General features: G+C 63.0%; 77 protein-coding genes and 3 tRNA genes (1 of these 80 cut by a window edge). 39 read left to right on the top strand and 41 right to left on the bottom strand.

Annotated features, from left to right (window positions below):
• The 3 genes from LB554_RS18245 to LB554_RS18255 form a co-directional block, all read left to right on the top strand.
• Positions 1-271, top strand: partial view of an ABC transporter permease gene (locus LB554_RS18245; protein WP_224586054.1) — the 3' portion only. 452 nt of this gene lie to the left of the window's left edge; 271 of the gene's 723 nt are visible here — the last part of the coding sequence; the start codon falls outside the window, past its left edge; its stop codon occupies positions 269-271.
• Entirely contained in the window at positions 268-1050 is a 783-nt protein-coding gene (locus LB554_RS18250; RefSeq protein WP_224586059.1) for an ABC transporter ATP-binding protein, read from the top strand. Before LB554_RS18245 ends, LB554_RS18250 begins: the two co-directional genes overlap by 4 nt.
• 62 nt (positions 1051-1112) lie before the next feature.
• The gene (locus tag LB554_RS18255) at positions 1113-2288 is read left to right on the top strand and encodes an NAD(P)/FAD-dependent oxidoreductase (protein ID WP_224586061.1); all 1176 of its coding nucleotides are present in this window, start codon (positions 1113-1115) and stop codon (positions 2286-2288) included.
• Positions 2289-3037: 749 nt separating this feature from the next.
• Here LB554_RS18255 and LB554_RS18260 read toward each other — a convergent pair.
• The 3 genes from LB554_RS18260 to LB554_RS18270 all read right to left on the bottom strand — a co-directional run bounded on the left by LB554_RS18260 (position 3038) and on the right by LB554_RS18270 (position 5415).
• Positions 3038-4399 carry a DUF6538 domain-containing protein gene (locus LB554_RS18260; RefSeq protein WP_224586063.1) on the bottom strand — a complete coding sequence of 454 codons (1362 nt, stop codon included), beginning with the start codon at positions 4397-4399 and terminating at the stop codon, positions 3038-3040.
• A gap of 129 nt (positions 4400-4528) precedes the next feature.
• Positions 4529-4605: transfer RNA gene (locus tag LB554_RS18265), tRNA-His, on the bottom strand.
• Between the two features lie 351 nt (positions 4606-4956).
• The gene (locus tag LB554_RS18270) at positions 4957-5415 is read right to left on the bottom strand and encodes a phasin (protein ID WP_015316319.1); all 459 of its coding nucleotides are present in this window, start codon (positions 5413-5415) and stop codon (positions 4957-4959) included.
• Between the two features lie 248 nt (positions 5416-5663).
• Here LB554_RS18270 and LB554_RS29465 point away from each other — a divergent pair, with 248 nt between their 5' ends.
• Positions 5664-9524 (top strand): PAS domain S-box protein, encoded by a 3861-nt coding sequence (locus tag LB554_RS29465; protein ID WP_263485863.1) that lies wholly within the window; start codon positions 5664-5666, stop codon positions 9522-9524.
• A 246-nt stretch (positions 9525-9770) separates the two neighbouring features.
• On the opposite strand, the gene LB554_RS18290 is transcribed toward LB554_RS29465, so the two are convergent.
• Positions 9771-11729, bottom strand: a complete 1959-nt coding sequence (locus tag LB554_RS18290; protein WP_224586066.1) for an acetoacetate--CoA ligase — start codon at positions 11727-11729, stop codon at positions 9771-9773.
• A 204-nt stretch (positions 11730-11933) separates the two neighbouring features.
• Here LB554_RS18290 and LB554_RS18295 point away from each other — a divergent pair, with 204 nt between their 5' ends.
• A complete protein-coding gene (locus LB554_RS18295) occupies positions 11934-13787 on the top strand; it encodes an AsmA-like C-terminal region-containing protein (protein ID WP_140614648.1) in 1854 nt (617 codons plus the stop codon).
• A 25-nt stretch (positions 13788-13812) separates the two neighbouring features.
• On the opposite strand, the gene LB554_RS18300 is transcribed toward LB554_RS18295, so the two are convergent.
• The 7 genes from LB554_RS18300 to LB554_RS18330 all read right to left on the bottom strand — a co-directional run bounded on the left by LB554_RS18300 (position 13813) and on the right by LB554_RS18330 (position 21876).
• On the bottom strand, positions 13813-14631 hold the full coding sequence (locus tag LB554_RS18300) for an ABC transporter permease (protein WP_015316315.1): 819 nt from the start codon (positions 14629-14631) through the stop codon (positions 13813-13815).
• The gene (locus LB554_RS18305; protein WP_224586068.1) at positions 14628-15596 is read right to left on the bottom strand and encodes an ABC transporter permease subunit; all 969 of its coding nucleotides are present in this window, start codon (positions 15594-15596) and stop codon (positions 14628-14630) included. The genes LB554_RS18300 and LB554_RS18305 overlap by 4 nt, the downstream gene beginning before the upstream one ends.
• A gap of 9 nt (positions 15597-15605) precedes the next feature.
• Positions 15606-16748 carry an ABC transporter ATP-binding protein gene (locus LB554_RS18310; protein ID WP_015316313.1) on the bottom strand — a complete coding sequence of 381 codons (1143 nt, stop codon included), beginning with the start codon at positions 16746-16748 and terminating at the stop codon, positions 15606-15608.
• 76 nt (positions 16749-16824) lie between these two features.
• Positions 16825-17922 carry a polyamine ABC transporter substrate-binding protein gene (locus LB554_RS18315; RefSeq protein WP_224586069.1) on the bottom strand — a complete coding sequence of 366 codons (1098 nt, stop codon included), beginning with the start codon at positions 17920-17922 and terminating at the stop codon, positions 16825-16827.
• A gap of 328 nt (positions 17923-18250) precedes the next feature.
• A complete protein-coding gene (locus LB554_RS18320) occupies positions 18251-19204 on the bottom strand; it encodes a DMT family transporter (RefSeq protein ID WP_224586071.1) in 954 nt (317 codons plus the stop codon).
• A 176-nt stretch (positions 19205-19380) separates the two neighbouring features.
• Positions 19381-20280: a DUF2167 domain-containing protein gene (locus LB554_RS18325; RefSeq protein ID WP_140614653.1), complete on the bottom strand. Its 900-nt coding sequence runs from the start codon at positions 20278-20280 to the stop codon at positions 19381-19383.
• Positions 20281-20427: 147 nt separating this feature from the next.
• Entirely contained in the window at positions 20428-21876 is a 1449-nt protein-coding gene (locus LB554_RS18330; RefSeq protein WP_224586076.1) for a short-chain fatty acyl-CoA regulator family protein, read from the bottom strand.
• Positions 21877-22099: 223 nt separating this feature from the next.
• On the opposite strand from LB554_RS18330, the gene aceA reads away from it, so the two are divergent.
• From aceA to LB554_RS18345, 3 genes are all read left to right on the top strand, one after another.
• Positions 22100-23389, top strand: a complete 1290-nt coding sequence (gene aceA, locus LB554_RS18335; RefSeq protein WP_015316308.1) for an isocitrate lyase — start codon at positions 22100-22102, stop codon at positions 23387-23389.
• A gap of 56 nt (positions 23390-23445) precedes the next feature.
• Positions 23446-23688, top strand: coding sequence for a hypothetical protein (locus LB554_RS18340; RefSeq protein ID WP_006202762.1), 243 nt, complete (start codon positions 23446-23448; stop codon positions 23686-23688).
• Between the two features lie 239 nt (positions 23689-23927).
• Positions 23928-24371: a response regulator gene (locus tag LB554_RS18345; RefSeq protein ID WP_015316307.1), complete on the top strand. Its 444-nt coding sequence runs from the start codon at positions 23928-23930 to the stop codon at positions 24369-24371.
• A 69-nt stretch (positions 24372-24440) separates the two neighbouring features.
• Here LB554_RS18345 and LB554_RS18350 read toward each other — a convergent pair whose 3' ends face one another.
• The gene (locus tag LB554_RS18350) at positions 24441-25157 is read right to left on the bottom strand and encodes an HAD family hydrolase (RefSeq protein WP_140614657.1); all 717 of its coding nucleotides are present in this window, start codon (positions 25155-25157) and stop codon (positions 24441-24443) included.
• A 148-nt stretch (positions 25158-25305) separates the two neighbouring features.
• On the opposite strand from LB554_RS18350, the gene LB554_RS18355 reads away from it, so the two are divergent.
• The 4 genes from LB554_RS18355 (at position 25306) to LB554_RS18370 (ending at position 29796) form a co-directional block, all read left to right on the top strand.
• Positions 25306-26742, top strand: coding sequence for a glutamine synthetase family protein (locus tag LB554_RS18355; RefSeq protein WP_015316305.1), 1437 nt, complete (start codon positions 25306-25308; stop codon positions 26740-26742).
• Positions 26743-26805: 63 nt separating this feature from the next.
• The gene (locus LB554_RS18360; protein ID WP_015316304.1) at positions 26806-27171 is read left to right on the top strand and encodes a four helix bundle protein; all 366 of its coding nucleotides are present in this window, start codon (positions 26806-26808) and stop codon (positions 27169-27171) included.
• Positions 27172-27251: 80 nt separating this feature from the next.
• Positions 27252-28538, top strand: a complete 1287-nt coding sequence (locus LB554_RS18365; protein ID WP_224586078.1) for an NAD(P)/FAD-dependent oxidoreductase — start codon at positions 27252-27254, stop codon at positions 28536-28538.
• A gap of 376 nt (positions 28539-28914) precedes the next feature.
• Positions 28915-29796: an SH3 domain-containing protein gene (locus LB554_RS18370; protein ID WP_181177762.1), complete on the top strand. Its 882-nt coding sequence runs from the start codon at positions 28915-28917 to the stop codon at positions 29794-29796.
• A 19-nt stretch (positions 29797-29815) separates the two neighbouring features.
• On the opposite strand, the gene LB554_RS18375 is transcribed toward LB554_RS18370, so the two are convergent.
• Complete coding sequence (locus LB554_RS18375) at positions 29816-30562, bottom strand: SDR family oxidoreductase (protein ID WP_041163342.1); 747 nt, start codon at positions 30560-30562, stop codon at positions 29816-29818.
• Positions 30563-30883: 321 nt separating this feature from the next.
• On the opposite strand from LB554_RS18375, the gene zwf reads away from it, so the two are divergent.
• The 3 genes from zwf to edd all read left to right on the top strand — a co-directional run bounded on the left by zwf (position 30884) and on the right by edd (position 34951).
• Positions 30884-32356: a glucose-6-phosphate dehydrogenase gene (gene zwf / locus LB554_RS18380; RefSeq protein WP_015316300.1), complete on the top strand. Its 1473-nt coding sequence runs from the start codon at positions 30884-30886 to the stop codon at positions 32354-32356.
• Entirely contained in the window at positions 32338-33054 is a 717-nt protein-coding gene (pgl, locus tag LB554_RS18385) for a 6-phosphogluconolactonase (RefSeq protein ID WP_224586080.1), read from the top strand. Before zwf ends, pgl begins: the two co-directional genes overlap by 19 nt.
• Positions 33055-33127: 73 nt before the next feature.
• Positions 33128-34951: a phosphogluconate dehydratase gene (gene edd, locus LB554_RS18390; protein ID WP_224586082.1), complete on the top strand. Its 1824-nt coding sequence runs from the start codon at positions 33128-33130 to the stop codon at positions 34949-34951.
• A 66-nt stretch (positions 34952-35017) separates the two neighbouring features.
• Here the strand turns inward: edd and LB554_RS18395 are convergent, their stop codons facing one another.
• From LB554_RS18395 to LB554_RS18410, 4 genes are all read right to left on the bottom strand, one after another.
• Positions 35018-36676, bottom strand: a complete 1659-nt coding sequence (locus LB554_RS18395; RefSeq protein WP_224586084.1) for a vWA domain-containing protein — start codon at positions 36674-36676, stop codon at positions 35018-35020.
• A gap of 113 nt (positions 36677-36789) precedes the next feature.
• Entirely contained in the window at positions 36790-37788 is a 999-nt protein-coding gene (locus LB554_RS18400) for a GlxA family transcriptional regulator (protein WP_032922464.1), read from the bottom strand.
• A 28-nt stretch (positions 37789-37816) separates the two neighbouring features.
• Positions 37817-38716, bottom strand: a complete 900-nt coding sequence (gene folD / locus LB554_RS18405) for a bifunctional methylenetetrahydrofolate dehydrogenase/methenyltetrahydrofolate cyclohydrolase FolD (RefSeq protein ID WP_140715820.1) — start codon at positions 38714-38716, stop codon at positions 37817-37819.
• A 178-nt stretch (positions 38717-38894) separates the two neighbouring features.
• Positions 38895-41483 (bottom strand): GumC family protein, encoded by a 2589-nt coding sequence (locus LB554_RS18410; RefSeq protein WP_224586086.1) that lies wholly within the window; start codon positions 41481-41483, stop codon positions 38895-38897.
• A gap of 200 nt (positions 41484-41683) precedes the next feature.
• Between LB554_RS18410 and LB554_RS18415 the strand changes: the two genes are divergently transcribed.
• Positions 41684-42979: a lipopolysaccharide biosynthesis protein gene (locus LB554_RS18415; RefSeq protein ID WP_224586087.1), complete on the top strand. Its 1296-nt coding sequence runs from the start codon at positions 41684-41686 to the stop codon at positions 42977-42979.
• Between the two features lie 6 nt (positions 42980-42985).
• Here the strand turns inward: LB554_RS18415 and LB554_RS18420 are convergent, their stop codons facing one another.
• From LB554_RS18420 to LB554_RS18430, 3 genes are read right to left on the bottom strand one after another with little or no spacing between them, the layout of a single operon-like run.
• On the bottom strand, positions 42986-43912 hold the full coding sequence (locus LB554_RS18420) for a DUF6492 family protein (RefSeq protein ID WP_224586089.1): 927 nt from the start codon (positions 43910-43912) through the stop codon (positions 42986-42988).
• The gene (locus LB554_RS18425) at positions 43909-44715 is read right to left on the bottom strand and encodes a WecB/TagA/CpsF family glycosyltransferase (RefSeq protein WP_015316291.1); all 807 of its coding nucleotides are present in this window, start codon (positions 44713-44715) and stop codon (positions 43909-43911) included. Before LB554_RS18425 ends, LB554_RS18420 begins: the two co-directional genes overlap by 4 nt.
• Positions 44712-45884: a glycosyltransferase family 4 protein gene (locus LB554_RS18430; RefSeq protein ID WP_224586091.1), complete on the bottom strand. Its 1173-nt coding sequence runs from the start codon at positions 45882-45884 to the stop codon at positions 44712-44714. The genes LB554_RS18425 and LB554_RS18430 overlap by 4 nt, the downstream gene beginning before the upstream one ends.
• A 171-nt stretch (positions 45885-46055) precedes the next feature.
• Here LB554_RS18430 and LB554_RS18435 point away from each other — a divergent pair, with 171 nt between their 5' ends.
• Genes LB554_RS18435 through proC form a run of 3 tightly spaced genes read left to right on the top strand, consistent with a single transcriptional unit; the run spans position 46056 to position 49227 of the window.
• Positions 46056-47054 carry a glycosyltransferase family 2 protein gene (locus LB554_RS18435; RefSeq protein ID WP_224586092.1) on the top strand — a complete coding sequence of 333 codons (999 nt, stop codon included), beginning with the start codon at positions 46056-46058 and terminating at the stop codon, positions 47052-47054.
• Positions 47023-48351, top strand: a complete 1329-nt coding sequence (locus tag LB554_RS18440; RefSeq protein WP_224586095.1) for an O-antigen ligase family protein — start codon at positions 47023-47025, stop codon at positions 48349-48351. The genes LB554_RS18435 and LB554_RS18440 overlap by 32 nt, the downstream gene beginning before the upstream one ends.
• Before the next feature lie 60 nt (positions 48352-48411).
• Positions 48412-49227: a pyrroline-5-carboxylate reductase gene (gene proC, locus LB554_RS18445; RefSeq protein WP_224586097.1), complete on the top strand. Its 816-nt coding sequence runs from the start codon at positions 48412-48414 to the stop codon at positions 49225-49227.
• A gap of 10 nt (positions 49228-49237) precedes the next feature.
• On the opposite strand, the gene LB554_RS18450 is transcribed toward proC, so the two are convergent.
• From LB554_RS18450 to LB554_RS18460, 3 genes are read right to left on the bottom strand one after another with little or no spacing between them, the layout of a single operon-like run.
• Positions 49238-49630, bottom strand: a complete 393-nt coding sequence (locus LB554_RS18450; protein ID WP_224586099.1) for a type II toxin-antitoxin system VapC family toxin — start codon at positions 49628-49630, stop codon at positions 49238-49240.
• Positions 49630-49872, bottom strand: coding sequence for a type II toxin-antitoxin system VapB family antitoxin (locus tag LB554_RS18455; protein WP_015316285.1), 243 nt, complete (start codon positions 49870-49872; stop codon positions 49630-49632). Before LB554_RS18455 ends, LB554_RS18450 begins: the two co-directional genes overlap by 1 nt.
• A 45-nt stretch (positions 49873-49917) precedes the next feature.
• Positions 49918-51252 carry an NAD(P)H-dependent oxidoreductase gene (locus tag LB554_RS18460; RefSeq protein WP_140614672.1) on the bottom strand — a complete coding sequence of 445 codons (1335 nt, stop codon included), beginning with the start codon at positions 51250-51252 and terminating at the stop codon, positions 49918-49920.
• 338 nt (positions 51253-51590) lie between these two features.
• Between LB554_RS18460 and LB554_RS18465 the strand changes: the two genes are divergently transcribed.
• The 3 genes from LB554_RS18465 to LB554_RS18475 all read left to right on the top strand — a co-directional run bounded on the left by LB554_RS18465 (position 51591) and on the right by LB554_RS18475 (position 53837).
• On the top strand, positions 51591-52997 hold the full coding sequence (locus LB554_RS18465; protein WP_015316283.1) for a PTS galactitol transporter subunit IIC: 1407 nt from the start codon (positions 51591-51593) through the stop codon (positions 52995-52997).
• Between the two features lie 71 nt (positions 52998-53068).
• The gene (locus LB554_RS18470; RefSeq protein WP_140725834.1) at positions 53069-53533 is read left to right on the top strand and encodes a PTS sugar transporter subunit IIA; all 465 of its coding nucleotides are present in this window, start codon (positions 53069-53071) and stop codon (positions 53531-53533) included.
• Between the two features lie 16 nt (positions 53534-53549).
• Complete coding sequence (locus LB554_RS18475; protein WP_015316281.1) at positions 53550-53837, top strand: PTS sugar transporter subunit IIB; 288 nt, start codon at positions 53550-53552, stop codon at positions 53835-53837.
• 33 nt (positions 53838-53870) lie between these two features.
• On the opposite strand, the gene LB554_RS18480 is transcribed toward LB554_RS18475, so the two are convergent.
• Positions 53871-55265 carry a multicopper oxidase family protein gene (locus LB554_RS18480; protein ID WP_224586101.1) on the bottom strand — a complete coding sequence of 465 codons (1395 nt, stop codon included), beginning with the start codon at positions 55263-55265 and terminating at the stop codon, positions 53871-53873.
• Between the two features lie 172 nt (positions 55266-55437).
• Positions 55438-56256, bottom strand: a complete 819-nt coding sequence (locus LB554_RS18485) for an alpha/beta fold hydrolase (protein ID WP_224586102.1) — start codon at positions 56254-56256, stop codon at positions 55438-55440.
• Positions 56257-56446: 190 nt separating this feature from the next.
• Here LB554_RS18485 and LB554_RS18490 point away from each other — a divergent pair, with 190 nt between their 5' ends.
• From LB554_RS18490 to LB554_RS18510, 5 genes are read left to right on the top strand one after another with little or no spacing between them, the layout of a single operon-like run.
• Positions 56447-57700, top strand: a complete 1254-nt coding sequence (locus LB554_RS18490) for an ABC transporter substrate-binding protein (protein ID WP_015316278.1) — start codon at positions 56447-56449, stop codon at positions 57698-57700.
• 3 nt (positions 57701-57703) lie between these two features.
• Entirely contained in the window at positions 57704-58444 is a 741-nt protein-coding gene (locus LB554_RS18495) for an ABC transporter ATP-binding protein (RefSeq protein WP_224531347.1), read from the top strand.
• The gene (locus LB554_RS18500) at positions 58441-59154 is read left to right on the top strand and encodes an ABC transporter ATP-binding protein (protein ID WP_140660773.1); all 714 of its coding nucleotides are present in this window, start codon (positions 58441-58443) and stop codon (positions 59152-59154) included. The genes LB554_RS18495 and LB554_RS18500 overlap by 4 nt, the downstream gene beginning before the upstream one ends.
• Positions 59155-59163: 9 nt before the next feature.
• A complete protein-coding gene (locus tag LB554_RS18505) occupies positions 59164-60039 on the top strand; it encodes a branched-chain amino acid ABC transporter permease (RefSeq protein WP_140660772.1) in 876 nt (291 codons plus the stop codon).
• Positions 60036-61070 (top strand): branched-chain amino acid ABC transporter permease, encoded by a 1035-nt coding sequence (locus tag LB554_RS18510; protein WP_224586104.1) that lies wholly within the window; start codon positions 60036-60038, stop codon positions 61068-61070. The genes LB554_RS18505 and LB554_RS18510 overlap by 4 nt, the downstream gene beginning before the upstream one ends.
• 20 nt (positions 61071-61090) lie before the next feature.
• Here the strand turns inward: LB554_RS18510 and LB554_RS18515 are convergent, their stop codons facing one another.
• From LB554_RS18515 to LB554_RS18535, 5 genes are all read right to left on the bottom strand, one after another.
• Positions 61091-62407: a M20 family metallopeptidase gene (locus LB554_RS18515; protein ID WP_140614679.1), complete on the bottom strand. Its 1317-nt coding sequence runs from the start codon at positions 62405-62407 to the stop codon at positions 61091-61093.
• A gap of 41 nt (positions 62408-62448) precedes the next feature.
• A complete protein-coding gene (locus LB554_RS18520) occupies positions 62449-63354 on the bottom strand; it encodes a MurR/RpiR family transcriptional regulator (protein ID WP_015316272.1) in 906 nt (301 codons plus the stop codon).
• Between the two features lie 94 nt (positions 63355-63448).
• Positions 63449-65116: a DUF882 domain-containing protein gene (locus LB554_RS18525; RefSeq protein WP_411962636.1), complete on the bottom strand. Its 1668-nt coding sequence runs from the start codon at positions 65114-65116 to the stop codon at positions 63449-63451.
• Between the two features lie 217 nt (positions 65117-65333).
• Positions 65334-65735: a serine O-acetyltransferase gene (locus tag LB554_RS18530; RefSeq protein WP_140660769.1), complete on the bottom strand. Its 402-nt coding sequence runs from the start codon at positions 65733-65735 to the stop codon at positions 65334-65336.
• A gap of 107 nt (positions 65736-65842) precedes the next feature.
• Positions 65843-65917 (bottom strand) — tRNA-Thr (locus LB554_RS18535).
• Positions 65918-66077: 160 nt separating this feature from the next.
• On the opposite strand from LB554_RS18535, the gene LB554_RS18540 reads away from it, so the two are divergent.
• From LB554_RS18540 to yacG, 9 genes are all read left to right on the top strand, one after another.
• Positions 66078-66254, top strand: a complete 177-nt coding sequence (locus LB554_RS18540) for a hypothetical protein (RefSeq protein WP_015316270.1) — start codon at positions 66078-66080, stop codon at positions 66252-66254.
• Between the two features lie 130 nt (positions 66255-66384).
• Positions 66385-67677: a UDP-N-acetylglucosamine 1-carboxyvinyltransferase gene (gene murA, locus LB554_RS18545; RefSeq protein WP_140715862.1), complete on the top strand. Its 1293-nt coding sequence runs from the start codon at positions 66385-66387 to the stop codon at positions 67675-67677.
• 168 nt (positions 67678-67845) lie between these two features.
• A complete protein-coding gene (locus LB554_RS18550; RefSeq protein WP_015316268.1) occupies positions 67846-68280 on the top strand; it encodes a DUF2948 family protein in 435 nt (144 codons plus the stop codon).
• Between the two features lie 7 nt (positions 68281-68287).
• The gene (gene hisD / locus LB554_RS18555; RefSeq protein ID WP_224586106.1) at positions 68288-69580 is read left to right on the top strand and encodes a histidinol dehydrogenase; all 1293 of its coding nucleotides are present in this window, start codon (positions 68288-68290) and stop codon (positions 69578-69580) included.
• Positions 69581-69586: 6 nt separating this feature from the next.
• The gene (locus tag LB554_RS18560) at positions 69587-70072 is read left to right on the top strand and encodes a UPF0262 family protein (RefSeq protein WP_015316266.1); all 486 of its coding nucleotides are present in this window, start codon (positions 69587-69589) and stop codon (positions 70070-70072) included.
• Positions 70060-70521, top strand: coding sequence for a low molecular weight phosphatase family protein (locus LB554_RS18565; protein WP_140614683.1), 462 nt, complete (start codon positions 70060-70062; stop codon positions 70519-70521). The genes LB554_RS18560 and LB554_RS18565 overlap by 13 nt, the downstream gene beginning before the upstream one ends.
• Before the next feature lie 87 nt (positions 70522-70608).
• Positions 70609-70827: a translation initiation factor IF-1 gene (gene infA / locus LB554_RS18570; RefSeq protein WP_006329283.1), complete on the top strand. Its 219-nt coding sequence runs from the start codon at positions 70609-70611 to the stop codon at positions 70825-70827.
• A 24-nt stretch (positions 70828-70851) separates the two neighbouring features.
• On the top strand, positions 70852-71478 hold the full coding sequence (locus LB554_RS18575) for a Maf-like protein (protein ID WP_015316264.1): 627 nt from the start codon (positions 70852-70854) through the stop codon (positions 71476-71478).
• Entirely contained in the window at positions 71475-71672 is a 198-nt protein-coding gene (gene yacG / locus LB554_RS18580) for a DNA gyrase inhibitor YacG (protein WP_023772777.1), read from the top strand. Before LB554_RS18575 ends, yacG begins: the two co-directional genes overlap by 4 nt.
• Before the next feature lie 11 nt (positions 71673-71683).
• On the opposite strand, the gene LB554_RS18585 is transcribed toward yacG, so the two are convergent.
• From LB554_RS18585 to LB554_RS18610, 6 genes are all read right to left on the bottom strand, one after another.
• Positions 71684-73054: an alpha-glucosidase/alpha-galactosidase gene (locus tag LB554_RS18585; RefSeq protein WP_140614685.1), complete on the bottom strand. Its 1371-nt coding sequence runs from the start codon at positions 73052-73054 to the stop codon at positions 71684-71686.
• 19 nt (positions 73055-73073) lie between these two features.
• Entirely contained in the window at positions 73074-74741 is a 1668-nt protein-coding gene (locus LB554_RS18590) for an ABC transporter ATP-binding protein (protein WP_224586108.1), read from the bottom strand.
• Between the two features lie 10 nt (positions 74742-74751).
• Entirely contained in the window at positions 74752-75888 is a 1137-nt protein-coding gene (locus tag LB554_RS18595; protein ID WP_224586110.1) for an ABC transporter permease, read from the bottom strand.
• A complete protein-coding gene (locus LB554_RS18600) occupies positions 75889-76896 on the bottom strand; it encodes an ABC transporter permease (protein ID WP_224586111.1) in 1008 nt (335 codons plus the stop codon).
• A 134-nt stretch (positions 76897-77030) separates the two neighbouring features.
• Positions 77031-79112 (bottom strand): ABC transporter substrate-binding protein, encoded by a 2082-nt coding sequence (locus LB554_RS18605; protein ID WP_224586113.1) that lies wholly within the window; start codon positions 79110-79112, stop codon positions 77031-77033.
• A gap of 103 nt (positions 79113-79215) precedes the next feature.
• Positions 79216-80682 (bottom strand): alpha-glucosidase/alpha-galactosidase, encoded by a 1467-nt coding sequence (locus LB554_RS18610; protein ID WP_224586115.1) that lies wholly within the window; start codon positions 80680-80682, stop codon positions 79216-79218.
• Positions 80683-80931: 249 nt separating this feature from the next.
• On the opposite strand from LB554_RS18610, the gene LB554_RS18615 reads away from it, so the two are divergent.
• On the top strand, positions 80932-81807 hold the full coding sequence (locus LB554_RS18615) for an AraC family transcriptional regulator (RefSeq protein ID WP_140821283.1): 876 nt from the start codon (positions 80932-80934) through the stop codon (positions 81805-81807).
• 17 nt (positions 81808-81824) lie between these two features.
• Here LB554_RS18615 and LB554_RS18620 read toward each other — a convergent pair whose 3' ends face one another.
• From LB554_RS18620 to LB554_RS18640, 5 genes are all read right to left on the bottom strand, one after another.
• Positions 81825-83852, bottom strand: coding sequence for an aldo/keto reductase (locus LB554_RS18620; RefSeq protein ID WP_224586117.1), 2028 nt, complete (start codon positions 83850-83852; stop codon positions 81825-81827).
• 36 nt (positions 83853-83888) lie between these two features.
• Positions 83889-84968 carry an ABC transporter ATP-binding protein gene (locus LB554_RS18625; RefSeq protein WP_224586120.1) on the bottom strand — a complete coding sequence of 360 codons (1080 nt, stop codon included), beginning with the start codon at positions 84966-84968 and terminating at the stop codon, positions 83889-83891.
• A gap of 8 nt (positions 84969-84976) precedes the next feature.
• On the bottom strand, positions 84977-85813 hold the full coding sequence (locus LB554_RS18630) for a carbohydrate ABC transporter permease (protein ID WP_224586122.1): 837 nt from the start codon (positions 85811-85813) through the stop codon (positions 84977-84979).
• Positions 85810-86670 (bottom strand): carbohydrate ABC transporter permease, encoded by an 861-nt coding sequence (locus LB554_RS18635; protein ID WP_015316252.1) that lies wholly within the window; start codon positions 86668-86670, stop codon positions 85810-85812. The genes LB554_RS18630 and LB554_RS18635 overlap by 4 nt, the downstream gene beginning before the upstream one ends.
• Before the next feature lie 94 nt (positions 86671-86764).
• Positions 86765-88036 carry an ABC transporter substrate-binding protein gene (locus LB554_RS18640; RefSeq protein WP_140660714.1) on the bottom strand — a complete coding sequence of 424 codons (1272 nt, stop codon included), beginning with the start codon at positions 88034-88036 and terminating at the stop codon, positions 86765-86767.
• 104 nt (positions 88037-88140) lie between these two features.
• Here LB554_RS18640 and LB554_RS18645 point away from each other — a divergent pair, with 104 nt between their 5' ends.
• Both LB554_RS18645 and LB554_RS18650 read left to right on the top strand, forming a co-directional pair.
• Positions 88141-89013 (top strand): helix-turn-helix domain-containing protein, encoded by an 873-nt coding sequence (locus LB554_RS18645; protein ID WP_140614694.1) that lies wholly within the window; start codon positions 88141-88143, stop codon positions 89011-89013.
• 172 nt (positions 89014-89185) lie between these two features.
• Positions 89186-89261: transfer RNA gene (locus LB554_RS18650), tRNA-Phe, on the top strand.
• Positions 89262-89345: the final 84 nt, after the last annotated feature.

Here is an 89345-nt window from a genome sequence, read left to right on the forward strand (position 1 = left end):
TGCCTTGCCGGGATACGGCAACGAATTCATCCTGATGATAAAATCGACGGCGCTGGCCTCTATCATCACCCTGATGGAGGTGACGGGCCTCGCGGCACAGCTCATTTCCGAATCCTTCCGCGCCATCGAAATCCTGATCGTGGCGGCGGCGATCTATCTCTTCATCAATTTTGTCGTCACGCGGCTCGTCCAGTGGGCCGAATACGCGCTGAGCGCCGATCTCAGGCCAGCTCCTGTGGTTGCCGCACCCAGGCAAGGAGGAACCTTATGACCGACCCGCTCAAGCCGGCCGTGCGCCTGACGGAACTGCGTAAGAGTTTTGGTTCATTCGAGGTGCTGAAAGGCATCTCGCTCGAGGCGATGGAAGGCGATGTCGTCTCCATCCTCGGCTCCTCCGGGTCCGGCAAGTCAACGATGCTGCGCTGTATCAACATGCTCGAAACACCCGATAGCGGGCAGATCGAAGTCGGCCGCGAGACTATCCGGCTGACCCAGCAGCGTGGTAGGACGCGGCCGGCCGACGGGCGCCAGCTTCAGCGCATGCGCGCCAGCATCGGCATGGTGTTTCAAAGCTTTAATCTCTGGTCTCATATGACGATCCTGGAAAACCTGATCGAGGCCCCGATCCATGCTCAGAAGCGTCCCCGCGCCGATTGTGTAGAGGAAGCTGAATTGCTTCTGGAAAAGGTCGGCATTGCCGAGAAGCGCAATCATTATCCCGCCCATCTGTCCGGCGGCCAGCAGCAGCGTGCGGCGATCGCCCGTGCGCTGGCCCAGCATCCGAAGGTCATGCTTTTCGACGAGCCGACCTCCGCGCTCGACCCGGAGCTTGTCGGCGAGGTGCTGCGTGTCATGCGTGCGCTCGCCGAGGAGGGCAGGACGATGCTCGTCGTTACCCATGAAATGGCTTTCGCCAGGGATGTCTCCAGCAAGGTCGTCTTCCTGAACAAAGGCATGGTCGAGGCGGAGGGCTCACCCCATGACATGTTCACCGCCGGCGGGTCAGACGGCTTCCGGCAATTCCTGTCCGGCGGCAGTGGCTTGAAATGAGCCGACCACCTCCCACACGCATGCGATAGTCACGACAACATATCCTAGAAGGACCCGATACAATGACCACACAGGCCACCGCGGCTGAAATCGTGATCGTCGGAGGCGGCATCTACGGCACGAGCCTCGCCTACGAACTGGCGCGTGCCGGCAAGACGGTTACGCTGCTTGAAGCCGACGACATCGCGGCCGGCGCATCGGGCGGCTCCGGGGAACGGGGCGTGCGTGCAAACAGCCGCGATTTGCGGGAACTGCCGATGGCGACTGTCGGCTTTCCGCTCTGGGCACAGTATCAGCGGCAATTCGAGGGCGGCGTCGGCTACCGCCGGACCGGCGGGCTTCATCTCTTCAACATCCCGCATGGCGCACACGAGCATGAAGTGCGCGGCAGCATGGAAGCGATGGCCATGGTGCAGAACGCGCTCGGCGTTCCTTCACAGCTTCTGGACCGAGCTGAAACTCTGGAGCGCGAGCCCGAGTTGTCCGGCGATCTCATTGGCTCGGTCTATTGCCCGGATGACGGGGTATGCGACCACACCTTCGCCACGCAGGCCTTCGCAAGGCAGGCGCACAAGGCGGGAGCGACCCTGCGAACCCGCGCGCACGTCGCTGAAATCCTTCACATCAATGGAAGAGCAACCGGAGTGAGGTTGGCGAGCGAGGAAGTCGTGCCCGTTGGTGAAAAGCTAGTCCTTCTGGCCAACAAGGGCGTTCTGCAATTGCTGAGACCGGTTCTCCAGTCACACGAAATTATGCCTATCACCACACAGATGCCGCAAATGATGTTCGTCACCAACCCGAACGGCAAGAAGATCAATCATCTTCTGGGTCATGCACATCGCAAACTATCCGTGAAACAGATCCCAGATGGGACCGTGATGCTTTCAGGCGGTCAAAGCGTTGCCCACACGCCTGACGGGCGTTGGAAAGGATCGCTGAGCTCGATAGGGCTCGGCTTGGCCGACGCTATCGCGACCCTGCCCTTCATCGACGAGTCGTCCTTCCTGAAGGTCGATGCCTCCCGCGTCGAAACTTGTGCGGTCGACGGCATCCCGATAGTCGACACGCCCGCAGCCTTGAAAAACACAATCTATGGATTTGCCTGGACCGGCCACGGCTTCGCAATCGCCTTGGGCTTAGCAAAATATCTTGCGGAATGGATCCTCAGCGGGGACAAGCCGGATGCCCTCGAAATTTTCTGCCGAAAGCGGTTTCACGGGTCGTTTTCCAGCCCCTAATCAGCTTCGCATAAGTGGTTGCGCCGGCTGGCAACAGTTATGCGGCCGGCGGCGTGGTTCCGAAAGGAACCGCCATTTTAGTCCCTTCTTCGTATCGGAGGAGCAGTTCGTGCTGCCTGCAAAAAGTTTCCAGCGTGCTGCCACGGTTGGAACAGTTCGGTAACGGCGTCGAGGAAAAACAATCACTTAGCCTTGAAGACGCGATACGCAGCGCCTCGGCGTCCTAATTTGCTCGATTGTGTGCCTTCCAAACGCAAAAACCGCCCCGGTTAGACCGGGACGGTTATTGATTTATGATAGAATTGGTTGCGGGGATAGGATTTGAACCTGCTGGCCGCGTGCGAAGTCGCTTCAACAGACGAACTCAGTTGCAGCGCTGTATTGGCGGTAGCGCTCTGAGGCTACCCTCTCTTAGCCGGTATGGTCAGCGATTTGTCCGAAATGTACGCCGCAGCCGCCGGTCGCCGCCGACCAGAGACACATCCTTCCCGTACTGCAAAAAGTCCGCTTACTCAGACGATATGCTTTGTGCGTGGAGGACCAGAAAGGATGATCCGTGAAGCGGCGCTCGCCAACAGCGCGGCCGATCACGGTTGAGCGGATTGAGCGCGCGCTCGATCGCGTTGCCGAGATCATCGTCGCGCGAGGTGAGCAGGGTGAGGCATGGCTCCCGTTATACGATTATCTCGAACGCGCACAGCAGGACTACCAGGCGAAGCAGGATCGGCTTGCGGTGGTGCGACAGCGCGCTAAACGATCGCGGGATCAAAGGGCAGAACGATCTTCATGAGTTCTTCCTGCCACATCTTCATCTCACCGCCCTCGCCATATTTTGGCCGGTCAATTGTATGGCCCATCAGCATGCGACGCAGTTCCTCGTCCAGCCTAGCATTCTTCATACGGTCTTCGAAGGAGTGCCGCAGCGAATACACCGTGTGCTTGTCGGTCGGGAACAATCCGTGGGTCTCGAAGTGCTTGTTGAGCAGCGCTGATAAGGACGCCTCACGATCCTTGTACCGCGGAAAGCCCTTCGGATGCTTCTTGAACACCTCGAGAGCGACACCGATCAGAGGCACCTTGCGCACCGATGAAGCGGTCTTGATCTCGCGCGGATCATCAGGGTCGTCACGTGGCTCGATCGAAATGTGGGGCACTTCATGATCAAGATGGATGACACCGGCGTGGAGGTTGGCGAGTTCGCTTGGCCTGGCACCCGTTTCCGCGAAGGCAAGCACGATGCCGCGTGCCTCGTCATTGAGCGTCGCCAGCGCGCCAGGTGCAAATATCTTGTCGCGAATCCAGTCGGTTGGAAATGGAGGCCGAGAGCGCTTCGACTTGTCGCTGAATGACAGGTCGGCGAAGGGGTTCTTCTGCTCGGGAAGCCCAATATGCCGATAGTAATCGGCGTAAAGGCTCCGGAGATTACCCATATTTCGGTTGCCGGTCGACGCCGAGCGGTCGGCCCTCCCCTTCTCAGGCGCAATTCTGTCCAGCCAATATTTGTGGACCGTCCGCGCGTTGTCGCGGGTGATCTCGCCCATTCGCTTGTCGCCTACCAAGGCTATGAAGACGTCGACGCTCATTTGGCGTTTTGCCTTCCACCGCTTTTTCTGATCTGGGCTTTTGCTGCGGATTTCGTCGCGAGCAATGTCGGTAAAATAGAGTTGCAGCGCCTTTGATATCTTATCGTCAGGTGGGGCTACCGCACCGCTGACCGCGTCGATCAGTGGTGAGCTGTGAGGTTTTCCAATCGTGGCTTCGACGCGCTGCAAGATTGTGTCGAGCGGCTCGGCAATAAGGATGTCCGCGAGCGGCCGGTAAACGAACCCCAAGGCTTCCGCGCGTTTGATCGCTCGCTGGTATCGAATGCGTGCGGCTTGAGGATTGTCTCCCACCATAAGGGAGGACCAAAGCGCGTTGTCGGCAGCCTCATGAAGATCGCGGGCAGTTCGGGCCTTCGACCGGTCAATCGTGTCCAAGGCGCGACGAACGAATTCACCACGCTCATCGAGATCCCGGAGTTCCTTTGGGACGCGGCGGTAGTAGTGAAAATGGCTGCCTCGCACCCTAAGGAAGCGGTCAGGGTCTTGCTCTTCGCGGCGTCTTCCCATGTCTTAGCGTACCATTTGTAGCACAATAGGTAGCACAATAGGTAGCACAAAAGCTCAAAACGGGGCAATACCCTCGGCAGAATGCGACATTTTATGCAGTAGGATCAATAGCTTGGTGGAGAATGCTAGTGGTACCGTTGGCTGGGATCGAACCAGCGACCTCCGGATCCACAATCCGGCGCTCTAACCATCTGAGCTACAACGGCACGTCTTAACGTTAGTAGCAGGATCGGGGTGGAAGGTTCACTCTCCGCGATCCGCACTTTCGTTCGGCGATGCGTCCTTACGGGCTTATGAATTCTAATTCAAGGCTTTTGCAAAGCAAAGGCCACTTCCCTACAGCGGCGCCCCTTTCGCCGGGCAAAGAAAAAGGCCGGCGGGAGGAGGTGCCGGCCTTTTCCTGTTACGAGCCAGCGGGAGGAGGTGCTGGCTGGTCACCCCGAAGAGCAGAGGGAGGAGGTTCCACTCGCCGGGTATTCGCTCGGTCGCCACTGTCTCACATCTATTTGTCCGACAAAATGCGACCTTTTGTTGCATCCGCGGACGATGCGTACTTGTTAGGCGGCCTTGATTTCCTTGATCGCCTTCTCGAAGGCGGTCTTGATCGGCTTCGAGACGTCCTCGGCCGCCTTGGAGGCAACGGCCTGGAAGTCCTTGGCTTGCTCGACGGTCAGTTCGACGCGCTTACGCAGGAACGCGGTCTGCAACTCGATGACTTCCGACAGCGACTTCGCGCCGATCAGGGCTTCGAGATGCGAGAAGCCGGCCTCGGCGTTGGCGCGCAGCGCGGTGATGGTCTTGAGCGACAGGTCGCTGGAAACAGCCTTGGCGGTTTCGTAGGTCGACTCCAGGGCCTTCTGGGTTTCCTCGGCACCGGTCTTGAGCTTGGCGTAGGCCTCCTTCGACTGCTCAACGCCCTTTTCGGCGAAAGCGCGCATCTGGTCGGTGGCCTTGGAAGCGTCGAAGCTCGGGAATTCAACGTTTTCGATCGTCTCGGCGGTCTTGGTCCTGGACATTTTCCATCCTTTTCAGCGGCAGCGGCTTTGACAGAAAGCCGTCTCGTTCATGTATGATGGCAATATAAAGGCAAATCTTGTGCATTGCAATATCTTTGTTGCAGTGCACAAAAAAATGTTTTCGACCGTTAACCAAACGGCCAAAATTCAGCCTTTGCACGTTCTGGCTTGTGGACCTTCGTGGCTGCGGCTTTTATTAACAAAGCGTTAACTGCAAATTCGCCGCTCCGTGAGGGTTCGCCAAGCGCATGCCGTCCGAATATTCCTTCCTCGACGTCGCCGTGCTTGACGCGGTCCGCCAGCGGTTTGCCGCCGGCGACGCAATCGCGATCCTGTCGGTGGACCTCGAGCAGGTGATCTGGGCCAACGGGCCGGGCGCCGCCATGTTCGGCTATCCCGACATCGAAGCGATCATTGGGGCCTCGGCGCGGCTGCCGCTGGTCGCACGCCGCCAGATCATGGCGACCAGCGGTTTTCCCCAGATCGGCGTCGATCGATCGATTACCGTGCGCCTGGCGACCGGCATGACCAGTCGCGCCGTCGGCTTTCTTGCCAGTGCCGTGACGCTACCCGACGGCGAGAATGCCATCATGCTGGCGGTGCCGGCCGCGCAGACCGGCTCGCGCAGTGCCGCCGAGATCGCCGGCCGGGCAATCAGCGGCTTTACCGAAGACGGCCATTTCATCGCCTTCATCGATGCCAAGGGCAATGTCGAGGCCGCCTCGGAGGGATTTTCGGCGCTTGGCATCCAGCCCGCGACACTGGCGGCCCTGGTGGCAGACGTCGCGGCCGAGGGCGAGCGCATCGTCAAGCGCCTCGTTCCGGGCGGCAGGAACTCCTACCCCGCCGGCCTCGCCCGGCTGACGCCGGAGCGGCATCTGCTGGTGGTGATCGACGAGGACCAACTCGAGGACAGCGCGGCTCCGGCAGACGGTTCGCCCGCGACCACGGAAAGCCCTGCCGAGGAGATCGGCGTTCGGATGGCGGGAACCGCCGCGACAGAGGCGGGCGAGCGGTTGCCCGCCGCTGCCACGGCCGAGCGCGAACACGTCCCTTCCGGGCCCGTGGCTGGCGATATGCCGGAGCCGACAGCGCAGGAAATCAAGGAGCCGGCCGGGCCGACACCCGTTGCCGCCGACAATGATCAGCCGGCGGCCGGCACGCCGGGGCAGCACGATCATTGGTATTTCAATGCCGGAGAAGACGACGCGCCAGCCGCGCCGGAACCGAAACGCGTGGCAGAGGCGGTCGGCACCGAAGCTGCGGTGCACAGCGTAAAGCAGGACGAGGCCACCTCGCCCGTAGCCCCGACCGCGACCATGGCCACCCGGACCATAGACCGCTCGGCCGCACCGCTGCGTTTTGTCTGGCGGACCGACGCCGAGGGCAAGTTCAGCGCCCTGTCGCCGGAATTCGCCGATATCGTCGGCCGTCCGGCGGCCGACGTGATCGGCCGGCGCTTCCGGGATGTGGCGGCGGCTTTCGGCCTTGATGCATCCGGCGAGATCGCCGGCCTGCTGGAGCGGCGCGACACCTGGTCCGGCCGCTCGGTGCTGTGGCCGGTCGTCGGTAGCGACCTGAAGATCCCTGTCGACCTGGCGGCATTGCCTGTCTATGGCCGCGGCCGCGCCTTCGAAGGCTTCCGCGGCTTCGGCGTCGCGCGAAGCGGGGATGCGGTCGTCGATCCGGAAGCGATCGGCATGGCATTGGTGCCCAATGGCGAAATGCCGGCCGCACCCAAGCCGGAAGCCGTAGAGACAGTGCCGGAAGATCCAAAGGCCGAAGAACCAAAGGCATCGGATCCGTTCAAGGGCGAAGTGCCGGCGCTGACCATCGTCCCGAAACCTGAGCGGCGCTTTGCCGACAAGGTCATCCGGTTGGCCGAACACCGGCAGCCGGCCAACGACAAGGGACTGTCCTCGCTGGAACGCAGCGCATTCCGCGAGATCGGCGAGCGGCTGAAAAAAGACAGTTCCACGGCAGAGCCGCTGGCGGCAGCCGAGCCGGCAAGGCAGGCGGAACAAGGTGCCGGAATAGGGTCTTTGCCCGGGCCGCACGACGCGGCCAAGGCGGAGGCCGATGCGGAGCCGCGGGCGGATATCGCCGACCCGAATGCCGGACCAGCAGGCTCGAGCCAGGAACCGGCGAGCGGCCCGGCGCATGAGATGGCAGCGCCCGATACGGAAGACGAGCCGGATGCGGGCGAATTTTCCCCAAGCGATGCCGAGGATCAGAGGGATCTGGCGCGGCTCGACGGTGCGCAACCGGACCAGGCCGAACAACAGGCGCCGGCCTCCAAATCCCCGCCGACCGAGGCCTCGGGCTCCCTGCTCGACTATGCCGCCGACCACAGCGACAAAGAGGCAGCGACGGCCGAGGATGGCGAGGCACCGGCTGATGACGACAGTATGACGTCAGACGATTTTCGCGACGCCGAGGATGACGAGGATTGGGCCGGCGACGAAGCAACTGCATCCGGCGATCAAGCGATTGCGGCAACCGGCGGCACGCATCATGCCGCCGAGACGTCCATCCAGCCGCCGCGCCTGCACGTACCGCCGCTCAAGACCGAAGGGTTCATGCCGTCGGCTTTTTCCGTCGGCACAGAAAACAAGACGCCCGATACATCGCTGCTCGGCAAGCTGCCGGTGCCGCTGATCATCCATTCAGGCGACCAGTTGCACTATGCCAACGAGGAATTCCTCGACCTGACCAGGTACGCGACGCTGGAGGACCTCGAGGATGCGGGCGGCCTCGGCGCTTTGTTTGCCGATCCCTATGCCGATGACGGCGCCTCCGACGGCAGCGACCGGGCGCTGCGGCTGAAGACGCGCGACGGGCAGGAATTCCCGATCGACGCCATCCTGCGCTCCGTGCCCTGGCGCGACGGCAAGGCCCTGATGCTGGTCGTTCGCCGTTCCGGCGAGGATGATGCCCCCGCGGCGGCGCATGCGATCGGCGAGGAGCCGACGCAGCCCGACATTTCCGAGCTGAAGGCACGCATCGCCGAGATGCGCACCATCATCGACACCGCCACCGACGGGGTCGTGCTGATCGGCAGCGACGGCACCATCCGTTCGATCAGCCGCCCGGCCGAGGCGCTGTTCGGTTTCGAAAGCGACGAGGTGACCGGCAAGCCGTTCGCCTCGCTGTTTGCCATCGAGAGCCAGCGCGCGGCGCGCGACTATCTCACCGGCCTGTCGGAGCCTGGTGTGGCGAGCGTCTTGAATGACGGCCGCGAGGTGATCGGCCGCGAAGCACAGGGACGCTTCATCCCGCTGTTCATGACCATCGGCCGGTTGCCCAACGACAGCGGTTTCTGTGCCGTGGTGCGCGACATCACGCAGTGGAAGCGGGCCGAAGAGGATCTCACCCAGGCGCGCGCGGTGGCCGAACGCGCCTCCTCGCAGAAGACAGATTTCCTCGCCCGCATCAGCCATGAGATCCGCACGCCGCTCAACGCCATCATCGGCTTTTCCGAACTGATGGTCGACGAGAAGTTCGGGCCGGTGGCCAATGACCGCTACCGCGATTATCTGCGCGACATCAACCGCTCGGGCAACCACGTGCTCGACCTGGTCAACGACCTCCTGGATATCTCGAAGATCGAGGCCGGCCAGCAGGAAATGGCTTATGAGGCGGTGTCGCTCAACGATACGCTGGCCGAAACCGTGGCGATGATGCAGCCCCAGGCCAACCGCGAACGCGTCATCATCCGTTCCAGCTTCGCCTCGCGGCTGCCGGAAGTGGTGGCCGACCTGCGCAGCGTGCGCCAGATCGCGCTCAACATCCTGTCCAACGCCGTGCGCTATACCCAGGCTGGCGGCCAGGTGATCGTCTCGACCGCCTACGAGACCTCGGGCGACGTCGTCATGCGGGTGCGCGACACCGGCATCGGCATGAGCCAGGCCGAGATCGAGCAGGCGCTGAAGCCGTTCAAGCAGATCAACGCGCTGAAGCGCGGGCGCGGCGACGGCACCGGCCTTGGCCTGCCGCTGACCAAGGCGATGGTGGAAGCCAACCGCGCCCGCTTCACCATCAATTCGACGCCCGGCGAAGGCACGCTGGTCGAGGTTGCGTTCCCCTCGACCCGGGTGCTCGCGGAATAGCAAGCCAAGAAAAAAAGGCGCCCGATAAGGACGCCTTAGGAAATTGGATTGCTGTCACAACGGGGCTTGAGCTGAATTCAGATCCTCGGGGCTGAGGAACGGGATTTCTCCCTCAAGTTACGTGCGACTATCGACGCCGGGCCTTAACAAGTCCTTACCGGGTCGCCAAAAAATTTACGAATGTGTACCACTCGTGAAATCTAGGTAAATTCGTGCGACATATTTCGTTAACCATGCCGGTCGCGTTCACTGCGCGAGCTGCGGCAAGTCGCGGAACAGTTCCAGCGCTTCCGGGTTGGCCAGCGCTTCCTTGTTCTTGATGGCGCGGCCGTGGACCACGTCGCGCACCGCAAGCTCGGTGATCTTGCCCGACTTGGTGCGGGGGATGTCGGAGACGGCGACGATCCTGGCCGGAACATGGCGCGGGCTGGCGCCGCCGCGGATCTTGGCCCGGATGCGCTTTTCGAGATCGTCGTCGAGCTTGACGCCGGCGGCAAGCCGCACGAACAGCACGACGCGCACATCATTGTCGAAATCCTGGCCGATGCACAGCGCCTCCAGGATTTCCGGCATCTGCTCGACCTGGTTGTAGATCTCGGCCGTGCCGATGCGCACACCGCCGGGGTTGAGCGTCGCGTCGGAGCGGCCATGGATGACCATGCCGCCATGATCGGTCCATTCGGCGAAATCGCCATGGCACCAGACATTGTCGAAACGCTCGAAATAGGCCGCCTGGTATTTCCTGCCGTCGGGATCGTTCCAGAAGCCGATCGGCATGGACGGGAAAGCCCTGGTGCACACCAGCTCCCCCTTCTCCTGCCGGACCGGCTTGCCGTCATCGTCCCAGACGTCGACGGCGAGGCCGAGGCCCGGCCCCTGGATCTCGCCGGTCCAGACTGGCTGGGTCGGCACGCCGAGCACGAAGCACGAGACGATATCGGTGCCGCCGGACACCGAGGCAAGGTGCACGTCCTTCTTGATGCCATCATAGACGAAGCGGAAATCTTCGGGCGAAAGCGGTGATCCGGTGGAGGATATGGCGCGTATCGTCGACAGATCATGGCTGCGGATCGGCTTGAGGCCGGCCTTGCGCACGGAATCGATGAACTTGGCCGAGGTGCCGAGAAAGGTCATCTTCTCGGCGTCGGCGAGATCGAACAGCACATTGCCGTCGGGATAGAAGGGAGAACCGTCGTAGAGCAGCAACGTGGCGCCGGAAGCGAGGCCCGAAACCAGCCAGTTCCACATCATCCAGCCGCAGGTGGTGAAATAGAAGAAGCGGTCGCCATCGCCGAGGCCGGCATGCAACCGGTGTTCCTTGACATGCTGAATGAGCGTGCCGCCGGCCGAATGGACGATGCATTTGGGAACGCCGGTGGTACCGGACGAAAACAGGATGTAGAGCGGATGCGAAAACGGCAGCCGCTCGAAGGTGACGGGCCTGACGGCAAAGGGCGACAGGGCCTCTTCCATCGCCACCGCCTTGTCGATGGTATCAGCCACGTCGGCGGAGGTGCCGAGATAGTCGACGAGCAGGACTTTGCGGACGCCGCCGAGCCTGGCCGCGACCGCCTTGACCTTGTCGGCGACCTCGATCGCCTTGCCATTATACCAATAGCCGTCCGGCGCGATGAAGATGACTGGCTCGATCTGGCCGAACCGATCGAGCACGCCCTGCTCGCCGAAATCGGGAGAACAGGATGACCACACCGCCCCGATGGAGGCCGCCGCCAGCATGGCGGCGACGGCTTCGGGCATGTTGGGCATCATCGCCGCTATACGGTCACCCTTCTTCACCTTGAGCGACAGGAAAAGCTGCTGCAGGCGCGAGACCAGGCCATGCAGTTCATTCCACGACAGCCGCCTCTCGACCTTGTCCTCGCCGCGAAAGACGATGGCCTCGCCAGCGCCGGTCTTTTTCAGAAGGTTTTCGGCGAAATTCAAAGACGCGTCCGGAAAGAAAGAGGCGCCGGGCATCTTCTCGCCGTCGAGCAGCAGTCGTTCACCCTTGTCGCCTTCAAGACCGCAGAAATCCCAGACGAGACCCCAGAACGCCTCCCGGTTCTCGACCGACCAGAGGTGGAGGTCGGCATAGGACGAGAATGGACTGCCGGTACTCGCTGCCGCGGCCTTCATGAAAGCGGTCAATGGCGAGGCATCAATCTGGTCTTGCGTCGGGGTCCAGAGCGGTAGTTCGCCAGCCATGATCGATCCTCCCACGGTCGCCATCGCTTATGCATATCGCTGCGCGGCAGAGCAAGATTTTGTTGGGTCGATGCGGTCAGGTGTGCGCAAATGCCATCGCCGGGCCATAAAGACTTGAAATGCGTCGGCCCTAAGTCGTAGTGACGATAGGGGTTATACCCGTCGGACGCTCGTTTTTGTCGGAATGGAAGCATACGGGGCTATATGCCATCATCCTTGATCCGCCGCGGAGTATGGGCGATCGGCGCTGCTGCGATCGTCATCGCTCTGGTGGTCGCGGCCCTGCCGCTGATCGCCTCGACGCGGATCGTGCGTGACCGCATCGCGTGGGAATTGAGCGCCTGGAGTGGCTTCCGGGTTGCCATCGAGGGGTCGCCACGAATCGAGGTCTGGCCGAATTTCCGCGCGATCCTGACCGATGTGACGCTGTCAAAATGGACCGACGGCGATGCGCCGCCGGTCGTCGAAGCCGAACGGGTCGAGGTCGACCTCTCGGCCATGGCGGCATTGCAGGGCGATGTGGTGTTTTCCACGGCACGGCTGGTGCGGCCGACGATCCGGGTCCAGCGCACGGCGGACGGTCTGTTCCTGCCCACGGCGCCGACCGGCGGGCGCATCGCGCGCTCCATCGATGCGGCCCGTGGCCTGGTCAACGCCGACCCCGCCAAGCCCGACCTCGACAAGCTGCCGGCCGACACGTTCGGCACTGTGGAGTTCAGGGACGGCCGCATGGTGGCGTCCGTCAACGGCAAGGATGAAGAGATCCTGAGCAGTCTTAGCGGCCAGGCCAACTGGGCGGCGATGAACAGCAATGCGACACTGTCCGCGACCGGGATCTGGCGTGGCGAAAGCGTGACCGTGGACGCCGCCTCGCCGAGGCCGCTGGTGCTGTTTGCCGGGGGCATGGCGCCGCTGACCCTGTCCTTCAAGGCGGCGCCGGCCACCTTTTCCTTCGACGGCACGGCCAGCATGTCCGAAAACGCCTATTTCGACGGCCAGGTAAAATTCGCGGCTCCTTCGCTGCGCCGCGTACTGGAATGGTCGCAGGCCGGCATCGCGCCGAGCGCCGCGATCGGCTCGGTCAGCATTTCCAGCAAGGTCACGGCATCGGCCGGACGCGTCAAGTTCGAGAACACGGCGCTGGCGCTGGACAACAATCCGGGCATGGGTGCGCTGGACGTGTCGCTTGGCGAGGCACAGCCGGTGATCTCGGGCACACTTGCCTTCGACACGCTCGACCTCAGGTCGTTTCTATCCGCCTTCACGTCGCTGGGACCGGCGAGCAGCGGCGAACCAGGTCAGATCGACACGAGTTTCGCCGACCGGGTCAACCTCGATCTCAGGCTGTCGGCGGCGCATGCGACCGCAGGGAGCATCCAGCTTGCCGATGTCGCGGCCACCGCGCAGGTCAAGGATGGCCTTTCCGTCTTCGACATCTCCGACGCCTCCGCCTTCGGCGGCAACATCCAGACCAGCCTTCGTTTCGACCGCAAGCCCGAGGGCACCCAGGTCGAGATCCGGCTGCTGGCCTCCGATGTCGATGGCGGGGCGTTCGGCACCGCGGCCGGGATGACCCGGCTGGTGCCGGTCGGCACGGGCACCGTCTCGGTCATCCTCAAGGGACCAGGAAGGACCTGGGATTCGGTTTTTGAGAACGCCGACGGCTCTGTCTCGGCGACCTTTGGCCCTGGCGCGCTCAGCAAGTTCAACCTGCCGGCCTTTCTCAAGCATACCGAACAGGGCGGCTTCTTCGCGCTCGACGATGTCTCGGACGGGACGCTGCCCATCGATGGCGCCGAAGTGAAGGCAACCATTTCGCGAGGCGTGGCCAGACTGGACAAGGCCGAGGCCAATTCGGCGAAATACAAGATCTGGCTTTCCGGCATCGCATCCTACGCAGGACGCGGACTGGCGCTGTCGGGCGGTGTCATCCAGCCGGATCAGCCAGCAACGCAGAAGAGCGGCCAGCAGGGGCCCAACCAGTCGTCGTTTTTCGTCGGCGGAACCTGGAGCACGCCGTTCATTTCACCCATCAGCCGCGGCGTTTCGGGCGAATAAGGCCCGGCCCTCAGTTGAAACGCTTCTAACCGCGTTGCGCGGCCCGCTCGTCAAGCTGCCGCTGCACCTCGCGCCGCTTATTGGCGACGGAAGCGATGATGACGCCAACCGTGACGATCGCGATCAGAAGGGTGCAGGCGGCATTGATCTCCGGCGTCACACCGAGGCGGACCTGGCTGTAGATCTTCATCGGCAGCGTGGTGGCGCCAGGGCCCGAAGCAAAGCTGGCGATGACCAGGTCGTCCAGTGACAGCGTGAAGGCCAGCATCCAGCCGGACACGATCGCCGGCAGAATGACTGGCAGGGTGATCTGGAAAAAGGTCTTCACAGGCGGCGCGCCAAGATCCATGGCGGCTTCTTCCAGTGAGCGATCGAAGCTGACAAGCCGCGACTGCACGACAACAGCGACAAAGCACATCGTGAAGGTGATATGCGCGAGGATCACGGTCGTCATGCCGCGATCCATGCCGATGGCGACAAACAGCAGGAGCAGCGACAGGCCGGTAATGACGTCAGGCATGACCAATGGTGCGAAGATCATGCCGGAGAACAGGACCCTGCCCCGGAAGCGTGTGTAGCGGGTCAGCGCCAGGGCCCCCATTGTGCCGAGAACGGTGGCCACGGTCGCTGAAATCAGACCGACGCGGATGGTCACCCACGCGGCGTCCATCAGACCCTGATTGTGGAACAGCGATACGTACCATTTGGTGGAAAAGCCGCCCCAGACGGTGACGAGCTTGGACTCGTTGAAGGAGAAGACGACGAGCAGCACGATCGGCAAATAGAGAAAGGCAAAACCGAGCGTGATCGAGGTGATGTTGAAGCGGCTCCAGGTGGTGTTCATTTGTCCTGCTCCTGCGCGCGGGCCTGGGCATGCTGGAACAACACGATCGGTACGATCAGCAGCAGCAGCAGGATGACGGCAACGGCCGACGACACCGGCCAGTCACGATTGGCGAAAAACTCGTTCCACAGCGTCTTGCCGATCATCAGCGTCTGCGAGCCGCCGAGCAAATCGGGAATGACGAACTCGCCGACGGCCGGGATGAACACCAGCAGGCAGCCGGCTATGACGCCGGGCAGCGACAGCGGAAAAGTGATCTTCCAGAAGGCTGACGTCGGCGGGCAGCCGAGGTCCTTGGCTGCCTCGATCAGCGAATAGTCCATTTTCTCCAGCGACGAATAAAGCGGCAGCACCATGAACGGCAGGTAGGAATAGACGATGCCTATGAAGATGGCCGTGTAGGTGTTGAGGATCACCAGCGGCTGGTTGATGATGTGCAGCGACAAGAGCAGCTGGTTGAGCAGGCCCTCGGGCTTGAGAATGCCGATCCAGGCATAGACGCGGATCAGGAACGACGTCCAGAACGGCAGGATGACCAGCATCAGCAATGTCGGGCGGATTGTCGCCGGAGCGCGCGCCATGCCATAGGCGATGGGATAGCCAACCAGCAGGGTCAGCACCGTCGAGATGGCAGCGATGACCACGCTGGTGAGATAGGCCTTGAAATAGAGTGCGTCCTGCGTCAGCCAGACATAATTGTCGAAGTTGAGGTCGCGAAGGCCGGCGAAGAAACCGGAAACGCCGTCCCTGAAATCGAGCACCGGCGTATAGGGTGGCATGGCGATAGCCGTCTGCGACAACGAGATCTTGAAGACGATGACAAAGGGGACAAGAAAGAAGAACAGCAGCCAGAGATAGGGAACGATGATGACGAGCCGGCTGACGAAGCCGGCACCGAGCCGCGTCAGGAACGGATTGGCGGCGGTCGGTGGCGCGGCGGCATCGGTAACGGCGATGTTGGACATGGCCGTCCCCTACCGTGCCAGCACGACGCCGGCGTCGGGCCGGAAAGACACCCAGGCACGGTCGTTCCAGGTCAGTGGATCCTCGGTCACACGGGCCGCGTTCAAGGCGCTTGCCCGCACGATCTGCCCGTCGTCCAGCCTGACGTGATAGACAGTCATGTCGCCGAGATAGGCGATGTCGTAAACCTCACCTTCCAGCGCGTTGACGGCATCGGCCGGCTTCTTAGACGAGACCCTGATCTTCTCCGGCCTGACGGCGAAGACGATATCCGCATTGGCCTTCGCAGCCGCGCCACCGTTCTCGACGACGATCTGAGCTCCGCTTGGACCTGTAATGCGCGTCGTGTTGGCCGCCTGTTCGGCAACCTTGCCCTCGAACATGTTCACGTTGCCGACGAAATGGGCGACGAAGCGCGAGGTCGGGGCTTCATAGACTTCCGGCGGCGTCGCCACCTGCATCACCTCGCCCTTGTCCATGATGGCGATGCGATCGGCCATCGTCATCGCCTCTTCCTGATCATGGGTGACGACGACGAAGGTGAGACCAAGCTCCTGCTGCAGATCCATCAGTTCGAACTGAGTTTCCTCGCGCAGTTTCTTGTCGAGCGCGCCGAGCGGCTCGTCGAGCAGCAGCACCTTCGGTCGCTTGGCGACCGAGCGGGCAAGCGCGACGCGCTGGCGCTGGCCGCCGGAGAGCTGGTGCGGCTTGCGCTTGGCGAACTGCTCGAGCTTGACCAGCTTCAGCATGTCGGCGACGCGCTTCTCGATATCCGGCTTCGGCATGCCTTCCTGCTTGAGACCGAAGGCGATGTTCTTCTCGACGGTCATATGCGGGAACAGGGCATAGGACTGGAACATCATGTTGACCGGCCGGCGATAGGGCGGAATGCCGCGCAGATCCTGGCCGTCGAGCAGGATGCGCCCGGCCGTCGGCTCCTCGAAGCCGGCAAGCATCCTGAGCAGCGTCGACTTTCCGCAACCCGATGCGCCAAGCAGAGCGAAGAATTCACGCTCGAAAATGGTCAGCGACAGATTGTTGACGGCGGTAAAGTCACCAAACTTCTTGGTGACATTGTCGAACTGGATATATGGCTTGGCGTTCGGGTCGTTCCATGGCGCGAAGTCCCTGCGGATGCTGCCAAGCGATTTCATATCCCCACTCCGTGCTTTTTTATTCCCCAAAAGAAATCGACCCCGGCAGTTGGCTGCCGGGGTCGCGCCGGATTGCCTACTGGCCGGTGACGATCTTGGTCCAGCTGCGCGTGACGATGCGCTGGGTCTTGGGATCGTAAGGCTGGGTGGTATAGAGCTTCTGCAAGGTCGCGGCGTCCGGATAGACCGACGGATCGTCGAGCAGCGCCTTGTCCACGAATTGCTGCGATGCCTTGTTGCCATTGGCATAAAGGACATAGTTCGACGACTTGGCGATCACTTCCGGCGTCATCATGTAGTTGATGAATTCAAGCGCCTCGGCGACGTGCGGCGCGTCGGCGGGGATCGCCATCTGATCGAACCACATCTGGGCGCCTTCCTTCGGCACGGAATAGCCGATTTCCACGCCTTGCTTGGCCTCGACCGCGCGGTTGCGAGCCTGGAACACGTCACCCGACCAGCCGACCGCCAGGCAGATATCGCCATTGGCAAGTGCGTTGATGTATTCGGACGAGTGGAACTTCCTGATATAGGGACGGACCTTGAGAAGAGCTTCCTCGGCCTTGGCGATATCGTCGGGCGACGTGCTGTTGGGGTCGAGACCGAGGTACTTCAGCGCCGCCGGCAGGATGTCGGATGGAGAATCCAGCACATAGACGCCGCAATCCTTCAATTTGGCCAGGCTATCGGGGTTGAAGAAGGTATCCCAGCTGTCGATCTTGTCGGTGCCGAGCGCTGCCTGCACTTTCTTGGTGTTGTAGCCGATGCCGACCGTGCCCCACATGTAATTGACCGAGTATTCGTTGCCGGGATCGTATTTAACGGTGCGCTCCGTAACCGTGTCCCACATGTTGGAGAGGTTCGGCAGCTTCGACTTGTCGAGTTTCTGGAACACACCGGCCTGGATCTGGCGGGCCAGGAAATTGCCGCTCGGCACGACGACGTCGTAGCCGCTGCCGCCGGCGAGCAGCTTGGTTTCGAGGATCTCGTTGGAATCGAACGTATCGTAAACGACCTTGATGCCAGTTTTCTTGGTGAAATCATCGATGATCGAACTGTCGATGTAATCTGACCAGTTGAAGACGTTGACGACGCGGTCCGCGGCGTGACCGGCGGGCGTCAAAAGCGCCAGAAATACCGAGGTTGCCGAAAGCCAGAGTGCTTTGCGGATCATGCTATTCTCCTTTGGTGAGTGTTCCATTGCCGGCGCGTCGCGACATGCTCGCGCGGCCGGGCATTTGCTTTAGACTGTTGAACTTTCCAGAGGTCGACGGCCGCCATTCGGCACGCCGCCGACGGCCGCCCGCACGGTCGGGGCGGGAAGGAATTGCGATGCCGTCAGAAGCTTTCGCCGCCGTGCGGTCAGAGATACTAGAATGTGGTCCGGTCTCGATCGGGCCGCCGGGGAGACTTGGCAAGATACGCCTGTCTTGTTGTTGCCGTGTTCCCAGCCTGCCCGGGCGGAAGCGACATTGTCAATGGGCAAAGCTTCGGCGCCCGCATCAATTAGGCGAAGGCACTCCGGTGACCCCAGCCCGCTGAGGCCGCGCCTGGCGCTTGAATTCGAGCCCAATATGGACAAGCAGCGCCGTGACCACCACCGCGCCGCCGACGATGGTGCGCCCGGACGGCACCTCGGAATGGATGAGCCAGACCCATATCGGCCCCAGGATCGGCTCGAACGTGCCGAGCAACGCCGCGATAGCCGCCGGGATCAAGCGCGCGCCAGTGGCGAAGAAAGCAAGACCAAGGCCGAGATTGACCACGCCGAAGACGAAGAGGAAGCCCATGTCGCCGACCGACACCGCGAACGTCGAGGCCTGCGAGGCAGCGAAGCCCGCCGCAAGGATCGTGCCGAGACACGTCGCCGGCGTCATGCGCACGCTGGAGAAGCGCCGGGTGATGACGGTGGCGATCGAGAACATGAACGCGATCAGCAGCGCCAGTCCATCGCCTATGGGCGAGACGGCGCCGTCAACAGATTCAGACACCATGATGGCGACGCCGGCGAGGACGGCGACGATCGCCATCCAGGTCGCGACGGTTACCTTTTCGCGGAACAGCGCCCAGGCAAACAGGGCCGCCAGAAGCGGCACGCCGGCTTGCATCAAAAGAATATTGGCGACGGTCGTATAGGCAAGCGCCACCACGAACGAGGTCGACGCAATGGCGAAGCAGAACCCCACCGCAATGCCTGGCAGGCCCATGTCGCGGAATGATTTCAGCATGCCGCGCCAGCCGTCACGCCAGACCATGAAGCAAAGCAGGAATACGGCAGCCCACGCGGAGCGCCAGAATATCACGGTCCAGCTGTCGCCGACCGTGATGAACCGGGCGATGGTGCCGCCGAAACTCCACATCAGTGCCGACAGGAACACCAGAAGGAAGCCGATTCGCTCCTCGCGCGGCGGGATGGCCGCGGACGTGGCGATCTGCCTTGATGTGGTGTCGGTCATGGGCGCGACTGTCGAGATTTTGAGGACGGCACGATGCGCAGGAGACGACAAGAACGTACCCTGTTCGCGTACCGCAAAGGCATTGGCGAGGCGTGATCCAGTGCAGTGTTCCGTTTGGCGCACTGCCGGCACCCTGCCGGCGCGCCCGACAACAGTCAGCAGCGCTTGGGCGACGCCTACGACGTGCGCTTGTTGCCGCGAACGAAGCGCCAGACTCCGGCCAAGGGAACCAGCAAGATCAAACCGAATTTCTTCAGCGCAATGAGGGCCACGGCCAGAAGGCCCGCCTTCGCCGCCAATTTTCCCGCTATGAGGCCACCAATGCCAACTGCCGCAACTGTATCGGAGCCGGGTATGAAATCAGTGTATTTCTTGCCGGTATTGAAGGCGGCGAGGCCAAGGACTTCGTCCAGGCTTTGCCTTATCTCCGGCAATTGCTCCACCGTAGCGATATAACTCATCACAAAAACGCCCTCCTTACCCAGAAAACGGACGTCGTAGTTGAGCGTGTGGACGGTATCGTCTCCGAATTGCAGTTCCTTTGCCCAGTGCAAACGCTTGTTGACCGAGTCGTAGACTGGCGGCGAGGCCCAGCCGATCAAGGTAATGGGAGGAAAGCCATCCTTTGCCCTTTGATCGTTGCCTGACAATGTGTCCGCCTGCATGGTGCGCAGCAACTCGCCGTAGTCGATGGATGCGGCGTCGCCATCATCGACATAGCCTATCTTCTCCCATCGCAACTCTATGCCCCAATTGCCATCGGCAATGGGATCATATTTGGCCGGAAAGATCATGCCGACCGAATCGGCAGCGGAACTGGCAGGATTGCCCCAGGCTTCTGTCAAAACAGAGGCAGTGTCTTTCTTGTTAAGAAAATAGAACTTATCGCCAAGGGTCAGGTGTACACCTTCGGCAAGGTCCACCGTGCCGATCTTCGGCTCGATTTTGTCCAGGAAAGCCTTGCCGTCGTCATTGTACCCTTGGTAAGATTTAAAAAAATCCGAGGATCTTTCCGCCTGAGCGGGCCAGACCGAAAGGGCAAGGCCCAAACCAAGCCAAAGAGCTATCCGGCTCATCAATCCCCCCGATCGCTGCACAGATTGTCGTTGATATCTTAACAGCAATGCTTAATCAATATTGCATCCGCTATATTTAGCGTGAAGGCTTATTGTCTTCCCGAGTAGGAAGCAGTCTTCTTCTTCGCGCGGCAAGTCACCACGACATCACTGGAAGTCGAAGGCACTCAAGCCGGTGACCATCTCGTCGAGGCCGAGCGGTCGCGTCACCGGCGGCTCGGCGCGCGCCAGGCAGCCGGCGCGCTCGCAAAGCCGGCAGGCGGGGCCGACAGGCGTCGCCGCGACGGTGCCCGCCCCCATCTTCGCGCCGGTCGCCGCGCCAGGCAGCACCGTGCCATAGACGATCTCGTCGCGAAAGCCAATGTCGCAGCCGAGCAGCAGTGCCGTGCGGCGCGGTCGTTCGGAGAACGCGCCTTGCGGCCCCTCCAGCGTGCGGGCGATGCACAGGAACTCGGCGCCATCGGGCATTTCCACCGCCTCGACGAATATCTGGCCCGGCTGAGTGAAGGCGACATGCACGGGAAGCTTGGGACAGCCACCGCCGAAGCGGCTTTGCGGAAAGCCCTGGCTGCCGGCCTTGCGGAAGCGGTTTCCCGCATTGTCGATCTCCAGCATGAAGAAGGGCACGCCGGAAGCACCTGGCCGCTGCAGCATGGTCAGCCGGTTTGCCGCCTGCTCGAAGGAAACGCCGAAGCGCGAGCGCAGGACATCAATGTCGTAGCGTGAGCGAACGGCCGCCGCGTGAAAGGGCAGATAGGGCATCATCAGCGCATGGGCGGCGTAGCGGCCGAGTTCGAAGCGGGCAAGGCGGCGCGCCTCGTCCGTGGTCAGCCTCAGTGCCTGGATCTCACTGGCGACCGCAACCGACATGCGGATCAGGCAGGCCTCCATCGCGACTTCACGCAACTGGTCGAACGGCGACAGACGCTCGGACAGGAACAGGCGCTGCGAGTGGCGGTCGTAGCGGCGGCGCCAGTTCGGCATGGTGGCGACCGGGAGAACCTTGACCACGATGCCGTATTCGCGCTTCAGCCATGCCTTCAAGGCGCCAAGCAGGTCGTCGCCGGGATCGAGCACCGACGTGAACGCCTCGGCCTCTTCCTCGAGCGAGGCGAAATGGTTCGGTCGCCGCTCGAAAATCTCGCGCACCTCGTCGATCGGCAGGCGGGCGCCAGAGAGGGCGGTCGCCCGGCCCTCGCGGGCCAGAAGCTCGTTGAGATCGGACAGCCGCTCGGCTTGCTCGCGATAGGCGCGGAACAGTTTTATCACCGCGGCGGAGGCGTTGGGTGCCGCCTCGGCAAACTCGATCAATTCCTGGTCTCCCGGCAATTCGCCGACCAGCAGCGGGTCGGTGAACACCTCCTTGAGGGCAGCGACCGATCCCCTTGCCTCGCCCTGAAGCTCATGCGGATCGACCTTGTAGACGGAGGCGAGCTTCAGGATCAATTGCACCGTCAGCGGCCGCTGGTTGCGCTCGATCAGGTTGAGGTAGGACGGCGAGATGCCGAGCCCCTCGGCCATCGCCGTCTGGGTCAGGCCCTTGGCGCCACGGATGCGGCGGATGCGCGGCCCAGCGAAAATCTTCTGGTCAGCCATCGCCAATCCTTGACAGGAATTTACACGCCGCCCGCTGCATCCCGTCTCCTTCGCTTTACAGGATTGACAAATTTACAGCGCCTTGCTGTCAAATACAACACAGGTTTTCTCTTATATCCGCCCGATTTTACTGATTTTTCTGGCCCATGCGGTGCCAGAATGTAAATTCAGTCACATAGAAGCAGCCCGAGAATTGGCTATGCAGAAGTCTTCGGAGTGACCAATGACTGATTTTTACAACCTCGTCCCCTCGGCGCCTGAAGGTCGCTTCGACGGCATTGAACGTCCCTATTCGCCGGAGGACGTGAAGCGGCTGCGCGGTTCGGTGCAGATTCGTCAGAGCCTTGCCGAAATGGGCGCCAACCGGCTGTGGAAACTCATCCACGAGGAGGACTTCGTCAACGCGCTCGGCGCCATGTCCGGCAACCAGGCGATGCAGCAGGTGCGCGCCGGGCTGAAGGCGATCTACCTGTCGGGCTGGCAGGTCGCCGCCGACGCAAACACCGCCTCGGCAATGTATCCGGACCAGTCGCTCTATCCGGCCAATGCGGCGCCCGAACTGGTCAAGCGCATCAACCGCACGCTGCAGCGCGCCGACCAGATCGAAACCTCCGAAGGCAAGGGGCTTTCTGTGGAGACCTGGTTCGCACCGATCGTTGCCGACGCGGAAGCCGGCTTCGGCGGTCCGCTCAACGCCTTCGAGATCATGAAGGCGTTCATCGAGGCCGGTGCCGCTGGCGTCCATTACGAGGACCAGTTGGCGTCGGAGAAGAAGTGCGGCCATCTCGGCGGCAAGGTGCTGATCCCGACCGCGGCGCATATCCGCAACCTCAACGCGGCGCGGCTCGCGGCCGACGTGATGGCCACGCCCACCTTGGTCGTGGCACGCACGGACGCGGAAGCTGCAAAGCTGCTGACCTCCGATATCGATGAGCGCGACCAGCCCTTCGTCGACTATGATGCCGGCCGCACGGTGGAAGGCTTCTACCAGGTCCGGAACGGCATCGAGCCTTGCATCGCGCGGGCCGTTGCCTATGCGCCGCACGCCGACCTGATCTGGTGCGAGACCTCGAAGCCCGACCTGGCGCAGGCCAAGAAATTCGCCGAGGGGGTGCGCAGGCACCATCCAGGCAAGCTGCTCGCCTACAATTGCTCGCCGTCGTTCAACTGGAAGAAGAATCTCGACGACGCGACGATCGCCAAGTTCCAGAGGGAACTGGGCGCCATGGGCTACAAGTTCCAATTCATCACGCTGGCCGGCTTCCACCAGCTCAACTACGGCATGTTCGAACTCGCCCGCGGCTACAAGGCGCGGCAGATGGCGGCCTATTCCGAGTTGCAGGAAGCGGAATTCGCGGCGGAAGCCAATGGCTATACCGCGACCAAGCACCAGCGCGAGGTCGGCACCGGCTATTTCGACGCGGTCTCTATGGCGATCACCGGCGGCCGGTCGTCGACCACGGCCATGCACGAATCGACCGAGCACGCGCAGTTCAAGCCGGCCGCGGAATAGCGACCAGGAAATACAGAGGAAACGCCCAACAGGGCCTCAGACACAGGAGAAGACCAATGGCATCGATAAGCCGCGTCAAGGAACGGGCCGAAGAGCAATCGACCACGATGAGCGTCGACCAGCAGGCGACAATCCGCATGCTGGCCAACGACCTGCACAGGCTCAACCAATCGGTGATGAAGGCGGTCGAGGCGGGCGTCTCGGTGGAGCTCGTGCGCTCCGCGAGGCACCATGGCGGCGACGGCAATTGGGGCGACCTGCTGATCCCGGTGATCGTTACACAACAAAGCCATGGCTGACCCGGAAGCGCTACAACCGGCCATTTGCCCGCGCCGCGTATGCGTAGGTGAATTTTATTTTCACGCAACCAAGCTATGGACAGGGCAGTACAGTACTGTTGCTTGAATCCACTGTGTGGGAGACGGTTTCAGAAGTCTTTTATTTCAACTTGACATAGGGTGCGATCTCACGCCAATTGTCCGCAGATTCAACTCTGCATTGAAATAGGGGCAAGATTCTTGGCCGACTTGGGTGCCTAGTGAGTGACGAGGGGGAGAGTACAAAACATCTGAATCGGGTGACCCGGGGTTCAAACATTGAGACGATCCGAGATCCTTCGCGGGTGCTTGTTGTCGGGAAGTCGCCGATCAATCGCGTCGTGGTGTCTAAAATCGTCGAGCGTTCCGGGCTCAAACCAATCTCGGAATCGCCTGAAATGGCGGTGAAGACCTTACGTTCGCTTATCCCCGGGGCGGTTGTCCTCGATGGTGGCCCCGACAACAAAGACTGCGACACGCTGATGTCCAGTATCGACACGTTGCGGCGAGCCGCGGGCAAGGCACTTCCTCCCGTGATCCTGCTTTCAACCAAGAATGGCACGCCGGAGAGCCTGGGCCTGGCGCATGTTGTCGACGCGGTGGTGGCCAAGCCGATCACGCCCGAACGGCTGCAACCGGTCATCGATCGCCTGACCGGCCGCTAAAACGATTCCAAAAGGCGAAAACCGTTTTTCCATCCAGAATTGCGCGAAAAAGCAGTCGGAGGTCTACGATCAAACTCTGTTCCTGATGCTTTCGACAAGCGCGGGCAATTGGCTGAGATCCGATATCTGGCGGAAACGCGGCTCGGCGACCGGCGCCTCGACATGTTCGAGCACCCAGGTCAATTCGTGCGGCACATGGACACCCCAGCCGCCGGCCTCGATGGCGGGCACCACGTCCGACTTCAGCGAATTGCCGACCATCATGCTCCTTGCCGGGCCATCGCCATGGCGGTCGAATAGGCGCGCATAGGTCGCGGCGGTCTTGTCGCTGACGATCTCGACGGCGTCGAACAACTCGCCCAGCCCGGAGCCAGCCAGCTTGCGCTCCTGATCGAACAGATCGCCCTTGGTGATCAGCACGAGGCGGAAGGTGCCGGCGAGCTTCTCGACCGTCTCGCGTGCATGCGGCAAGGGCTCGATCGGATGGCCCAGCATCTCGCGGCCGGCGTCGAGAATCTCCGATATGACGGAAGCCGGCACGCGCCCGTCGGTGACCTCTATCGCCGTCTCGATCATCGAGAGCGTAAATCCCTTGATGCCGAAACCGTAGATCGCGAGATTGCGCCTCTCGGCTTCCAACAGTCGAGCCGAGATCTGCTCCCCCTCGCCATGATCGGCCAGCATGGCGGCAAAGCGCTTTTCCGTCATGCGGAAGAACCGTTCGTTCTGCCAAAGCGTGTCGTCGGCATCGAAGCCGATCGTGGTCAGTTCGTTGCTGGATCTCATCGCCGGCTTCTCGAGTGCGGGAAGACGCCAAACCTATGCCGACCGGCAACCGGTTTTCAACCCGCAACGGCAAATGCCCGCGGCGGCTCCCCTTCCCTTCGGTCGCACGGCACGGCTATACTTGAAAATCCGCAACCCAATCTGGTGAATGATGCCGCCTGCAAAAAAGGAAGTCCGTCCGTCGAGCCGCGGAGGACGGGCGCGTACGCCTGCCTTCGTGAAAAACCTGCGAGGTGTGAAGAACTGGAAGGAAGTCAGCGATTGGCTGGAATGGCGCGGCATCGAGGATATCGAATGCATCACGCCTGATCAGGCCGGCGTGGCGCGCGGCAAGATGATGCCGTCGAAGAAATTCACTTCCAACACCTCACTGGCGCTGCCTTCGGCGGTCTTCATGACGACGATTTCCGGCGGCTATCCGGAGGACGGCAACGGCTTTCACTATCCGGAAGACGACGGCGACCTCAAGCTGATGCCGGACCTGTCGACATTGACCGTGGTGCCCTGGGAAGAAGACCCGACGGCCGCCGTCATCTGCGACCTCGTCCACCAGGACGGCCGCTCGGTCGAGTTCACGCCGCGCAATGTGCTGAAGCGCGTGCTGGCGGCCTATGACAAGCTTGGGCTGAAGCCGGTCGTGGCACCCGAAATCGAGTTCTACCTCGTGCGCAAGAATCCGGACCCGGACTATCCCCTGACCCCGCCTGTCGGCCGCTCGGGGCGCGCGATCGGCGGCGGCGCCGGCTATTCGATCGCCGGCGTCAACGAGTTCGACGAACTGATCGACGACATCTACCATTTCTCCGAAAGCCAGGGCCTGGAGATCGACACGCTCATCCACGAAGAGGGCGCCGGCCAGCTCGAGATCAATCTGCGCCACGGCGACCCGATCGAGCTCGCCGACCAAGTGTTCATGTTCAAGCGCACCATTCGTGAAGCCGCGCTCAAGCATGAGATCTACGCGACCTTCATGGCCAAGCCGATTCAGGGCCAGCCGGGCTCCGCCATGCATATCCATCAGTCGATCGTCGACAAGAAGACGGGCAGGAACATCTTTTCGGCCGAGGATGGTTCGGAGACCGAGGATTTCTTCCATTTCATCGGCGGCATGCAGAAGCACGTGCCGAATGCACTGGTTATGTTCGCGCCCTACGTCAATTCCTACCGGCGGCTGACGCAGGCGGCCTCTGCCCCGGTCAACAACAAATGGGGCTACGACAACCGCACCACGGCGTTCCGCGTGCCGCGTTCCGATCCAGCGGCGCGGCGCGTTGAAAACCGCATCCCGTCCTCCGATGCCAATCCCTATCTGGCGCTGGCGGCTTCGCTTGCCTGCGGGCTGATCGGCATCACCAGGAAGATCAAGGCCGAGCCTCCCGTACTGACCACCGCCAACGCGCACGAGATCGACCTGCCGCGCAGCCTGCTCGAAGCCGTCGACCTGTTCGAAGGCGACGAGGAACTCTGCGCATTGCTGGGCAAGTCCTTCGCCGCCACCTATGCGGCGATCAAGCGGGCGGAATTCGAAACGTTCATGGAAGTGATCAGTCCGTGGGAGCGGGAATATCTGCTGCTGAATGTTTAGGGGAGTAAGGCAGTAGGGCAGTAAGGCAGTAAGGCAGTAAGGCAGTAAGGGGGGTGGCAGACGATGGCGAAGATCGAATCGTACAGGGATCTGATCGTCTGGCAGCAGGCCATGGACCTAGCAGTATCAGTCTACGAGGCGACAAAAGCCTGGCCGAAAGAAGAACTCTATGGCGTGACTGCTCAGCTACGCAGGGCAGCCACCTCCGTGCCCGCCAACATAGCTGAGGGTTACGGACGGGAAAGCCGGGCTTCCTATCAGCAATTTCTCAGGATTGCGCAAGGATCACTCAAAGAATTGGAGACCCATCTGCTGATCGCGCAACGCGTCGGCATCACCTCGCATGAGATAGCCCAACCGCTGATGAACCGCAGCGAGAGTGTGGGAACGCTCTTGCGGCTTCTAATCCGCAAATTGTCACCCGAGTAGTTTATCTACTGCCCTACTGCCCTACTGCCCTACTGCCCTACTGCCCTACTGCCCTACTGCCCTACTGCCCTGTGAGCATCATGAACTACCAATCCCCCATTTCCCCCGGCCGATCCTGGTATGAGGACACGGCTGGGCCGCGGCCCGAATATCCAACGCTCGACGGTGACCGGACCTGCGACGTCGTTATTATCGGCGGCGGGTTTACCGGCCTGTCGGCAGCGACGCATTTGGCCAAGGCCGGTACCAGCGTTGTCCTGATCGAAGCATATCGTTTTGGCGACGGCGCTTCCGGGCGCAATGGCGGCCAGCTCGGCACCGGGCAGCGTGCCTGGGCCGAGGACCTGGAGGCCGAATACGGTCTGTCCCGCGCCAGGGCCCTGTTCGATCTCGCCGAAGAGGCGAAAGCGCATTTGCTCGACTTCGCCGCCCTCAACCAGATCGATATCGACTACATGCCGGGCCAGCTCTCGGTCGCGCACAAGCCGCGCTATGTGGACGACTACAAGGCGCATGCCGAAATCATGGCCGGCCGCTTCTCGTACCCGCACATCTCCTTCATGGATGCGAAGGAGACGGCGGATCGGCTGGGCTCGAGCGCTTATTTCGGCGGCACGCGCGATATCGGCACCGGGCATATCCATCCGATGAAGCTGGTGATCGGCACGGCGCGGGCGGCGGCACAAGCTGGCGCCCACTTGTTCGAAGGGACGCCATCGACCGGCATCGTCTCGGCAGGCGGCAAGGTCAGGGTCTCCACGCCGAGAGGGACGATCTCGGCGCAAAAATGCCTGATCGCCGTCAACGCCTATGGCGGCACGCTCGAGCCGGTGAGTGCCGCGCACATCATGCCGATCGGATCCTTCATCGGCGCGACCGTGCCGCTGGGATCGGATTCGAACGTGTTGCCGGGGGGCGAATCGGTCGACGATTCCCGCTTCGTCGTGCGTTATTTCCGCAAATCCAGGGATGGACGGCTGCTTTTCGGCGGACGCGAGGTCTATGGCGTCAACGATCCCAAAGATATCCACATCCACATTCGCCGCCAGATCGCGGAGCTCTATCCGGCGCTCGGCGATGTCGAGATCACCCATGGCTGGGGCGGCTATGTCGGCATCACCGTGCCGAGGAAGCCGTTCGTGCGTGAAGTGATGCCGAATGTGATCTCGGCCGGCGGCTATTCCGGTCACGGCGTCATGCTGTCGAACTTCTTCGGCAAGCTCTATGCCGAGACCATCACCGGCAACCGCGACCAGCTGAAGCTGATCGAGGACCTGAAAATCCCGCCATTTCCTGGCGGCCGCCGGTTCCGGGCGCCGCTGCTTTTCCTTGCGCTCAACTGGTTTGCGCTGCGGGACAGGATCTAATGCGTCGCGCAAAGTGACCTTTGGGAAGAACGACATGCACAAAACAAGATCCAATTGCGTCGTGGGGTCTTTTCCAACGCGACGTGCTTAGGCTGGGATTGGATCGCCGCTATCCCTGCGATCACGAACTCATGTAATATTGTAATATTCATGTAATATTTGTTGCCCGGGCGACACATTGCGGAATTGCCGGCAAAAGCGCAGAATCCTTGCTAATGGCGTACTGACGCCACAATCGCGGGCGAAAGGTCCGCATCTGGGCGATTGTTCGGGGATTGTTGCGGGCCCGCCCGCGTTTTGGGACCGATGCTGATCGAACGCGTGACTTGCGATATTTGATCGAAAGAACACCGGCCCGCTTATGGAGGTGGCAAGAGTGAGAGAGCCCTTCAGTTTCGGTGCTCCGGAACGTCGGCGCTTCGCCATGCAGTTCGGCTATGACATGCGCCCGTCATTCTGGCAGGGAGTCCGTTCGAACTCGCACCTGGTTATCGCGGCAATAGGCACCGCGGCACTGCTTGGCGTTGCCGCAGTGGCGCTCTGGCTGGCGTTGCCGACCGGCGAGAGGCAAGCAGCCGCCAGTCCCGAGCAGAGCATTCCGACCATTCCGGTGAAGACGACGAAAGTTCCCTCCTCGGGGACGACGGTGACGGTGGCGGCCGTGACGCCGCAGGCGGAGCGCAAGTCCAGCCAGGTGTCACCGACCAAGGCAGCGGCGGCGGTGGACATACCAGCGCTTGCCGCCAATGATCCCCGCTGGACAGGGGCGCAGCCGAAGGCTGCCGCGGCAACTGATCCCGATCAAACGGCGGCTCCCAGCCAGGTAGCCAAGCAGCCCGAGCCGGCGCCTGACAAAACAGCGGCGGCATTCGCGCAATCGTCTACCGATACCGATGCCACCGACGAGCTTGCCAAGGTCGCCGCGCCGAGCCCGCCTGCCAATAGCAGCAATCCCGATGGCGCGCAGACCGCCGCCATTCCGGAGACGCAGCCGCAAGCACCGGACCAAAAACCCGCGAATGCACAAGGCGAGGACAACGCAGCCAAAGCGAAGCCGCGCAAGGTGGCGGCGACGGGCAGCGGCCGTATTCTCAGGGCTGTGACCATGCGCAGTGCTCCAAAGAAGGGTGCCACCCCCATCGGTACGATCCCTGCCCGGACCTCGGTGCAACTGATGGGCTGCAAGCAGTGGTGCGAGATCGTCTACAACGGCAAGCACGGCTGGGTGTACAAGAGCTACGTCAAGCCCGGCACGTAATATCCGACGATCGCCGCGTTCAGATGCAGCGCCCGCCATCGACTTCCAGAGCGACCCCGGTTATGAAAGCGGCCTCGTCCGAGGCCAGCCATAAAGCCGCGTTGGCGATATCGAGCGGGGTCGACAGCCGCCCGAGCGGGATCGAGGCGCGGAATGCCTCGCGGATCTCGGGCGTGTCGGCGCCCATGAATTTTTCAAGCATGCCGGTTTCACCGGCGACCGGGCAAAGGCAGTTGACGCGGATGTTCCTGGGCGCGAGTTCCACCGCCATTGACTTGGTGGCGGTGATCGCCCAACCCTTCGAGGCATTGTACCAGGTGAGGCCGGGCCGCGGCCGCAGGCCCGCGGTGGAGGCCGTGGTCAGAATGACACCACCACCTTGCCGCTCCATGATCGGTACCACCGCAAGGGCGGCGTGATAGATCGCCTTCATGTTGACTGATGTGATCAGGTCGAAAGTTTCCTCGTCGACCTTGAGCATGTCGCCATTGCGATGGGTGAACCCGGCATTGTTGACCATGATGTCGACACGGCCGAAGGCGCTTTTGGCGGCATAGACCATCTCGTCGAACTCGGAGCGCAACGAAACGTCGGTCTGCGTCCAGATTGCCGCCTCGCCGATCTCATCGGCGACGCGTTTGGCACCCTTGGCGTTGAGATCGGCGACAACGACCCTGGCGCCCTCTTCCGCGAAGCGCTTGGCCATGCCTTCGCCGAAGCCCGATGCCGCACCGGTGATAATGGCGACCTTGTTTTCCAGACGCATGCTTTTCCCGCTCATGGACTTCCTCGATATCACTGCACAGCTTGCACAAGGGCTGGCGACCGATGCGATCGATGCCGCAAGGATGGCGCGCCGATTTCTCCCTTAGCTTTCGTCACATTCACGTTCTATGCTGCAACTGCGAAAGCTTCCGGAGTCTTCGTTCACCGACAAGCCTCCCGGCGGCGCCAGTGTCAAGCGCACACGTGGACCGACGCAAAATCCAGCAGTTGGTCCTCGATGTGACACCATGGCACTGGAAAATTTAAATCGATTAGAATATATCAGCCGCGTATTTGCGACCGGCGTCAAAGCGGACAGACCATGACCAGCCAGATCATCCCCGTCGACCCTTTCGACTTCATCATTTTCGGTGGTACCGGCGACCTGTCGGAACGCAAGCTGCTGCCGTCGCTCTACTATCGCCAGCGCGACCATCAATTCTCCGAGCCGACGCGCATCATCGGCACGTCGCGCTCGAAAATGAGCGACGAGGAGTTCCAAGCTTTCGCCAAGCAGGCGATTTCGGACCATGTCAAGCCGGCCGATATCGATGCCAAGGAGTTGAAGACCTTCCTCGCCCGGCTTTCCTACGTCCCGGCCGATGCAACGAGCGGCGCCGGCTTCGACAAGCTGAAAAAGGCGATCGGCGAAAGTGATCACATCCGCGCCTTTTACCTGGCCGTGGCGCCGGCGCTGTTCGGCGACATCTCGCACAAGCTCAAAGAGCACAATCTGATCACGCCGAATTCGCGCATCGTGCTGGAGAAGCCAATCGGCCGCGATCTTGCCTCGGCGCAGGCGCTCAACGACCTGGTCGGCGACGACTTCCACGAAAGCCAGATTTTCCGCATCGATCACTATCTCGGCAAGGAGACGGTGCAGAACCTGATGGCGCTGCGCTTTGCCAATGCGCTGTACGAGCCGCTGTGGAATTCCGCCCACATCGACCACGTGCAGATCACCGTCGCCGAGACCGTGGGCCTGGAAGACCGCGTCACCTACTACGACAAGGCCGGTGCGCTGCGCGACATGGTGCAGAACCACATGCTGCAGCTGCTTTGCCTCGTCGCCATGGAAGCGCCTTCGTCGATGGACGCCGACGCCGTGCGCGACGAGAAGCTCAAGGTGCTGCGGGCGCTGAAGCGCATCAACGGCAACGAGGCGCCGAAGCACACCGTGCGCGGCCAGTACCGCGCCGGCGCCTCGGCCGGGGGACCGGTGAAAGGCTATGTCGAGGAACTCGGCAAGGACAGCAACACCGAGACCTTCGTCGCCATCAAGGCCGAGATCGGCACCTGGCGCTGGGCCGGCGTTCCGTTCTACCTCAGGACCGGAAAGCGGCTGGCGACCCGGGTTTCGGAAATCGTCATCGAGTTCAAGCCGATCCCGCATTCGATCTTCGGCGACAGCGGCGCGGGGCCGATCTTTGCCAACCAACTGGTCATCCGGCTGCAGCCGGACGAAGGCGTCAAGCAGTTCATCATGATCAAGGACCCAGGCCCGGGCGGCATGCGGCTGCGCCAGATCTCGCTCGACATGAGCTTCGCACAGTCGTTCGACGGCCGCGCGCCTGACGCCTATGAACGGCTGATCATGGATGTCATCCGCGGCAACCAGACGCTGTTCATGCGCCGCGACGAGGTGGAAGCCGCCTGGAAGTGGATCGACCCGATCCAGAATGCCTGGGAAGGCGCCAAGCAGGAAGCGCAGGGCTATACGGCAGGCACATGGGGGCCGTCGGCCTCGATAGCACTGATCGAACGTGACGGGCGGACATGGCACGAGAGCAATTGAACGGCGCCAGCTACAACTGGAACGCTTTTCCCGACCGTCCGCAACTGGCCTTGGCGCTGGCTGGCCGCGTCGCCGATGCCCTGACCAAGGCGATCACCGGGCGCGGCACGGCATTGCTGGCGGTCTCCGGCGGCACGACACCGGCAAAGTTCTTTGCCACGCTCTCTGCGGCGCCGATCGCCTGGGACAAGGTGATCGTGACGCTGGTCGACGAACGTTTCGTGCCGGCCTCCTCGCCGCGATCCAATGCCGGGCTGGTTGCCGCCAACCTGCTGCAGAACGCGGCCAAGGCGGCCCGCTTCGTTCCGCTCTACCACGAGGCGGTCGGCATCGAGGACGCCGCGGCTTCCGACGATGCGGCCCTGCGATCCCTGCCCTGGCCGCTCGATGTCGTGATCCTCGGCATGGGGCCTGACGGCCATACCGCCTCCTTCTTTCCCGACGCCGACGATCTGCCGAAGCTGCTCGACCCCGCCTCGGACAGGATCATCCTGCCGGTTCACGCCGCAAGTGCGGGTGAGCCTCGGCTGACCCTGACCCTGGCGCGGATCATCGACGCCGGTTTCATCGCGCTGCACATCGAGGGCGAGGACAAGCGCACCGCCTTCGACGGCGCGGCCGCGTCCGGGCCGCGAAAGCCGATCCGTGCCGTGCTCGACGCATCGCCCAAGCCCGTGGAGGTTTTCTGGGCGCCCTGATTTCAAGTTTACAAGTGGTCCCGGCAACGGCGGGAGGATGTTTCCGGGACCTCGCCTGAAAGGACCTGATCCCATGACCGCAAGACGAGACATCGAAGCCATCACCGAACGGATACGCCAGCGCTCCAAACCGGGCCGGGAGCGCTACCTCAGCCGTATCGCCGAAGCGTCGAACCAGACCGCCAACCGGTCGGTGCTGTCCTGCGGCAACCTTGCCCATGGCTTCGCGGTCTGCAGCCCCTCGGAAAAGCTGGCGCTCGGTGCCGACAAGGTGCCCAATCTCGGCATCATCACCTCTTACAACGACATGCTGTCGGCGCATCAGCCCTTCGAGACCTTCCCTGCCCTGATTAAGGAGGCCGCGCGCGAGGCGGGCGGCATCGCCCAGGTCGCGGGCGGCGTCCCGGCGATGTGCGATGGCGTGACCCAAGGCCAGCCCGGCATGGAGCTGTCGCTGTTTTCGCGCGACGTGATCGCCATGGCAGCCGCGATCGGCCTGTCGCACAACATGTTCGACGCCGCCGTCTATCTCGGCGTCTGCGACAAGATCGTCCCGGGTCTGGTGATCGCCGCACTAACCTTCGGCCATCTGCCGGCGGTGTTCATTCCTGCCGGCCCGATGACGACAGGCCTGCCCAACGATGAGAAGGCCAAGGTCCGCCAGCTCTATGCCGAGGGCAAGGCAGGACGCGCCGAACTCCTGGAAGCCGAGTCCAAGTCGTATCACGGGCCGGGCACCTGCACCTTCTACGGGACGGCGAACTCCAACCAGATGCTGATGGAGATCATGGGCCTGCACACGCCGGGCGCGTCCTTCGTCAACCCCGGCACGCCCCTGCGCGACGCCTTGACCCGCGAAGCGACGAAACGGGCACTGGCGATCACCGCGCTCGGCAACGCCTATACGCCGGTCGGGCGGATGATCGACGAACGTTCGTTCGTCAATGGCGTCGTCGGCCTGCATGCCACCGGCGGCTCGACCAACCACACCATCCACCTGATCGCCATGGCCGCCGCCGCCGGCATCGCGCTGACCTGGCAGGATATTTCCGACCTCTCGGAAGCCGTGCCTCTGTTGGCACGGGTCTATCCGAACGGACTTGCCGACGTGAACCATTTCCATGCCGCGGGCGGGCTCGGCTTCCTGATTCGCGAACTGCTCGACGAGGGCGTCCTGCACGAGGATGTGCAGACGGTGTGGGGCGAAGGCCTGCGGCCCTATGCGGTCGAGGCAAAGCTCGGCGCCGACGGCGCTGTGCTGCGCGAGGCTTCGCCGCGCGCAAGCGGCGACGAAAAGGTGCTGGCGCCGTTCAACAAGGCTTTCCAGGCGACGGGCGGCCTGAAGGTGCTGGCGGGCAATCTCGGTCACGCCGTCATCAAGACATCGGCCGTCAAACCGGAGCGGCGTGTCATCGAGGCGCCGGCCAAGGTGTTCGACAGCCAGCAGGGACTGAACGACGCCTTCAAGGCGGGCGCACTCACCGGCGACTTCATCGCCGTCATCCGCTTCCAGGGTCCGAAGGCCAACGGCATGCCGGAATTGCACAAGCTGACCACCGTGCTCGGCATCCTGCAGGATCGCGGCCAGCGCGTCGCGCTGGTCACCGACGGGCGCATGTCGGGCGCCTCCGGCAAGGTGCCGGCGGCAATCCATGTGACGCCGGAAGCGGTCGAGGACGGGCCGATCGCGCGGATCCATGACGGCGACATCATCCGCCTCGACGCCGATGCCGGCACGCTGGAAGTGCTGGTGCCAGGCACCGAATTCGCCTTGCGCCGCACGGCCGAAGTCGATCTCATCGGCAATGAATTCGGCTTCGGACGCGAGTTGTTCGCCGGCTTCCGCCAATTGGTGGGCCGCGCCGATCACGGCGCCAGCGCGTTCGGCACTGCCTGACGCATTCTGTCCGGCATGAAAAAGGGCGGCACGTGGCCGCCCTTTTTGCGGTCGAAATCGCAATCCTCATTGCACCGTCAGTTCAACCCGCTCTCCGGCCTTCACGGTCACGGCGCCTTCCTTCTTGCTGTTGTCCGACTTCTCCGAAACCACGGCGTAATCGCCGGCCGCTATCGCGGCCTGATACTTCTCGTCATAGGCATAGCCGATCGACTTGCGATTGCCATTGATGTCCTTCTTCGTCTCGAAGATCTCGATCTTGGAGGTGCCAGGCGCCGTGATTGCCAGCACGCCGGCATTCATGGCGACCTTGAGGTCCTGGAACTCGCCGACCTTGACGCTGAAAGGCTGCTCCACGACGGCGAGATCGACCGTCGCGATCAGCACATAGTCATCGGGCGGCAGATCGAACTTGCTGTCGGCGCCATAGGCATAGGTGACCTCGTCGCGGGTGCCATCGATCTTCTTCTTGGCCTTGAGCACCTTGAAGCCGGTGCCTGAACTGTCAGCCTTGTCGCCGCCGGCCACATAGTATGCGTTGGCAACGACATGGCCGACGCCGACGATGATGTCCTTGTCGATCACCCTGCCCGCGGCAAGCAGGATCGTTTCGGTGACCACGCCCTGTCCGATCGTGACGGTCACTTTCTCGTCGCCGGCCGGCAACACGACTTTCGTGTCTCCATAATAGGTCGGAGGGTTGTCGACGCCCGGATAGGCGATCACGACAGCCGCCCCGCTGGCCACATCGGCACCTTGGCTCGGACGCGGATGCAGGATGAGTGTGCCGGCATTCAAGGTGAACAGCGGCTTGTAGACCTGGCCCGCCTCGATCTTGATCTTCTGCTCCGTCTTGGCCTCACCGTCGCGCGCGACGACGATGTAGTCGCCCGGTTCCAGATTGGCTTTGTAGTCGCCGTATTCGGTGGTGACGTTGTCGCCGCGCGTGCCGTCCGATTTGGCCTTGTAGACTTCCCAGGCATTGCCGTCGGTGACAGGATCGCCGCCCTCGGCCAGCACCACGGTCGGCATGAAATTGAACTCGGGCTTCGCCGGCTCGGGCGCTGGTGCCGGAGCGGGGGCCGGTGCTGGCTCGGGCGCCGGTGCCGCGACGGTCTCGACCAGCGCCTCCTGCAGCGCCTTCTCATCGGAAGCCTGGATGTATTTGCCGCCGGTAGTGTCGGCGAGGCAGGCAATCTGCTTACCTTCGTCGGCGGTCAGGCCGAAGCCGACGACGTCGGCGGTGAAATCGACGCCGGAGGCTTCGAGTTCCTTGCCCAGCGCACAAGGGTCACCGCCGCACGTTTCCAGCCCATCGGTGATAAGAACGACAGTTGCCTTGTCCTCGGTGTATTTCAGCGCTTCGGCCGCCTGCTTGACGGCTGCCGTCAGCGGCGTCTTGCCGAGGAACTTCATGCTGTCGGCGGCTGCCGAGATGGCGCTTGCCGAGCCCGCCTGGGGCGGCACGATCAGTTGGATGTCGTCGCAGCTGCCTTTTTCGCGATGGCCATAGGCCATGAAGCCGATCTCGTCGTCGGCGGGAACCGATTGAAGCACGGTCCTCAGCGATTCGCGGGCGATTTCCAGCTTGGGCTTTCCGTCGATCTGCGCCCACATCGATCCCGACGCGTCGAGGATGATGATGACCTTGTTGGCGGCAAAGCCGAATGTCGTCGTCGACAAAAGGAGGATCGCCGCAGCGACGCTCCGCGCAAGTATCGCCATCGAAATCTCCTGAGTTAGCCACCCCGTCCGCTGGCCGAAGCTATTTGAGCGCGTGCAGGGACACAAGCCACCGCTATCAGCGATAGCTCGCATAGGGCCCGTGCGTACCCAATTCAGTATGTCGTGCGGCGCTCTTCCGAGGGCGGGCGGCCAAACTGCAGCCGATAGCTCTGGGCAAAATAGGAATGCGAGGTGAAGCCGGTCGCGATCGCCACGTCGAGGATCGGCATGTTGGTCTGGCGCAGCAATTCGCGCGCGCGCTCCAGCCGCAGCCGCATGTAGTAGCGCCCCGGCGTGACGTTGAGATGGCGCAGAAACAGCCGCTCCACCTGGCGCACCGAGAGGCCCGCCGACTTGGCGAGCTGTACCGCCGACAGCGGCTCGTCGAGATGGTCGGCCATCAATTCGACGATGCGTCGCAACTTCTCCGACTTGCCGGTGAGGTCACGCTCCGGCCCGACGCGCTGGCGGTCTCCAGCGGAGCGGATGCGCTCGTGCTGGAACTGGTTGGCGACGCCATTGGCGAGGTTGGAGCCGAAATCGCCACGCACGATCTCCAGCATCAGATCGATCGAGGTGGTGCCGCCGGCGCAGGTGTAGCGTTTGCGGTCGATCTCGAAGACGTTGCCCGTGCAGTTGATGTCGGGAAAGCGCTCGACGAAGCCGGCGCGGTTTTCCCAATGGATGGTGCAGCGATAGCCTTCGAGCTGGCCGGCCTCGGCCAGCAGGTAGGATCCGACCGACAAGGCACCAAGCGCGTTGCCGCGCCGGCCCCAGCTGCGCAAGGCGGCCAGAACCTTGCTCTTGCCCGGAAATTCTGTCGTCAAGCCGACCGAGACGAAGAGAATATCGACCGGCGGCAGGTCGGCGACGGCGTAGTCGATCTTGAGCGGCAGGCCGTTGGAAGCCATCACCGGGTCACCATCGGCCGACACAGTTGTCCAGCCGTAGAAGTCGCGACCGAGCAGGCGGTTCGCCGACCGGAACGTATCGATCGCGGCGGCCAGCGAGAACATCGAAAACTTGTCGACCAGCAGGAAAGCGAACTGCCGGCCGCCTTGAACGGGATCATTCGTGACCGGCCGTTCCGGGGAAATAGTGGGGTTCGGCAAAGCTGCGGCTTTCAGGGTCAACCCGGGCTCAGAAGGAAGGCCGCTTCAATCCGGCCGCAAGGTAGGCCGAAGCTAACGTATTGGCCATCAACATGGCAATGGTCATCGGCCCGACACCGCCGGGCACCGGAGTGATCGCGCCGGCCGCCCTGGCCGCTTCGGCATAGGCGACATCGCCGACGAGACGCGACTTGCCCTCGCCTTTCTCGGGCGCGGGAATGCGGTTGATGCCGACATCGATGACGGTGGCGCCAGGCTTGACCCAGTCACCCCTGATCATTTCCGGCCTGCCGACAGCGGCGACCAGGATGTCGGCCGTGCGGGCAAGCGCCGGCAGGTCCTTGGTGCGGCTATGCGCGATGGTGACGGTGCAGTTGGCGGCAAGCAGCAGATTGGCCATCGGCTTGCCGACAATGTTGGAGCGGCCGACGACAACGGCGTTGAGGCCGGACAGATCCTTGCCGCGCACGCGCTCGATCAAAAGCATCGAGCCGGCGGGCGTGCAGGGAACGAAGGCCGTGTCGAGTTCACCGGTGCCGAGCTTGCCGACATTGATGAAATGGAAGCCGTCGACATCCTTGTGCGGCGCGATCGCCTGGATGATCTTGCCGGCATCGACATGGGCGGGCAGCGGAAGCTGGACCAGGATGCCGTTGATTTCAGGATCGGCGTTGAGTTCGGCGATGAGCTTGAGCAGCGCCTCTTGGGACGTTTCCGCCGGCAGCGTGTGCTGAAGCGAATGAAAGCCGCATTCCTTGGCGGTGCGGGATTTGGAGGCGACATAGACCTGGCTCGCCGGATCCTCGCCGACGATGACCACGGCCAGGCCTGGCTTGGCCTTGCCCTTGGCGACCAGCTCGGCGGTCAGCGCCTTGACCGTCCGCACCACGTCTTCGGCAACGCTTTTTCCGTCAATCACTTCGGCCATGCCACCCTCAACATCGTTCCGCCCAACGCCGCTTCGAGAACATAATGCCGCGGCGCAGGCAATCTGCAGCGCGGCATTGTCACGAAAATACAAGCTCGCAATCCCGTCAAAGCGCCTTCCCATGCCGTTTACGCGAAACCGGCACGGTTTTGTTCGGCCTCCGCAGCTATCTGATGGTTCAGAAGTAGCGGCGGCGGGTGCGGTTTTCCGTGAGTTCGCGGACCGCTTCGCGGAATTCACGCAGGCTGGCGCGAATCTCTTCGACCGATGCTTGTTCGCCACCCTCCTCGACCGGGGTCGGCCTCGCGGGCGGGGCGGCCGGTGGCTGCGCCGGAGCGGGCGGCGGCGGATACGGCATCTGCGCCGCATAAGGTCCCGCTGAGCTTTGCGTGGAGGGATGGCCCGCTTGCGACCAGGGCTGCGCCTGGGGGTAGCCCAACGGCTGTGCATAGGGAGAGGACGGAAACGGGGGAGCCGGGTACGTTGCCTGTTGCGGCATCAGGGGCGAGCGCGAAGGCAAGGTCATCCGCTGCCCATACCCCGCATCGGGGCCCGGCTGGAAGGGTGACTGCGAATAATCCAGGCCGGCCGCCTGCCGAGGCCCGAAACCGGACTCCGGATGGCCAGGAAATAGCGGAGCGTTGACAGGCCGTCCGTTGTCGGCGAAGGCGGGCAGGCCGAACCCGCTGGAGATGTCGTCGTCGGCTTCGGCGGACGGCTTGCGGGACATGGCCTTGCGCAGTCTCGACATGAGTGCGCCAATCCTCCCGGAGCTTTCGGCGGGAGCGGCCTCGGTCCGCGTGACCGGCGGCGGTGGTGCGGGCGGCAGCGGCACAGGCGCTGCCGGCATCGGTGGCTCTGGCGGAGGCTCCGCCCGGAATGCCTGCTCCTCGCGAGGCGCTCTCTGGTCAGCCAACTTGCGTTCGTCCACCTTGCGCTCGCGGCGTGAGCGCGCGCTTGCCGTCTCGCGCAGGCTGTCATAGGTGCCACGCAGAGCGCCGAGGCCAACACCGGCAGCAAGGCCAAGCAGCAGGCCGGCCAGCGCCACCAAGGCCCGTGAGGGTCCATTTGGCTCGAGTGGAGCCTGGGCGGGAGTGATCACATTGATGTTGGTCGTGTTGATGCCCGTCTGTTCACCAGTCTCCTTGGCGCGCAGGAGATATTGTTCGTAGACGGAACGCTTGGCGGTGGCCTCGCGCTCCAGCTCCCGCAGGGCAACCAGGTCGCTGTTGACGTCGCCGCTTTGGACCTTTGCCTGGGCCAGCCGGGAAGCGAGGTCCTGTTCGAGCTGAACCGCGCGCTTCAAGTCGACCTGCAGCGAAGAGGCGATGCGGCGCAGTTCAGCCGCGATGCGCTCGCGCGCGCCGGCGATCTGGGCGTCGAGGGCCTGGAGTTCTGGATGACGCGGTCCCAGCCGGACCGCGGCACGATCGGCCTCCTGCTTCAGCGTTGCATATTGCGAGCGCAGATCGCTCATGGCGTTGGAGTTGATCTCTTCCGGCAACGTGCCGGTCAGAACGGAATTGACGTCCAGCGAACGCGCCGACGCCGCCCGGGCATTGAGTTCCAGCGTGCGGGCGCGGGCGACCGAGAGCTGCTCGTTGAGCTTCAGCATTTGATCGTCGCTGATCAGATGGCCTTGCGCGTCGATCAGGCCATGCGTGGCCCTGAAATCCTCGACCTTGCGCTCGGCCGCCTCGACCCCCTTGCGCAGATCGTCGAGCTTGGACGTCAACTCGTTCGTCGCGCGTCCGGCCATGTCGGACTGGTATTTGGCGGCTTCCTGCTGGAAGACGGTTCTCGTCGTATTGGCAATGAGCGCCGATTTGTCGCCGTTCTGGGTCACGGCGCTGACGGAAATGACAAAAGTCTTGCCGCTGCGTTCGACCGACAGGCTCTTGGCCAGATTGCCGACAGCCAGCGCCTGGCGGCGAACCTCATCGACGCCGCCCGGCCCATCGTTGCGTGACACGATCGAGCGGATGAGCGACATGACGCCGAGGCCGCCGGAGCCTTGGCCATTGAATTCCGGATCGTTGACGAGGTTGAGATTCTTGACGACCTGATCGAGAACGGTGCCCGAGGTGAGCATCTTGATCCGGGTTTCGACGACGGCCAGCGCGGCATCGGGCTGGCCTACCGGTTGGGTGAGATCGCGGTCGGAGAGCTTCAGGTCGCCCGGCTCGATGATCAGTTCGGTCGTGGCTTCGTATTTCTTCGGCATCGACAAGGCGATGGCAACGCCAAGTCCAGCGCCCAGTATCGTTGTCGCAACGATCAGCAGCTTCGACCTGGCAACGCCGCGAACGACCAGCATCGGATCGATCAGCGGCTTCCATTGCTGACTGTCGGCCCCGCCATTGGAGGACGGGTCGGCTCCGCCCGTAGCGCGGGACCCGATTGCATCATGGGCGCCACCCGTGCCCGAAGGTCCCTCCGGGGCGGGCCTTGCTTGCGGCATGTCGGGTGGCAAATCGCCAGTGCCGGTTTTCCCCCGCGAACGCCAGGCGCCGTCGGATTCACACGGCTGCTCCTCGTCCAGGCGAGACCGTTCGGCGTTCTCAGCTGCCGACCGAGGTGGGCTCGCCTTCGTCTCGCGACGGGAACGAGCCAGGCGATGGCGCGTGGCGGCATCCTCGCGCCATGAGGGGTCCGCGCGGTCTCCTATCGACACCAGCGAAGCATCGTCCTCGCCACGCACGGCTTCGCCAAGCGCCAGCAACGAGCGCTCGCGCTTCCAGTCTTCACGGTTTTCCCTGTCGACCATGTCGTGGAGCTTTACTCTTGGCCGCTTGGCAGCGGCGGTCGGCCATTCGTTAAGTCACGCTAAACAGGCATAGGAAACAAAAGGTTAATTTTCGAAAGAGGACGGCAAGAATTCACGCCATGGTTGCAACAATTTTCAACACTACTGAAAGCTTCAGAACGGCGCGTTAAACTTTCCAGCCTATGCATTTTCCTCGACGTATGACTGAGGCCAGCGACATACCGCAAAGGCGGACCTTCGCGCGGATCGGCACCTTGATGGCCGAACGGCGGGGGCTGGTGCGCGACTATTTTTCGGCGATCAGCGGCGCCGGCGGGCGACTGGTGTTTTCACTCGCCTATTTCATCGCGCTCGCCAATACGCTGTCGATCGCAGAGTTCGGCATGTTCGCCACCGCCTCGGCGGCCGGCGTCATGCTGTCGAGGCTTCTCGCCTTCGGTTTCATTTCGGCACTCTACCGCACCGCCACCATCCGCCCCAATCTGATCGGCACGTTCACAGCGGGTTTCCTGCTGCTCGGCGCCGTCTCGCTGCCGCTTTTGGTCCTGGCCTCGTTCGGCGTCTACCTGATCTTCTTTGCCGGCACTGTGCCGTTGTCGGTATTCACGGCCATCGTTTTTGCCGAGGCACTGCTGTGGCGGCCGGTGGAAGTGGCGCTGATCGTCAACAACGGGCTGGGCAAATTCGGCCGTGCAGCCGTGCTGGCGATCCTGGCCACCGCACTGCGGGCGCTTGGCGCGGTGTTGTTCATGGTCTCGCCACAGCATGGCATTTGGATGTGGTCGTGGTTCTACATAGGGGCCAACGCCGCCTCGCTGCTTTTGGCTTTCGGCTGGTTCTATCCACGCCAGCGGCTGCGGCTGCGCATCGAACTCTATCTGCGGCGGCTCGCCGATTCCATCTATGTGGCCGGCGCCGAGGTGTTGTTCTACCTGCAATCGGAATTCGACAAGCTGCTGGTGCTGGCGATCGGCGGCCCGCATTTGGCCGGCATCTATGCCATCATCATGCGGCTCGTCGACCTGACAGCGATCCCCATCCGTACCTTCTCCATGATGCTCGTGCAGCGCATGATGCGCGCGCCGGAGCTGCTGTCGCGCCTTGCGATAAAGAGCGGCATCGAGGGCGGCGTGTTCCTCGTTTCAACGCTGGCGCTGGCAGCGCTTGGCATCGTGCTGCATTTCTTTCCCAACGCGCTCGGCAGGAATGTTTCCGAGGCCTCACCCCTGGTGGCGCTGGCGATCTGTGTGCCTGGATTGCGCAATCTGGTCGAATACCAGGCCGAGCTTCTTTTCGCGCGCGGCCAGACGCTGGTGCGAGCGCTCAATCTCGGCCTGCTCGCCGCCCTCAAGGCGCTGCTGCTGATCTATGTGCTGACCACCATTTCCGAAACATCTGATCTGGTGCTGTCGCTCAACATCGTCTTCCTGCTGCTCTACCTCGCGTCCATGCTGCTGACCTATTCGGCGCTGCGCAGACCGGCCAAGGCAATCTAGGACAAATCAGCGATCAAGCCCGATCAGGCGTCGGATCCGGCCTATATCGGTGCCGATAAAGGACTGCATGCCGATTGCCACCTGCTCTGGCGCCATGCTGGCAACGAAGCGGCGGAACTCGTCGTCCGACAGCGCCTCGCCCGTCCAGTGGACGCGGCAGAATTCTTCCGAACCGTGGAAGTGGCCGGCTCCGTCCAGCAGATCGTCGACATAGCGTCCGTAGATCATGCATTCGGAGAATTTGCGCGCCGAGCCGATGACCTCGACCCAGTCGCGGCCATGGACCTTTTCGATCCGGCCGCACATGGCAAGCACCGTGTCGCGGCGCCAGGCGATCAGCGTCGAGATATAATCATGGACCGATCTCCGGGACGAATCGATGCCAAGTGCCGTTCCGGCATTGCGCGACCACAAGCGATGCTCGTCATGGCCGTCATCGGCGAGCACACCATCCCGGCGAAACAAACGCGCCTTGCCATCTCGCCAAAAGGCACCGCAATCGAAGGCCTTCAGGAAAGCGACGTCGGAATCGCAGAAGATCAGCACATCTTCCCCCGCGTGCGCCGATATGGCGATACGGCGCAGCTGCTGCACGTGCCAGCCACGCAGCGGCTGGGTCTTCAGGCTGAGCCAGACGCGGCGGCGAAACAGGCTGAGCGGATCGTCGAAGGCGCGCAGCCAGCGCGGCAGGAGATCCCGCTCATCGACGACCGAACGGCGGCTGGTCTGCAACTGGCGGAAAAGCGCAAGGTCGCGATGTTCGACCAGAATGTAGTGGTGCGCGGCACCCGAGACATGCCGGTCAAGCGTTTCGCACAGCAGTCGGCAGCGTTCGAAATCCGGGGCGTAGCTTGCCGTCACAACCGCTGCCGTCGGCGTGTTCGGCAACAGGCGTGGGCCGGCCAGCGGGTCTGGGACGAACCGCTTGTTCAACGAAACTCTCCGGGAGCATCTGCGACGGCCTCGGCGCCGCGCGCCCATTTCTGCTTGACGACCCGCCACAGGAACAAGGGGTTGCCGACCACGTAGCGGCGCCAGAGCCGGCCGGGCTCGACCGCCAGGCGGAACAGCCATTCCAGCCGCAGGCGGCGCATCCACAGCGGTGCGCGCGGCACCGAGCCGCTCAGGAAATCGAGCAGCGCGCCGACCGCGATCGGCAGCGTGCAATGGCGTTCGTCGATGTGGCGTTCAATCCACAATTCCTGGCGCGGCACGCCCATCGCGACCAGCAGCATATCAGGCCGTAGCTTTGCGATCCGGTCGATGATCTCCGGCTCCTGCGCGGGGGAGAAATAACCGTCGTGAATGACCACGAAGTTGTGCTGCACGGCAAGCGCCGCCAGCTTCACGGACGCCGCCTCGGCGTTGACACGGGTCGCTCCGAGCAGCCCCACCGTCAGCGGCCTCTTGGAAGCCTGCAGGAAGGCCGGCACGAAGTCGGTGCCGTTGAGATTGTCGGGAAACGGCGCGCCGTAGAGCAGCTTCGCGGCGAGATCGACGCCGATGCCGTCCGGCAGGATGAGGAAATCGTCGAGCGCCTCGGCGAACACCGGGTCGGTGTGGGCGATATTGGCATTGTGGGCGTTGAGGAAACTGACCTTGGTGAAGCGCCGCTCGGCGATCAATCGGTTCAGCAAGGCAATCGCATCGTCCCAGCGGATCGCCAGCACCGGGATGCCGAGGATTGCCTTCAGGCTGTCAAAGCCGAACGCGGCGCGGGCGGCGTGCATGTTCATGCAAACACCTCCTCCCGCACGGCGCCGATTTTTTCGAGACCGACACGAACCGCGGCGTCGAGCGCCTTGACCTGCCGGCGATGGAAGGTGCTGCCATCGACATCGTGAATGTCGGCCGCGGCTGCCTCCAGGGCCCGGGCGAAGCCGGCCGGATCGTCGGTGACGACGCAATTGTCGGGGCGATGGTCGATGCCGCGCAGCGACCGGCTGGTGGCGACCGAGGGCAGGCCAAGCTCGAAGGTCTCGATGGTCTTCAGCTGTACGCCGCTGCCCGCGGTGCTGATCAGCGGGATGACGGCCGCGCCGCGCACGAAAGCCCTGGCATCCGCGACACGGCCGACAAACTCGACGCCCGGATGCGCGGAGGTGACGCCGGAAGGCATGTGACCCGCTATGCGGATGCGGAAACCAGGCCGCAGATGCGGCACCACCTTGCCCAGGAACCAGTCGAGGCCGATGCGGTTCGGCTGCCAGGTCCAGGTGCCGATCAGGGCCGCGTCACAGTCGATCGCGCGCCGGCCGTTCCGAACTGGCGCCGTGGCGCCGGTCACCAGCGGCAGCACCGCCGAACGATCATCCGAGGCGACGCCAAGTGCCCCGCGATCCTCCTCGGCCAACGTGAAGACAAAACGCGCGCGGCGGCAGAGGCGCTCTTCGACCAGTTTGAGCAGCCTTGCCTCGCGCCGAAACAGCAGGCGCTGGAAAATGCCGGCGGCGGCAACGGCGTTCTCCCGCGCCGAGAGATGCTCGACATTGTGGGCGACGAAAATCGAAGGCCGGTCTTCGAAGACCCGTTCGAAAGCACCGGCGAACTGCACGGAATTCAGCACATAGCCATCGAACGGACCGGCTCGTTCGAGGGCGGCCTGAACATCGTGGCTGGACACCGCACGCAACTTGACCGACGCGAAGGTCAGGCCTGAAAACATCGCCTTGCCGACCCAGACAAGCTTTTGCAGCGGCGAAGCACTTTCGGTGCGCACGTCGACCGCCCCCAGCACCACGGTATTTTCGGGATCGGCCGCGGCTTTCCCGGGCCAGGTGAAGCCGATGACCGTGACGCGCGCGCCGGCGCGCCGCAGGGCGGCGATAATCGCGGCGTTGGCTATCTCGTAGCCCGAGGCGAGAGCACCGTCGGGCACGATCGATGTGGCGAACAGCAGATGCATCTTACCTATCCTGTGGTGTAGCCGGTAGCAAAGCGCGGTGAACCCTTGATTAAACGAGCACGATCAACGCCCCAAAACCCATGTCTGGCGGGCCTCTCCGTGCAAGGTGATTAACGAAACCTTATCATCGTGGTGCTACCAGAACGCGACTCACGACGCGGCTGGACACGGATGATCCCTTTGCCATTGGACGGTTCGGTATCGATCGCGGGACGATCTCGCCTGCTCGACGTGGAGGCCGTCGAAGTGATCGTCACCTTGCCGACGTTCAAGCGGCCGCAGCAGGTGCTGGAGACACTGGCGTCGCTGCGCGCGCAGCAAACCGACAGGCGCTTTGCCGTCATCGTCATCGAGAACGAGGCCGAGGCGCGGGAGGGCGCCAAGGCGGTACTGCCGCTGTTCGAGCGCGGCGAGATACCGGGCATGGTCATCATCGCGCATGAGCGCGGCAATTGCAGCGCCTACAATGCCGGCTGGCAGACGGCGATCCTGCAGTTCCCGTACTTCAAGCACCTGCTGGTCATCGACGATGACGAGACCGCCGATCCGCAATGGCTGGAGCGGATGTGCCACGCCGCCGAAACGCTCGCCGCCGACATCGTCGGCGGCCCGCAGGTGCCCGTTTTTGCCGATCCTGCCCATGCCAAATGGGCCGAGCATCCCGTCTTCGCACCCCCCTACCGGGAGACGGGAGGGGTGCCCGCGCTCTATTCGTCCGGCAATCTTCTGGTCGGGCGCAACGTGCTGACCGCGATGGGGCCGCCCTTCCTCGATCTCAGATTCAATTTCATGGGCGGCGGCGATTCCGACTTTCTCAGCCGGTCGGCGCAACGCGGCTTCGTGCTGGGCTGGTGCGCCGAAGCCAAGGTGCGGGAGACCGTTCCGGCCCGGCGCGTCGAGACCGACTGGATCCGCGCCCGCAGCCTACGCAACGGTGTCATCTCGACACTGGTGGAAAAGAAGAGGCGCGCCGGCATGCCGTTCGCCGGCGCCAAGGTATTCGCCAGGAGCCTGGCGCTGCTTGCCGCCTCGCCGCTTCGCGGCATCATGCGGCTGGCGCGCACGGGATCCCCGGCGGCCGCCATCTACCCCGTCCATGTGGCGCTGGGCCGCGTGCTAGCCGAATTCGGATATGCCAATGAGCAATACCGCCAGCCTGAGAAGAACTGAGCGCGCGCCGCTCAGCGCCGCGTTCACGCGCGGTGGCGTGGCGACCGCGATCGCCGCGCTGCTGTTCACCGTCATCATGGTGTCCTTCCGCCCGTTCCAGCCGGCCGGCGCCGAACTCACCGGCGAAGGGGGCGACATCGTCAATCAGCTCGGCTTCGGCTCGCTCGGCGGGATTTCGATCTTCGCGCTGATGGCCTTCGCCGATCCGCGCGTCGTGCGCTCGCTGCTCAGCCCGTCCTGGATACTGATGCTGGGCTTCTTCTTCCTGTCGGTGGTGCTGGCGACCGATCCGCCCTCGGCAATGCGCGCGGCGTCCTTCACCATGATCGGCATCCTGACGACGGCGACGATCCTGGCGCTACCCCGCGACGCCGAGTCCTTCTCCAGGGTCATCATCTTCACCGGGGTCGTGGTCATGGGCCTGTCCTATCTCGGCCTGATCGTCTTTCCGCACGAGGCGATGCACACGGCTGACTCGCAGGAGCCCGAACATGCCGGCCTGTGGCGCGGGGTGTTCACCCACAAGAACATCGCCGGCCCGATCATGGCCTGCTTCAGCTTCGCCGGGCTTTATCTCTACCGACGCGGCCAGCGCTGGTGGGGCGCGGGTATCTTCTGCGCGGCGATGATCTTCATGCTGCACACCGGCTCCAAGACCACCGCCGGGCTGGTGCCGTTCTCGATCCTGATCGTGATGTTTCCGAGTCTGATGGGCATGCGACTCGGTACGCCGATCCTGTTCATGCTGGCGATCATCGCCACGGCGGTCGGCACGCTGGGCATCGTCTTCCTGCCGCCGGTGAAGCATCTGGCGGCCATCTACTTCCCCGACCTCACCTATACCGGCCGGACGACACTGTGGGAGTTCGCCGGCTCGATGCTGGCGAAGAAGCCGTGGACCGGCTACGGTTATGAGAGCTTCTGGGGCACGCCGCTGCTGCTCAACCAGGACCAACCCTTCGATCGCCCGTGGGACATCAGGACCATCGTGCACGGCCATGACGGCTATCTCGACATCGCGGTGCTGATGGGCATCCCTGCCCTTTGCGTGGCGGTCTACACCTTCCTCATCGCACCATTGCGCGACTATATGCGCATTCCGCCGCGCAAGGAGAACATCTATCTCGGCGATTTCTTCATGATGGTGGTGCTGTTCACCGCACTCAACGCCTTTCTCGAGAGCTTCTTCTTCCATCGCGGTGATCCGGTCTGGCTGTTCTTCGTGCTCGGCGTGCTGGGCCTCAGGCAAGTGTCGTTGCGGCCGATCGCGGTGCGCACGCCTGTTCAGCGGTCCTGAGAGGGCTTCCCCACCGACCCGCGAGCGTCTATGTCATGGCCTTTCCTCGGAGGGCTCTCGATGACGATCAGGCTTGTTCTCGCCGGTTGCGGCAATATGGGTTACGCCATGCTCTCGGGCTGGCTGAAGTCCGGCAAGCTTGCACCCTCGGCGGTTTTAGTGGTCGAGCCCAATGCCGAGCTGCGCGATCGCGCAGTGGCGCTTGGCTGCGGCTCGGCAGCGGATGCCGGGGCCATTCCGGCGGATGCCGTGCCCGATCTGGTCGTCATCGCGGTGAAACCTCAGGTGATCCGCGACGTCACCGCCGCGTACAAGCGCTTCGGCGATGGACGCACCACTTTCGTCAGCATTGCCGCCGGCACGCCGTCCGCCACCTTCGAGGACATCCTCGGCAACCACGCCCCCGTTGTGCGGTGCATGCCCAACACGCCGGCGGCCATCGGCAAGGGCATGATGGTGGTGTTTTCCAATCCCTTGGTTTCTGCCGACGCCAAGCGCTTCGTCGCCGACCTTCTGTCGGCCAGCGGCGAAGTGGCCACTATCGACGACGAGGGCCTTATGGATGCGGTGACCGCCGTGTCCGGATCGGGTCCGGCCTATATCTTCCATTTTATCGAAGCGCTGACGGTGGCCGCAGAGAAGGCCGGCCTGCCGGCGGCGACCGCCAGGCTGCTCGCCATGCAGACCGTCTACGGCGCGGCCTCGCTCGCCGCCGAAAGCCGCGAGGACCCGGCTATGCTGCGCAAGCAGGTGACCAGCCCCAACGGCACAACGGCGGCGGCGCTTGGCGTGCTGATGGGCGATGACCGGTTGACCAATCTCCTTACGCAAGCGGTCGAAGCGGCGCGGCTGCGGTCGATCGAACTAGGGAAATAGAGCAGACTCCCTAGGCCAGATCGGTATGCGAGAAGTCGTTGCCTTTGTAGAGCAGAGCAGAGCCGCAGCCCTTTGCGCAAGCATAGGACAGGCAATCGGCCAGGTTGAGTTGGGCGGGATGCCCGCGTCCTTTTCCATAGTCTGAAAAAGCTTGGACCGCGAGCTTGGCGTCGCCGGCGTCGATGGGAACGATTTCGATTTCGGCCTCGCGCAGAAAAGCCTCTATCGCCACTTCAGCGACGAGCGGCTCGACGGCCAGCATAGTTGAAAGCCGCATAGCCGCTTCGAGCACCACCAGCGCGGAAGTAATCCTGCGAGGTGCTACCGCGATGCGGTTGCTCCACTCGCCAGCATCTCCTTCTCCCGAAAGAATTGCGACGACCACCGAGGTGTCGACAAACATCAGGAGTGGCCCCACATCTCATCGATCTCATCCTTGTGTACGGGCCGGCCGCCCTGGCCAGCTCTGGCTTTGAGTTCATCGGCGATGGCAGCCAGCCGCTGCGCCAACGGAGCGCGTCCACTTTCCCGTTTCAGTTCGGACTCAAGAGCTTCGATCACCGCCTCGGTCATCGAAATCTTGCGTTTGGCGGCGAGCCGCTGTGCCAGTTCACGTGCACGCGGGTCCCTGATCTGGAGGTTCATTGGTCGATCCTCGGCGTCATCTGCCATTACAATATAGCGCATCTGTCATGACAGCGCCACAACGGGCTTGTTTCCGTACAGCATCTCGTCCTGCAGGCGGCGCAGCGCGAACAGACTGGTCGTCCGGTCTGGCGCTGCATTGTCGGTGGTCAGCAGTGCACCTTTCCTGACCGGCTTCAGCACCTTGCCGCCCTCAAGCAGGCCGACCGGCACGGCGCGCTGGGAACGCGCGTCGCCGACGGTCATGGTCCAGGAGCGATAGCAGGTCTCGCCGATCGCATCGAAGGTCTCGCCGGCGGCGAGATCGCGCTTGGCGACGGCGCAGACCTCGGCAACCGGCCGCGGCAGCGGCACCATGTCGGGCTTGCCGAACAGCACGATGCGAGCGGCCGTCAGCGGCACTTCCAGTGAGGTCAGATGGTAGGGCCGGAACAGGCTGTAATAGGGACCGCGGCCGATATGCAGGTCGTCCATGCGTTCGATGATGCGCGGATGCGTCGCCTCGACGATGACGAAGACACCGGGCGCCACACCCTTGCCGATAGTGTAGTCGACGACGCCTTTTTTCAGCAGGAGGCCACCATCCTCGCGCGGGATCAGCACCTTGACGAGGTCATCGCGGTCGGCCTTGGGACCATGCATGCCGGGCACGTCAGGCACCAGCCCGGTGGCGTTGGCGATGGCGCACATCTCGACCATGGTCTTGGAGCCGTCGACGAACTCGACCAGCATGCGCGGGTTCATGTTGCGGCGGGTCGCTTCCTCGCGATAGTCGTCAGGCACGGCATCGTGGTTGAGCGGGTTGTTCTTGCCCTTGCCAGCCGAGACGATGGTAAGGCCGAGTGCGGACGCGAACTCGATCAGTTCCATGCAGCTCGACGGCTCGTCGCCGGCGCCGACCGAATAAACCACGCCAAGCCGGTCGGCCTGCTGCTTGAGGTAACAGCCGATGGTGACGTCGGCCTCGACATTCATCATCACCAGGTGCTTGCCGTGCTCCATCGCCATCAGGTCGAAATCGGCGGCGACGCCCGGCTTGCCGGTGGCGTCGATGACGACATCGATCAGTGGGTTGGTGACCAGCATCTCGTTCGAGGTGATGGCTATTTTTCCAACCTCGATCGCCGCGGTGACTTTCGACGCGGTGTCGGCTTCGACCGCCATCGCCTCGTCACCGTAGGCGATGCGGATGGCGTCACGCGCGGTGTGCGGGCGCCGGGTCGAGACGGCGCAAACCGCAATGCCGGGCATCAGCATGCCTTGCGTGACGAGGTCAGTGCCCATTTCGCCGGAGCCGATGATGCCGATGCGCACCGGGCGGCCCTCGGCGGCACGTCTGGCGAGATCGCGGGCAAGCCCGGTCAAGGCGACATTGGTCATGCGGGATGTCCACAGCTTCTTGGTCTGGACGCGAATTAGCAGGGACCATTCCCCTGTGCCAACAAAACCGCTCGCGACCGGCGATTTCCAACGAAAATGACCCGTGACAAGCGTCGTCGCCTTGGCCGATTGGCCCAAAGGCTTGCCAATTGACATTGTTGCGAACAGTCTCAATAAAACATTCGTTTGCCAACAAAGGCAAATGTTCATCGAGACAACCGCTCGGAGGGGCACTCGTCTCGCGGCATCTGGGGAGTGCCTTTGCGCTAAGGTGGCGGCAGAGGCTGAGAGAAAGGAGCACCGCGAAGCTTTAGGCTCGGGGCTCCAGGGGAGGAAGAATGGATACTCTACTCGCTGGCCTCAAGGGGGCCATCGACACGCTCGGCGCGACAATCCTGCTGCCGATCGTCATTTTCATCATTGCCGTGGTTTTGGGCGCCAAGGTCAGCAAGGCCTTTCGCGCCGCCGTCACCATCGGGGTCGCCTTCATCGGTATCAACCTTGTGCTTGGCCTGATGTTCACGTCGATCGGCGACGTCGCCAAGGCCATCGTCACCAACACCGGCATTCATCGCGACATTATCGACGTCGGCTGGCCCTCGGCGGCCGCCATCGCCTTTGGCTCCTCGGTCGGGCTTTGGGTCATCCCGGTCGGCATCCTGGTCAACATCGTGCTGTTGCTGACGCGCATGACGCGCACGCTCAATGTCGACGTCTGGAATTTCTGGCATTTCGCCTTCGTCGGCTCGCTCGTCGTCGCCGCCACCGACAATCTGGCCTACGGCATTGCCATCGCGGCCCTGGTTGCGGCGCTGTCGCTGCTGTTCGCCGATTGGTCGGCGCGCGCGGTGCAGCAATTCTACGGCGTTCCCGGCATTTCGGTGCCGCATCTCGCCTCGGCGCAAATCCTGCCTATCGCCATCATCCTGAACTGGATCATGGACCGCATTCCCGGCATCAACCGTATCAACATCAACACCGAAACCATCGAGCGCCGCTTCGGCGTGTTCGGCGAACCGGTCGTGCTCGGCCTGATCATCGGCCTCGTGCTCGGCGCCATCGCCTTCTACAATGCCGGCGATCCCGGCACGGTGCTGGCCAAGGTGCTGGGCACCGGAATGACACTTGCCGCGGTTATGCTGCTGCTGCCGCGCATGGTGAAGATCCTGATGGAGGGCCTGATCCCGGTTTCCGACGCGGCGCAGGAGTTCGTGCGCAAGCGCACCGGCGATCGCGAGCTTCTCGTCGGCCTCGATTCGGCGATCCTGATCGGCCATCCCGCCGCGATCTCGTCGTCGCTGATCCTGGTGCCGATCGCGATCATCCTGTCGGTGATCCTGCCGGGCAACCGCGTCATCCTGTTCGCCGATCTGGCGGTTATCCCGTTCATCGTCGCCATGACCGCCCCGCTGGTCAAGGGCAATGTGTTCCGCATGGTGGTGATCGGCACGGTGACCTTGGCGATCGGCTTCTATGTCGCCAACGCCCTGGCGCCGCTGTTCACCAGTGCGGCCGTCGCGTCGGGCTTCAAACTGCCGGCGGATGCTTTGCAGATCACCTCGGTGGTCGACGGCTTCCTGTGGGTGCCCTATGTGATCATCGAGGCCATCCAGGGACTTGGGCTGATCGGCATCATCGTGATCGCCGTGGTCATCGCGGCCCTGTTCGTGCTCTATCGCCGCAATCCGCTCGGCTGGGAACGGGCGGCGGGCGCCGAGGACGAGCCGGCCGAAGGCACGGCCTGAACGCAAGCGTGCCTTCATCTGAAACGATCGTGCGCCTTCGCCGGGCGCACGATTTATCGACGGAGCAAGACATGTCCGACGCCCTCATGCAGCTTCTGGATCCCGAAGCGATCGTGCTCGGGTCGGACGCGTCGACCAATGAGGAGATCATCCGCGTCCTGGCGGGACGGCTCGAGGCCCTTGGCTATGTCAAGAGCTCCTATGCCGACGCGGTCGTGCGCCGCGAAATGACCATCCCGACAGGATTGCCGCTGGAACGCGCCGACAATGTCGCGGTGCCCCACACCGATCCCGAGCATGTGCTGAAGCCCGGCATCGCAATGGGCACGCTGAGAAAGCCGGTGATCTTCGCCAATATGGAAGACCCCGACGAGAAGCTGCCGGTGGGTTTCGTCTTCCTGCTTGCCATCAATGACAAGGACAAGCAGATTGAAGCGCTGCAGTCCGTCATGGCAACGATCCAGAATCCAGATGCATTGGACGGCTTGAGGTCGGCCAGGACGCTTGACGACGTGCGCACCGTGCTCGGCTGCTAATCAAGGGAAAGCAAAGATGGCCAGACAGAAGACAATTCTCTTTGCCTGCGGCACCGGCATCGCCACCTCGACGGCGGTCAACGTCGCCGTTACCGAGGCGATGAAGATGCGCGGCCTTACCTTCAACGCGCAGCAGGCCAAGGCAACCGAAGTGCCGGGGCTCGCCGATAGCGTCGACTTCATCGTCGCCACCACGCCGATCTCGGCTTCGGTGACCAAGCCGGTCATCAAGGGCCTCGCCTTCCTCACCGGCATCGGCAAGGACAAGGTGCTCGACGAGATCGAGGCGCAACTGCGCAAGTAGGTCGCGGACAATGCTGCCTTCGGTGGGCCCGGCTCAGACCACTCTGACGTAACTCGTCATGCCCGATTTCTGGTGCTCGATGATGTGGCAATGCAGCAGCCAGTCGCCGGGATTGTCGGCGACGAAGCCGAGGCTCACCTTCTCATTGGGCTGGATGAGATAGGTGTCCGAAATCAACGGCTGCACCGGCCGCGTCGAGGATGACAAAACCTTGAAGCTCATGCCGTGCAAATGCATCGGATGCGATTGCGGCGTCAGGTTCTCCATGTCGATGACATAGCTCCTGCCGAGCTTCAATTCGGCCAGCGGCGCGGTTGGATCGGGCGTATCGCCCGGCCACGGCACCTTGTTGATCGCCCAGAAACTGTAGCCGAGCGAACCGCAGATGCTGTCGCTCGGGACGTTCTCCGCCGTGGCGCTGAGCGACAGGGAGATATGCTGGGCCGAGCCGAGATCCACTTCCGCCACCGGATTCACTTCCAGCGGCGCAACGTCGCGAACGTCCCGCTTGAGCGAGTTGCCCGTCGCGCGCAGCGTCGCCAGCACCTTGGGCTTGGTGCCCCTGACGTCCCGCAGGCTGACGGTCGCGCCCTCATCGTCAGGCATGCGGATGGCGAGTTCCATGCGCTGTCCCGGTCCAAGCAGCAAGGCATCGGGCGCAAAGCGCTCCGGCACCGGATTGCCGTCCAGCGCCATCACCATCGCTTCGGCGCCGTCGACGCGAAAGGCATGGATGCGGGTGACATCGGTAATGGCGATGCGCAGCCGCACCAGCCCGCCGGCGGGCGCGTCATATTGCGGCTGATCGAGCCAGTTGGCGGTACGCACCGTGCCGTAAGTGCCGGTTCTCGCGGCATCTCGCGGCCGGAACTGGTCGATGAACTGGCCGTCATCGCCAAGGCGCCAGTCGCGCAGGTTGAGGACAAACTCGGCGTCGAATTCCGGATCGTTCGGGTTTTCAACCACGATCACGCCGGTCAGGCCGTGCCCCATCTGCTCCAGCGTGTTGCAGTGCGGGTGATACCAGAAGGTGCCGGCATCGGGCGGCGTGAAGGCATAGTCGAAATGATCGCCGGTGTGGACGTAAGGCTGCACCAGGAAGGGCACGCCATCCATCTTGTTCGGCAGGCGAATACCGTGCCAGTGGATGGTCGTCGGATCATCGATGGCATTGTCGAGGCGCGCGGCAAAGGGTTCGCCTTTTTTCATCCTGAGCACCGGCGGCATTCCCGCTTTGCCGTAAGTCAGCACATTGTTGGTCTGGCCGACATCCATCAGCTTCGCCTGGATTTTAGCCGTCCGCAGCACCACCGGCTCAGGCGCGGACGCCGCCCAGCCGCCAATCCTGCCCATGGCGGCAAGCCCGAGTCCGCTCGCACCGGCAACGGCGGCAGTTTTCAGCAGTCCGCGGCGTGTAAATACGGTCATGTCGCACTCCAACGGAAAAGCTGACTGCTCTTCGCAACTTTGCCGTCATAGCCGGACACGCATGCCTTGCCAACGGCCCGGTCGCGGCCGCTCTCCTCCTGTCAGTGGAATGAGGCCAGCAGAGCTGGACTCATTCCGGTCGATGGCGGCTGGTCGGTGCCTTGCGGCGAGTCTATGCCTGATCCACGCTTTCCAGGAAGCGGGCGAAGATCGGGTTGAAGCGGTCGGGAGAATCCCAGAACGGCGCATGGCCCGATTTGTCGAGCAGATGCGCCTTGCCTTCCCACAGGTTGGAGAACTTGACCGCTGAGACAAAATCGGTGTTCACGAAAGGCTCGTCGATGCCATTGAGAACGGCGATCGGAGGCGTCTTGCCGGCGACGATCTCGCGCTGGTTGCGGCCTGTGCCGGCGGCGAATTTCTCGAACATCAGGCGCCGCGCCCGCCCGTCGGTGCGCGCCACCGTGTCGAGAAGGAACGGTTCGAACGGTTCCCCGCAAGTGCTGCGCGCATAGGCCTCGACATCAGCGGCGGTGAAGGCCTCTTGTCCGGCAAGGTGCATATGCGGACTCGACTTGAAGCCGTTGCCGACCTCCTCGGGCGCTACCGGTGGAGTGCCTGATATCATCAGTCCGAGCAGGCCAGGATAACGGTCGATCATCTCCAGCCCGATATGACCGCCGAGCGACCAGCCGAAGACGATGCCCTTGTCGATACCGAGCAGGCCGAGCACTTCGGTCATCGCATCGGCATAGCCTTCCATACTGTAGGAGCGGTCCGGATCGATCGCATTGCCGGAAGCCCCGTGGCCCGGCAGATCGGGGGCGATCATGTGGTAGCGCTCGCCCAGCGGGCTCTCGAACTGGTTGCGGAAAACGGCACCGGAAGACGAATTGCCGTGGATCAGCAGGACGGCGGTGCCTTTGCCGCCGGTCTCGCGAACGGCGATCCTGCCGTGACTGGTTTCAAGGGTCTTCTGCGCGATCGTCATCTTTGGCTCCGTCTGGAATCGCCCTGTTTCGAAGCAGTTGCACAACAAAGCGCCGCCGCCTCCCCTAGCCCTGCCATAACATTTTCCCGGTCTCGTGCCGTTGAAAAATCCTTTTCAAATAACATCAATTGTGCGTAGATTGTCAATTATCCAACTCCCGATGAACGGGAGGAGAACAGGGAACGGCACGATGAAATCCAAATTCGCAGGCAACAGACTCCGCCATATGCTGATGACCACGGCCCTGATCGCGGCGTTTGCCACGGCAAGCGCCCCCGCTTTCGCCGATGTCGTCAAGATCGGCCTGCTGGCGCCGATCACGGGCCCTGCCGCGGCGGACGGCCAGGAATTCCAGCGCGGCGTGCAGATGGCAATCGATGAGGCGAATGCCGCCGGCGGCGTTGCCGGCAACACATTCGAACTGGTGGTCGGCGACGTCAAGGATCAGTCCGCCGGCAACGTCACCAGCGCGGTCGAGCGCCTGCTTGGCGATCCCGGCGTGCAATTCATGCTCACCGGCTACGCCAGCCTGACGAATTTCGAGATCGACAACATGGCCGAGGCCGAGATGCCCTACATGCTGGCGGCCACCTCGCAGCAGACCAGGGACATCATCGCGCCGAGTCCAGACAAGTACATGTGCTGTTGGTCGCTAACGCCGTCCTTCGACGCCTACAACACCGACGTCACCTTGTTCGTCGAGAAACTCGCGGCCGACGGCAAGATCACATTGCCGACCAAGAAGGTCGCCATCATCTCCTCCGACAACGCCTATTCGAAGACCATCTCGGAGGGCATGAAGAAGACTTTCAAGGAGAAGGGCTGGACTATCAGCGTCGATGAGATCGTGCCCTTCGGCGAAGTCACCGACTGGCGTTCGATCCTGGCCAAGGTGCGCGAGAATGTTCCCGATGTCGTCATCAACACCGATTATCTGCCGGGCAATTCGGCGTCTTTCCTGAACCAGTTCCTCGAACAGCCGACCAAGAGCCTTGTCTTCCTGCAATATGCGCCGAGTGTTCCGGAATTCGTCGAACTCACCGGCAAGAAGTCGAATGGCGTCATCTACAATCTCCTCGGCGGGGCGCTGACGACGCCGAAGAACCCGCGCGCCGATGAGGTGGCGGCCAAGTTCAAGGCCAAATATGGCGTCGAGAGCGGCACCTATGGCGTCGGCCTCTATGAAATGACCAACGTCTATTTCGACGCGGTCAAGAAAGTCGGCGGCGCATCCGACCACGCCGCGATCATGAAGGCGCTGTCGGAGACCGACAAGCAGGTCGCCGAAGGCCGGCTGAAATTCGATCCCGCCACGCATCTCGCCACGCAGGGCGACGACTATATCCCGATCACCTTCTTCCAGATCTGGGATGGCCAGCGCACGCTGATCTCGCCGGAAAAATACGCCACCGGTGCCTTCAAGCCGCAGCCCTGGATGCAGTGAGGCATGGCCCTGCTTGAACTGGACGACGTATCGAAGGCCTTCGGTTCGCTGAAGGCCGTCGATGGCGTGTCGTTCAAGGTCGAGGCCGGCGAGATCTTTGGCATCGCCGGCCCGAACGGCAGCGGCAAGAGCACGCTGTTCAACATCATCACCGGCATCCCGTTCGGGCCGGACAGAGGCCACATCCGCTTTGACGGGACCGCGATCAACGGCAAGTCTGGACATGCCATCGCGCGCCTCGGCCTTGCCCGCACCTTTCAGCGCGAAACCAGCTTCGACGGGCTGACCGTATTCGAGAACGCGCTGATCGGCGCCACCTACGGCAGAAAGGAGAAAGGTGCAGCGGCAGCCGCCCGCGAGGCGGCCGCAGAGGCACTGGAGTTTGTCGGCTTGGGTTCAGTGTCCTTCGGGCGGCTGGCCGGCGAGCTTTCCGTCTTCGAGCGCAAATGCCTGATGCTTGCCACCGCGATCGCCATGCAGCCACGTATGCTGTTGCTCGACGAACCGGCATCGAGCTTGACCAAGCCCGAGATCGAGACGTCGATCGGTTTGATCCGCCGCACCGCCGAACGCGGCATCACCATCCTCCTGATCGAGCATGTGCTGACCTTCCTGATGAGCCTGTCGCAGCATCTGCTGGTGCTTAACAATGGCCGCGTGCTCGCCGCTGGCGAGCCGGCAAGCGTGATCGCCGACCAGCGCGTCATCGAGGCCTATCTCGGAACCCGGAGGGCGGTGGCGTGACTCCCATCCTCACCGTCGAAAGCGTCACCGCCGGCTATGGCCGCGTCACCGTGCTGCACGACATTTCGCTGGAAGCTGGCCGCTTCGGCAATGTCGGCCTGTTCGGACCCAACGGCCATGGCAAGACGACCCTGTTGCGCACCGTCTCCGGCCTGCTGCGGCCGAAGAACGGCCGCATCCAGTTCGACGGGCAAGACATAGCAGGCCTCAGCGCCCGCGCCATCGTCAGCGCCGGCCTGATCCACGTGCCGCAAGGCAACCGGCTGTTTCCCGACCTCTCCATCGCCGACTGCATGGCGCTCGGCGCCTATTCGCCGCGCGCCCGTCCGCATGAGGCGGAGAACCGCGAGAAGGTGATCAAACTGTTCCCGAAACTGGCGGAACGCTGGCGCCAGCGCGTGCGCACGCTGTCGGGCGGCGAGCGCCAGATGGTGTCGATCGGCACGGCGCTAATGAGCCATCCGCGCCTCCTGATCCTCGACGAGCCGACGCTTGGGCTGGCGCCCAAGATCAAGGACGAACTCTGCGCCTCCGTCCTGGACATTTCGCGCGGCGGGGTGCCGCTGATCGTCGTCGAGCAGGATATCGAGTTCCTGCTGGAACTGACGCAGCAACTCTACCTCGTCAACCACGGCGCGGTGGCGACCGAGATCAAGCCGGGCGAGAGCCTCGACCACGGCGAGATCATGTCGATGTATTTTGGCCACTAGGAACTTGGTATGAGCGCATTGGCGGAAATCCTGTTCGGCGGCCTGTTCCAAGGTTCGCTCTACGCCATGATGGCGGTCGGGCTCGCTTTGGTCTGGACGACGATCGGCGTGTTCAACTTCAGCCATGGCGTGTTCATGATGCTGGGCGCCTATGTCGCCTGGCAATTGGTGGAACTCGGCCTGCCGGCGGCGGTAGCTTTTCCCGTCGCCGTGGTCGTCATGGCCGGCGCCGGCTGGATCCTGCAGGCAAGCGTCGTCCGGCCGCTGATCGGCCGGCCCAACATCGTGCTGGTCGTCGTCATCACCACGCTTGCCGCCGGATCGCTGATCGAGAACGGAGCGCTCACCATCTGGGGGCCGCGCTCCAAGCAGATCCCGGCGCTGGTGGACGGCAACGCCACCATCGGCGGCGTCGGCGTTTCGCTGCACCAGATCGCCATCATCGTCATCACGCCGCTGATCCTGGCGGCGTTGTGGATGTTCCTCAACCGTTCGCGCCTCGGGCTGGCATTGCGTGCGGTCGCGCAGAACGAGGACGCCAGCCATCTGGTCGGCCTGAATGTCACCGCGCTCTACGGGCTGGCCTTCGCCATCGCCGCTTCGCTGGCGGGGCTCGCCGGCATCTTCATGGGCGGCTATCGCTTCATGTCGCCCGTGATGGGCTCAGACCCGCTGCTCAAGGCGCTGATCGTCGTCGTATTCGGCGGCATATCGAGCATATCGGGGCCGATCTTCGCCGCCTATCTGATCGGCTTTTTCGAGGCCGCCTGCAGCTATTATTTCGGCCTCTACTGGACGCCGGCATTGCTGTTCGGCGTGCTGATCCTGACCCTGATGGTACGTCCCGAGGGCATTTTCGCCAGCCGCTCGCGAGGCCTCGCATGACCGACACGACCTCGCCGATCACCCAGATCCGCACAGCGGCGGCAACCCCGATCGCACCTGGCCGCACGCCGTGGAAGCACGAAGCCATCGGATTCGTGCTCGGCTTGGCCGTGCTGGCGCTGCTGCCGCTCGTCTTCGGCGACACCTATGCCCGCCACATCCTGATCATGGCCTTTATCTACGCCATCGTGGCGTCGAATTGGGACCTCAGCCTCGGCTATGGCGGCGTCTTCAATTTCGGTCATCTGGCGCTCTTCGGCATCGGCGTCTACGCCTACAGCCTGCTGACCAAGCTGGCCGGGCTCGATCCGTGGATCGCGCTGTTTGCCAGCGGCATCATCGCCACGCTTGCCGCGATCGTGGTGACCATCCCGATCCTGCGCCTGAAGGGCATCTATATCATCCTGGTCACCTTCGGCTTCGCGCAATTGGTCATGCAAGTGATCCTCAGCCAGTCCGACATCACCGGCGGCACGCAAGGGATCGTGCGCATCCCCGGCCTCTACTGGTTCGACCACAATATGGTCCGCGACGCCAAATTCGCCTATTTCTATATCGCGCTGGCGCTGCTGGTGGCGAGCACGCTGTTCCTGCGTGTGTTCGTGCGCTCGCGCGCCGGCGCCAGCATCGTGGCGCTGCGCGACAATGAGGAATACGCCGTCAGCCGCGGTGTCTCGATCGTGCGCCAACGCATGCTGACGCTTGCGGCAAGCGCCTTCTTCACCGGCATTGCCGGGGCCTTCTATGCCGCCTACCAGCGCAACGCCTCGATTGACGTGTTCGGCATGAGCCTGGCGACCATCATCCTGTCGATGGTGCTGCTGGGCGGCACCAGCACCATCTACGGCGCCATCGTCGCCTCTTTCGTGCTGACGGTCTTCGCCGAGTGGATGGCTGATTTCGGCGCATGGCGCCCGATGATCACGGCGGTTCTGATCATCGGCGTGATGCTGGCCTATCCCAGCGGACTGGCCGGCATGATCAAAGCGGCTTGGGGTGCCGTGGCCGGGCGGATCAACCGCCGGGCGTGACCGCCTGAAAAGCAAGCCTCTCAGCGCACGCCGCACCAGTCGATGACGGATGCCGCGATCACCTTGGCGGTCTCGACCACCGATTCCACTTCGACATATTCGTTGGCGCCATGGAAGCCGTCGCCCGACGGACCGAAAATGACACCGTCGACACCGGCGCCGGCATAGTGCGCAGCATCGCACACGGCGACGAAGCCGCTTGTCTGAGGCGCCTTGCCGATCGCCGCCTTGCGTTTCATCAGCGACGTCACCAACGGATGGTCGACCGGCGTGTTCATCGGCGGGAAATGCAGCCCGCCGAGCTCCCACTGGATGGCAGGCGGGTTGTCGCGCAACCAGGCGTCGGTTTGCGCGAAATGATGGACGAAATTCTCGAAATCGCGGCGATAGTCGGCTGAATTCTCATCCGGCAGAAACTTCATGTCGAGATCGAGCACGGCAACATCGGGGATGATGGCCGGGTTGGTCATCACCGTCGGCAGGCCGTGTTCGCCAAGGCCCGTTCCGCCATGCATGACACCGATGTTGATCGTGTTCATGCCGACCGGCAGCAGCGGATGGGACTTTGCCCGTGTCCGGTCGAGCTCGTATTGGCGGACGGCGGCAATGAACCGCGCCGCGATCTCGATGGCGTTGACACCCGGCTTCAGCCGGTCCTTGTCGTGCCGTTGCGGGTAGATTTCGTTGTAACGCAGCGCCGAATGCGCGTTGCGGCCACGGATCGTCACCCGCGCCCATTCGAGCCCGCCCTCGACCGGGAGGACATCGCCCCAGGTCGGCTCGGCGACAAGCACCGCTTTGGCGAGTTTGCCGTTCTTGACCGCGTCCATGGCGCCGAAGCCACCAGCCTCCTCGTCGACGACGGAGTGGACGGCCAACCGGCCTTGCAGTGTGATGCCCGCCTTGCGGATCGCGTGCGCGGCGGCGACGCAAGCCGCGACGCCGCCCTTCATGTCGACCGCGCCCCGGCCATAGAGCCGGCCATTCGTGATCTCACCGCCGAACGGATCGACCGACCAGTCCTTCATCTCGCCGACCGGCACGACATCGATATGCCCACACAGGATCAGGCTGCGCTCCTCGTTTCCAGCCCATTCGCCGACCAGATTGGGCCGGCCGGGCAAGGCGTCCCACTGTTCGGTCTTGAAGCCATCGTGCTTGAGGATCGGCTCCAGCAGAGCCTGGACATCCGCCTCGCGGTTGATCGCCGGATTGGCCTCGAATTTGGGATTGACCGAAGGGATGCGGACCATGTCGCGGACAAGCCCGATCAGCCAGTCGCGGTCTCTCTCGATTTCAGCCTGCACGGCATCGATGATCGTCTGGGCGTCAGCCATGATTATTCCTTCCTCGCACCGCCGCGCCGGGCGCATCGGTGCTATTTCCTGGTGGTTCTTGGTTTGGCGGTTTCGTTGTCGGACGGCGACAAGGCGGCATCGAGGGTGACGGCATTGGCGCTGCGGATCTTCTCGATGTCCTCGATGCGCTTGCGCACCCCGGCGCCATGGCCTTCCAGCGCGTGGGCGAAAACGGTCTCCATCTGAGCCACGGCGGTCGCCAGCGTGTCGAAGGGCGAGTTGGCGTCGATCGCCGCGACCATCGTCAGGTCGGCGACGTCAGCGATCGGCGACAGCCACACATCGGTGAACAGCAGGAGGGAGACGCCGCGTTCCTTCGCCTGCCGCGCAAAGCTAACCACGTCCGACTGGTAGCGCCGATAGTCGAACACGACGAGAAGGTCGCGCTTGCCGAGGTCGATCAGCAAGTCGAAATCCGCCGGGCTCAACGAGCCGATGTCGCGCACGCCGGAGCGGAATTGCAGGAGATAGCCGGCGAGCATGGAGGCGATGTGGCGGCTGAAGCGGCCGCCCAGCAGGACGACCTGGCCCTTGGTCTCGAGCAGCAAATTGACAGCGCGTGTATAGGCCTGCAGGGGGACCGCCGTGCGCGTGCGCTCCAGACTGTCGGAAACCGAATGGAAGTAGGCCAGTGCCGTGCCCTCGCTGGAGCCGCCCGGGCGCTTGGCCTCCATCATCAGCAACGGCGAATGCAGTCTGGATTCGACTTCCGTCAGCAGCCGCGCTTGGAAATCGGCAAAGCCGACATATCCGAGCTTGCTCATCAGGCGGGTCACGCTCGGGTCGCTGACGCCGGCGCGTCGCGCCAGCCGGGTCGCCGTTCCCAGCCCCGACATCGGATAATCGGCGAGCAGGACCTGAACGATCTTTTCTTCCGCCGACGTGAAAGCCAAGGTGGTGTTGGCCAACTCTTCGCGGATCGACATGGTCATCGCCTCTCGCCAACGGAAAGACGATTATCTTACAATTTCATACAAGATTGTCAAATTTGGAAAATATCTTACAGACTTGCGCGTCGACCTATCTGAATCTGGCGATGGGCAGGAATTTCACAGCGGAGCCGGTGAAGCGGCGGTGATCGGACGTCTGTCCTCGTGGCTGGAAGCCATCGAGATAGACCTGCTCCGGCGCCGTGCGGATGAAATTGGCGGCAATGACGGTCGCCGCTGTCGAGCCGGTTCCGGTGATGCGGCGCCCGGTCTTAAGCGATTGGGCGGTCGGCGCCGCTGGCAGAACGACGGCGGTGGCTTCGGGATCGAGACGTGGCTGGACACGGTCGGCCTTGGGGCTGGTCCTGACACGGTCTTCAGGTTTCGATGCAGGGACTGCAATCCGCTGTCCAGCCAGCGAATCGAGGCTGTCATCGACGTGATGCGTGGCCAGCAAGGCACCGATTGCATCGGCAGATTTAGCCGCCTCCGGTTGACGCGCGGGGCCCGTCTGGTCTTGCGGTCGCCATGTCGGGACAGGGATGTTGAGCGCCAGCATGTCCGGACCGGCAATCGCGGGGGCGGCATTCATCCTGGCCACGGGATTTTCGGCACCGGTCGCCGCCGGTTCAACCCGCGCGGTGGATGCGCTGCTGGCTACGCCGAACGGCACGGCTTGCGGGATTGGAATGGTGGCGGCGAACCCGGTGCGCGGTGCGAAAGCGGGTATCGGCACCGTGCCGGGCGGCATCGCCATGACGATCGCTTCAGGCGACTTTGCAGACGTTTCTTCGGCCGGATCGGCGGAGGGGGTCTGGACGTCCGCCCGCTGGGCTGCCTCCGGCGCCACGATAGCAATGCCCTGGCCAGCCGTCTTGGAGTCGCCAGGCATCTTGGGATCACCGGCCGTTTTAGGTTCAACTGACTTGGTCGGCTTGCGTGGCGCAGGCGCCGCTTCCGCGGCATCGTCCGCTTCATCCGCGCCGCGCCCGCCCAAAAGCGTCGCCAGCAGGCCGCGCGCTGGCCTGCGTTGGCCGCGATCGGCGCTGGCCAGTTCGATGTTGGGCGTGCCGGCGGCCTTGCGTGACTCGTAGGCGGCAAACGCCTGCTCGTAGCCAGGCAACGGTTTGCCGTCGCTCGGCACATGCAGCGTGTTGCCGTTCGGGAAGACCCTGGCGAGCTCCAGGCGGCTGATGCCAGGCCAATGCCGCACATTGCCGACATCCATATGAATGAACGGCGAACCGGAGGTCGGATAATAGCCGACGCCGCCGCCCTGCATCTTCAGGCCGATGTCGCGCAACTTCTTCAGCGGCACGTCAGGCAGGAAGAAGTCCATGGCGCGGCCAACCATGTGCTGGCTTTCGCGGGCCACGCCCTTCGAACGACCGCGCAGCATGGCGTTGGTGGCCGGCGAGCGATAGGCGCTGACCACATGGATATAGGCCGTCGAGCCGCTGGCGCGGTAAGCCTGCCAGACCAGGTCGAGCAGGCGCGGGTCCATCCTGGTCGGCTCGTTGCGGCGCCAGTCGCGCAGCATGAAGTTGATCTTCTTCAGGCCCGCCTGATCGTAGCGCCCATCGCGCTTGAAGACGATCTCGGCCTTCTCGCCCGTATGAAGATGCTGAATCCGCAAGGCGCGCGTCTCGGCGAACGCATCGGTGACACACATGCAAAGCAACGCCATCGCAATGGCCGGCAACCATGTCCAACGACGGGAAGCGCCGAGCGGGTTTTGTTCGCTTTCAATCCCATTCATGCCTTGCACATCGTTCCTGTTTCAGGCGATTTGACGTCTTCGCTCAGATGAGGAGCTTTCGTTCGGCACTCTCCCCGGCAATGACTTAACCAGCCGGACAGGCAGCCGTCCGACAACCCGACATGTCGAAGAACAGCATCTTGGTTAACGAATCGTGTCATGCCGAGCATGCGTTCGACCGATGAGGGCGCGCCACCGGCAAGCACCATAGGCCTGTTCACATTGCCGGCGGCCATCGATTGGTGATGAAATTGTGCTGCCGCGCCTTGTCGATCGGCCTCGCGGGGACGCCGACCGCGGTGCTCCCCGCCGGAATATTCCTGGTGACAACGGCACCCGCGCCGATAAGCGAGCGGCTGCCGATCGTGACCTCCTCTACGATGCACACGTTTGGGCCGATATAGACCTCGTCCCCTATCGACGCGGATTTGCCAAGCGTCGCCCCGATCGTCACATACTGGGATATGTTGCAGTTGTTGCCGATCGTTGCCGTATGATGGACCACGCACGGGCCGCCATGGCCTATGTAGAAGCCATGGCCGATGCTGGTCTCCACGGGGATTTGTATGCCGAATTTCCTCATCTTCAGCGAGAGGAAGAGACGGGCTATCCGGCACACGACGGAATTGTCCGACTGCGCGATCCGGTGCCCGGCGCATGCCGTGAGTTCATCGCCTGTCCGTGCCGGAAAGACGGTGTCACAGGCCGCGTTGTTTGCAGGGTGTCTGGTGCTGCGAGAGAGGATTGAACTCTCGACCTCTCCCTTACCAAGGGAGTGCTCTACCACTGAGCTACCGCAGCCGCTGATGGCGGGGCTTCTGCCATATCGAACCGGCAAGCGCAAGGCCAAGAACAACGCTTCTGTGAATGGTTTTGCCGGATAGCTTTTATTGACATGGCGGCGCCACAATGTTGGCTATCCCTGAAAGCGGGCTGGCTGGTCGCCAGCCGTGGCGGGACAATGAACGACAAGACAAATCCACCGAAGAACAGCGGAACAACCCGCAAGAACCGGCTCGCCGAGCAGTTGCGGGCCAACCTGCAGAAGCGCAAGGCGCAGTCGCGCTCGCGCCGGACAGGCGAGGCCGACCAGCGGCCCGACGGGCTCGGCGCGGCCAAGGAAATGAAGAAAGATTAACTCAAATCGGCCACTCTCAGGCCGGGGTGGGCGAAATCCTATTTCTTGAACCAAATTGGTCAATGGTCTAGACGGGCCGATACTCAAACGATTGAACCGGCCCTTTTCTGGCCGAGAGGGACAGTCTCCAATGGATCGCATCAGAATTGTCGGCGGCAACAAGCTTGCCGGAAGCATTCCGATCTCGGGCGCGAAAAACGCCGCCCTGCCGCTGATGATCGCCTCGCTTCTGACCGACGACACGCTGACGCTGGAAAACGTGCCGCATCTGGCCGATGTCGAGCAGTTGATCCGCATCCTCGGCAATCATGGCGTCGACTATTCGGTCAATGGCCGCCGCGAGAAGCAGAATGAGGGCTATTCGCGCACCATCAACTTCTCCGCCCGCAATATCGTCGATACCACGGCGCCTTACGAACTGGTGTCGAAAATGCGCGCCTCGTTCTGGGTGATCGGCCCGCTGCTGGCCCGCATGGGCGAGGCCAAGGTGTCGCTGCCCGGCGGCTGCGCCATCGGCACGCGCCCGGTCGATCTGTTCCTCGAAGGCCTGCAGGCACTGGGCGCCGACATCGATGTCGATACCGGCTACGTCATCGCCAAGACCCGGAACGGCCGCCTCGTCGGCAACCGCTATGTCTTCCCGAAAGTCTCGGTCGGCGCCACCCATGTGCTGATGATGGCGGCGTCGCTGGCCAAGGGCGAGACGGTGCTCGATAACGCGGCCTGCGAGCCCGAGATCGTCAATCTCGCCGAATGCCTGAACGCCATGGGCGCCAGAATTTCCGGCGCCGGCACGCCGACCATCACCATCGACGGCGTCGAAGCGCTGTCGGGCGCGCGCGTGCGTGTCATCCCCGACCGCATCGAGACCGGCACCTATGCCATGGCGGTGGCGATGACCGGCGGCGACGTCGTGCTGGAAGGCGCACGGCCGGAGCTGCTGCAGACGGCGCTCGACGTGATTTCCCAGACGGGTGCGGAGATCACCCAGACCAATTCCGGCATCCGCGTGAAGCGCAATGGCGCCGGCATTTCACCCGTCGACGTGACGACGGCCCCCTTCCCGGCCTTCCCGACCGATCTGCAGGCGCAGTTCATGGGCCTGATGACCATGGCCAAGGGCAAATCGCGCATCACCGAGACGATCTTCGAAAACCGCTTCATGCACGTCCAGGAACTGGCTCGGCTCGGCGCCCACATCACGCTCTCGGGGCAGACGGCGATCGTCGACGGCGTGGCGAAGCTGAAGGGCGCGCCAGTCATGGCGACCGACCTTCGCGCTTCCGTCTCGCTGGTCATCGCCGGGCTGGCGGCCGAAGGCGAAACCACGGTCAACCGTGTCTATCATCTCGACCGCGGTTTCGAGCGGCTGGAGGAAAAGCTGTCCAACTGCGGCGCGGTGATCGAACGTATTTCCGCCTGACGGTCGGACAGCAGCAGCTTCTGGCAAAGGGCGGCTCATAGCGCTGCCGCCCGTCTGCCCGCAGCGCAAACCCGAGGCAATGCCTCGGGCGGACGTCGTGGGGTGGTTGCACCGACCGGAAAGACCGCCTAACAGAGGCTGAAACCAACCTGTAGGTCGAAAATCCGGATGACCGCCCTCAAGCTTATCGCGCTCGACGACCAGGATCTGAGCATCGTCTCGGCCCATCTCCAGGACGCCGTGATGAAGGTCTCGGACCTCGAATTCCTGCCCAAGGCCAAACGCTTCGTCCTGACCATGAACCGTTTCGTGTGGGAGGCCAAATCCGGGCTGTTTCGCCAGCACAACGAACGACGGCAGGCCGTGCTGCATTTCGACCGGGTGCTGGGCGCCAAGACCAACGGCATCGCCCGCGACAAGCCCGCCGAAATTCTTTCCTTGCTGGCGATCAGCTTTATCGAGATCAGCAAGCCCGCGGGCATCGTCGAACTGATCTTTTCGGGCGGCGGCACGATCATGCTCGATGTCGAATGCATCGAGGCCCGCCTTGCCGATATTGGCGGTGCGTGGGAAGCCACCTCGCGCCCCATCCACAGGGCTTGAGCATACGATGGCCATCACGCTTGCCCAGTCCGACGCCGATTTCGAGCAGCGTTTCGCCGCGTTTCTCACGACCAAGCGCGAGGTGTCGGCCGACGTCGACGCCGTGGTGCGAGACATCATCGCGCGCGTGCGTGCCGAGGGCGATGCGGCACTGATCGACTACACGCGGAAATTCGGCGGAGGCGACCTCGCCAAGCTCGGCATTGCCGTCTCGGCGGAAGACATCGCCGGCGCCTATGCCGAGGCCGATCCGGCCACGGTCGAGGCGCTGAAATTCGCACGCGACCGCATCCGGTCCCATCACCAGCGGCAAAAGCCCCAGGACGAACGCTACACGGATGCCGTCGGCGTCGAGCTCGGCTCGCGTTGGACGGCGGTCGAAGCGGTCGGACTCTATGTGCCGGGCGGCACGGCAAGCTATCCGAGCTCGGTGCTGATGAACGCCGTGCCGGCCAAGGTAGCCGGCGTCGAGCGCATCGTCATGGTCGTGCCGGCACCGCACGGCGTCGTCAACCCGCTGGTGCTGGTGGCGGCGGATATATCGGGCGTCTCCGAAATCTACCGCGTCGGCGGCGCGCAAGCGATCGCGGCACTCGCCTATGGTACGCAGACGATAAAGCCCGTCGCCAAGATCGTCGGTCCAGGCAATGCCTATGTCGCCGCAGCCAAGCGGCAGGTGTTCGGCACGGTCGGCATCGACATGATCGCCGGCCCTTCCGAAGTGCTCGTCGTGGCGGACAGCGACAACGATCCGGACTGGATCGCCGCCGATCTGCTCGCCCAGGCCGAACATGACGTGTCGGCGCAGTCGATCCTGATCACCGACGACCCAGCATTCGGCAAGGCGGTCGAACGGGCGGTCGAACGCCAGCTGCGGAGCCTGCCGCGCGCGGAAACGGCGGCCCAGAGCTGGCGCGATTTCGGCGCCGTCATCGTGGTTCCGACCGTCGAGGCCGCGCTGCCGCTGGTCGACCGCATCGCCGCCGAACATGTCGAGCTGGCCATCGAGGATGCCGAAGGCTTCCTGGCGAAGATGCGCAACGCGGGCGCGGTTTTTCTCGGCCGCCACACGCCCGAGGTCATCGGCGACTATGTCGGCGGCTCCAACCACGTGCTGCCGACGGCGCGCTCGGCACGCTTCTCGTCGGGCCTGTCCGTGCTCGACTTCGTCAAGCGCACCTCGGTCCTCAAACTCGGACCGGAGCAGTTGCGCGTGCTGGCACCGGCGGCGATCGCACTCGCGCAGGCGGAAGGGCTTGACGCGCATGGCCGCTCTGTCGCCATACGGCTGAACATGTAGGCCAGTATGACGGGCTCCGGTCAAACCCGCGCAAAACTGATCGATGTCGAACTCGATGAGTCGATCGGCCGTTCGACGCCCGATGTCGAGCATGAGCGGGCGGTGGCGATCTTCGACCTGATCGAGGAGAATAGTTTTCAGCCTGTCAACGACAGCGGTGCGGGTCCCTACCGGCTGAAGCTGTCGCTGGCCGAGTCCCGCCTGGTCTTTGCCGTGGCACGCGAGGACGGCACCGCCGTCGTCACCCACATCCTGTCGCTGACGCCGCTCAGGCGCATCGTCAAGGATTACTACATGATCTGCGAGAGCTATTACGACGCCATCCGCTCCTCGACGCCAAGCCATATCGAGGCGATCGACATGGGCCGCCGTGGCCTGCACAATGAGGGCTCGCAGACGCTGATGGATCGGCTCTCCGGCAAGATCGACATCGACTTCGACACGGCGCGACGGCTGTTCACGCTGGTCTGCGTGCTGCACTGGCGGGGCTGATCCTGGCCCCCGGCGCCCTGCCCCGCTCGGTTCTGTTCCTGTGCGGCATGAATGCCGTGCGCTCGCCGATGGCCGAGCAGCTGGCGCGCCGGATGCTGCCCGCCACCGTCTTCGTCGCCTCGGCCGGCGTGCGCGCCGGCGAGCGCGACCCGTTCGTCGATGCCGTGCTTGCCGAGGACGGGCTGTCGCTGGGTGAGCGTCATCCAAGGACGCTGAACGATCTCGAGGACGACTATTTCGACCTGATCGTGACACTGGCGCCGGAGGCCCACCATGCCGCGCTCGAACTCACGCGCTCGCTTGCCGTCGAGGTGGAATACTGGCCGACGCCGGATCCGACCGATGCCGGCGGCACGCGCGAACACATCATGGCCAGCTATCGCGACGTGCGCGAGCGGCTGAAAGCCCGGATCTACAGCCGGTTCACCGTTCCGAGGCCTGGCGATTAAGCGTGTTCACAAGCGACAGATTATCATATAGGTTCCGCCGAAATTCCAGCCGGGGCGCTGGAACTGCCATCCAAGCAAAGGTATCGAATGCCGAAGGAAGAAGTCCTCGAGTTTCCGGGTATCGTCACGGAATTGTTGCCCAACGCGATGTTCAGGGTGAAGCTCGAAAACGAACACGAGATCATCGCCCATACCGCCGGCCGCATGCGCAAGAACCGCATCCGCGTGCTGACCGGCGACAAGGTTCTGGTCGAGATGACGCCATACGACCTGACCAAGGGCCGCATCACCTACCGCTTCAAGTAAGATCAAGACCCGGCCGGTAAAGCGATGAGCATTTTGCAAAAGCTGGTGCTTGCCTCGGGTTCGCCGCGCCGCATCGAACTCCTGCAGCAGGCCGGCATCGAGCCGGACCGCATCCTGCCAGCCGATATCGACGAAACGCCGCTGCGTGCCGAGCATCCGCGCTCGCTGGCCAAACGGCTGTCGAAGGAAAAGGCCGAGAAGGCGTTCGCGTCGCTGAAGTCCGAGACGGACCATGCGCCGAGCTTCGTGCTGGCGGCCGACACGGTGGTCGCCGTCGGGCGGCGCATCCTGCCCAAGGCCGAGACGCTGGATGACGCCGCCAACTGCCTCGGGCTGTTGTCCGGACGTTCGCACCGGGTCTATTCCGGCATCTGCCTGATCACGCCGGGCGGCAAACTGCGCCAGCGACTGGTCGAGACGCGGGTGCGTTTCAAGCGGCTGCCGCGCGAGGAGATCGACGCCTATGTCGCGTCCGGCGAATGGCGCGGAAAGGCCGGCGGCTATGCCGTGCAAGGATTGGCCGGCGCCTTCGTCGTCAAGCTCGTCGGCTCCTACACCAACATTGTCGGCCTGCCGCTCTACGAGACGGTGGCGCTGCTGTCGGGCGAAGGTTTCAAGACGCATCAAAACTGGTTGTCCGCGCGACCATGAGCCTCGACGACAAGGTCACGCCCCTGCGGCCCAAGCGCCCGTGCCCGGAATGCGGCAAACCGTCGGCGCGCGAAACCTATCCATTCTGCTCGACGCGCTGCAAGGACATCGACCTCAACCGCTGGCTGAAGGGTGCCTATGTCATCTCGGCCCGCGACGACGAGGAAGAACCGGACGCCGACGAGCCGAAGTAGACGAGCGCCGGTCAGGCGGCTTCGTTCTTGCGTTTGACGCGCGCCCAGGCCGGCAGCCAGTCGCCATGTGCGGCCAGGAGATCGTCGACCAGTGACCAGATCTGGTCGAGATCGAGCTCGGCCGCGGTGTGCGGATCCATCATCGCCGCGTGATAGATGTGGTCGCGGTTTTCGCTCATCAGCGCCCGCACCGTCAGTTCCTGCACGTTGATGTTGGTGCGGATCAGCGCCGTCAATTGGGGCGGCAGGTCGCCTATATAGGTCGGCTGGATGCCGGACGCATCGACCAGGCACGGCACTTCGGCGGCGCAATCACGCGGCAGCGAGGTGATGCAGCCATTGTTGCGCACATTGCCGTAGATGACCGACGGTTCGCCGGTCCAGACCGAATTCATGATCGAGGAGGCATATTCCTTCGACTCTTCGACCTCGATGCGCTGGGCCGAGCGGTAGGCCTGCGCCTGGTCCTTCCAACGCTCGATCTGCTCGACGCAGCGCTTGGGGTATTCATCGAGCGGAATGCCGTATTTCTCGATCAAATCGGGACGGCCGTCCTTGATGAAATAGGGCGTGTATTCGGCGAAATGCTCCGAGCTCTCGGTGACGAAATAGCCCAGCCGCGTCAGCATCTCATAGCGCACCTTGTTCGGACAGCGCGGATTCCAGCCGGGTTTGGGCGCGCGGCCTTCGCGATAGGCACGCACGAGATCGGGATAGAGGTCGCGATAGGATCCATCCGGCTGGCGATGCTCGAACTGCAGGTAGAAAGCCATGTGGTTGATGCCGGCCGAGCGGTAGCGGATCTCGTCATAGGGAAGGTCGAGATCGTGTGCCAGTTCCATCGCCGTACCTTGCACCGAGTGGCACAGCCCGACCTGCCTGATCTCGGGATATTTCTCCGAGATCGCCCAGGTGTTGATCGCCATCGGGTTGACATATTGCAGCATGATGGCCCGCGGGCAGACGGCAAGCATGTCCTCGCAGATCTTCCACAGATGCGGCACGGTCCTGAGGCCGCGCATGATGCCGCCGACGCCGAGCGTATCGGCGATGGTCTGGCGCAGGCCATATGTCTTCGGCACCTCGAAATCCGTGACGGTGCAGGGCTCATAGCCGCCGATCTGGAAGGCGACGACGACGAAATCGGCGTCCGCCAGCGCCTTGCGCTGGTCCGTGTAGGTCTCGGCCATCGCCTTGACGCCGAGTGTGGCGATCAGTTTGTTGACGACGACGGCGCTTTCTTCCAGCCGCTGCGGATTGATGTCCATCAGCGCGATCGTGGCGCCCGAAAGTGCCGGGCGCTGCAGCACGTCGCCGACGATGTTCTTCATGAACACCGTCGAGCCGGCGCCTATGAAAGTGATCCTGGGATGTCTTGCCACGTTAACCTCCGGCATATGTTCAGGCCACGTCGAAAGCGGCCCTGACGAGCCGTTCGGTGTAGGCGGTCTTGGGATTGGTGAGGACCTGGTCGACGGGTCCCTGCTCGACGATCTTGCCGTGCTGCATGACGATGACGCGGTGGCAGAGCGCCCGCACCACCTTGAGGTCGTGCGAGATGAAGAGATAGCTCAGGCCGCGCTCGTCCTGCAGCTTGCGTAGCAGGTCGATGATCTGCGCCTGGACGGAGAGATCCAGCGCCGATGTCGCCTCGTCGAGCAGGATGAATTCGGGTTCGAGCGCGATGGCCCGGGCGATGGCGATGCGCTGCCGCTGGCCACCGGAAAATTCATGCGGAAACCGCGACAGGATATCGCCCGGGATGCCCGCGCTGACCAGCGCCTCGCGCACCCGCTCGACCCGCTCGCGCCGTGTTGCGCCAATGCTGTTGACGACCAGCCCTTCCTCGATGATCTGGCCGATCGTCATGCGCGGGTTGAGCGAGGAGAACGGGTCCTGGAAGACGATCTGCATGCGCGACCGCAGCGGCCGCATCTGCGCTCGCGACAGGCCATGGATCGGCTGGCCATCGAAGCGGATCTCACCGCGTTGCGCGTCGGTCAGCCGGAGCAGCGCCTGGCCGAACGTGGTCTTGCCGGAGCCGGATTCGCCGACCAGCCCAAGCGTCTCATGGCGGCAAAGCTTGAGGTCGAGGTCGTCGACCGCGACCAGTTCACGCCAGTCCGGCTTCAAGAACGTGCCGTGGCGCAGCATGAAGCAGACGCGCACGCCATTCGCTTCGAGGATGGTGCCAGAGCCCGCGGGCAACGGTTGCGGCCGTCCTCTTGGTTCGGAAGCAAGCAATCGCCTGGTGTAGGGATGCCGCGGATCGGCGAACAAGCGTTCAGTGACGTTGTGCTCGCACATTTCGCCATGCTGCATCACATAGACGTAGTCGGAAAACTTGCGCACCACGGTGAGGTCGTGGGTGATCAGGATCACCGCCATCCGCAGCTCTTTCTGCAGATTGCGGATCAGGTTGAGGATCTGCGCCTGGACCGTGACGTCGAGCGCGGTCGTCGGCTCATCGGCGATCAACACGTCGGGATCGTTGGCGAGCGCCATGGCGATCATCACGCGCTGCCGTTGCCCACCCGAGAGCTGGTGCGGATATTGCTTGAGCCGCGCCTCGGGCTCGGGAATCTGCACATGCCGCAGCAGTTCGAGAGCGCGCGCCCAGGCTTGTTTGCGGCTCACCTTGCGATGCACCCGGATCGCTTCGACGATCTGGCTGCCGACCGTGTAAATCGGGTTGAGCGAGCTCATCGGCTCCTGGAAGATCATCGAGATGCGATTGCCGCGCAACTTGCGCCGGGCGCTCTCGGGGAATTTCAGAATGTCCTGTCCGTCATAGCAGACGCTCGATTTCGGTGACACGGTTGCGCGGCGCGACAGCAGGCCCATGACGGTGCGCGCCGTCACCGACTTGCCGGAACCGGATTCGCCGACGATCGCGATCGTCTCGCCGCGATAGAGCTGGAACGAGATGTCCTTGACCGCCTCGACGGTACCGTGCTCGACCTTGAAGGCGACCTCGATGTTGCGGGCGTCGATGACGGGCTCTCCCTGGCGCCCATCATGGTCGAGGCGAAAGGCTGGTGCGAAGGGCTCGGCGAGTACGACGGTCATTCCTGTCCCCTCAATACGGATCGACGGCATCGCGCAGGCCGTCGCCGAGCGCGTTGAAGGCGAAGACGGTGACCAGCACGAAACCGACCGGCGACAGTATCCAGGGATAGGTACCGATGACGGAATAGGTCGCGGTGTCCTGAAGCATCAGCCCCCAGGAGATCAGCGGCGGCTTGACGGCAAAACCGAGGAAACCGAGGAAGGATTCGAGCAGCACCACCGTCGGGATCGCCAGCGTCACGGCGACGATCACGTGGCTCATCACATTGGGGAAGATGTGCTGCAGGATGATACGCCGGTCTGTCGCGCCGACCGCCATGGCGGCGCGCACATATTCGATGCGCGCCAGCGCCAGTGTCTTGCCGCGCACCTCGCGCGACATCTGCGCCCAGCCCAACGCCGACATGACGATGATGACAAAGCCGAGGAACACATTGGTCGGGGCGGTGACAGGGATCAGCGTCGTCAACGCCAGATAGAGCGGCAGTTGCGGGAAGGCGAGCACCAGTTCGACGAAGCGCTGCATCCAGACGTCGAACCGGCCGCCGAAATAACCCGACACCATGCCCACCGCGGTGCCGATGACCGTGATGATGAAGACCACCGTCAGCGCGATCATGAGCGAGACGCGCGAGCCATGGATGGCGCGCGACAGCACATCCCGGCCGAATTTGTCGGTGCCGAGGAAATGCACCGGCTGGCCGTCCGTCGAGGCGAACAAGTGCCGGTTCGCCGGGATCAGCCCGAAGAGCTTGTAAGGCGCGCCCTCGACGAAGAAGCCGAGCAGTCGCGGGTGATCGTAGTCGGGGCCGACGATGGGCTGGAAGGTCACCGGATCGAGATCGGCCGAATCGGCCAGCGCGTAGACCCTCGGCCGCGCGACGAAATTGCCGTCCTTGTCGTGGAAGGACGGCAGCTGCGGCGGGGCGAAGCCGACATCGGTCGCCTTCGGATCCATCGGCGCCAGGAATTCGGCGAACACGGCCATCACCAGCAGCAGCACGACCAGCCAAAGCCCAGCCATCCCGGTCCAGGAGCGCTTCAGCCGGCGCCAGACAAGCGCCATGTAGCTCTCATTGCCGCGTGCGGGCGCTACTGTGGCTCGCTCGGCCGGCAGTGGCGGTGGTGAAGGCTCTCGCGCCAGCATCTAGCCCTCCCCGAACTGGCGCACGCGCGGATCGAGCAGGACGAGCAGCATGTCGGCGATGATGTTGCCGACGATCAGCGTCGCCGACAGCACCATCATGAAGGTGGCTGTGACATAGACGTCGCCGACCGCCATCGAACCGACGATCGCCGGACCGACGGTCGGCAGCGCGAAGATGATCGCCGTCTCGATCTCGCCGGTGAGCATGTATGGCAGCACCACGCCCTGGTACATGACGAGCGGATGCAAGGCATTGGGCACGGCGTGGCGCATGACGACGGCGCTGCCCGTCAGGCCCTTGGCCTTGGCTGTCTCGACATATTGCGCGTTGAGCGTGTCGAGCAGATTGCCGCGCATGACGCGCATATTGTAGGCGAGGCCGCCGAAGGTGGCGATCGCCACCACCGGCCAGACATGCTTGACCAGGTCGACGAATTTGGCCCACGACCATGGCGCGCCGCCATATTGCGGTGAGAAGAATGAGCCGATCTCCGACACGTTGAACTGGAAGACCAGGAGATAGACGATGATCAGCGCCATCAGGAAGCGCGGCACCGTCATGCCGAGGAAGGCGATGGCCGACAGCGTGGAATCGGTCCAGGTGTATTGCCGGGTCGCGGCCCATATGCCGAAAGTGATGCCGAGCACCGAGGCGAGCAGATGGCAGACCAGCGCGAGCAGCAGCGTGCGCGGTAGGCGCTCGCCGACAACCTCGGCCACCGGCTTGTTGTAATAGAGGCTGTAGCCGAAATCGCCGCGGGTGACGATGCCGCCGATCCAGTTGAGATACTGGACGGGCAGCGGCTTATCGAGGCCGTGTTCGACGCGGTAGGCCTGGGCCTGCGCGTCGGCCTCCGCGAAGGAGGCTCCGCCCTGGTTGATCAGCTGCGAGCGGATGTAATCGGCATAATCGCCAGGCGGCGCCTGGATTATGGCAAAGGTGACGAGGCTCAAAATAGCGAGAACCGGGATTGCCGACGCTATGCGCGTGAGCAGGAATCGCAGCATGGACGGTCCGCTTCCTCATCTCGCCGGACGCTCCCCTGGAGGGGCGTTCGGAGGGTTGGTTTGTCCCGGGCGCGCCAGCGACGCGGCCGGGTGTCTCTCAGTCAGGGAGGGTAAACTTGCATCGGCCCTTAAACTTACATCGGGCCCTTGTCTCCAGGCTTGCCGGGAAGCTCTTCGGGGAACAATTCGTATTTCGCCTGTTTGTCGGCCGCGACGAAGACCCGTTCGCGGATGATCGAATCCTCCGCCCAGTTAAACATGAAGATCGGCGTGCCCTGCGGGATGTTGGAGAAGCGCTTGTTGACGATCAAGGCGCCGGGATATTCCGTCAGGCCGACATTGTAGACGTGCTCGGTCGAGACTTTCTGGAAGTCCCGCATCAGACTGGCGCGCTGGTTGTTATCCGCCGACGAGACGAACTTGTTGACGATGTCGACGAGGTCCTTCTCGAAAGGCATCAGGTCGACCTCGCCGCTTTCCGGCGCGCGGTGATCCCAGCTGGTCTTGGGGCCGACCGGAGCGAGCTGCACGGTGTTCTGCACCACGGAGGTCAGCTCCTGCTCATTGCGCCGGATCAGCCAGTCGAAGCGGCCCGAATATTGCGTGGCATCGCGCTGGGTGCCGTTAAGCCCGTTGAGCACGATCCGGAGGCCAAGCTTCTCCATCTGCGCGACCACGCCTTCGGCGAGGCTCTTGTCGGTCGTGTAGTCGTTGTTGACCAGCATCACGATTTCGACGTTCTTGCCGTCGGCGGTACCGGCCGGGAAGTTGACGATGCCGTCACCGTCTGTGTCCTTCAGACCGGCCTTGGCGAGTTCGGCCTTGGCGCCCTCGAGGTCGAATGGATAGTAGACGGTGGACTTGCGGTCATAGAAGCTGGTGCCCGAGGAGAGGCCGCCTGGATAGATCGCGGTGAACGGCCCCTTGACGAGGGAATCGCCCAACGCCTTGCGGTCAAGCGCCATGGTGACGGCCTTGCGGAAATCCTCGTTGCGGTTCAGTTCGCGGATCGCCTGGCCGCGCTCGTCCGGATTGCCCCAGCCATTGGCGGAGAAGTTCAGGCGCAGATTGTAGCCGATCAGCCGCGGGCCGAAGGCAAGGCGCGCCGGCGCGTTCGCCTCCGCCGCGCGCTTCAGCGAGGCGACGAAGTTTTCCGGCTGCTCGAGGTTGGAGAAGTCGCCGGCGCCGGCGACCGCCTGAACGTCGCGGTCGGCCCAGGTCGACAGTTTGTAATGCAGCTCGTTGAGATAGGGCAGCTGGTTGCCCTTCTCGTCCACCTTCCAATAGTAGGGATTGCGGCGCATGACGATGATGTCGTCGGCCCGATATTCGACCGGCACCCAGGCGCCCATGACAGGCATGTTCATATATTCCGGCGGGAAGGCGTTCTTGAACTGGTCGTAGGTGTTCTTCGAATATTTCGGGTGCTGCGGCTTCAAGATATGCGCGGGACCGGGGCAGAAGGTGCCATAGGCCATTGCGTAGAGGTGCTGTTTCGGGAAGGCGTCCTTGAAGGTCCACTCGACGGTGTAGTCGTCGATCTTCTTCAGCGTCGTGCCGACGCCGAAGGTTTCCTGGGTGGCGCCATTGAGCGGCGAGACGTTGGGATCCATGACCTCGTCGTCCCAGTAGAACATGACGTCGTCGGCGTTGAATGGCACGCCGTCCGACCATTTGGCGCCTTCGACGAGATGCATGGTCAGCTTGTGGCCATCGGCTGACCAATCCCAGCTTTTGGCGAGATTGGGCAGCGGCTCGGTGTCCTTCGCCTCGACCTGGAACAGCGGCGCGGTGCGCGTCAGGCACTCGGAAAGGCCGATGTCGATGCCGCCCCACCCTTGGGTCTGGCCGGCGCCGTAGTTCCAGCCTTCGGGCCTTCCGCCGATGACATGGCGCATCGTATCGCCGTAGACGCCGACGCCGTCCGGCATGTTGGCGGTCTTGAAGACAAGCGGCTCTTTCGGCAGCCGATCTTTCACCGGCGGCAGCTTGCCGGCCTTGACGTATTTTTCCGTGACCCAATCGGGCTCGTGATAGTCGGGCAGCGCCTTGAACTCTAGGATGGAGTCGCGCGGCACGTACTTGATCTTGCCCTCGGCCGGAAACGTCGCCGGAACCGGTGGGACGGTCGGCTCGGAAGCGAAAGCGTTGAGCGCCGGAACGGAGACGCTCAGCGCCAGTCCGGCGGCAATGCCAATGCTGCGTAGGTTCCTCATTGTCTCCTCCCTCGTATTCAGACGTTTGCTGCTGCTCGTATTTGGCCTGGACGGCAGGCTGCGGTGGATCCGCCTCCCGTGGATCCGCCGCCGCGCCCGGTTCTCAGACGGCCTGTTTCAGCGCGGCCTTTTCGGCGCGCAGTTCCTCGATCGAGCGCACGCTTCGCCGCGCGGCACCGGCCCATTCCCGCGTCTTGACCGTGGATTTCGACAGCCTCTCCTTCGCTGCCGGAACCGCATGGGCATATTGCGGCAGCCATTGCGCCTGGGCGACGACCATTTCGTCGACCATCTGCCAGACCTCCTCCGGCGTCGACACCGCGCCGACCAGCGGATCATGCAGCACGGCAAGCTTCAGAAGATCGATGTCGCCAGATATGGCCGCGTGGACCGACATGCGCTGGACGTTGATCGAGGCCATGCAAGTAGCGGCACAGGCTTCCGGCAACGTGATGCCGGCGGCCATGTTGATGCCGAAACGATCGACGAAACCGGGTGACTCGATGATGGCGTCCCGTGGCAGATTGGTGATCACGCCGTCATTCCTGACGTTGAAGTGGCCACGATAGACGCGGTTGGTTTCCAGCGCCTCCAATATGTGGCTTGCATGCTCGTTCGAGCGCTTTGAAGCGTCCATCGGTTTCGACGCCGCTTCGAGGAATTGCGGATATTCGGTCTCGAACCAGTTGCGGGTTTCCGTGGAATAGCGGAGATAGCCGCCGGTCTCGCCATGGATCCAGTCGGACATGTCGATCCAGCGCGTGATCTCGTCGGGGCGCTTGCGGTACCAAGGCAGATATTCGGAGAGATGGCCGTTGCTTTCGGTCGAATAGACGCCGAAGCGCTTCAGCACATCGATGCGCAGCTTTTCCTGCTGGGAATAGACCGGATGTGCCTCGAAGGCGGCAATTAGCTCATCCCTGTCGATCTTGCGGCCGTTCAGCCGCAAATCGATGAACCAGGTCTGGTGGTTGATGCCGGAACAGACATAGTCGAGTTCTCGCAGCGATTTCGCGCCCAGCACCTCGGCGATCTGTTCGGCTCCGTGCTGGACGCCATGGCAGAGACCGACCGTGTCGACCTTGCCGTATTCGATCGCCGCCCAGGTGTTCATCGCCATCGGGTTGGCATAGTTGAGGAATTTGGCGTTGGTATCGGCGACTTCGCGGATGTCCTTGCAGAAATCCAGGATCACCGGAATGTTGCGCTGACCGTAGAGAATACCGCCGGCGCAGATCGTGTCGCCGACGCATTGGTCGATGCCGTATCTCAAGGGAATGCGGATATCATCGGCATAGGCTTCGAGGCCGCCGACCCGCACGCAGCTGATGATGTAGCGCGCGCCCTCGAGCGCCTTGCGGCGGTCGGTCGTCGCGGTCACCCTCGTTGGCAGATTGTTTGCCTCGACAATTCTGTCGAGGATCGCCTTGATCATCGCGAGATTGTGCTCGCTGACGTCGGTCAGCGCGAATTCAATGTCCTTGAATTCCGGCACGCACAATATGTCGGTGAACAGCTTCTTCGTGAAACCGACGCTGCCGGCGCCGATAATAGCGATTTTGAAACTCATCACCTTCACCTCGGTCCAATCGAATGCTAGGCAAGGAGCAGCAAGGGAAGAAAGATGGCCACACGCCTTTTGGGCGCATGCCATTCAAGCCGGAATCCGGCTTTTCTCTCCTCCCGCCCGCTCCTCGTTCGCGGGCTATTCGCGTTCGTCGAGGCGTGATTATGCGCTTATTCGCGGGCGCGACCAGAGAAGGATTATGCTTTCAGGGGTAATTTTGTGCTGCGGGATTTGATCGCCAACGGAGAGTCGATGCGGACCGTCTCGCTGCCGCGCGGCCGCCAGCGCCTGCATGCCATGCCGACGAGCACGGGCTATGAGGTGCGCGAGGACGTGACCTATGACTGGGACGGGCGAAAGCGCGGTCAGACACCGTTCACCGTCCTGCAGCATACGATCGGCGGTACCGGCCGGTTGCGCTACGAAAACCGCGATTACCGCCTGCAGACGAACGATACGCTGCTGGTGCTGGTGCCGCACAACCACCGCTACTGGCTGGCCAGGGGCGAGCGCTGGGAATATTTCTGGATCTCGATGAACGGTGAGGAAGCGTTGCGCGTCCACAAGTCGATCCTCGACGTGTCGGGACCGGTCTTTCGGCTACAGCCGGCGACGATCGATCATCTCGCCGATTGCAGTCTGCGTCTTATCAAAGGGGCCGCTTCTCCAGGCGCTGCTTCGGCCATCGCCTACGAGGCGGCGATGGCGCTCTACGACGATGTGTTCGGCTCGCACGCCTTTGCCGAAAAACAGAGTGCCATGCAGCCGGTCATCGATCATATCAACGCCAATCTCGACAAAGCCCTGCCGGTGGCGGACCTGGTCCAGATCAGCGGGCTGAGCCGGGCTCATTTTTCGCGCTGCTTCGCCGAAAGCGAAGGCCTGCCGCCCGCCGAGTTCGTGCTGCAGCAGCGGCTGCAGCGGGCGGCGAAATTGCTGACCAAGGCGGATTTCCTGCCGGTGAAGGAAGTGGCAATTCTATGCGGTTTCGAGGATGCGAATTATTTTTCGAAGGTTTTTCGCCGCCTCTACGGCACGACGCCCAGCCAGTTCCGCACCACCGGCATGTATGCCAGCTTGCGAACGCCGGCCAGGCGCGGCGCCAGGGTGTCGGACGACGAGACCTGATGCCGCTTGAGACCTAATCAGGCCGCGTGCAGGCTGCCGCCGTCCAGCCACTCGAGTTCGGCTGGCGAAAGCGCGATGTCCAGCGCCCGCAGGCTGTCGTCCAGTTCGCCCAGCGTGCGCGGCCCGATCAACGGGACCGATGGGAAAGGCTGGTTGAGGACATAGGCCAGCGCAATATGGATCGGGCTCTTGCGCAGCCTGGCGGCGAGTTCGATCGCCCGGTCGCGGCGGCCGAAATTGCGCTCGGAGTACCAGACCCGCACCAGTTCCTCGCTGTCCAGCCTGTCGCGCCCGGCGCGGTCGGTGAAGAAGCCGCGTCCCTGGCTCGACCAGGCGAAATTCGGCATCTGCCTGGATGTCAGCCAGGCTTTCCAGTCGTCGGTGGAGGAGGTGATGCAGCCGGCCCAGATCGGCTCCAGCATTTCGGCCAGCGAAAAATTGTTGGAGAGCGCGCCGGGCTTCTGCTTGCCAGTGCGCTCGGCATAGGCAATGGCCTCGTCCATGCGCTGCATCGTCCAGTTGGAGCCGCCGAAGGGACCGCGAATACGCCCGGCCTTGACCTCCGCGTCCATGGCGTCGACGAACTCGCCGACCGGCACGTCCGGATTGTCGCGATGCATGAAATAGATGTCGACATGGTCGGTCTGCAGGCGGTCGAGCGACTGGGCAAGCTGCTTTGCGATCACGTCGGGATAGCAGAGCGGCGAGTGCGCGCCTTTGGCGATGATCACCGACTGCTCGCGCACGCCACGGTTTCTCAGCCATTGGCCGAGCAGCGTCTCGGTGTAGCCGCCGCCATAGACGTAGCCGGTGTCGAACAGATTGCCGCCAGCCTCGAAAAAGGCATCGAGCAGGATCGACCCGGAGGAGAAGGTGCGGAAATCCTCGAAGCCGAGCGCCACCACGGAGGTCGGTTTCGGCAGGCCCGGAATGGTGCGCTTGCCTATCGCGGTGCCGCCGGGCCGCAGAGGTCGGCCGGAGATGGTGTTGGTGCGCAGCGAGGCCTTCTCGATCTCGTACTCCAGCCCCACCGCCGCGCGCCATCTGTCTAGCACGCGCAAGGTGCCGAGGCTGTCGGCCCAGCCCATCCCCGGCCAGGCGAATTCCTGTCGCCCGGCGCGGATCGCCTCGCCGGCGGCATCGACCTCGAAGGAATAGACATGGCGCTTCTCGTTGACGCTGATGGTCTCTTGCGCGCCGTCGGCGCCGATCACGTCGATCCGGCCGAGGCCGACATCGCGGTCGCCGCCGGCGAACCAGAAGTCCGGCACCTCGATGCGGCCCTTGGTGCCGAAGATGCGCAGCACGTTGTCCTGGTTCAGCGAGATACTGCAGGAAACCTCGGCGACGATGCCACCGGGGAAATGCAGGACAGCGGAGGCCCATTCGTCGACGCCGGACTGGCCAAGGTGGGCGGCGCCCACCACCTTGTCGGGTTCGGCGAATGGCTCTCCCGCGGCAGCGCCGGCAATGAGGCGCACCATCGACACGGGATAGCCGCCGACGTCGAGGATGCCGCCGCCGGCGAGGTCGTTGGCGTAGAGCCGGTGCTCCGGCATGAAATCAGGCATGGCGAAGCCGAAGCTCGACTTGATCATCCTGATCTCGCCGATGACGCCGGACTTGACCAGGCCCACCAGTTGCTGCGTCTGCGGATGCAGCCGGTACATGAAGGCTTCGCCGAGAAAGGTGCCGGCCTTGCGCGCCGCATGCATAATGGCGTCGGCCTCGAAGGCGGTCAGCCCGAGCGGCTTTTCGCAAAGCACATGTTTTCCGGCTTCCGCCGCCCGGATCGCCCATTGCGCGTGGCCGGAATGCGGCACCGCGATATAGATCGCGTCGATTTCCGGATCGGCGAGAAGAGCGTCATAACCGTCGAGGATGCGGGCGCCGGGAAAGCTCTCGGCCAGACCCGGCTTGCCGGGGTTACGCGCGCCGATGGCGACCAGTTTCCCGGTGCGCGAACCGGCGACGCCGCCGGCAAAGGCCTTGGCAATGCCGCCCGGCCCAAGAATCCCCCAGCGAATGGGCGTTGATGCAGTCATGTCATTCTCCTTGCGGGCTTGGAAAGGGGCGGCCGGTCAGCGCAGCCGCAGCCCCTTTTCGTCGAACAGGTAGGATTTGCGGATGGAAACGGTGACCTCCGAGGTGTCGGGAATCTTTGCCGCGTCGCGCTGGATCACCACATCCTCGCCATGGGCCGTTCGGGCATAGAGGAAGCTCGTGCCGCCCAAATGCTCGACCACGTCGATGGCGGCGGTCAGGTCGGCGTCTCCTTCACCGGCGCTGCCAAAATGTTCCGGCCGCACGCCGACGATGACTTTGCTACCCAGTTCGGGCCCTGCGCATTTCAACGGTTGCGTGATGCGGGTCTTCTCCTCGCCGGCCAGCTCGACCACGACCCCTTTTTCATCACGCCCGACAATATGGGCCTTGATGAAATTCATCTTCGGCGAACCGACAAAGCCGGCCACGAACATATTGTCGGGATCGTCATAGAGCTCCAGCGGCCTGCCGATCTGCTCGATATGGCCGGCGCGCAGCACGACGATCCGGTCGGCCAGCGTCATCGCCTCGGTCTGGTCGTGGGTGACATAGACCATGGTGGCGCCGAGTTCCTTGTGCAGCCTTGAAATCTCGACCCGCATTTGGACACGCAGTTCGGCATCGAGATTGGAGAGCGGCTCGTCAAACAGGAACACTTGCGGCTCGCGCACGATGGCGCGGCCGATGGCGACACGCTGGCGCTGGCCACCGGAAAGTTTCTTCGGACGGCGGTCCATCAATTCGCTGATGCGCAGGATCTCGGCCGCGCGCTTCACCCGCCGCTCGGTGTCGGCCTTGGGGTTGCCGGTCATGCGCAGCCCGAAGGAGAGGTTCTGCTCGACGCTCATATGCGGATAGAGCGCGTAGGACTGGAACACCATGGCGATGCCGCGGTCGGCCGGCTCGACATCGTTGACCACCTTGCCGCCGATGGCGATCTCGCCGCCGCTGATGTCCTCCAGCCCGGCGATCATCCTGAGCAGCGTGGACTTGCCGCAGCCCGACGGGCCGACGAAGACGACAAACTCGCCATCGGCGATGTCGATGTTGGCACCGTGGACAACTTCGAACGCGCCGAAGCGCTTGGCGACATCGGTGAGCGTGACGGTTGCCATTCTGCCCCTTACTTGACCGCGCCGGCGGCGATGCCGGCGATGAAATGACGCTGCAGGAGCACGAAGACGACGAGCATCGGCACGGTCAGCATGACCGCGCCCGCCATGATGCCGCCCCACGACACTTTGGTCAGGCCGATCAGCGTGCCGAGCGCCACGGGTGCTGTCATCGAGCCCGGCTGGCTGTTGATCAGAAGTGGCCACAGATAGTTGTTCCAGGAGGCGAGGAACAGGATGATGCAGAGCGCCGCCAGCATCGGCCGCGCCAGCGGCAGGGCAATGAAGACGAAGATCCGCCACTCCTTGACGCCCTCGACGCGGGCGGCATCGAACAGATCGTCCGGCATCATCGAAAAACTCTGGCGCATGAACAGCACGCCCAGCGAATTGAACAGCGGCGGCACGATCAGCGCCACCCAGGTGTTGGCAAGCTTGAAGTCGCGCGCCACCATGATGAATTGCGGGATCAGCACCACCGCATAGGGCAGCGTGATGGTGCCCAGGATGATGGCCACGACCACGCTTTTACCGAAGAACTGGTAGCGGGCCAGCGCCCAGCCGGCCATCGAGGTCAACAGCACCGACAAGACGGTGTAGGTCACCGCCACACAAACGGAGATGACGATGGCGCCGACGAAGTCTGTGTCGCGCTTCAGATTGTTGAAATTGTCGACGAAATTGCCGCGCGGCAGCAGTTCGATGCCCGGGCTGAATATGCCATTGTCGGGCATGGTCGAGAACACCACCATCATCCACAGCGGAAACAACCAGATCAGCGCCAGCGGCGTCAGGAAGAGGTGCAGTGCGATGCTTCGTTTCAGTCTTGCCGATGAGAGCGAACTCATTTCGGTTCCCTCGTCAGCCATAGCTGCACCAGCGTGATGGCGATCGCCAGCCCGGCCATGGTGTAGGCGACGGCAGAGGCATAGCCGAAATTGAGCGAGCGGAAGCCCTGGCGGTAAAGCAGCAGACCGAGCGTCTCGGTGCCGCCGCCCGGCCCGCCGCGCTCGGTGATCAGGAACGGCTCGGTGAACAATTGCATGGTGCCGATGATCGACAGCACCGCGCAGAAGACGATGACCGGCTTCAACAGCGGCAGGGTGATGTAGAAGAATTGCTTGAGCTTGCTCACCCGGTCGAGCGTCGCTGCCTCGTAGACATCCTCGGGAATGGACTGCATGCCGGCCAGCAGGATGATGGCGTTGTAGCCGGCCCAGCGCCAGGTGACCGCGATCATGATCAGAGCCATGGCCGGCGTGACATTGGAAAACCAGTCGACCTTGGGCAGGCCGATGCTGTTCAGCAGCTTGTTGACGATCCCGAAATCGAGGCTGAACATCAGCCGGAACACCGCCGAATAAGCGACCTCGCCGACCACCACCGGGGCGAAGAAGGCGAAGCGGTAGAGGCCGCGCGCCTTGAGCAGCGGCGAATTCAGAAGCACCGCCATCACCATGGCCAGCGCGATCATCACCGGAACCTGAATGACGAGGATGAGCAGCGTGTTCTTCAGCGCGTTGAAGAAGGCGGGGTCGCCGACCAGCCGGCCCCAGTTGAAACCGGGCGCGAAGCGCCACGGCACGGTGCGCGTCGCCTGGAACGAGATCAGGAACGAGGAGATGATCGGCCACACCCAGAAGATGGCGAAGATCAGGAGATAGGGCGTAAGGAAGCGATAGGCCGTGGCATTGCGGGCGCGCATCTTTTGTCCTCCTTCATCCCTGGTGTTGAAAGCAAGCGTGCAAGCGGCGGGTCCAGGACGACATAGCTGCCGTCCCGGACCCCGTCCTGGGAGTTCAGGACTTGACAGGCAGCCCAGTCGCCGAGGCGATCTGGCTGGCGGCATCGTCGAGTGCCGCCTTGGCGTCGGGATATCCGCCAGCGAGGTATTTGGTCTGCACGGCGCGCACGATGATCTCGGCATCGCTCTGGAACTGCGTGCCGCGGCTCGGAACGACCTTGGGCAAGGTGCCCAGAATATCCTTCCACACCGCTTGGCCGCCCCAGTAGGGCTGGCCCTGGCTGACGTAAGGGTCGTTCAGGGCCGAGACCAGTGATGGGACGAGGCCGAACTCCTTCAGCATGGTGATCTGGCCTTCATTGGTGCCGAGCGTGTATTTCAAATACTCGTACGCCGCTTCCTTGTTCTTCGACGCCGAGGTGATGGCGAGCGACGAGCCGCCGAGATTGGCGGCATGCGGCCCGTCCGCGGTCAGGCTTGGCATCAGGTAGACGCCCCATTTGCCGTTTTCGCCGGCCGATTCGGTGCGGATGGTGCCTTCGTACCAGCCGCCATAGACCTGGGTGGCGACGGTTCCGGCGGTGTTGTTGGTGATCTTGGTGCCCCAATCGGCCGACGAGACGATGCCCGCGTCCTTCATCTCCTTGACCTTGGTCATGGCGTCGACGCATTTGGGCTGGTTGACCGTGATCGACTGGCCGTCCTCGGCGAAATAGGCGCAGCCCTGTTCGTTGGAGATCATGCGGAAGAATTCACTGTCGCCGTTGAAATCGGCATTGGTCATCGAGACCCCTGGATTGGCGGCCTGGATCTTCTTGCCGGCGGCGATGAAATCGTCCCAGGTCTTGATCGATGCCGGGTCGACGCCGGCCTTTTCATAGAAGTCGCGGCGATAGAAGGCGGCGACCGGGCCGGAATCCCACGGCATGGCATAGGCCTTGTCGCCGACTTCGAGTTCGGTACGCTTGAAATCGGGGAATTTCTTCTGGTCTTCCGCCGTGTAGCCCAACGTGTGCAGGTCGACGAAACAGTCGGGGAACTGGCTCCAGTAATTCTCGGCCTCGCCGTTCTCGATGGTCACGATATCGGGCAGGCCGACGCCGCCGGCCGCGCATCCGGCGATCGACTTGTCATAGGTCGGCTGGTTGCCGAGATCCTGGACCGTGACCTTGATGTCGGGATGGACCTTGTTGAAACCGGCAACCGTTGCCTTCAGCGACGAGGCGGCGATGTTCCAGCTCCAGATGGTGATTTCGCCGGATTGCGCGAAGGCCGGGGCTGAGCCCAAGGCAAGCGCGAGCGCGGCGCAGGACAGTGTGATGCGCATTGAAATCCTCCCATTTCATTTGCTCTCTCTGCGAGCCTGGCTAGACTAGGCACCGGCAAAGGCCTGTCCCCGACAAAGGGAATACGAAATTGGCGGAAAGTAAGATGCCCGAACGGCCGTTTTACCAGCCTGGTGCCAGCAGCGTGGAAGGCCTGCCGCTGCTGTTGCAGATGTTCCACACCAATCCGCTGGTGATGCTGAAACCGCATTGGCATGCCCAGGTCGAGGTGAATTTCATCGTCCGCGGCTCCGTCCACTACCGCATGAACGAGCACGAAATCTCGCTCTCGGCCGGCGAGATGTGCCTGTTCTGGGGCGGCCTGCCGCACCAGATGGACGATTTGAGCGACGACGCCGTCTATGCTGGCGCGCACCTGCCGCTGGTGCATTTCTTCCGGCTGCACCTGCCGGCGGACATACGCCACCGGCTGATGACGGGTGCGACGCTGGTGACAAGCGCCACCGATCAATCCGACAATGACAATTTCGCCCGCTGGAACCGCTACGCCCGTTCGGGCGATCCGGCCAAGACCGAGCATGCCGTCAACGAACTCCTGCTGCGGCTGGAGCGGGTGCGGTTCGAGCCCTATCGGCTGGTGCCGGAAAACGCCGCCGGGCAGGAGGCGGGCAGTCCCTTCGACCAGCAGTCCTCACGCAATGTCGGGCGCATGTGCGATTTCATCGCCGAAAATTTCCTCTACGACATCGATTGCATGAACATAGCGGCCGCCGCCGATATCCACCCCAAATACGCCATGAGCCTGTTCAAGAAATCAACCGGCATGACGCTCAACGAATACGTCAACCTGTTGCGGCTGAGCTACGCGCAGGCGCTGTTGATGCATCAGGACGCCAATGTGCTGCGGGTCGCCATGGACTCGGGCTTCGGCTCGCTCAGCGCCTTCAACAAATCCTTCCGCAAGCTGGCCGGCATGACCCCATCCGACTTCCGCAAGGGGCTGCCAAGCGCCAGATAGGCGGGCGCACGGCATGGAAACCGACCCATCGGGCGACATTTCTTTTCCTGCGGGAAATCCACATCTGGGCGCTGGACAGGCCGGATTCCCATGCTATAACCCACGCGCTTTCAAGGGGCGCCCACGGTGCCTTCATGAAATCCGGAGCGCGAGTTTTCGTTAGCCGGAACAGGCCCAGATAGCTCAGTTGGTAGAGCAGCGGACTGAAAATCCGCGTGTCGGTGGTTCGAATCCGCCTCTGGGCACCATCATTTTAAGGTCCGTTCCGGACACATAGGTTACGGTTTATACCGGAGACATGGGTAACACTTTTGGCCCGAAGGGGTTTTGGA

The organism is Mesorhizobium sp. CO1-1-11, from assembly GCF_020164995.1.
GTDB lineage: Bacteria > Pseudomonadota > Alphaproteobacteria > Rhizobiales > Rhizobiaceae > Mesorhizobium > Mesorhizobium australicum.

Bases quoted from the DNA above. Each gene is read 5' to 3' on its own strand.
- zwf (WP_015316300.1), top strand. From the start codon at position 30,884: ATGACCAGCCAGATCATCCCCGTCGACCCTTTCGACTTCATCATTTTC.
- LB554_RS18595 (WP_224586110.1), bottom strand. From the start codon at position 75,888: ATGCTGGCGCGAGAGCCTTCACCACCGCCACTGCCGGCCGAGCGAGCC.
- LB554_RS18295 (WP_140614648.1), top strand. From the start codon at position 11,934: ATGCCATCATCCTTGATCCGCCGCGGAGTATGGGCGATCGGCGCTGCT.
- LB554_RS18605 (WP_224586113.1), bottom strand. From the start codon at position 79,112: ATGAGGAACCTACGCAGCATTGGCATTGCCGCCGGACTGGCGCTGAGC.
- LB554_RS18410 (WP_224586086.1), bottom strand. From the start codon at position 41,483: ATGGTCGACAGGGAAAACCGTGAAGACTGGAAGCGCGAGCGCTCGTTG.
- LB554_RS18495 (WP_224531347.1), top strand. From the start codon at position 57,704: ATGGCCCTGCTTGAACTGGACGACGTATCGAAGGCCTTCGGTTCGCTG.
- LB554_RS18520 (WP_015316272.1), bottom strand. From the start codon at position 63,354: ATGTCGATCCGCGAAGAGTTGGCCAACACCACCTTGGCTTTCACGTCG.
- LB554_RS18480 (WP_224586101.1), bottom strand. From the start codon at position 55,265: ATGACCGTATTTACACGCCGCGGACTGCTGAAAACTGCCGCCGTTGCC.
- LB554_RS18375 (WP_041163342.1), bottom strand. From the start codon at position 30,562: ATGCGTCTGGAAAACAAGGTCGCCATTATCACCGGTGCGGCATCGGGC.
- edd (WP_224586082.1), top strand. From the start codon at position 33,128: ATGACCGCAAGACGAGACATCGAAGCCATCACCGAACGGATACGCCAG.
- LB554_RS18635 (WP_015316252.1), bottom strand. From the start codon at position 86,670: ATGCGCGCCCGCAATGCCACGGCCTATCGCTTCCTTACGCCCTATCTC.
- LB554_RS18270 (WP_015316319.1), bottom strand. From the start codon at position 5,415: ATGTCCAGGACCAAGACCGCCGAGACGATCGAAAACGTTGAATTCCCG.
- LB554_RS18350 (WP_140614657.1), bottom strand. From the start codon at position 25,157: ATGAGATCCAGCAACGAACTGACCACGATCGGCTTCGATGCCGACGAC.
- LB554_RS18435 (WP_224586092.1), top strand. From the start codon at position 46,056: ATGATCCCTTTGCCATTGGACGGTTCGGTATCGATCGCGGGACGATCT.
- LB554_RS18360 (WP_015316304.1), top strand. From the start codon at position 26,806: ATGGCGAAGATCGAATCGTACAGGGATCTGATCGTCTGGCAGCAGGCC.
- LB554_RS18340 (WP_006202762.1), top strand. From the start codon at position 23,446: ATGGCATCGATAAGCCGCGTCAAGGAACGGGCCGAAGAGCAATCGACC.
- infA (WP_006329283.1), top strand. From the start codon at position 70,609: ATGCCGAAGGAAGAAGTCCTCGAGTTTCCGGGTATCGTCACGGAATTG.
- LB554_RS18515 (WP_140614679.1), bottom strand. From the start codon at position 62,407: ATGGCTGACGCCCAGACGATCATCGATGCCGTGCAGGCTGAAATCGAG.
- LB554_RS18540 (WP_015316270.1), top strand. From the start codon at position 66,078: ATGAACGACAAGACAAATCCACCGAAGAACAGCGGAACAACCCGCAAG.
- LB554_RS18630 (WP_224586122.1), bottom strand. From the start codon at position 85,813: ATGAGTTCGCTCTCATCGGCAAGACTGAAACGAAGCATCGCACTGCAC.
- LB554_RS18575 (WP_015316264.1), top strand. From the start codon at position 70,852: ATGAGCATTTTGCAAAAGCTGGTGCTTGCCTCGGGTTCGCCGCGCCGC.
- LB554_RS18645 (WP_140614694.1), top strand. From the start codon at position 88,141: ATGCCCGAACGGCCGTTTTACCAGCCTGGTGCCAGCAGCGTGGAAGGC.
- LB554_RS18525 (WP_411962636.1), bottom strand. From the start codon at position 65,116: ATGAATGGGATTGAAAGCGAACAAAACCCGCTCGGCGCTTCCCGTCGT.
- LB554_RS18505 (WP_140660772.1), top strand. From the start codon at position 59,164: ATGAGCGCATTGGCGGAAATCCTGTTCGGCGGCCTGTTCCAAGGTTCG.
- LB554_RS18355 (WP_015316305.1), top strand. From the start codon at position 25,306: ATGATGCCGCCTGCAAAAAAGGAAGTCCGTCCGTCGAGCCGCGGAGGA.
- aceA (WP_015316308.1), top strand. From the start codon at position 22,100: ATGACTGATTTTTACAACCTCGTCCCCTCGGCGCCTGAAGGTCGCTTC.
- LB554_RS18465 (WP_015316283.1), top strand. From the start codon at position 51,591: ATGGATACTCTACTCGCTGGCCTCAAGGGGGCCATCGACACGCTCGGC.
- LB554_RS18320 (WP_224586071.1), bottom strand. From the start codon at position 19,204: ATGACCGACACCACATCAAGGCAGATCGCCACGTCCGCGGCCATCCCG.
- LB554_RS18455 (WP_015316285.1), bottom strand. From the start codon at position 49,872: ATGAACCTCCAGATCAGGGACCCGCGTGCACGTGAACTGGCACAGCGG.
- LB554_RS18310 (WP_015316313.1), bottom strand. From the start codon at position 16,748: ATGAAATCGCTTGGCAGCATCCGCAGGGACTTCGCGCCATGGAACGAC.
- LB554_RS18615 (WP_140821283.1), top strand. From the start codon at position 80,932: ATGCGGACCGTCTCGCTGCCGCGCGGCCGCCAGCGCCTGCATGCCATG.
- LB554_RS18325 (WP_140614653.1), bottom strand. From the start codon at position 20,280: ATGAGCCGGATAGCTCTTTGGCTTGGTTTGGGCCTTGCCCTTTCGGTC.
- folD (WP_140715820.1), bottom strand. From the start codon at position 38,716: ATGGCCGAAGTGATTGACGGAAAAAGCGTTGCCGAAGACGTGGTGCGG.
- LB554_RS18250 (WP_224586059.1), top strand. From the start codon at position 268: ATGACCGACCCGCTCAAGCCGGCCGTGCGCCTGACGGAACTGCGTAAG.
- LB554_RS18460 (WP_140614672.1), bottom strand. From the start codon at position 51,252: ATGACCAATGTCGCCTTGACCGGGCTTGCCCGCGATCTCGCCAGACGT.
- LB554_RS18510 (WP_224586104.1), top strand. From the start codon at position 60,036: ATGACCGACACGACCTCGCCGATCACCCAGATCCGCACAGCGGCGGCA.
- LB554_RS18470 (WP_140725834.1), top strand. From the start codon at position 53,069: ATGTCCGACGCCCTCATGCAGCTTCTGGATCCCGAAGCGATCGTGCTC.
- LB554_RS18365 (WP_224586078.1), top strand. From the start codon at position 27,252: ATGAACTACCAATCCCCCATTTCCCCCGGCCGATCCTGGTATGAGGAC.
- LB554_RS18300 (WP_015316315.1), bottom strand. From the start codon at position 14,631: ATGAACACCACCTGGAGCCGCTTCAACATCACCTCGATCACGCTCGGT.
- yacG (WP_023772777.1), top strand. From the start codon at position 71,475: ATGAGCCTCGACGACAAGGTCACGCCCCTGCGGCCCAAGCGCCCGTGC.
- LB554_RS18640 (WP_140660714.1), bottom strand. From the start codon at position 88,036: ATGCGCATCACACTGTCCTGCGCCGCGCTCGCGCTTGCCTTGGGCTCA.
- murA (WP_140715862.1), top strand. From the start codon at position 66,385: ATGGATCGCATCAGAATTGTCGGCGGCAACAAGCTTGCCGGAAGCATT.
- LB554_RS18550 (WP_015316268.1), top strand. From the start codon at position 67,846: ATGACCGCCCTCAAGCTTATCGCGCTCGACGACCAGGATCTGAGCATC.
- LB554_RS18425 (WP_015316291.1), bottom strand. From the start codon at position 44,715: ATGAACATGCACGCCGCCCGCGCCGCGTTCGGCTTTGACAGCCTGAAG.
- LB554_RS18600 (WP_224586111.1), bottom strand. From the start codon at position 76,896: ATGCTGCGATTCCTGCTCACGCGCATAGCGTCGGCAATCCCGGTTCTC.
- LB554_RS18475 (WP_015316281.1), top strand. From the start codon at position 53,550: ATGGCCAGACAGAAGACAATTCTCTTTGCCTGCGGCACCGGCATCGCC.
- LB554_RS29465 (WP_263485863.1), top strand. From the start codon at position 5,664: ATGCCGTCCGAATATTCCTTCCTCGACGTCGCCGTGCTTGACGCGGTC.
- hisD (WP_224586106.1), top strand. From the start codon at position 68,288: ATGGCCATCACGCTTGCCCAGTCCGACGCCGATTTCGAGCAGCGTTTC.
- pgl (WP_224586080.1), top strand. From the start codon at position 32,338: ATGGCACGAGAGCAATTGAACGGCGCCAGCTACAACTGGAACGCTTTT.
- LB554_RS18590 (WP_224586108.1), bottom strand. From the start codon at position 74,741: ATGACCGTCGTACTCGCCGAGCCCTTCGCACCAGCCTTTCGCCTCGAC.
- LB554_RS18485 (WP_224586102.1), bottom strand. From the start codon at position 56,256: ATGACGATCGCGCAGAAGACCCTTGAAACCAGTCACGGCAGGATCGCC.
- LB554_RS18315 (WP_224586069.1), bottom strand. From the start codon at position 17,922: ATGATCCGCAAAGCACTCTGGCTTTCGGCAACCTCGGTATTTCTGGCG.
- LB554_RS18415 (WP_224586087.1), top strand. From the start codon at position 41,684: ATGACTGAGGCCAGCGACATACCGCAAAGGCGGACCTTCGCGCGGATC.
- LB554_RS18490 (WP_015316278.1), top strand. From the start codon at position 56,447: ATGAAATCCAAATTCGCAGGCAACAGACTCCGCCATATGCTGATGACC.
- LB554_RS18255 (WP_224586061.1), top strand. From the start codon at position 1,113: ATGACCACACAGGCCACCGCGGCTGAAATCGTGATCGTCGGAGGCGGC.
- LB554_RS18440 (WP_224586095.1), top strand. From the start codon at position 47,023: ATGAGCAATACCGCCAGCCTGAGAAGAACTGAGCGCGCGCCGCTCAGC.
- LB554_RS18450 (WP_224586099.1), bottom strand. From the start codon at position 49,630: ATGTTTGTCGACACCTCGGTGGTCGTCGCAATTCTTTCGGGAGAAGGA.
- proC (WP_224586097.1), top strand. From the start codon at position 48,412: ATGACGATCAGGCTTGTTCTCGCCGGTTGCGGCAATATGGGTTACGCC.
- LB554_RS18625 (WP_224586120.1), bottom strand. From the start codon at position 84,968: ATGGCAACCGTCACGCTCACCGATGTCGCCAAGCGCTTCGGCGCGTTC.
- LB554_RS18610 (WP_224586115.1), bottom strand. From the start codon at position 80,682: ATGAGTTTCAAAATCGCTATTATCGGCGCCGGCAGCGTCGGTTTCACG.
- LB554_RS18620 (WP_224586117.1), bottom strand. From the start codon at position 83,852: ATGACTGCATCAACGCCCATTCGCTGGGGGATTCTTGGGCCGGGCGGC.
- LB554_RS18305 (WP_224586068.1), bottom strand. From the start codon at position 15,596: ATGTCCAACATCGCCGTTACCGATGCCGCCGCGCCACCGACCGCCGCC.
- LB554_RS18260 (WP_224586063.1), bottom strand. From the start codon at position 4,399: ATGGGAAGACGCCGCGAAGAGCAAGACCCTGACCGCTTCCTTAGGGTG.
- LB554_RS18330 (WP_224586076.1), bottom strand. From the start codon at position 21,876: ATGGCTGACCAGAAGATTTTCGCTGGGCCGCGCATCCGCCGCATCCGT.
- LB554_RS18560 (WP_015316266.1), top strand. From the start codon at position 69,587: ATGACGGGCTCCGGTCAAACCCGCGCAAAACTGATCGATGTCGAACTC.
- LB554_RS18395 (WP_224586084.1), bottom strand. From the start codon at position 36,676: ATGGCGATACTTGCGCGGAGCGTCGCTGCGGCGATCCTCCTTTTGTCG.
- LB554_RS18290 (WP_224586066.1), bottom strand. From the start codon at position 11,729: ATGGCTGGCGAACTACCGCTCTGGACCCCGACGCAAGACCAGATTGAT.
- LB554_RS18430 (WP_224586091.1), bottom strand. From the start codon at position 45,884: ATGCATCTGCTGTTCGCCACATCGATCGTGCCCGACGGTGCTCTCGCC.